A 115,343-nucleotide genomic window follows, 5' to 3' on the forward strand; every position below is an offset into this window, starting at 1 on the left:
CGGTTACCGCGCGGAGATGGAGAAGGCCGCCGCCACCGCGCGCCAGGCCGGTCCGCTGTCCGAGGCCGCCGCCAAGCAGGAGGTCGTGGTCCAGGAGACCAGGGTGGCCGAGCTGGAAGCGCAACGCCGCGAGCAGCAGCTGCAGATCGACGTGCGCAAGCCCGCCGACGCCGCCGCCTACCAGACCCGCACCGTCGCCGAGGCCGAGCGCGACGCCCGGATCTCCTCGGCGCAGGCGCAGGCCAAGGAGACCGAGCTCCGTGCCGCGGCCGAGGCGACCCGGCTCAAGACGGCTGCCGGAGCCGAGGCCGAGGCCACTCGGGTCCGCGGTGAGGCGGACGCGTCCGCGACCCGCGCCCGCGGTCTCGCGCAGGCCGAGGCGGTGCAGGCCAAGGGTCTGGCGGACGCCGAGTCGGCCCGCGCCCTCGGTCTGGCCGAGGCCGAGGCCATCAAGGCCCGTGCCGCGGCCCTGGCCGAGAACCAGGAGGCGGTCGTCGCCCAGCAGTTGGCCGAGAAGTGGCCCGAGATCGTGCAGGCCGGCGCGTCCGCCTTCGGCAACGTCGAGCACATGGTGCTGCTGAACGGCGCCGAGGGCATGGGCGAGATGTTCGCCAAGGCGCTCACCATGGGCGGCACCGGCCTGGGCCTGGCCCGCCAGCTGCTGGCCCAGATGAAGGGCGACGGCGAGGGCGGCAGCGAACCGCCGACCGTGCCGCAGCAGATCACCGTCGAGTAGCAGCTGACACGCCAGGCCGAAGGGCCGACCCGATCAGGGTCGGCCCTTCGTCACGTTCTCTGTCGCGTTCTCTGATGCATCCTCTGATGCATCACCATCGCTGTTGCGTCATGTCCTGAACGGACGTCAGCTCTTGGATGCCTTCTTCACCAGGATCACGACCACCGCCGCCAGCGCCACCACCAGCAGCGCCTTGATGACGAAGGTCATCAGTCCGAAGACGAGGCCCACGATGGCGGAGAGCACCCACCAGGCCACGATGATCGCCAGAATCGGGACCACGATGTTGCGCACCCAGCTGGGGAGTGCCTTCCACAGTTCCGTCATGATGTCCGTCCTCCCCCTCGGGTGTCCTCGTTACGTCTTCGATCGTACGGGCCGATCGCCCGCCCCCGAAGAGTTCCTGCCCCTGAGAAGACCCGGATAAGACCCTGATCAGGCCTCCCTGAGCACCAGGGTCAGGACTAGGGGATCAGGCCTCCGGCGGGGAGAAGACCACCAGGACCCGCAGGTCCTCGCTGATGTGGTGGAAGCGGTGCGGCACCCCGGCCGGAACGTAGACGACGCTGCCCCGCCCCACCGTCGTGGTCTCGTCACCCACCGTGATCGCCCCGCGCCCGCTGACCACCACGTAGAGCTCGTCCTCGCGGTGCGGATTCTGGGTGTCCAGCTGGCCGGCCTCCAGGGCGTAGAGCCCGGCCGACATATTGCGTTCGCGCAGGAACTGCAGGTAGGCGCCCTCGTTGGCGGCACGCTCGGCGTCGAGCTCGTCCATCCGGAAGACCTTCATGGAGCCATGATGGCAGTCCGGAGATCGCCCGGTGTCGACACGTGCCAACATGTGCCGACGCGTGCCGAGACGTATCAAGCTGTGACACTGACATGACCGTCCGGGACTACCGTCTCCCCGCACGGACTGCAACGATCACCGCATGATGAAGTTCGCTCTCAAGACCCTGATCAACGCGGCAGCCATCTGGGTGGCCGCCGCGCTCGTCCAAGGCATTCACCTGACCGCGGCCGACTGGCAGCACCAGGCCTTGACCGTGGTCCTCGTGGCCCTCGTCTTCGGCGTGGTGAACTTCTTCATCAAGCCGCTGGTCAAGCTCTTCTCACTGCCGCTGTTCCTGCTCACTCTCGGCCTGATCACCTTCGTGATCAACGCGCTGATGCTCTGGCTGACCTCCTGGACCTCGGGCAAGCTCAGCCTCGACTTCCACGTCGACGGCTTCGTCCCGGCCCTGCTCGGCTCGCTGATCATCAGCATCGTCGCCTGGGCACTGCACCTGGTCGTCCGCGACGACGACTGAGGTCCGGCGAATCCGGCAACTGGAGCACGGCTGCAGTCCGACCGGGGCTCCGGCCGGAGCCCCGACCGCATTGCGCTCGCCGGCCCGTCCGCTCAGGACTGCTGGCGGATCAGCTCCAGCTGACGGTCCAGGTCCGCGGCCGTGTGCTCCTGGCCCATCGGGAGCACACGGTCGGTGCGGCCGAGGAACGCGATCAGCGGGATCGCGGCGGAAAGCAGCACCGCCATGCCGTCGGGGGAGTGCAGTTCGATGCGGACGTCCATGAAGTCCTCGTCCTCCCCCGGCACCGGAAGCACCCGGACGTCGCCCTCGCCGGTCGGGCGGGTGATCCCGTCCAGCAGCAGCTCGCGGCCGAAGACCCAGGTCACCGGCGGGTCGCCGGGAAGGTGGAACGTGAGCCGGACCGCGAAGGGGTCGGCGGGGTCGTAGGCGAGCTCGACATGGGTGTCGAAGGCAAGGTCCTCCGACACCAGCAGACTCATCACCAACTGGCCTTTGACCAGGCTCTGCATCTTCATTGCGGTACCTCTCGATCCCCGACGTCCGTACGGTACTGCGTATGGGAACCATGCTCTCTTCGTCCCCATTCGCTACCAAGGGCGAAGTTTTCAGATGGTGAACGACAGCCGGTCCATCACCGCCCCGACCCGCACGGCGAGCCGGTCGGCAGCTGCGGAGAGCCGATGCGCCTGAGCGACCGGCAGTGACAGACCGATGGTGCAGAGCGCGGCGCCGACCATGATCGGTACGGCCGCGCAGACCACTCCTGGCAGGTACTCCTGCTGCTCCAGCACCGGACGGGCCGGGTGGCGGGCGTCCAGTCTGCGCAGCAGGACGGTCGAATCGGTCACCGTGCGCCGGGTCAGCGACTGCGGACGGTGACGTGAGAGGTAGTCAAGGCGTCCCTCTCGGTCGAGTTGGCCGAGAAGGCACTGTCCGACGGCGTGGGCGTTGCCGGTGACGCGGAAGTCGGCCCACTCCTCGACGGCCGGAACGCCCGGCCCCTCGGAGACGTCGACGACCTCGATCGCGCCGTCGCGGTAGGTGGCGAAGTAGGTGGCCGCGCCGAGTTCGTCGCGCAGCCGGTCCAGGGCGGTGGCGATGGCGTCCCGTCCCTGGCAGGCCTGGTGGTCGCGGCCGAGCGAGCCGACCGCCTCGCCGAGGACGTACTCGCCGTCGACTCGGCGCAGATAGCCCTCGTGGGTGAGCGTCCTGAGCAGGTGGTACGTGGTGGCGAGGGGGAGCCCCGCCTGACGGGCGAGCTGTTTGGCGGTCGCGCCGTCGCCCTGGAGAGCCACGGCCTCCAGTAGACGGAGCGCGCGCTGGACCGACCCGATCAAGGTCGGCGCGGCCTTCTCCGTCGCCATCGCTACCCCTCCAACCGCCGGACATATGCCATTTGGACGCAACTCCTCCACATAATGCCCTTCAGATCACAGTAATGTCTCGCACCCCAGACGGAGCAGCACCCCCGCCAAACGGCGGGGGTGGAAATTTGACCTGGACTTAACCTGCGCACTACGGAAGCAGGTTCGGGTTTCGCTGGATGTCACCTGCGGCACACTCCAGTCGTGGTGGCACAGCACGCTGCAGGAGCAACGCGACACGCGGTACGACACGCCGAGCGACGCGGGGACGCGCCCGCGGATCCGCCCATGGGGCCGCGCTCGGCCCCGCCCTCCGACCCACTCCGACCGCCTCGCGCCGTCCGCTCGCCCGCCCGGCACGGGGTCCGCCCGGTGGTCAAGCGCACCGCCCGCGCGATCCTGCTGGACCAGGGGCCCGACGGCCTGGAACTGGTCATGATCAAACGGACCAAGCCCGGCAAGCCGCCCTACTGGATCACCCCGGGCGGCGGGATGGAGCCGACCGACGCCTCCGTGGTGGCCGCCCTCCACCGGGAGCTCTCCGAGGAACTGGGCGGCAGTGCGCGCGACATCGTCCCCGCCTTCGTCGACACCGTCTCCCACACGCACCACGAGGACGGCAGCGAGCTGCACCCGCGCGGGGTGAAGATCCAGCACTTCTTCGTCTGCCGCCTCGCCTCGATGGACCCCTCCCGCCGCCACGGGCCCGAGGTCGACGAGCCCAACGGCGAGTACGAGATCGTCCGGCTGCCCTTCACCCGCGAGGGCGTCACGGCTGTCAACGTGGTGCCGCCGTCGCTGCGGGCCTACCTCGCCGCCAACATCGAAGGCGTGACCGCCCTCCTCGCAGACGACCTCGGCGACCTCGGCACCTGAGCACCTGAGCACCTGAGCGCCTGACGGGCGCTCAGGTATCCAGCTCGGCGCGGACTCAACCGCCGGACGGGTCGAGGTCGTCGTGGATCCGCTCGGCCGGGACACCTGCGCTCAGCAGCATCGCGCGCACCCGGCGGATCATCGCCGACGGTCCGCTGACGCATGCCTCGTACCCCTCCCACGGGCCGAACCGGGCCAACACCTCGGGCACCATGCCGCGTTCCCTCTCCGTGGCCGGCTCCGCAGCGTGGGCCTCGGTGTCGGCGTCGGTCTCGGCGATGTCGGCGTTGTCCTCCATGCCTTCCATGCCTTCCATGCCTTCCGTGGCCGCCGTGGCCGCCGGAAGCGCCTGCAGTGCGGCGGCCGACGTCGACGAGGGCCCGAGGAAGTCGGTCGCCTCCGACAACGACGTCCGCACCGTCAACCACGGCAGCGCCCGGTCCAACTCGCGCAGCGCGGCCTCCGCGTAGCAGTCCTCGGCGCGGCGCGCGCCGTAGAAGACCTCGACGCTGCGGCGCGTCCCCGCCTTGGCCAACTCCTCGACGATGGCGATGATCGGGCCGATCCCGGTACCGCCGCCGACCAGCAGCAGCGGCTCGGGCGCAGCGGGATCGACCACCATCGAGCCCGTCGGCGGCCCCAGCCGCACCACGTCGCCCGGCTGCGCCCGCTGCACCAACGCGTTGCTGACCCAGCCCGCCGGGACGGCCTTGACGTGGAACCGCAGCAACCCCTGCTCGCCCTCGGGAGCGGACGCCATCGAGAACCGCCGCCACACCCGCGGCCACCAGGGCACCTCGATGTCCGCGTACTGCCCGGCCCGGTACGGATAGGGCTGGTCGGTGCTGAGCGTCACCACGGCCACGTCGCGGCCGACCTGCTCGACGGAACGCACCTCCCCCTGCCACCAGGCCGGTGAGGTCTGCGCGTCCCGCGCCGCCGCGGCCATCATCACCTGGGTGACCACCCCGAACACCTTGGTCCAGGCCCGACCGGTCTCCGCGGTCCACTCCCGTCCGCAGTAACGTTCCAGCGCCGCGAGCAGTGCGGCGCAGACCGGCGCGTAGTGCTCGTCCCGCACCCCGTACTTGCGGTGGCTGCGGGCCAGCCGCTCCAGGTACTCGACCAGCTGCGGCGGATCGTCCGCCGCCCGCCCGGCCGCCAGCAGCGCGCGGAACAGCCGGTCCCGGTGCACGTCCATCGCGGCCGGGAAGAGCGCCCGCAGCTCCGGACGCTGCAGGAAGAGCACGGCGTAGAAGTGCGCCGTGGCCCGGTCGGCGATCGGCTCGATCTGACTGAGGCTCCGTCGGATCAGCACGATGTCCTGCGGCGTCGGCCCGACCGCACCCCCCGGACCACCTCCGGGGCCGCCCGCCGGACGGGCGGGAGTACTGATGCCGGACGCGACCGCCTCGGCCCCGCGCGCCAGGGCGGCCTGCCGCTGACGGGACGCCAGCGGCACCACCGCAACCACTGATCCCGGCAGCGGCAGCGGAGGCGGAGGCAGCGGAGCCGTCGAGATCCCGGACGGGACGGGCAGCGGGGCGGGAACGATCGGCACCGGCGGCACCGGCTGCACCGGAGCCGCGGGCACCGCCCACGCCCGGCTCCACGCATCGTCAGGCCCGGCGGCCCAGTTCAGCGCGGGCGCATCGGTGATCATCGGGCTGTAGTCCGGCCGCAGCGCCAACTCCTGCCCCGGTCCGGGCATCCCCGCGTCCTGCGACTCGGCTGCCTCGAGCCCGGGCTCGGACCCCGGCTGGGGCTCGAGCTCAGGCCCTGCCGCCGTCCCGGCCTGCGGGCCCGACTCCGCCTCCTGTTCCAGGAACACGGGCTCCCGGAACAGGAGTTCCGAGACGTCCGCCGTCGGCGGGCGGGACAGCTCCAGAGCCGCCTTGGACGGCCCGGGAGTGACCTTGACCTCGTCCACCCGCCTGTCCGCCCGGAGCTGTCGGCGAGGACGACCGTTTCGATTGAGAGCGCTTCCGATCGACACCTGGGGGTTCTCCCGTCGGATCCGTGCTGCTCTCCGGAGAGTGGCATGGCTGCACAGCTGATCCGACTAATAGCGGCAAGAAGGGGGCGCATCCGCCCCCTGCGCGCTACGCTGCCGCGCGCGCCCGCTCCAACGCCTCCGTCACCTCCTGTCCCAGGCGCCGCTTGGCCCGCGCACCCACGGCGGTCCAGACGGGTTCGCCCTGCTGAAAGAGCATCATGGTCGGCATCGACAGAACCCCGTAGGCGGACTGCGTGCCACCGTTGGCATCGACGTCGATCGTCACCACCCGAAGCTCCTCACGTCGCTCCGCGGCGAGCTCGGCCAGCACGGGCGCCATCATCCGGCACGGCGGGCACCACGCCGCCGTGAACTCCACCAGCACCGGCTTCGCGCTCCCCAGCACCTCGGCCGCGAAGTCCGCGTCGGTCACCTCGGTGACCAGCTCACTCGTCCCCGCCATCAGTCCACTCCCTCTCGCTCGTCCTCGTCATGTGCCTTGCGCTGCTCACTGTCCTCGGCCTCACTCCGCGGCGAGCTCGCACCGGGCCGGCGACGGCTGCTCCGCCGTCACCGCGACCTCGGCGCGGGCCAGCTGGGCTCCCACCTGGTCCCGCACCTCGCGCAGGCGGTCGATGCACGCGTCCAGCTCGGCCAGCTTGCGGCGGTAGACGTCGAGCGAGGCCGGGCAGGAGTCACCGCTCGGGTGCCCGGCGCGCAGGCACTCGACGAAGGGCCGGGTCTCCTCCAGCTCGAAACCGAAGTCCTGGAGCAGCCGGATCTGCCGTAGCAGCCGCAGGTCGTCCTCGTCGTAGCTGCGGTAGCCGTTGCCGCCGCGACGCGCGGTCAGCAGACCGCGCGTTTCGTAGTACCGCAGCGTCCGGGTCGTCGTCCCGGCCCGCCGTGCCAGCTCACCGATGCGCATGTCCCCGACGGTAGACCTTGCCCCTGACGTCAACGCCAGCACACGGTTCCGAACGCGGGCGCGGGCGTGCGGGCGGGCGGTTCCGACGGCGCGGGCGCGCGGGTCGGCTCAGCTCAGGCGCGAGGTGTTCGCCCGTGCGCTCTGCTGCAGGATCGCCGGGAGGGTCAGCTCCGCATACGTCGCGTTCATCGCCGCGACCAAGGCGTCGGCGTCGTCCGGGTGGGCAGCCAACTGCGCGTCGAACTCCCGGAGGTAGTCGCCGGTGAAGGCGAGCACCCGCCGCGCGTCGTCGTCCTGGCCGGGCGCGCGGTGACCGGCAATCAGCCGCTCCGGGCCGAGGCCGCGCACGGTCTCGAGCCCGGCGAGCCAGTCGGAGCGCTCCTCGGGCGTGGTCTCGGCGGTCCAGACATGGGTGCCGTTGAAGACCACGTCACCCGCGATCACCGTCTTCGCCCCCGGAACGTGGACGACGGTGGACGCCTCGCAGTCGCCCTGACCGATGGCCAGCACGTGCACTTCCGCGCCGTCGACCCGCAGCGTGTCCGCAGGCAGCGGGCCGGGGACGATCGGCGCGGAGGTCACGTCGTCCCCGAAGACCTGCCGCCACTGAGCCACCTTCGCCAGCCCGGTCCGGGTGATCGCGTCGATCACCTCCGGGTCCGCGTAGACGGGCGTGCCCGGGAAGAGGCGGAGCACCTCCTCGGTGCCGAAGTAGTGCTCCGCGTGCGGATGGGTGATCACGATCGCGCTGAGCGTTCGCGCCCTTCCGGCGATCCATTCGGCAAGCTCACGGCCGGCACTCCGGGTGAGCTGGGTGTCCACCAGCACGGCATGCTGCGGACCGAGGACCAGCGACGAGGTGGCGAAGTACGCTCCCTCGGGCCCGGTGAACACGTCGACCTCGACGTCGGCCTCAGCCTTCACGTAGGCCTCGGCCACGTCCTTGTCCGGGTCCTTGTCCGCGTCCTTGTCCGGAGTGCCCTCGGTGTCCGAGGTGTCCTTCGCCATCGCCCAGCCTCTTCCAGCTCGTCCCAGCCGCCAGCTCGCCCCAGCTCACAGCCGTTCGGCAGCCAACGCGGACACAGGTCCATCGGCATCATGGCAAATTCCGCCCGTTTACCAGGGATTTCACCACTTCTCGGCGCGCCAGCCCGCCGAGTCGACCGCACCGGGAGTGGGCCCGTCGAGCGGGTACGGCTCGCGGGTCAGCACAAAGGTGCCCATGTCCAGGTGGCTGATCGCGGCTTCCCCTCCGGCCCCGGCTGCCGACTCGGCGCCGCGCACCACGCGCATCGTCTCGCCGTGCCAGTAACCACCGGTCACCGTCCAGGTGTCGCCGTCCCAGGTCTGCCCGTCGGCCGGACGCAGCAGCGAGACCCGCTCGCGCGGCGCGGCCAGCTGAACCAGCTCCAGCTCGTTCTCGCCGACCAGGCGCAGTCCGCACGCGGTCGGCCCCCAGTACCAGGGACCGGTCAGCGCCAGCACCGCCGGATCGTAGGAGGTCAGCGGACGCCACGGCTCGGGGAAGTCCGGCTCCCGCTCGGCGACGATGCCGACCAGGTCGGCGGCGAGCTCGCTGACACTGAAGTTGGGGGCCGAGGTGGTGTTGGTCAGCACCACCGCGCCCAGCCGCTCCGCCGGGGCAATCCACAGCGCGGCGAGGAACCCGGGCATGGACCCGGTGTGCCCGGCCAACGCCACCCCGCCGGCGTGATCCAGCGCCAGGCCGAGGCCGTAACCGCCCTCGCCCGGGGCCTGGGGCTCACGCATCTCGGCGAGCGTGGCCGCCGACAACACCCGGTCGTCCCCCGCCGAGAGGAAGGCGGCCCAGCGGAGCAGGTCGTCCACGGTGGACCAGAGCTGTCCGGCCGGAGCCATCCGCCCGGTCTGCGGCAACGGCTCGGCCAGGATCACGTCTGCCCACGGATGCACGGCCCAGCCACCCGCATGCGGCGCCTCCGGTACGGCCGTGGTCCGCCGCATGCCGAGGGGGTTGAGCACCTCGCGGTGGAGCACGGTGTACCAGTCGTCGCCGCGCAACCGCTCCACCAGCGCGCCCAGCAGGCCGAATCCGACATTGGAGTAGTGGAACACCCGCCCGGGCTCGTGCCGGAGCGGCGGCTCCTGCAGCAGGTCCGCCAGCTCGGGACGCAACGACCCATCGGTCCGCTCCCACCATGGCCCCGGCGGCTCCGCCGCCAGTCCCGAGGTATGCGCGAGCAACTGGCGGACGGTCAGCTCCCCGGCCCCCGGACCGACGTCCGGCAGGTGCTCACCGAGCCGGTCCGACAGGCGCAGCAGGCCCTCGTCACGCAGGCGCAGCACCAGCACCGCCACAAAGGTCTTGGTGATCGAGCCGATCCGGAACTGCACGTCCGTGGTGGGCGCACGCCCGTCGACCATGCTGCGCGCCCCCCACCAGAGGCGCTCCCCGCTACGCAGCACGCCTGCGACGACGCCGGGCAACCGCCCATCGCGCTGGGCCAGGGCGATCCGGTGGGCAAGAGCACGCCGGGTCTCCGGCAACAGGTCGGTGAAGTCGTCGTCACCGACGACATGACGAGAGTGAGTCTTCGACGTGGGCATGCGCCGACGCTAACGCCCTGGGGGCGGCCTCCGGAAACGAATTGCCGCGATGCCGTTCAAGATCGTCAACTGTCACACGTGTGACAGTTGACGATCTTGGTCGGCGCCCTCGACCCCACTCACCACCTGGTTCAATCCGCAAACGCCACCAGCACGTTGAGTTCCACCCGCAACCGCTCGGCCTGCTCATCACGCCCGGCCCGCTCGCACGCCGCCACGGCGGCCTCCCGCTCGGCAACCTCCGCCCGCACGATCGCGCGGACATCCGCCTCCGTCAGCACCCGCCGAGCAACCTCCGCCACTCCGACCCCGGCCGGAGTCGCCTCGATCGCCGACGACTCCCGCGGTCCGCCCTCCACCAGTTCCGCTCCGGGCCGCTCGACCGCCTCCGCGTTCTCGATCGCCCCCAACGTCGCCCGCACCACGGATGCGGCCACCCGGTCCCGGCCCTTGATCGCCACCGTCAGAGCGTCACGCAGCCGCTGCCGAACCGGCACCACGGTCTCGTTCGTCGTCATCCCGGGACGCTACCGCGTAGCCGGGACCGCGAGCAGCGCATTTTCCTCCGCCACACCCAGGGCCACGTTCAGGCACGGCTGCATGACCACCTGCGTACCCTGACTGTGCGACGACGCATGGTCCGACTTCGCCAACGACCGGGCGGAGCAACGCCAGTGGACCTCTGCTGCATCATGTCGGTGAGCGACCGCACCAAGGCACTGCCGTGGTTCGAGGCGTTCTTCGGACGCCCCGCAGACAAGGTCATCGGCGAGACGCACTGTGGCAGGTCGGCCAGAACGTGAGGATCGATCGCGCACCGATGGGATTCCCGCGCCGCGCTGGTCTATACGCCGGACACCCACGAACGGAAGGCTAGGCCATGCGGAAGCTGATCTACGGCATGAACCTGACCCTGGACGGCTACATCGCCGCGGCCGGCGACGACATCGGCTGGAGCGGACCGCCGAGCAACGAGCTGTTCCAGTGGTGGCTCGACTTCGAGCAGGCGAGTGGCCTGTCGCTGTACGGACGCAAGCTATGGGAGACGATGAGCTCCTACTGGCCGACGGGCGACCAGCAGCCCAACGCCACCCCGGCGGAGATCGAGTTCGCGCGGAACTGGCGGGACACGCCGAAGGTGGTGTTCTCCTCGACGATCGGCAAGGTCGACTGGAACACCCGCCTGGTCACCGGCGACGCGATCGCCGAGATCACCCGGCTCAAGGCCGAGGACGGCGCCCCAATGAGCATCGGCGGCGCAACGCTCGCCGGGGCGGCCATGCGCGCCGGGCTGATCGACGAATACGCGATCGCCGCCCATCCGGTCCTGGTGGGCAGTGGTACGCCGTTCTTCACCGCGCTGGACAGCTGGGTGAACCTGAACCTGGTGGAGACCCGGACGCTTCCCGGCGGCGTGGTCCTGACCAGGTACGAGACGAGGCGCTGAGCAGCTGCGCGTCTCAGCTCTGCGCCATGTCCACGAACCGCGAGTAGTGACCCTGGAACGCCACCGTGATCGTCGCCGTGGGACCGTTACGGTGCTTGGCCACGATCAGGTCCGCCTCACCGGCGCGCGGGGACTCCTTCTCGTACGCGTCCTCGCGGTGCAACAGGATGACCATGTCCGCGTCCTGCTCGATCGAGCCGGACTCACGCAGGTCGGAGACCATCGGCCGCTTGTCGGTGCGCTGCTCCGGACCACGGTTCAGCTGTGACAGCGCGATGACCGGCAGCTCCAACTCCTTGGCCAGCAGCTTGAGGTTTCGGGACATCTCCGAGACCTCCTGCTGCCGACTCTCGGCCCGCCGGGAGCCGCCGTTCTGCATCAGCTGGAGGTAGTCGATGACCACCAGCCTCAGGTCGTTGCGCTGCTTGAGCCGACGGCACTTGGCCCGGATCTCCATCATCGACAGGTTCGGCGAGTCGTCGATGTAGAGCGGCGAATCGTTCAGGTCCTGCATCCGCCGCGCCAGACGGGTCCAGTCCTCGTCTGTCATCGCGCCCGTACGCATGTGGTGCAGCGCGACTCGCGCCTCCGCCGAGAGGAGACGCATGGCGATCTCGTTGCGCCCCATCTCCAGGGAGAAGAAGACGCTCGGGATCTTGTGACTGATCGAAGCAGAACGGGCGAAGTCGAGCGCCAAAGTCGACTTTCCCATGGCGGGTCGTGCCGCGACCACGATCATCTGGCCCGGGTGGAGCCCGTTGGTCAGCGAGTCGAGGTCGGCGAAGCCCGTTGGGACGCCGGACATCTGGCCGCTGCGGGAGCCGATGGACTCGATCTCGTCGAGCGCGCCCTCCATGATGTCGCCGAGGGGGGCGTAGTCCTCGTTGGTGCGCTGCTCGGTGACCGCGTAGATCTCCGACTGGGCGCGGTTGACGATCTCGTCGACGTCGCCCTCCGCCGCGTAGCCCATGCCGGCGATGCGGGTGCCGGCCTCTACCAGGCGGCGGAGCACCGCGCGCTCGTGGACGATCTCGGCGTAGTACTCGGCGTTGGCAGCTGTCGGGACCGAGTTGACCAGGGTGTGCAGGTAGGACGGGCCGCCGACGCGGGTGATCTCGCCGCGCTTGACCAGCTCGCTGGCGACCGTGATCGGGTCGGCCGGCTCACCGCGAGCGTAGAGGTCGAGGATGGCGCCATGGATCAGCTCGTGCGCCGGGCGGTAGTAGTCGCCGGGCTTGAGGACCTCGACGACGTCCGCGATGGCGTCCTTGGAGAGCAGCATGCCGCCCAGGACGGACTGCTCGGCGGCGATGTCCTGCGGCGGAACGCGCTCGTAGGCGGCCTCCTCCGCGCTCCTGCCGGCGCCGGAACCAGAACCGGAGCCGAAGGACGAGCCGCCGTCACGGCCACCCCGGCTGTCGCGGTCGCGGTCGCGGTCGCCGCCACCGCCGCCGGACCCGCCGTCGGGCCGACGCGAGAACGGCAGCCGGTCACCCGCACCGCCGGAACCCGACGCGGAGGCCCCGGAAGGGGACGGGGACCAGTCGTCGTCCGGCGGCGGAGGGACGTCGTCAAAGCCACCGTCGTCGTACGGTGCCCCGCTCATCGGTGCCCCGCTCATCGGTGCCGCCCTCCCGTGCCTGAACTGCCGTGCCCGAACCCTGCCGTGTCGGCACCTGCCGACACGGCTCCGGCCGCCGTGGAGGCAGCCGTAGCGCTCCATTCAACGGCACCGGTCTGACAATGGCCAAGACGGTTATCCACAGGGCATGTGGATGAAGGCGCATCAACTGTGGACAACTGCCCGGATCCTGTGCACGACGCGGGGGACAACCTGTGGACAACCCTGCGAACATCTGTCGCCACCGGCACTGACCTGCAATGATTGCCCCCATCGCCTGTGCAGGAGAAAAACTTCACAACACGCCCGAAGATCATGACAAACGGTGTACAGGCGACTGCACGGCGCAGCGGAGCCCCGCTCCCCGTAATGAGCAAAAGCACATTGAACCTATTACCTGTGGATGACTACGGTAGGACCATGCGACTGCGCCCCCATGACCGGGAGATTCTCACCCTCGCCGTCCCGGCCTTCGGCGCACTCATCGCCGAACCGCTCTTCCTGATGGCCGACTCCGCCATCGTCGGCCACCTGGGCACGGCGCAACTGGCCGGTCTCGGCGTCTCCGCGGCGCTGCTGGCGACGCTGGTCAACGTCTTCGTCTTCCTCGCCTACGCCACCACCTCTGCCGTGGCCCGCCGGATCGGCTCAGGCGACCGTCGGGCCGCCGTCCAGCAGGGCATCGACGGGGTCTGGCTGGCGCTGCTGATCTCCGTCGTGGTGGTCGCCGCGGCCGTGCCGCTCGCGCGCCCGATCGTCGACCTGTTCGGCGCCTCATCCAGCGCCGCGCCCTACGCCGTCGACTACCTGCGGATCAGCAGCTTCGGCATCCCGGCCATGCTGATCGTCCTGGCCGCCACAGGAGTGCTGCGCGGCCTGCAGGACACCCGCACCCCGCTGGTCGTGGCCGTGGCCGGCTTCTCCGCCAACCTGCTGCTCAACCTGGGCCTGGTCTACGGCGCGGGCCTGGGCATCGAGGGCTCGGCGCTCGGCACGGTCGTCGCCCAGTGGGGCATGGCGGCTGCCTACCTGACGGTGGTCCTGCGCGGCGCCCGCCGCACCGGCGCGAGCCTGACCCCGGACCTGGCCGGGATACGTGCCAGTGCCACCGCCGGAGCCCCACTGCTGGTACGGACGTTGAGCCTGCGCGCGATCCTGCTGATCGCCACGGCGGTCGCCGCCCGGCTCGGCAACACCGCCATCGCCTCGCACCAGATCGCCATGTCGCTGTGGAGCTTCCTCGCCTTCGCCCTGGACGCGATCGCCATCGCCGGACAGGCCCTGATCGGCCGTTGCCTGGGCGCGGGCGACGCGGCGGGCGCACGGGTGGCCACCCGGCGGATGGTGCAGTGGGGCGTCGGCACCGGCGTGGTGCTGGGCAGCCTGCTGATCGTCGCTCAGCCGCTCTACCTGCCGCTGTTCACGGCCGATCCGGCGGTCCAGCGCCAGCTGCTGCCGGTGCTGGTGGTGGCGGGGGTGATGCAGCCGGTCTGCGGCGTGGTCTTCGTGCTGGACGGCGTGCTGATGGGTGCGGGCGACGGACCTTACCTGGCCTGGGCGATGCTGGCGACGCTGGCCCTGTACGCGCCGGTGGCGCTCGCTTACGGCACGCGGGGGCTGGTCGGCCTCTGGGCGGCGATCGGCTTCGCCATGGTGGTCCGGATGGTCTCCATGGCCCTCCGCGCCCGCACCGGCGTCTGGCTGGTCACCGGCGCGGTCCGGGCTTGAGGCAGGACAACGTCCCCAAGGCAGGCATGCAAAAGGGGCGCGGGGTGGAAACCCCGCGCCCCTCTCGTTTGAGCTTCGCTCAATTGAGCAATCGTCAGGCGGCGACGACGTTGACGCTGATAGCAGCGGCAACCTCGGGGTGCAGCTTGACGGTGACCTGGTGGGCACCGGTGGTCTTGATCGGCGAGCCGATCTCGACGCGGCGCTTGTCGACCAGCGGGCCGTCGACGGCCTTGATGGCCTCGACGACGTCGCCCGGGGTCACCGAGCCGAACAGACGACCGGCGTCGCCCGCACGGACGGCCAGCTTGACGCTGAGCGCCTCGAGCTTGGCCTTGACCTCGTTGGCCTGGTCCAGAGTCTGGATCTCGTGGATCTTGCGGGCGCGACGGATCGCGTCCACGTCCTTCTGGCCACCCTTGGTCCAGCGGATGGCGAAGCCACGCGGGACCAGGTAGTTGCGGGCGTACCCGTCCTTGACCTCGACGATGTCGCCGGCGTTGCCGAGACCCGAGACCTCGTTGGTGAGGATGATCTTCATGATTCGGTCACCCTCCTATTCAGCGAGCGGTCGAGGTGTAGGGCAGCAGAGCGACCTCGCGGCTGTTCTTCACAGCCGTGGCCACGTCGCGCTGGTGCTGGGTGCAGTTGCCGGTGACCCGGCGGGCGCGGATCTTCCCACGGTCGGAGATGAACTTGCGAAGCAAGTTCGTGTCCTTGTAGTCGACGTAGGTGATCTTGTCCTTGCAGAAGACGCAAACCTTCTTCTTGGGCTTGCGCACGGGCGGCTTCGCCATCGTGTACTCCAGTGTTCGTGATCAAGTCGTGGTGCAGCGCGCCCGAAGAATCGGGGCGCCGCGGTACTGAGCGCTGCTTAGAAAGGAGGCTCGTCCGAGTAGCCACCGCCGCCGCCGGCCGGGGCACCCCAGCCGCCGCCGCTTTGCTGACCGCCGCCCTGCTGACCGCCGCCCGCCGGGGCGCTGGACGCCCAGGGGTCGTCGGCCGGGCCGGACTGCGGGGCGCCTCCGCCCCAACCGCCGCCGCCCTGCTGGCCGCCGCCGCCGTAACCACCGCCCTGCTGACCGCCGAAGCCGCCACCACCGCCGCCACCGGAGCGCTGGGCCCGGGTGACCTTCGCGGTGGCCGAGCGCAGGCTCGGACCGACCTCGTCGACCTCGACCTCGAAGACGGTCCGCTTCTCGCCTTCCTTGGTCTCGTACGAGCGCTGGCGCAGACGGCCCTGCACGATGACGCGCATGCCGCGCTGCAGCGACTCGGCCACGTTCTCCGCGGGCTGCCGCCAGACGTTGCACGTGAGGAAGAGGCTCTCGCCGTCCTTCCACTCGTTGGTCTGGCGGTCGAAGGTGCGGGGGGTCGACGCGATGCGGAACTTCGCGACGGCCGCACCCGACGGGGTGAACCGCAGCTCAGGGTCGTCGACAAGGTTGCCGACAAGGGTGATGACGGTCTCGCCTGCCATGTTCGACCTCTCGGAGAAGACGTGCGCGGGATTACGGGTGGTGCGGTGCTACCAGGACGTGCCTCCCGGGCCTTGCGGGCCCGTGGAAAGCAGCGATGCTCAGTGGGTGTCCGGGCGCAGGACCTTGGTGCGCAGCACCTGCTCGCTCAGGTTGAGCTGACGGTCCAGCTCCTTGACGACAGCAGGCTCAGCCTTGATGTCGAGCACGGAGTAGATGCCCTCGGACTGCTTCTTGATCTCGTACGCCAGGCGACGGCGTCCCCAGGTGTCGACCTTCTCCACCGAGCCGCCGCCGGTGCGGACGACGTTGGCGAAGGTATCGATCAGCGGGGAGACAGCGCGCTCTTCGACCGACGGGTCGAGGATCACCATGACTTCGTAGTGACGCATTGTGGAACCCACCTCCTCTGGACTTATGCGGCCACGGTCTTTCCGTGGCAGGAGGGTCTTCAATACACGTCAGCAACAGTAGTGGCCGCCACTGACAACGCCGTCCCGTGACGGCGACAAAAACCGTGCCAGGGATGACAATGCCGGATACGACCACACCGGTGCAGACGGTCCAGCCTACAGGCACCCGATCGGGGGCTTGTAATCCACCCCCGTATCGCCGCAATCTGTACACATCGGGTATGGACCGCACTACTGTGCGTAGTCAAACGGCTCCCGAGCATGACCTCCCGAAGGAGGCTGTCCCATGGCTCAGTCAACAGGCCAGCAGCAGCTCGCCCACCGGAACCCGCTGGCAGCCCTGCTGAACACCGACGGCAAAGCGCATCCCCTGGAGAACACGCTCACCGCGGTGACCGCCGTCCTCGGCATCATCGCCATCGCCACCTGCGCCTTCCGCGGCCTGCACGTACTGGCGTCCTGGGCCGGGCTGGTCGGTGTGATCACCGCGGGTGTCGCGCAGTACAAGTCGGCGACCACCGCCGAGCGGTTCATCATCGTGGTCTTCGGCGGCGCGGCAGCGGTCGGCCTCGGCATCGGCCTGGCCCATGGCGGCCTCATCCCCTAGCCAACCCCGGCCAGGCCACTGACCGGCGGTTACCCGTCGGTCACGGAAACCGCCTGGGCCGACGGCGGGACACCACCCGCACCGCCCGTCGGCTCTATGGGGTGCTCCTGCTGGGCAGTAGGCTGCGCACTTGACGCGATCCATGCCCGAGGAGCACCCCCACATGAGCCTGCGCCTGAGGACCATCAGCCGCGAGGAGCACCTGGCCTTCATCCGTAGCCTGCCCTCCGCGAGTCACATGCAGGTGCCCTCGTGGGCAGACGTCAAGGCGGAGTGGCGCAACGAGAGCATCGGCTGGTTCGACGACCGCGGCCAGATCGTCGGCGCGGGCCTGGTGCTCTACCGGCAGCTGCCCAAGGTCAAGCGGTACCTCGCCTACCTGCCCGAGGGCCCGGTCATCGACTGGTTCGACCCGAACCTCGAGGGCTGGCTGCGCCCGATGCTGGACCACCTGAAGGGCAAGGGCGCCTTCACGGTGAAGATGGGCCCGCCGGTGATCATCCGCCGCTGGCAGGCGGAGACCATCAAGAACGCCATCGCCGCGGGCGAGGCCAAGCGGCTGCGCGACATCGAGGCGGACTGGTACGAGCCGCGCGCCATCGACACCGCGGACCGGCTGCGCCGGATGGGCTGGCAGCAGGGCGAGGACGGCGGGGCCGGCTTCGGTGACGTCCAGCCGCGCTACGTGTTCCAGGTGCCGCTGGCCAACCGCTCGCTGGACGACGTACTGAAGGGCTTCAACCAGCTCTGGCGGCGCAACATCAAGAAGGCGGACAAGTCCGGCGTCGAGATCGTCCAGGGCGGCTACGACGACCTGCCGGTCTTCCACCAGCTCTACCTGGAGACGGCCGAGCGCGACCAGTTCATCCCGCGCCCGCTGTCCTACTTCCAGCGCCAGTGGACCGCGTTGGCCGCTGAGGACCCCAACCGGATGCGCCTGTACCTGGCGTACCACGACGGGGACGCGCTGGCCGGGACCACGATGATCACGGTCGGGCAGCACGTCTGGTACTCCTACGGCGCCTCCACGGTGCACAAGCGCGAGGTGCAGCCGAACAACGCGATCCAGTGGCGGATGATGCGCGACGCGTACGCGCTCGGTGCGACGGTCTACGATCTGCGCGGCATCAGCGACACGCTCGACGAGTCGGACCACCTCTTCGGTCTGATCCGGTTCAAGGTGGGGACCGGCGGCCAGGCGGCGGAGTACCTGGGCGAGTGGGACTTCCCGCTCAACAAGCTGCTGCACAAGGCGCTCGACATGTACATGCAGCGTCGCTGACGCCGACGCCAACCCCACGCTCGCTCGCAACGATCCCGGAAGGCCCCTCCCATGGCGCTCAGTCTCTACGTGGACACCCCTCGCTGGCGTGACCACCAGCGCAAGGTGCTGGGGGCCTTCCCCGGCCTGGTTCCGGTCGCCAAGGGCAACGGCTACGGCTTCCGCAACACGCGTCTGGCGGAGGAGGCCACCCGCCTGGGCGCCGACATGCTGGCCGTCGGCACCGCCTACGAGGCGGCCGAGCTCAAGGACATGTTCGGCCGCGACCTGATCGTGCTGACCCCGTACCGGATCGGCGAGGACCCGGTCCCGCTGCCGCACCGGGTGATCCGCACGGTCGGCACGGTCGAGGGCGTCCGCGCCCTGGTCGGCGGCCGGGTGATCGTGGAGTGCATGACCGGCATGCGCCGCCACGGCGTCGCGCCCGAGGACCTGGCCAAGCTCCGGATGGCCGTCGACGACGTGCGCCTCGAGGGATTCGCGGTGCACCTGCCGATGGACCGGCCTGACGGCGTCGACCCGCTGGCCGAGACCGCGCGCTGGGTGGACCAGCTGCGCACCGCCGGGCTGCCGCTGCGGACCTTGTTCGTCAGCCACCTCAGCGCGTCGGAGATGGAGCAGCTCCAGGGTTGGTACCCGGAGGTCAGGTTCCGGGCGCGGATCGGCACCCAGCTCTGGCTGGGCGACCACGGCGCGATCGACTCCCGCGGCACGGTCATGGAGGTCCACCGTCTCGCCAAGGGCGAGCGCTTCGGCTATCGCCAGCACCGGGCCTCCGGCGACGGCCACCTGCTGGTGGTCGCGGGCGGCACCGCACACGGCGTGGGCCTGGAGGCCCCGAAGAACATGAGCGGCCTCACCCCGCGCGCCAAGAACCTGGCTCGCGCTGGCCTGGCCACGCTGGGCCGCAACACCTCGCCATTCAGCTGGAACGGCAGCAAGCTCGCCTTCGCCGAGCCCCCGCACATGCAGGTCTCGCTGCTATGGGTCCCGGGCGAGGTCGCCCCGCCCGCGGTGGGCGAGGAGCTGAAGGCCACGCTGCGGCACACCACCACGCTCTTCGACCGGGTCGTCGACCAGCACTGAGCCCAGGTAGCGGCTGCTGCGAGCAACGGCAGTTCAGTTCAGTTCACCAGGCACGACAAAAACGGACCAAGATCATCAAATGTCACGCGTGTGACACTTTCCGATCTTGGTCCGTTCGGCGTTCACCAGGCCATGCCGGGCGAAGGCCCTACGCGCCGGGGTCGACAGCCGTCCCGGTGGCGAAACTGGTCGGCCCGGCCGGGCCGGCCGACTGCCGCGCGGCGGCGGGCTGCACCTTGACGCCGCTCAGCGTGAAGACGTCACCCGCGCCGTCCAGCACGCCACCTGACGGGTCATCACTGCCGTCCACGCGCACCGGATCCCAGGACGGCAGCAGGATGTCGCGGATGATCATCACCGACATGAAGAGTGTCCCCATGATGTGGACGGCCACGGCAGCGTGGTACCAGTCCATCGGCAGACCCTTCTGGGCCGTGCTGGAGGTGTAGGCGAGGTAGTACCAGATCCCGAGGAAGTAGAGCACCTCGCAGGTCTGCCAGATCAGGAAGTCGCGCCACCGCGGCCGGGCCAGCACCGCCAGCGGCACCAGCCAGAGCACGTACTGCGGCGAGTAGACCTTGTTGGTCAGCACGAACGCCGCCACCACCAGGAAGGCCAGCTGTGCGAAGCGCGGACGCCGGTGTGCTCCCAGCGCCAGCCAGGCGATGCCCAGGCAGCAGAGCCCCAGCAGCACGGCCGTCAGCGCGTTGACCGTGCCCGTCGAGACGTTGAGCCAGCCGTTCTGCGACAGGATCAGCCAGAACGAGCCGAAGTCCACGCCACGGCTCTCACTGAACGTGTAGAAGGTGGCCCAGCCGCTGAAGTTGGCCACCATGAACGGGATGTCGACCACCAGCCAGGCCACCGCCGCGCCCACGAAGGCCTGCCAGAACTCGCGCATCCGGCCCGCCCGCAGGCAGAGCAGCAGCAGCGGGCCCAGCAGGAAGACCGGGTAGAGCTTGGCCGCCGTCGCCAGGCCCAGCAGCACACCCGCCCAGACGGGGAAGCGACGCGACCAGAGCGCCATGCCCACCGCGGTCAGCGCCACGGCCAGCAGGTCCCAGTTGATCGTCGAGTCCAGCGCCAGCACCGGCGCCAGCGCGAAGAGCAGCGCGTCCCAGGGACGCCGACGGTGCGTCCGCGAGACGGCGACCACCGCGACGACCGCGCAGATCATCAGCATGCCCGCGTTGACCAGCCAGAACATCTGCTCGCGGTACATCTCCGCGCCCGTGCCCGGCGTCAGCGCGGCTGCCGCCCACATGAAGACGCCGGTCAGGACCGGGTACTCCAGGTACTGCATGCTGGGGTCGGTCGAGCCGGGGATCTTGTCGACGTAGGGGATGTTGCCGGGCAGGTTGAAGCCGCGCAGCGAGAAGAGGTGCGGGACGTCGCTGTAGCAGGCGTGGTCGTACTGCGCGGTGGCGCCGAAGAACCAGCCGCTGTCATAGCAGGGCACCTTCTGGATCATGCCGAGCGCGAAGATCACGATCGTGAGCACGGCCAGCATCCGCGCCGCCGACCACCAGCCGACGCCCAGCAGGGCGCGGCGTCCCGGCGGCCCGCCGAACAGCTCGCTGCCCACCGCCGCGACCGGGTCCTCGTCGGCGGGCACCACCACGGTGTCCTCCGGCGGCGGGACCGGCAGGCGGGGCTGCGGCCGCCGGTGCGCGGCAGCGTCGTCGTCCGCCGTCACCTCCGAGCCGTGCGACGGGCCCTCGGGCGCGGGCGAGCCGGCTCCAGCATCCCCGCCGGGGGAATCCCCGTCAGGAACGTCGGCCTCGTCGGCCTGGTGGTCACTCGACGTCATACCGCTCATCCTGCCGCACGATCCTTTCCTCAGGTTGTGGACAACGCGCTGCGGCCCCGACCCGTAGGGGGTCGGGGCCGCAGCGTACCTGCCTCAGCTGGGTCCCCGGGACGGCTCAGCCGTCCCGCCCGGAACCGGCCGGATCAGCTCCGTCAGCCGCCCGGAACGCTGTTGGTTCCTGCTGTCGCCGGACCGGAGGGGTTACCGCCGTGGTGGCGACCCGTCGGTGACGGGTTGCCCCCCGAGGACGACGGGCCACCGCTCGGGCTGCTGGTGTTGCAGGTGCCCGCGAAGATGTCCGCCAGCGAGCACGTCGAGCTGCTCGAGGAGGGCGACGAGGTGTCGCTCGGCTGGCCGGACGGGTTGGCGGTCGCGGTGTTGCTCGGCGACGCGGTCACCGTGGCCGTCGGAGTGGGCTGCGCGGTTGGGCTGGGCGCGGGCATGCCCGGCTCGTTGGAACCCGGCTGCGTGAAGGGCTGAGGCGTCGGGAACTGCGCGTCCGGCTGACCGTTCAGCGCAGCCGACATGTAGTCGGTCCACACCTGCGTCGGCATGTCGGCGCCGAAGACCTTCGGGTAGCCACCGACGCCGGCCATCGACTCCAGCTGGCCCTTCACCGGGTCTTCCTTGTACAGCATCACCGAGGTGGAGAGCTGCGGCGTGTAGCCGATGAACCAGGCCGACTTGTAGTCGTCGGTGGTACCGGTCTTACCGGCCGCGTTACGACCCAGCGCCAGCGCGTTGGTACCCGTGCCCTTCTTGACCACGTCCTGGAGGACATTGGTGACGGTGTTGGCAACCTGCTGGGTCATGGCGAACTTCGCCGATTCGGCGGGAACCCAGGTCTGCGCGACTCCTTCGTACGTCACCGACCGAACCGAGACCGGTTCGTGCTGCATGCCCTGGTCAGCGAAGGTGGCGTAGGCGTCGGCCATGCGGATCGCGCTCGGCGTCGAGGTGCCGATGTAGAAGCCCGCCGTGTCGGTCTGCAGCGAGGACTCGGTCAGCCCGACATTCATCGCCATCTTCTCGACGTTGTCGTACCCGACGTCCTCGCCCAACTGCACATACGGCGTGTTGATGGAGTTCTCCATCGCATACCGGAGCGTCTGGTAGCCCGGCATGTCAGTGCTGTCGTTGGCCTGGTGCAGCAGGCCGTCCGGCTCGGGACAGGCCGAGGTGCCGGAGTTGTCCGTCAGCCAGGTGCCGTCCTGCTTGTGGATCTTCAGACAGTCGTCGGCGTTGTACTTGCTGTCCGGCGTGATCGGCATCCGCGGACCGTTGGGCGTCTGGACCGCTTGGTCCGTCATCGCCGCAGCGAGGTCGATCGGCTTGAAGGTCGAACCGACCGGAACACCAAGAGTGTTGGCATTGTCGACGTAGTAGCCCTTGTCCATGCCCACGCCGCCGTAGATCGCCTTGATCTCACCGTTGGTCGGGTCAACGGAGGCGGCGCCCACCTGGACGTTCTGGTCGGCAGAACGCTCCTTCGGGTTGATGTGCTGCGACTCCATCTTCTGCACGGAAGTCGAGAGCGCGTTGACATCGTTCTTGTTGAAGGTGGTGTAGATCTTGTAGCCACCCTGCGCCAACAGGGCGTCGGTCAGCTGACCGTTCGAGTGCGTCTCGGCGTAGTTGGTCGCCAGGTCGACCAGGTAACCCACCTGACCGGTCAGACCGGGGTTGTGCTTCCAGATCTGTGGCATGGGGAAGCCCTTGGCCAGGTCCGCCTGCTCGTCGGCCTGGGTCATCCAGTTGTTGACGACCATGCGGCTGAGCACGTACTGCCAACGTCCGGTCGCAATGGAGAGCGCCGTCTTGTCCGTGTCCACGTTCTGGAAGGTGGACGGCTGGTTGACCGTCGCGGCGATGAAGGCGCCCTGACTGAGGGTCAGCTGATTGGCGTGGACGCCGTAGTAGGCCTCCGCCGCAGCCTCGATGCCGTAGGCGCCGCGTCCGTAGTAGTTGGTGTTGAGATAGCCCTCGAGCACCTGGTCCTTGGACATCCCGCCGTTCCCGATCTTTATCGAGATCAGGATTTCCTTGAGCTTGCGGGAGGCGGTCTGCTGGCTGTTGAGGTAGACGTTCTTGACGTACTGCTGGGTGATCGTCGAACCCGACTGGACGCTGCCACCGGTCGCCATGTTGCGCACGGCGCGCAGGATGGACATCGGGTCGACACCGCTGTTGGTCTCGAAGGTCTCGTCCTCGGCGGCCATGAAGTCGTGCTGGATGTCCTGCGGGACGTCGGCCAGCGACACGTTCTGCCGGTTGTAACCGGTGGTCGCCATGACGTCTTTGTTGTCCCAGTAGAAGACGTTGCCCTGCAGCTTGCTGGCCGCGTTGGCGTCGGGAATGCTCACCGTCGCGTACGCGTAGCCGACCACGCCGGTCAGACCGCCGAAGATCACCAGGAAGGTGCTGAGCACCAGCTTCCACGAGGGCAGCCAGCGGCGGACGCCACTCTTGCCCCAGCGCGGATAGTCGATGAGCCGCTTCGGCCTTGGCCCGCTCGGCGGCTGCTTTCCGGCACCGCGGGAGCCGCGACCGGGCCCTCCGTTGCCTCCGGCTCCGCCGCCGCCCTTGCCCTGCGCGGCACGGCGCATCTCGGCGCGGGTCATCCGCGGCTGGGCCGCGGTCTGCCCGGGCGAGCCACCCGGCTGCGGGCGGGCCGTGGTCCGGCGCGGCGGCAGGCCGCCACTGGAGTTGGACCCGACCGAGCCGCGACCGGCAGACGTGGGACCGTCGGGGCGGCGACCGTTCTGCGGTGGTTTGCGCCGATGTTCGCTCATGCTGCTTCCAGCTGCTCCTCGGACTGCAGGCTGTACTGCCTGAAGGCGGTGATCCTGATCCCCCAAGGCGCAAGCCGAAGAGACCAGACTGCGCCGTGGACGGGGACGCCGAAGGGGCATCCCTGGTTCCCGCAAATCCCGGCGGCTTTCTGCATAGCCGACAGAGTACGCAGCCCGGGAAGCCCTCTAACCGGGCGTCAGCTACCAATTCGGGCAAAACGGCAGCGGATCCTTATCAAAGGGCAGCCAAACTCCCGTTCGCACCGGGCTTTGGTCACATCGTCACCACGGGCCCCTTATGCACAACTGACAACTGTGAGCGTCGCCACCGAACCGCCTCTTGCCCGAGCCACGGCCGCGGCATATCGTTTCGATGTATCGGCTCGATACATCGCAATGGCATACTTGCGAGTGTCGGACCGCACGGACGTTACAACAGACAACGCGGACCACGCGGAGCGAAGGGAGGCGGGCCCGTCCATGAGCAGACGCTCAGGAATCCTGGAGTTCGCCGTCCTCGGCCTGCTGCACGATTCACCGATGCACGGCTATGAGCTGCGCAAACGACTCAACGTGCTGCTGGGTTCCTTCCGCGCCTTCTCCTATGGCACCCTCTATCCCTGCCTCAAGGGCCTGGTGGCCCAGGGCTACCTGGTCGAGGACAACCCGGACGCCGAGTACATCCCGGCCACCGCGCTCAACGGCAAGCGGTCGAAGATCGTCTACCGGCTGACGCCCGAGGGCAAGCAGCGCTTCGAGGAGCTGCTGGCCGACTCCGGCCCGGACGCCTGGGAGGACGAGCACTTCGGCGTGCACTTCGCCTTCTTCGGCCAGACCGACAGAGCCGTGCGGATGCGCGTGCTGGAGGGTCGCCGGAACCGGCTGGAGGAGCGACTGGAGCGGATGCGGGCATCGCTCGCCCGCACCAGGGAGCGTCTGGACGCCTACACCCTCGAACTGCAGCGCCACGGCCTGGAGTCGGTCGAGCGCGAGGTCCGCTGGCTCAACGAGCTGATCGAGACCGAGCGCGCCAACCGCAACGGCCGTGGCCCCGGAGCCGCCCCACCGGGCGGCGAACCACTGATTTCGGACGGCCTCGGACCGGCAGGCAACGCCCCGCCCGGTCCCCCCGACCGCCCGGAGCGCTGACGCGCTGAAACCGCGCCTCTCCACCGAGGTGTTCCACACCGAGGTCTTGTACGACGCCGTGACGAAGCGGCGCCGACGCACCAGGAGACCGAAGGCGCATGCGGGTGGCAGGGGGACTGCCGGCATCACGAATTGACGTACCGCAGGGAATGAAGACAGAGAGCTTCGCGCTCCGGCGCGACTCTCACGATCAACAGGGAGCAACCGGAATGAGTTCGGTTCGCGTAGCCATCGTGGGTGTGGGCAACTGCGCCGCCTCGCTGGTGCAGGGTGTCGAGTACTACAAGGACGCCGACCCGAACAGCCGCGTGCCGGGCCTCATGCACGTGCAGTTCGGTGACTACCACGTCCGTGACGTCGAGTTCGTCGCCGCGTTCGACGTGGACGCGAAGAAGGTCGGCCTCGACCTCGCGGACGCGATCGGCGCGTCCGAGAACAACACCATCAAGATCTGCGACGTGCCCTCCACCGGCATCCAGGTGCAGCGCGGCCACACGCACGACGGCCTCGGCAAGTACTACCTGGAGACCATCGAGGAGTCCGACGAGGAGCCGGTCGACGTCGTCCAGATCCTCAAGGACCGCCAGGTCGACGTCCTGGTCTGCTACCTGCCCGTCGGTTCCGAGGTCGCGGCGAAGTTCTACGCCCAGTGCGCCATCGACGCCAAGGTCGCCTTCGTCAACGCCCTCCCGGTCTTCATCGCCGGCACCAAGGAGTGGGCGGACAAGTTCACCGAGGCCGGTGTCCCGATCGTCGGTGACGACATCAAGTCCCAGGTGGGCGCCACCATCACGCACCGCGTGATGGCGAAGCTCTTCGAGGACCGCGGTGTCATCCTCGAGCGCACCATGCAGCTGAATGTCGGCGGCAACATGGACTTCAAGAACATGCTCGAGCGCGAGCGCCTGGAGTCCAAGAAGATCTCCAAGACGCAGGCCGTCACCTCCCAGATCCGCGACCGTGACCTGGGTGCCAAGAACGTCCACATCGGCCCGTCCGACTACGTCGCGTGGCTCGACGACCGCAAGTGGGCCTACGTCCGCCTTGAGGGCCGCGCCTTCGGTGACGTTCCGCTGAACCTGGAGTACAAGCTCGAGGTCTGGGACTCCCCGAACTCGGCCGGTGTCATCATCGACGCCGTGCGCGCCGCGAAGATCGCCAAGGACCGCGGCATCGGTGGCCCGATCCTCTCCGCGTCCTCCTACTTCATGAAGTCCCCGCCGGTTCAGTACTTCGACGACGAGGCCAAGGAGAACGTCGAGAAGTTCATCCGCGGCGACGTCGAGCGCTGAGCACTGAGCTTTGAGCGCTGACTGACGCATGACGGAAGCGTCCAGCAGGCCGTACTGGCCTGCTGGGCGCTTTTTCATGATCGCCAACTGTCACGCGTGTGACATTTCGCGATCTTGGTCGCGTTTTCACGTGAATCCTCCGCCTTACCGTGCCACGCTTGGCCGGTGGCGACGACCGCGAGCAAACCCCCCCTGCGTGAGCTGCTCACGCTCCGCGGCTTCCGCCGACTGCTGGCCACGCGACTGCTCTCCCAGCTCTCCGACGGTGTCTTCCAGGCCGCGTTGGCGGCCTTTGTCGTCTTCTCGCCGGAGCGGCAGCCGACGCCGGCCGCCATCGCCTCCGCCTTCGCCGTCCTGCTGATGCCGTTCTGCCTGGTCGGACCGTTCGCCGGGGTACTGCTCGACCGGTGGCGGCGCCGCCAGGTGCTCGTCCACGGCAACCTGCTGCGTCTGGTCTGCTGCCTCGCCACCGGCGCACTGGTCGCGATCCAGGCTCCGACCTGGGTCTTCTTCACCGCCGCCCTGGTGGTCACCGGGGTCAACCGCTTCGTACTGGCCGGCCTCTCCGCCGCGCTGCCGCATGTCGTCAGCGAGCAGCTGCTGATCGGCGCCAATGCGCTCGCGCCCACGGCCGGGACCCTGGCCGCCACCCTCGGTGGCGGCGCGGCCTTCGTGGTCCGGTTGGCCCTGCCGGCCAGCGCGATCAGCAACGCCCTGCTGGTCTGTCTGGCCGGGATCGGCTACGCCTCCTCCGCGCTGGTCGCCGCGACCATGGGCAAGGACTCGCTCGGCCCGGAACGCTCCGATCTGGAGCACGCCCACGAGACCACCGTCCGGACTGCCGTCGCCGACACCGCCCGCGGACTGCTCGACGGCTTCCACCACCTGGTCCACGAGGGCAAGCCCGCCGCCCGCGCCCTCGGCGCGATCACCGTCTGCCGGTTCTGCTACGGGCTGCTGCTCGTGCTCCTGCTGATGCTCTGCCGCAACACCTTCGCCGCGCCCAGCGACCAGACCGCGGGCCTGCGTTGGCTGGGCCTGGCGCTGGGCGCCTCGGCCGGTGGCTACTTCTCCGCGGCCGCCCTGACGCCCTGGGCCGGGCAACGGCTGACCGTGCCGGGCTGGCTGACCACCTGCTGCGCCCTGGGGGCGGTGGTGACGGCAGCTCTGGGCCTCTTCTTCACCCCGTGGCCGACCATGGTCGCCGCCTACGCGCTCGGCCTGCTCACCCAGGCCGCGAAGATCAGCACCGACACCCTCGTCCAGAGCAACGTCGACGACGCCTACCGAGGACGCGTCTTCGCGCTCTACGACGTCCTCTTCAACGGGGCTCTGGTGGCCGCCGCCGCGCTCTGCGTGGCGCTGCTGCCGACCTCCGGGCGCTCGGTGACCGTGGTGCTGACGGCGGCGGCGCTCTACGGCGTCGCCGCCGTCGGCTACGGCAGCACCCGCCCCTGGCGGACGGGCGCCACGCCGGTCCCGCCTAAGCCGACCGCTCCGTCCACCACTGCCTGAGCGCGGCCGTCGCCGCCTCCTCGCCCAACGGGCCCTGCTCCAGCCGCAGTTCCAGCAGGAACTTGTACGCCTCGCCGACCTCGCGGCCCGGCTTGATGCCGAGCAGCGCCATGATCTGGTCGCCGTTGAGGTCCGGGCGGATGGCGTCGAGCTCCTCCCGGTCCTTCAGCTCGGCGATGCGCCGCTCCAGGCTGTCGTAGGTGCGGGAGAGCGACTGCGCCTTCTTCTTGTTGCGGGTGGTGCAGTCCGAGCGGGTCAGCTTGTGCAGCCGGTCCAGCAGCGGCCCGGCGTCGCGCACGTAGCGGCGCACCGCCGAGTCGGTCCACTCGCCGCTGCCGTAGCCGTGGAAGCGCAAGTGCAGCTCGACCAGCCGGGAGACGTCCGCGATCAGCTCGTTCGAGTACTTGAGCTCCCGTAGCCGCTTCTTGGTCATCTTCGCGCCGACCAGCTCGTGGTGGTGGAAGGAAACGCCCCCGCCCGGCTCGAAGCGGCGGGTGCGCGGCTTTCCGATGTCGTGCAGCAGCGCGGCCAGACGCAGCGTCAGGTCCGGCTTTCCGTCGCCCTCGCCGGTCCCCTCCAGCGCGATGGCCTGCTCCAGCACGGTCAGGCTGTGCTCGTAGACGTCCTTGTGGCGGTGGTGCTCGTCGCGCTCCAGGCGTAGTGCGGGCAGCTCCGGCAGGACTCGGTCGGCCAGACCGGTGTCGACCAGCAGGGTCAGGCCCGTGCGCGGGTGCTGCGACAGCACCAGCTTGTTGAGTTCGCCCTGGATCCGCTCGGCGGAGACGATCTCGATGCGGTCGGCCATCTCGGTCATCGCGGTGACCACCTCGGGCGCGACCTCGAACTCGAGCTGGGCGGCGAAACGGGCGGCGCGCAGCATCCGCAGCGGATCGTCGGAAAAGGACGCCTCCGGCGTGCCCGGGGTGCGCAGCACGCGCTCGGCCAGGTCGGACAGCCCGTGGTGCGGGTCGATGAACTCGACCTCCGGCAGCCGCACCGCCATCGCGTTGACCGTGAAGTCGCGGCGGACCAGGTCCTCCTCGATGGTGTCGCCGAAGGAGACCTCGGGCTTGCGCGAGTTCCGGTCGTAGAGCTCGGAGCGGTAGGTGGTGATCTCGATCTGCAGGTCGTGCTTGCGCACCCCGACGGTGCCGAAGGCGATGCCGACGTCCCAGACAGCCTCGCCCCAGCCCTTGACCAGCTTGAGGATCTGCTCGGGCCGGGCGTCCGTGGTGAAGTCCAGGTCGTTGCCGAGGCGACCCAGCAACGCGTCCCGCACCGAGCCGCCGACCAGCGCCAACGTGAATCCGGCCTGTTGGAACCGACGCCCGAGCTCCTCCGCCACCGGGTAGGCGCGCAGGATCTCGCGCACGCGCTCAGCCTGTTGCTCGCTCAGCGAGCCAGCGGGTGCAGCGGGTGCGGTTTCGGGCATGGGGAAGCCGGACGGCATAGCGTTGGACACGACAGACAAGGGTACGGGCCGACGGGCCCGCCGTGCTGCGAGTAACCCGCAGGACGCTCACGCGGTCCACAGATCCGATCTTCCCCCCATCCGGTCCTGCCCACCGGCACACCGAACGGCTCAGCGTCGTTACCATGCCAGGGCGCGGAACGCGCGGGGCAGCTGGGGTCAGCACATCAGGACGGCGAGGGCGCGTGGGCGAGGCGGCGACGGGGAGGTGGCGGGCGAGCGATGCGCCCAGGAACAGCCGGGTGGTGCGACGACGCTCACCACGACGGCAACGGCTCGCACGACTGAGTCGCCTCTCACTGGCCTCGGGTCTGGTGCTGCTGGCAGGCCCTACCCTGGCCCCGGCCGCACAGGCCGCGCCACGGGTCACTGTGGCCGGTGTACCCACCTTCACGCAGTCCGCCGCCCGCGCGCCGCAGGCGGCGGACGACGCACCGGCTGACGCGCACGCCTCGGTGCAGGTGACCCTGAACACCGTCAGCCCGGCCGCGCCCGCGCCCGACGGCGACGTGACGCTCAGCGGCGTCGTCACCAACCGCGCCGCGGGCGCCGTCAACGGCCTGCACGTCGGCGTCACCTACGGCAGGCAGATGTCCAGCCGTTCCGACATCGAGTCGATCGCCTCCGCGGGCGGCCCGCAGCAGAGCGACCCGAGCGAGATCGACGACCCGAGCCTGCAGGACCAGATCGGCACGCTGGCCCCCGGCGCGAGCGCCTCGTTCTCGCTCAAGGTCCCGATCAGCAAGCTCCAGCTCGGCTCCAGCCCCGACGGCGTCTACTCCGTCGGCGTGGACGCACAGAACGCGAACGGCGCCGCCCTCGGCACCCTGCCGCTGGGCATCACCCGCACCTTCCTGCCGGTCCACCCCTCCAGCGACACCGCCAAGCCCACCCAGGTCGCGACGCTCTGGCCGGTGACGGACGCGCCGACGATCCAGGCGCAGACCTACGTCGACAGCAACGGCGTCGAGCAGCCGGTCCTCACGAACGATCTGGCCACCTCGCTCGGCCCCGACGGCCGCCTGGGCCAGCTCGCCTCGATCGGCACGCAGAACGCGAACCTGCACCTGACCTGGGTGGTCAACCCGGACCTCATCGACACCGTCTACGCGATGACGAACGACTACCAGGTCCTCACCGGCGGCGACACGGGCGGCGCCAACGCCACCTGCAACTGCGTCCGGAAGGGCAGCGGCCAGGACGCCGCCAAGGCCTGGCTCACCGCCATGCAGCAGGCGCTCGCGGCCGGCAAGCCCGAGGTGGTCTCCCTGCCCTATGCCGACCCGGACCTGGCCTCCCTCGCGCACAGCAGCACCGGCCGCCAGCAGCTCAGCGCGCTGCTCCCGCTCGCCAACACGTCCCTGGGCCTGGACCGGCTGCAGGTGGACGCCGAGCACGACGTGGCCTGGCCCTACCAGGGTTATGTGGACACCTCCGTCGCCTCGCTGGCCAAGTCGATGGGCGCGGACAAGGTCATCGTCAACGGCGCGAGCATGCCGGACAGCGGCAACCTCAACTTCACGCCCAACGCGGCCCGCCCGATGGGCGACGGCATGACCGCGGTGGTCGCCGACAACCAGCTGACCGACATCTTCTCCGGCGACCTGTCCACGCAGAGCGAGCAGACCGCGGCCACCCAGCGGTTCCTCGCCGAGACGCTGGAGATCACCCTCGAGCGTCCGGACCAGCAGCGGGACGTGCTCGTCCAGCCGCCGCGGGAGATGTCCACGGCGACCGCGCAGACGCTGGTCAAGGCGCTGAGCGAGGCCCAGGGCGGCAAGTGGGTGCAGAGCGTCAACCTCGACGACGTCGTCAACGCCGGCGCCACCCCGGGTGCCAACACCTCGGTGCCGGCGCCGCACGCCTACCCGTCCTCGGCGCGCGGCAGCGAGCTCAGCGGCTCCACCATCAACGACCTCAGCACGTTCCAGGGGCAGCTTTCCCAGCTGCAGCAGATCCTGACCCGCCCGGACCGGCTCCGCGACCCGTTCAGCGCGGCGATGGTCCGCTCGGTCTCCACCGCCTGGCGCGACAATCCCGCCGCCGGTGACAGCTACCGGGCGAACATGGGCGGCTATCTGGGTACCCTGCAGGACTCGGTCCGGCTGATCCCCAAGATCACCGACGTGGTGGTGCCGGGCGACAACTCCTCCGCGACGGTCGCCGTCAGCGTGGAGAACGACCTGGAGCAGACGGTGAGCAAGATGCAGCTGCGCCTGATCGTCGAGCAGTCGCCGCGTCTGCGTATCGACTCGGACCCGGTGCAGGACGTCACCGTCGCCGGAGGCCGCACCAAGACCACCTACCGGTTCCGTGTCACCGCGCTCGCCAACGGGACCGTCGACATGAAGGCGGAGCTGTCCACCGCCCAGAATCCCGACGCGCCGTTCGACTTCATGACCTTCCAGGTCAATGTGACCTCGGTCTCCACCGGAGTGATCGCGGTCATCGCCAGCGGCGGGTTGCTGCTGGTACTCGCCGGTCTGCGGCTCTACTGGAAGCGGAAGAAGAACGCGGCACTCGCTGCCGCCTCGTCCGAGGGCCCGGAGCCGGAGAACGCCGAGTAGCGTCCCTCAGATGAGAGGCTAGGCATTCGGTAAAACGGTTGACGGGCCTTTTCGGGCCAACGGAACGTGACGATCCGGAGAGAGACTCATGAGCGCGCCGCGCGACGGCAGGACCCCGCAGGGCCCGGGCGGGCACGCGCCTGATCCGTACCTGGATCAGACCTATGCCCACGACCCATACGCGACGGACGCCTACGCGACCGACGGCTACACCGCCGAGGGTTACGTTCCGGAGGGCTACCCGGCGCAGGGTTACCCGGCGCAGGACGCTCAGGGCCACCCCGCGCAGGGCTACCCAGCCGCCGACGGGCACGCCGGTGCGGGCGGATACCCGCAGCAGGCGCCCTACCCGCAGGAGCCCGGATACGGCGGCGCGCCGCAGGGCCAGCAGCTGTACCCCGGGCAGCCCCAGCCTGGGCAGCCGTATCCGGATCAGCAGTTCCAGGGCCAACAGTTCGAGGGCCAGCAGTTCCAAGGTCAGCAACCGTTCCAGGGCCAGCAGCCGTACCCCGGCCAGGCGCAGCCTCCCTACCCTGGCCAGCCCCCGTACCCGGGCCAACCTCACTACCAGGGCCAGCCCTACCCGCCGCAGGGCTTCAGCCAGGCCTACGTCGACCCGAACCAGCCGCAGCAGCAGCCACAGCAGCCGTACGTCGGCGTTGACGAGCTGATCAGCGGCGCGGGCAGACGCCAGCAGGCGCACGAGCAGGCCCAGCAGGAGCAGCAGCAACACCAGCAGCAGCGGCCGGACCAGAACTACGACTTCCTCTTCCGCGACAGCGGCCCGAGCCTCTACGGCGAGGCGGGCGGCGACGCCGTCGCGGAGACCACCAGCACCATCCCGCTGCTGATCCCCGCCGACCTCCCCGGCCGCGAGCGCGGCCAGGACGGTACCGGCGGCACGGACGAGCAGGCGGAGGACGGCGGCCAGGCCGCGCCCAAGGGCAAGGTCGCCAGCGTCCTCAGCTCCAGCGCGATCATGGCGGCCGGCACCCTGGTCTCCCGTGCCACCGGCTTCCTGCGGACGATGATCATCGCCGCGGCCATCGGCACCGCCGCTCTCGGCGACCGCTACAGCGTCGCCAACACGCTGCCGACCATGCTCTACATCCTCGTCGGCGGCGGCGCGCTCAACGCGGTCTTCGTGCCGCAGCTGGTCCGCAGCATGAAGAACGACGAGGACGAGGGCGAGTCCTATGCCAACCGGCTGCTGACGCTGATCATCGTCGGTCTCGGCTTCGTCGTCCTGATCGCCGTGCTGGCCGCGCCGCTGCTGGTGCGGATGGTCTCCAACACCGCGATGACCGACTCGGCGTCCTCTGCCAGCGTCACCGTGGCGCTGACCCGCTACTGCCTGCCCACCATCTTCTTCATGGGCGTGCACGTGGTGATGGGCCAGATCCTCAACGCGCGCGGCAAGTTCGGCCCGATGATGTGGACCCCGGTCCTCAACAACATCGTCATCATCTTCACCTTCGGCATGTTCCTCTGGGTCTACGGGCCTTGGTCCAGCACCCAGATGAACACCGACACCATCCCCTCCGCAGGCGTCCGCCTGCTCGGCATCGGCACCCTCCTCGGTCTAGTGGTCCAGTCCCTCGCGATGCTGCCGTACCTGCGCAAGGCGGGTCTGCGGTTCCGTCCGCGCTTCGACTGGCGCGGTCACGGTCTGGGCCACGCCGCCAAGCTGGCCAAGTGGACCTTCCTCTTCGTGCTGGCCAACCAGGTCGGCTTCCTGGTCGTCACCCAGCTGGCCACCGCCGCCGGTGACGCCTCGCACGACGCGGGCAAGGGCCTGGTCGCCTACCAGAACGCGCTGCTGATCTGGCAGCTGCCGCAGGCAGTGATCACCGTCTCGATCATGAGCGCGGTGCTGCCGCGGATCTCCCGCGCCGCTGCCGACGGTGACGGCACCGCCGTCCGCGACGACATCTCCTACGGCCTGCGCACCTCCGCCGTGGCGATCGTCCCGGCCGCCTTCGCCTTCCTGGCCCTCGGCCCCGCGATCGGTGCGGTGATCTACGGCGAGGTCTCGATCGGGTACATGGTCTCGGCCTTTGCGCTCGGCCTGATTCCGTACTCCGCCCAGTACGTGCTGCTGCGCGGTTTCTACGCCTACGAGGACACCAGGACGCCGTTCTACAACACCGTCTGGGTGGCCGTCAGCCAGGCGCTGCTCTCCGCCATCTGCTACGTCGCCCTGCCCGCTGCCTGGGCGGTCACCGGCATGGCGTTCATCTACGGCGTCGCCTACGTGGTCGGGCTGCTGGTGGCCGTCCCCCGACTGCGCCGCCGCATCGGCGACCTGGACGGGGCCCGGATCAAGCGCACGTACGCCCGACTGGTCGGTGCGAGCATCGTGCCCGCCATCGCGGGCGCCGCGCTCTGTATGGCCGTCCTGCAGGCCCTGGGATCGGGCCGGGTCGGCGGCCTGGCCGCGGTCGCCGTGGGCGGCGTTGTCCAATTGGGACTTTTCGTGGTGATCGCGCAGCGGATGCGGATCGAGGAACTCAACTCGCTGCTCGGCATGGTTCGAGCGAAAATCGGACGTTGACGGGAGACCTGAAATCGACCCTGCCGGGCAACCAACAATCCCCTCCGGCGGTCGTACCTGGGCGGGCGAGTTGGCACAATTGACCGTGGGCCCGGAACCTCATCACGGGCCACGCGGTTTGGGGAGGCAGGACAACGGTGGCAGAGCGCAGCGAGACGGCCGTGGGCGCGACCACGGGCGGCCCTCGGGCGGACCGGGAGAAGTCGGAGCACGCGACGGAGTCGACTGCGCCGCTGTCCGCAGAAGCGCTGGCCGAGGAACTGGCCGCCATGGACAGCCCTGCTGACGCATCGACGGATTCGGCCCCTGAGGTCGAGCCGGGCGACCCTGCGTCGGACGTCGTCGACGTCGACGACACCGCCGAGTCCGACGACGCGGACCAGGCGGACCAGGCGGAAGACGCGGGCGAGGTCGCTGAATCCGACAGCACGGACCAGACCCACGAGGCCGACGCCGAAGAGCCTGACGAGGCGTCTGACGCCACGCCGGCTGTCGACCCGGCCGACAAGGACGCCGCTGCGGATTCCGAGGACCCCGCCGAGAAGGCGACCGAGGACGCCACTGAGGACGCGACCGGGGCGGCCGCGGAGGCGTCCACCGACGCGCCCGTCGCCGAGGTGCCCGCGCCTCCCGCGCCGGAGCGCCACAGTGGGGACCGGATCGCCTCCCGCTACCGCCTCGAGGAGTGCATCACCCACGCGGACGCCTTCAGCTCCTGGCGTGCGATGGACGAGAAGCTGCGCCGCGCCGTCGGGATCCACCTCCTCTCGACCCACCACCCGCGCGCCAAGGCCGTGCTCGTCGCCGCCCGCCAGGCCGCGCTGATGAGCGACCCGCGCTTCGTCCAGGTCCTGGACGCCGTCGAGGACGGCGACATCGTCTACATCGTCCGCGAGTGGCTGCCGGACGCGACCGGCCTGGACAAGCTGCTGCTGCCGGAGCCGCTGGAGCCCTACGAGGCGTACCAGCTGGTGCGTCAGCTCTCCGAGGCGCTCTCCGCCGCCCATCGCCGGGGGCTGTCACACCTGCGGCTCACGCCCGCCGCAGTGCTGCGCACCGACAGCGGCCAGTACCGGATCGACGGTCTCGCCGTGAACGCCGCGCTGCGCGGCATCAAGGCCGAGGACAAGGCCGACGCCGCCCGGCAGGACACCCGCGCCATCAGCGCGCTGCTCTTCGCCGCGCTCACCAACCGCTGGCCGTTCCCCGAGGGCCACCACGGGCTCCGTGGACTGCCGCGCAACGTCGGCATCGTGCCCGCCGAGCAGGTGCGGGCGGGCGTCAACCGGGGTCTGTCCGACCTGACCGCGCGGACGCTCTGCGCCACCCCGGGCGGCAAGCTGGAGCCCATCGCCACGCCTGACGAGCTCGTCAAGGCGGTCGTGGCCCTGCCCAAGGTCCGCCAGCCGGCTCCCGAGCCGCTGGTGCTGCCCGACTACCCGTCACGGCGGGCCACGACGGCCCCTGCGGGGGCCACCGGGCCGGGTACGCGCGCCGGGACCGCCGGTCCGGCTCAGGGCGCTGGTGCGGGTGGTGCGGCAACCCGCGGCAACGGGCCGGGCACCCAGACAGGTCAGCATGGGAACAGCGGTCGCGGGGGCCGTCCGGGTGCACCCGGCCGCGCCGGTTCTCCCGTGGCGCCCGTTCCGTCGAGCCGGTCGAGCAAGGCACTCAAGTGGGTCGTCTCGCTGGTGGTCCTGGGCGCGATCGGGCTGGGCAGCTGGGGCACGGCAGAGGCGCTGCTGTCGCACAACAACGCCGGCTCGACCAGCAGCCAGCTCGGGGCGGACCCCAGCACCCAGGCGGGCGGCAACCCGAACCACCGCGCCCTGAACAAGCTGAAGCTCTTCAGCGCGACCGAGTTCTCCCCGCTCGACCCGCAGCCGATAGCGGGTGACAAGGCCCCGCTGGCCATCGACGGCGACCCGAGCACCGCCTGGATCACCTCGACCTACAACGGCTACGCCAACTTCGGCAACCTGCCCCTCCGTAAGGACGGCAGCGGCATCGTGGTCGACCTGGGCAGCGTGCAGTCGGTCTCCGAGGTCAAACTGACCATCCCGATCACCGGCGGACAGACGATGGAGATCCTGGCGGCGCCGGCGGACGCCACCGCGATCCCGGCCGACACCAGCGGATTCACCCAGCGCATCAGCAACAGCACCGTCGTCTCCGGCACCAACCTGGACAGCGGCGTGCTGGCCCAACCGGTGCGCACCCGCTTCGTGTTGGTCCGGATCACCTCGCTGCCGCCCGACCCCACCCAGGCAGGCAACTACCGGGGCGGGATCTCGGAGATCACGGTCCTGGGCTGACGCGAACACCTCCGAGATGGCAGTCTTGTCCCGACTTTCCCGGGCATCGAGGGGGTGTAGTGCAGGTGACGACCGAACCGGTCGCCGATGACGCGGAGCTGCTGCGTCGCCATGTGGAGGGCGACCCGGACGCCTTCGGCGAGCTCGTGCGGCGCCACCGGGACCGCCTCTGGGCGGTGGCGCTGCGCACCCTCGGCGACCGCGAGGAGGCCGCGGACGCGCTCCAGGACGCGCTGGTCTCGGCCTTTCGGTCCGCGCACACGTTCCAGGGCCGCTCCGCCGTCACCACCTGGCTGCACCGGATCGTCGTCAACGCCTGCCTGGACCGCGCCCGCCGGGCGTCCACACGTCGCGCCCGGCTGGTCGACGACGAGACAGCCCTGGAGACGGCGGTGGGCCAGGACGAGGGCGCCGACGTCTCGGTCGAGCGGGGCGAACTCCGGCGCGAGCTCGCCTCCGCACTCGCCACGTTGCCCGGGGAGCAGCGGGCAGCCCTGGTCCTGGTGGATCTCCAGGGCTACGGGGTCGCCGAGGCCGCACAGATTCTTGGCGTACCGTCGGGCACGGTGAAGAGCCGCTGCGCCCGCGCGCGGGCCAAGCTGCTGCCGCGGCTGAGCCATCTGCGGGCCGGTGGTGCCCGTGACGCAGCCGGAGCCCGTGAAGACGGGGGACCCAGCGCAGCCAAAAGCGGGGGCACGAGCGGCGGAGGCGGCGGAAGCGGTAGCCGAGGAGCGGGCGATTCACCGCCGAGCGCTTCAAGATCGCTAACTGTCACACGTGTGGCAGTTAGCGATCTTGGTCCGGAAACCAAGCCCCCAGGGAACCCGGATCCGGCGCAGGACGTCCCATCGACAGCACCGGAAGCGCGCCAAGCCCGAGGAGGTGGACGGAGCGCATGAACGAGTCGACCGTTCACCCCGATCTGCCGTCACCCTCGGCCCATCCGGACGCCGATGCCCTGGCGGACCATGTCGAGGGCCTCCTCTCGCCCGAGCCGACCACTGAGCTCGAGGCGCACCTGGCGGGCTGCACCGACTGCCGGGAGACGTACGACGCGCTGCTGGAGATCCGTGAGCTGCTCCAGGCCGAGCGCTCCTCCGCGGACGACCCGATCCCGGGCGACGTCGCCGCCCGCATCGACGCCGCCCTGGCCGCCGCTGCGGCGACCCCAGCCGCGGACGTGACGGACGACGCAGGCACAGCCGAGCTTGCTGCCGAGCTGGCCGAGACCGACGAAGCCGCAGCCACCACTGAGTCCGCAGAGTCTGCAGAGTCCGCCGAGCCCGGATCGGCGCCCTCCCCGGGAGCCGGGCGGGGTCCGGCCGACAACCGCCCCGGGGCCCGTCCTGGCGCGCCCGCGCGCGGGCGGCGACGCCTGCGTCAGGCACTGGTGACGATGGCCGTGCTGGTGGCAGCCGGCGGCATCGGGGTCGCGGTCTCCAGCGGCGGCGACATCGACGCCGGGGCCGGCAGCGCCAGCCCCGCCATCGACGGTGCTCCCACCGCCCCGCGGACCAGCGCCACGCACGCCGACGCCGGCCAGCTCGTCTTCACCGACGCGGGCCTCGACGGGCAGGTCCAGGCGATCGTGCGCCAGGATGCCGCCGCAGGCCAGAACCACACCAAGGCCCCGATGGCCTCCCTCTCCCCGGGGACGGCGTCCGCCGCCGCGTCCGGCGCGCCCACCGCCGGGACACACGCCTCACCGAACGGGAACGGCTCCAGCACGGTGCTGCCGACACCGGGCGGGACGGGAGCGACCGCAGCGCCCTCCGCCTCGCCCAGCGCGGCCGCCTGCGTGCTGTCCGCTGCGAAGCAGCCCGGCGTCCCGGTCCACGAGGCGGTTGGCGAGTACCTCGGCGTCCAGGTCTTCGCGCTGGTCTACCCCGACACCGGTGACCCGGCGCATACCTGGGACGTCTTCCTGGTGCAGGACTCCTGCTCCTCACCGCTGGTCCTCCTCCAGCGCACCGTGCCGCGCACATGAAGCTCCGGGAATGCGAGACACTGGGGAACCGTTGAGCCGGGTGGAACACGCGGCCACCCGAGAGTCCGGCAACCCGGTGCGATGCATTCAGGAGATTCAGTGAGCGACGTCCGCAACGTGATCATCATCGGCTCAGGCCCGGCCGGCTACTCAGCCGCCCTGTACACGGCGCGTGCCTCGCTGAAGCCCCTGGTCTTCGAGGGCTCGGTGTCCTCGGGCGGTGCGCTGATGAACACCACCGAGGTCGAGAACTTCCCCGGCTTCCGTGACGGCATCATGGGCCCGGAGCTGATGGACAACATGCGGGCGCAGGCCGAGCGCTTCGGCGCCGAGCTCGTCCCGGACGACATCGTGGCCGTCGACCTCACCGGCGAGATCAAGACCGTCACCGACTCCGAGGGCACGGTCCACCGCGCCCATGCCGTGATCGTCGCCACCGGTTCGCAGCACCGCAAGCTCGGCCTGGAGCACGAGGACGAGCTGTCCGGACGAGGCGTCTCCTGGTGTGCCACCTGTGACGGCTTCTTCTTCCGCAACCAGGACATCGCCGTGGTCGGCGGCGGCGACACCGCCATGGAGGAGGCGACCTTCCTGTCGCGCTTCGCCAAGTCGGTCACCGTGGTGCACCGCCGCGACTCGCTGCGCGCCAGCAAGACGATGCAGGAGCGGGCCTTCAACGACCCGAAGATCTCCTTCGCCTGGAACAGCGAGGTCGCTGACCTTCACAGCGAGGGCGGCAAGCTCAGCTCGGTGACGCTCAAGGACACCCAGACCGGCGAGGCCCGGGAGCTCGCGGTCACCGGCCTCTTCATCGCGGTGGGCCACGACCCGCGCACGGAGCTCTTCAAGGGCCAGCTGGAGCTGGACGACGAGGGCTACCTCCGCGTGGACGCGCCGTCCACGCGCACCAACGTGACCGGCGTCTTCGGCGCCGGTGACGTCGTCGACCACACCTACCGTCAGGCGATCACTGCTGCGGGCACCGGCTGCTCCGCCGCGCTGGACGCCGAGCGCTTCCTGGCCGCCCAGGCGCACGCCGACACGGCCGTCACCGCCGCGGTCTGACCACACTCGGGTCCGACCGTACTCGGGTCTGGCCACACCACGGCCTGACCGCCTGCTCGACCGCCCGTACTTCACCGACTCACCCGCAATCCCCAAGGAGATCCCGTGGCCGGCGCCACCATCACCGTCACCGACGCAACCTTCGATACCGAGGTCCTCAAGAGCGACAAGCCCGTGCTGGTCGACTTCTGGGCCGCCTGGTGCGGCCCGTGCCGCCAGGTCGCCCCGGCCCTGGAGGAGATCGCCGCCGAGTACGCCGACAAGCTCACCATCGCGAAGATCGACATCGACGCGAACCCGGCTGTCCCGGCCAAGTACGGCGTGCTCTCGATCCCGACGATGAACGTCTACCAGGGCGGCGAGGTCGTCAAGACCATCGTCGGCGCCAAGCCGAAGAGCGCCCTGCTGCGTGACCTGGCCGAGTTCATCGGCTGAGTCCACCGCTGAGCTGGTCGGCTGACCTGACAGCATGAGATCCGGATGGATCTTCACCACCGAGGCCCCCATGTTTCCCGTGAATCATGGGGGCCTCGGCGTACGATCTTGGCTATGTCCCAGCAGCGCCCTTCCCACGCGTACCACTGGAAGCTCGGGGACACCGGTCCCGCGGTCGCCGAGATCCGCTTCAAGCTCACTCTGCTCGGTCTGCTGCCGGAAACCCCGCCGACCCGCTCCGGGGGCCGCGCCATCCCCTCCGCCGAGGCGCTCTTCGACATGGAGGTCGACGCGGCGGTCCGTCACTTCCAGCAGCAGCGCGGCCTGACGACGGACGGCATCGTCGGGCCAGAGACCTACCGCCACCTCAACGAGGCCCGTTGGCGGCTCGGCGACCGGGTCCTCACCTACATCCCCAGCAACATGGTCGTCGGCGACGACGTCGCCCATCTGCAACAGCGACTGCTCGACATGGGCTTCACCCCCGGCCGGGTCGACGGCATCTACGGCGCCGTCACCGCCCAGGCGGTCGGCGAGTTCCAGCGCAACATGGGCCTGCATCCGGACGGCACGCTCGGACCGACCACCTTCGTCGTCTTGGAACGCCTTTCCCGGACCGTCGTCGGCGGCGCGCCACACGTGATGCGGGAGACCGAGATGCTGCGCCACTCCGGCCCTGCGCTCAGCGGCAAGGTCATCGTGATCGACCCGGGCCACGGCGCCGACGACCACGGCGTGCGGTCGGCCGACGGGCTCTCCGAGGCCGCACTGGTGTGGGACATCACCGGCCGCCTGGAGGGCCGACTCACCGCGCTGGGCGTCCGGACCTATCTGACCCGGACCGTGGACAGCGACCCCGACGAGGCCGAGCGGGCCCGCTTCGCCAACCAGACCGGCGCCGACCTGATGATCTCGCTCCATCTGGAGGGCCACGCCAACCCTGAAATCGGCGGCGTCGCCAGCTACTACTTCGGCGACGAGTCCCGGGGGCGCTGGTCCCACACGGGCAAGCAGTTCGCCGGCCTGGTCCAGCGCGAGCTGGTGGCCCGCTGCGGCCTCGGCGACCTCCGCAGCCATGCCCGCTCCTGGACCCTGCTGCGCTCGACCCGAATGCCCTGCGTGCGTCTGGAGCTCGGCTATCTGAGCAACGCCGAGGACGCGGCGCGACTGCGCTCCTCGGAGATCCGGGCGCAGGCCGTCGAGGCGATCGCCGTGGCCGTCCAGCGGGTCTACCTGCCGCCGGAGGACGACTCCCCGACAGGCATGCTGCACCTGCCCCACGCCCTCGCCTGAAGAAGCACCGACCAAGATCGTTAACTGTCACACGTGTGACAGTTAACGATCTTGGTCGGTGCTTACGCCGGCGCGCCACCGCTTCTGTCCGGGCCTCGCATCAGAGCGGCCGGAGCGACGGCTCCTTCTGCACAGCACCGAGCAACCGCTCCAGGGCAACCTCCACCTCGCCCTTCCAGGAGATCGCCGACCGGACCTCCAGTCGCAGTCGCGGATAGCGGCGGTGTGGACGCACGGTCTTGAACCCGACGGACAGCAGATGGTCGGCGGGCAACACACAGCCCGGCCCGTCCCAGTGCGCGTCGCCGAAGGCCTCGATCGCCTTGAAGCCACGCCGGACCAGATCCTTGGCCACCGTCTGCACCAAGGTCCGTCCGATGCCCTGCCCCTGATACCCCGGCAGGACCCGCGCCGTCATCAGCTGCACCGCGTCCGGCGAGATCGGACTGGTCGGGAAGGCCAGCGCGCGGGGCACATAGGCGGGCGGCGCATAGAGCACGAAGCCGACCGGGACATCGTCCACATAGGCGATCCGCCCGCAGGAGCCCCACTCCAGCAGCACGGCGGAGATCCAGGACTCCTTCTCCTGCTCCGCCCGCCCGTCCTTGACGGCGGCTTCACCGCTGACGGGGTCCAACTCCCAGAAGACGCACGAGCGGCACGGCAGTGGGAGATCGGCGAGCGAGTCGAGCGTGAGCGGTACCAGCCTGCGTCCCATGACTCCACGATAGGCGCAGAGTCGACTCAGTGGCAGCATGATCACGGAGCAGCCCGGACACAAACCCTCCGAGGCCACCCATGCCGAACCCGAGGACTCCAAGGACACAGAGAGCGGTGGTGCGGCGTCGCCTGCCCATGCCCCGGAGCCTAGTGAGTCGTCCACACATGCAGAAGCCCCCGCGTTCCGGATGAAACAGGGGGCTTCTGCAGAGCAGATATTTCAAGATCGCTAACTGTCACGCGTGTGGCAGTTAGCGATCTTGCTCAGTCCTGCCCCTCCTCGATGGGCTCGGCGTGGCCGTCGTCGCCCTCCAGCCCCTGGCGGAGCAGCGCACCCTCACCGGGCGCGAACGAGCCGAGGATCCGGTCCAGGTCCTCCACGGAGGCGAACTCGACCACGATCTTGCCGCGCTTCTGACCGAGCTCCACCTTCACCCGGGTGTCGAGGCGGTCCGAGAGGCGGCTGGCCAGACTCGCAAACGCCGGCGAGACCCGACGACCCGCGCGCGGCACGTGCGGCTTGCGGGACGCGGTCGGCTGCTCGGAGTTGATCAGCGTGACGACCTCCTCCAGCCCGCGCACCGAAAGACCCTCGGGAGAGATCCGAGCGGCGAGCTTCTCGCGCGTCTCCTCGTCGTCGACCAGGAACAGCACCCGCGCGTGTCCGGCGGCGAACTCGCCTGCTGCCACCCGACGCTGGATGAACGGCGAGAGCTTGAGCAGCCGCAGCGTGTTGTTGACGTGGGTACGGGACCGGCCGATCCGGTCGGCCAGCTCCCCCTGGCTGCAGGAGAAGTCGTACATCAGCTGCTCGTAGGCGGCAGCCTCTTCCAGCGCGTTGAGCTCTGCCCGGTGCAGGTTCTCCAGCAGTGCGTCGAGAAGCATCTTCTCGTCGTCGGTGGAGCGGACGATCGCCGGGATCGCATCCAGACCCGCCTCACGGGAGGCGCGCCAGCGGCGCTCACCCATGATCAGCTCATAGCGCTCAGGGCCGACCTGACGCACCACGACCGGCTGGAGCAGCCCGACCTCCTTGATGGAGGTGACCAGTTCCTGCAGCGCTTCGTCGTCGAAAACCTCACGCGGCTGCCGCGGGTTGGGCGTGATCGAGTCGATCGGCACCTCGGCGAAGTAGGCACCGTCGACCGGGCGCAGCTCCGAGGGATCGTCCTCGACGACCGTGGTGACGACCGGCGCCGGCTCGCGCTCCAGCGTGCCTGCTCCGCCACCTACCCCCGTGCCGACAGGGATCGATGCCGGGCCGGCCGGACCGCCCAGCCCGGCCACCTTGACCGCGGCCACCCCCCGCTCCGAACCCAACACCGGCACGGCGGACGGGGACGACGGCGAGGCCGCCCCCGGAACCGGCGCGGTGACCGGTGACGCCGCAGCGGGGATCAGCGCCCCCAGCCCACGGCCAAGACCCCTACGACGCTCACTCACCGCTGCCCCTCCATCGTGCTCTGCTCTTCGATCGTGCGGGCCTGCTGGGCGTAGACGCCCGATGCGCCGTCCGCCACATAGGTGGCCTCGGCGGCAGCGGCATCCACCGGGGCGCCGCGCACTGCGATCTCCTTGGCGGCCTCCAGGTAGGACAGCGCACCGCTGGAACCCGGGTCGTAGGTCAGCACGGTCTGCCCGTAGCTGGGCGCCTCGGAGACGCGCACCGAACGCGGGATGCTGGTCCGCAGCACCTCGGTGGTGAAGTGGTTGCGCACCTCATCGGCGACCTGGGAGGCCAGCCGGGTGCGCGCATCGTACATGGTCAGCAGGATGGTTGAGACGTGCAGCTCCGGGTTGAGGTGCGCCCGGACCAGGTCCACGTTGCGCAGCAGCTGCCCCAGACCCTCCAGCGCGTAGTACTCGCACTGGATCGGGATCAGCACCTCGCGACCGGCGACCATCGCATTGACCGTCAGCAGGCCCAGTGAGGGCGGGCAGTCGATCAGAATGTAGTCGAGCGGCTGCTCGTAGGCCGCGATCGCCCGCTGGAGCCTGCTCTCGCGAGCCACCAGCGAGACCAGCTCGATCTCGGCACCGGCCAGATCGATGGTGGCCGGACAGCAGAAGAGCCCTTCCACGTCCAGCACCGGCTGGACGACATCCGCCAGCGGCTTGCCCTCGACCAATACGTCGTAGATGGAGGGGACTTCGGCGTGGTGGTCGATGCCGAGCGCGGTCGACGCGTTGCCCTGCGGATCCAGGTCGATCACGAGGACGCGGGCACCGTGCATCGCCAGCGAGGCAGCCAGGTTCACCGTGGTGGTGGTCTTCCCGACGCCGCCCTTCTGGTTGGCGACCACCATCACGCGCGTCTGCGCAGGACGCGGCAGCGGCTCGCCCACGCGGGCCATCGCGGTGACCGCGGCATGGGCCGCGCGACCGATCGGGGTGTCGTCCGCAAGCGGAGGGGTGTCGGAGTCCTGCATGTCCGTCAGTGTTTCATGCGACGGTGTGGGATGGACAACAGGTGATGTCGTCCTGGGACCAGGAACCGGCTCGACGACGGCAGGAAGTTCGGCTGACATGGGTCCGCCCCCCTCTGTTTCCGGGCTGTCGCCAGAATCATCGCGCAGCTCCCGGGGCACGGGGGGCAGTTGGGGACGTTCCAGCCCCCTGGGTGCCAGATCTTCACTCGAAGGACGGGGGGGTCGGGTGCGTTGGGCGGCCTCGCGGCTTCGGCTCAGGATGCCGCTGAGCAAGGAGCGACGTTTCACGAGCAACACGATGCCCGTTTTATGCGAAATCTGACGGTTCGACACTCCGGCGCTTTTTGCGGGCCTCCCGGCCGCACTTTGGAATGCAAGAAGGACCAAGATCATTAACTGTCACACGTGTGACAGTTAATGATCTTGGTCCTCTGTTCCATGATCGCCAAGTGTCACGCGTGTGACAGTTGGCGATCATGGACTGCCCGGCCTCGAGGTCACCGCCTCAGCGCCGACGCCTCACGCCACCCCGGGAAGCGCGCGCAGCCTTCGCCCGGCGGGCCGCGGCCTTGACGCCGCCCGGACTCTCGCCCACCTTGACCCGCACCACATGCGTCGGAGTCGACACCACATCGGCGCCGATCACCTCGACCGACCACTCCTCCGCGCCCAGCTTCTGCAGGGCGGCCTTGTGCTCCGCGACCTCCTGCTCGGCCGAGTCGCCCTTGAGCGCCAGCATCTCCCCGTACGGGCGCAGCAGCGGCAGCCCCCACCCCGCGAGCCGGTCCAGCGGCGCCACGGCGCGCGCCGTCACCACGTCCACCTGGACCTTGCCGACCATCTCCTCGGCGCGACCGCGCAGCACCGTCACGTTGTCCAGGCGCAGCTCGCGGACCACCTCCTCCAGGAAGGTCGTCCGCCGCAGCAGCGGCTCCAGCAACGTGATCTGGACATCCGGCCGGGCCAGCGCCACCGGGATGCCGGGCAGCCCGGCCCCGGAGCCGACGTCGCACAGCGACAGCGACCGCTTCTCCGGAAGCGCCTCGCCCAGCACCGCACAGTTGAGGATGTGCCGCTCCCAGAGCCGCGGCACCTCACGGGGCCCGATCAGCCCACGGGTGACACCGGCGTCCGCCAGCAGTTCCGCGTAGCGCACGGCCAGCTCCAGCCGGTCGCCGAAGATCTCAGCCGCGACCGCCGGGGTCTCCCCGAGCTCAGTCGAGAGCTCCTCGGGCTGGGGCTCCTCCACGCCGCACCTCTCCTCATCTCGCGTCCACCGCGGCACTTCCTGTGCCGCGACCACACGTGCCACAACTCACGACGGCCCCGCCGGCAGCAATCACCATGATCGCCGCCAACGGGGCCGGACCGTCCGATACCACTCACGCGTCCATCACGCGTCCGCGTACACGCCCGACGTGCGGGCGGGCCGCTCCGGCCGGTCAGGCCGGAAGCACGACCACGCGACGCTGGGGCTCCTCGCCCTCCGACTCGCTGCGCAGTCCCGACGCGGCCACGGCGTCGTGCACCACCTTGCGCTCGAACGGCGTCATCGGACGCAGGCGGACCGGCTCGCCGGACTCCTTGACGTCCTTGGCCGCCTGCTCGCCCAGCGCCGTCAACTCGGTCCGCTTGTCGGCACGGAACCCGGCAATGTCCAGCATCAACCGGCTGCGCTCCCCGGTCTCCCGGTGCACGGCCAGACGGGTCAGCTCCTGCAGGGCCTCCAGCACCTCACCGTCCTGGCCCACCAGGCGCCGCAGCGAGCGATCAGCCCCCGGTCCCTCACCGACGATCGAGACCGAGGCACGGTCGCCCTCGACGTCCATGTCGATGTCGCCGTCAAGATCGGCGATGTCGAGCAGGGCCTCCAGGTAGTCCGCAGCGATCTCGCCCTCCTGCTCGAGGTTGGCCAGCAGCTCGCGCTTGGACGCAGTCCCCTCGGCGGGGGCCACGGTGCCGTCCGTCACGGATCGACTCCTTTGGTGAACGGGGGTGGATCGGATGAGGGTGGGGGTGGAGGTGGGGCTGATGGGGTTCAGGACTTCTTCTTGGACGACTGACCGCCGCCCTGGCCGCGGTTGCCCCCGCCGCCACCAGCCGTGGCCCGGCCACGGGCCGGAGCGGTCTTGGTACCGCCGCCCGCCTTGGCCCCGCCGGACTTGGCGGCACCACCGGACTGCTGCTGACCGCCGCCGGACGTGCGCTGCGACTTGGTCTGGCGCTTCGGCTGCACCCGCACCTGGGTCGGCTCCGGCTCGACGTCCTCGGGAGCGTCGGCGCCGCCCTTCACCAGGGAGGCGATCGAGGCCTTGACCTCGGTGCCGTCGGCGTTCAGCTTGCCCTGCGACTTGAGCCGCGCCTGGCGCTCCTTCCAGGCAATCGAGCCCGGGGTCGGGTTGCGGCGGATGACGACCAGCTGCTGGCCCAGCGTCCAGGCGTTGGAGGTGACCATGTAGACCAGGACACCGACCGGCATGTTGATGCCGAAGAAGATGTAGATGACCGGCAGGACGTACATCATCATCTTCTGCTGCTGCATGTACGGCGTCTTGACCGTGAGGTCGACGTTCTTCGTCATGAGCTGGCGCGTGGTGAGGAACTGCGAGAAGCACATGGTCAGGATGAAGATCGCGGTGACGACCTTCACACTGGTCTGGCTGGAGCCGACGAAGGTGGCCGAGATCGGGGCACCGAAGATGTGCGCGCTGTAGGCGCTCACCAGCAGCGAGCCGGTGATCACACCGACCGCCTTCTTGTCGGCGACGTTACGCAGCACGCCGTACAGCGACATGAAGAACGGCGACTGGATCAGAAGAGGAAGACAGCTCGCAGCCGGGTTGGTACCCGCCTCCTTGTAGAGCTTCATCATCTCTTCGGACTGCTTCTGCCGGTCGTTCTTGTAGCGCTCCTGGATGACCTTCATCTTCGGCTGGAGCGCCTGCATCGTCCGCATGGACTTGATCTGCTTGACGAACAGCGGAATCATCGCCGCGCGCACGCAGACCGTCAGCATGACGATCGAGAGGCCCCACGCCCAGCCCGAGTTCGGGCCGAAGATGGACCCGAGGACGGCATGGAACTGGACCACGACCCAGGAGACGGCGTAGTACAGGGGTTTAAGGATCGAGTCGAGGAACCCCACGGGTCAGACTCCTTGGGCAGTGGTCGGGTGGACCGGCTTCCGAAGCCGCCGGTACCAGACCGGGTGCTTTCGTTCCGGGACGTAGTCGAAGCCGCCGGGCGTCCACGGGTTGCACCGTAGAATCCGCCAGGCGGTCAGGGCTGTGCCCTTGATCGCGCCGTGGACCTTGATCGCTTCGAAGCCGTAGCGTGAGCAGGACGGGTGGTAGCGGCACACCGGGCCCAGCAGTGGGCTGACGGTGAGCTGATAGAGCTTGATCAGCCCCAGCAGCACGTACTTGCCGGCGAACAGCCCGGCAAGTGCCACCCCCACCCACAGCAGGTACGTCACTGCCCTGCTCCCGTCGGCAACGAAGCGCTCAGTTTGCGCAGCGCGGAGTCCAGATCGCGTGCCAGGTCCGCGTACTCCGCCTCGGCAGCCGAGGGCAGCGCGCGTACCACTATCAGGCTACCTGCGGGCAGGCGGCCGATACGCTCGGCCATGAGGTGACGTAGGCGACGCTTGACGCGATTCCGGACCACGGCGACCCCGACAGCCTTGCTGACAACAAAACCCGCACGTGCCGGGAGAAAGTTCCCCCCGGCGCCGTGCGGGTTTGCAGGCTCCGTCGTCGGTACCTCCGCCGTCTCCGGCGAAACACCGGTACTCCCGGTGAAGAGGTGCACGACAAGCAGCGGACGACCGGCGCGCCGGCCCCGCCGTACCGCGGTCGCGAAGTCCTCGCGCCGCCTCAGCCGGTTATCGGAGGGCAGCACGACATGACGACCTTGGTGATTCGGAAGGCGATCAGGCCGACAGGCTGGTGCGGCCCTTGCCGCGGCGAGCGGCGAGGATCGCACGACCGGCGCGCGTACGCATCCGCAGACGGAAGCCGTGGGTCTTGGCGCGACGACGGTTGTTCGGCTGGAAGGTGCGCTTGCTCACGGGGGTAACTCCAGGTCAATCGAAGGGGCGGCGGGGCATCGCTTGGCCGTCACCGTGCGTCCGCGTGATCGCCATAACCCGTTCTGTACGGTGATCCACGACGCCAGATAGCTGCGCGCCTCGACTGAGGAGACTCCGCGGGCAGGCGGCAGCGGCCATCGACAACTCGACCTCGTTACGGTACGTGGAACGACGTCCATGGGTCAAACCAACCGACCTGACCTCGGCGGACGCCACCGGAGAGACCCGGGCGGTTTCGGCCACGGACCAGCGGCGACACGCTACCCACACCCTGTGGACAACAACTTGAATCGGGGCATGCCAGCCGCCTACCGTTGACAGACTTTCCATGGATCTCCCTGCCCACAGTGAAGGCGTGCACCAGTGGCTGAACCGACAAACGATCTCGCTTCCGCATGGGCGCGGGTCGTCGAGCGACTGGCCAGTGACCCGAGCGTCGAGTCCATGGACAAGAAGTGGCTGCAGCGCACCCACCCCATGGGGATGATGCACAACACCGCGCTGCTGGCCGCCCCCAACGAGTACGCCAAGGGCGTGCTGGAGGGCCGCCTGATCGGGCAGATCACCGAGCTGCTTGGCTCGGAGTTCCAGCGGTCGATCCTGATCGCCGTCGTCGTCGACGCCAACGCGGGCGCCCTGCCCCAGCCGTCGGCCCCCGCCCCGCAGGCCCACCAGCCGCAACCCCAGCAGCCGCAGCACCAGGGGCACCAGAGCCAACAGGGCCACCAGTCGCAGCCCACGTCGTGGCAGACCGGCTACGGCTATCCCCAGCCTGGGGAGAATCCCCGGCCGTACCCGGATTCCCCGCAGTCCCACGGGTACCAGGAATCCCACGGGTACCAGCAGCACGCAGAGCAGCCCCAGGCCCAGCACCAGCCCCAGCCGCGGCAGTACCCGGAGCCCGCGCCCTACCAGCAGCCCGCGGAGCCGCAGGCGTACCGCGACGAGTGGAGCGTGCCGCAGCTGCCGGTGCAGCTTCCGCCCCGGCCCGTCCAGCCTGCCCAGCACGGCTCGCCCTCCGGGGAGGACCGGCAGTCGCGCACTCAGCCGCCCGCGGTTCCCGAGTCGTCCTCCACCGAGCTTGCTCCCCGGCCGGAGCCCGAGCCGCCGGCGTCCAACGCGCCCGCGCTGCCTGCCGCGAGCCAGCGCCCGGCGGTCCCGGCCGTCTCGCCGATGCCGCGGCCCGGCACCGGATCCAGCGGCAGTTCCTCGCTGCCCGCAGGCGGCAAGGACGAGCCCGCAGCGCGGCTGAACCCCAAGTACCTCTTCGACACCTTCGTCATCGGGGCGAGCAACCGCTTCGCCCACGCGGCTGCGGTCGCCGTCGCCGAGAGCCCGGCCAAGGCCTACAACCCGCTCTTCATCTACGGCGAGTCCGGCCTCGGCAAGACGCACCTGCTGCACGCCATCGGCCACTACGCCCGCAGCCTCTACCCGGGCACCCGGGTCCGGTACGTGAGCTCCGAGGAGTTCACCAACGAGTTCATCAACTCGATCCGCGACGACAAGGGCGACGGCTTCCGGCAGCGCTACCGGGACATGGACATCCTGCTGGTCGACGACATCCAGTTCCTGCAGAACAAGGAGTCGACCCAGGAGGAGTTCTTCCACACCTTCAACACCCTGCACAACGCCAACAAGCAGATCGTGATCTCCTCCGACCGGCCGCCCAAGCAGCTGGTCACGCTGGAGGACCGGCTGCGCAACCGCTTCGAGTGGGGCCTGACCACCGACGTCCAGCCCCCCGAGCTGGAGACCCGGATCGCGATCCTGCGCAAGAAGGCGCTCCAGGAGCAACTCAACGCCCCTGCCGAGGTGTTGGAGTTCATCGCCTCGCGGATCTCGCGCAACATCCGCGAGCTGGAGGGCGCGCTGATCCGCGTCACCGCCTTCGCCAGCCTCAACCGGGCGCCGGTGGACCTGCAGTTGGCGGAGATCGTGCTCAAGGACCTGGTCCCGGGCGGCGAGGACGACGGGCCGGAGATCACGGCCGGCGTGATCATGCAGCAGACCGCCGCGTACTTCGGGCTGTCGGTGGACGACCTGTGCGGTTCCTCGCGCAGCCGGGTGCTGGTGACGGCCCGCCAGATCGCCATGTACCTGTGCCGGGAGCTGACCGACCTGTCGCTGCCGAAGATCGGTGCGGCCTTCGGCGGCCGCGACCACACGACGGTCATGCACGCGGACCGCAAGATCCGCACGATGATGGCCGAGCGGCGGGCCATCTACAACCAGGTCACCGAGCTCACCAACCGCATCAAGAGCTGACGCCGACGGCCGAGGAGCCTCGGCACACACCCGAGCACCATGGAGGGGCGCCCTGTAGGCGCCCCTCCTGTCGTTTCCCCACAGTCATGGGTACCTTTGCCCGTCCACACCCTGGGGAGAAGCGAGTTATCCAGAATCTCTCCACAGGCTGTCCGGCTCTGGAAGTATCGTCCCAGGTCACCCGCCTGTGGGTCTGTGGGAACCGGTCGTCCACAGCCTGTGGAGAACTGATCGGCCGTCAACCCGGTGCCGAGGTTATCCACGCGCTGTCCCCAGGCTGGGCCCGGTTATCCCCAGCAGCGGCCTGTTTCTCCACAAGAATGTCCACAGAGCGGCAACATCAAGGGCCATTTCACTGGGTCGAGCGAAATAAGGCACGTGATGTTGCCACAGGGGCTGTGGGTAACCGGGGGAAAAGCTGGGGACGATGCGGTGGACAACCTGTGCACAACCCAGGACCCCTGTGCACAGCGGGGGTTACGTCCACAGGGGCCCCTAGTTTTTCCACTCCTGCGTCCCCAGGGAATGTGGATGAAAAAGCGGCCTCGACCTGCGCAGGAGGGGGTTATCCACGGTTTCCACAAGGCCTACTACTACTACCCACTAGAGATAGCTCGGTCTTGATCCAAAAGAAGGTGGGCGGTGGATCTGTGGAGAACGCGGACTGCCCACGCGTTCGAGACCGACTTCGGACCATCTGCCTCAGCTGTCCGTGGTATGCGTCAGACTGTTCCTCGGCAACAGGAGCGGACGCCAGGAGCATCCCCTCCGTCGCGGGCCCTCAACCGCCCGTCCAGATGCCGCGTAGATGCAGTGCAGATGAACAGAGAGAGCGCGTGCGCGCACCGACGCGCAGAGCGACATCCACCTCAGGAGGCGGTTACCGGTGAAGTTCCGGGTCGAGCGTGACGTCCTCGCGGAGGCCGTGGCCTGGGCCGCGCGCAGCCTCCCGGCCCGGCCCCCGGTGCCGGTGCTCGCCGGGCTGCTGCTGACGGCCGAGAGCGAGGGCGGCACGGGCACACTGAGCCTGTCCGGCTTCGACTACGAGGTCTCCGCCCGCGTCGAGACCGAGGCGGATGTGGAGGAGGCCGGCACGGTCCTGGTCTCCGGTCGCCTGCTCGCGGACATCTCCCGCTCGCTTCCCAACAGGCCTGTGGAGATCTCCACCGACGGCGTGCGCGTGCTGGTCGTCTGCGGCAGCTCGCGATTCACACTCCCCACCCTGCCTGTGGAGGAGTACCCGGCTCTGCCGCAGATGCCGACCGTCTCCGGCGTGGTTCCCGGTGACGTCTTCGCCGCCGCCGTGGCCCAGGTCGCTGTCGCCGCCGGTCGCGACGACACGCTGCCGGTGCTGACGGGTGTGCGCGTCGAGATCGAGGACGACCGGGTGACCCTGGCCGCGACGGACCGCTACCGCTTCGCCGTCCGCGACCTGCTGTGGAAGCCGGAGCAGCCCGGTCTCTCGGCTGTGGCCCTGGTCCCCGCCAAGACCCTGCTGGACACCGCGAAGTCGCTCAGTGCGGGCGACAGCGTCTCCATCGCACTGGCCGGCAGCGGCAAGGGCGAGGGCCTGATCGGCTTCGAGGGCGCCGGCCGCCGGACCACCACGCGGCTGCTGGAGGGCGAGTTCCCGAAGTTCCGCTCGCTCTTCCCGACGGAGTTCTCCGCGGTCGGCACGGTGGGCACCCAGGCTTTTGTGGACGCCGTCAAGCGCGTCTCCCTGGTCGCCGAGCGGAACACCCCGGTGCGGCTCAACTTCGAGCAGGGCGTGCTGACCCTGGAGGCCGGCTCCGGCGACGACGCGCAGGCCACGGAGCGGCTGGACGCGGACCTGGAGGGCGACGACATCTCGATCGCCTTCAACCCGGCCTACCTGCTGGACGGCCTGTCGGCCATCGACTCCCCGATCGCCCAGCTCAGCTTCACCACGGCGACGAAGCCGGCGCTGCTCAGCGGCAAGGCCTCGCAGGAGAGCGAGGCCGACGAGGCGTACAAGTACCTGATCATGCCGGTGCGGCTCTCCGGCTGACGCCCGGTTGCCCTGACCTCAGGGGCGCGGGGAACTGCGGGACCAGCCACTGCGTGCCGATGGCCCTGTTCGTTCGGGGACAGACCACGCAGGGTGGCTTGTCGCGCAGTTCCCCGCGCCCCCAGGTAGTGCAACCGGAGAACGGGGATAGGCTCAACTTCGGGCGGCAACGGGGCCGCGGACAGTCAGTACACAGCAAAGGACTGATCATGCAGCTCGGACTCATCGGTCTCGGCAAGATGGGCGGCAACATGCGTGAGCGCATCCGCCGCGCGGGCCACACCGTCATCGGTTACGACCGCGACCCCGGCCTGTCCGACGTGGCGAGCCTGAAGGAGCTGGTCGGCTCCCTCGCCGCGCCGCGCGTGGTGTGGGTCATGGTCCCGGCCGGTGGGCCGACCCAGTCCACCGTCGACGAGCTGGCCGAGCTGCTGGAGCCGGGCGACGTCGTCGTCGACGGCGGCAACTCCCGCTGGACCGACGACGAGAAGCACGCCGCGGACCTGGCCGAGAAGGGCATCGGCTTCGTCGACTGCGGTGTCTCCGGCGGTGTCTGGGGCCTGCAGAACGGCTACGCCCTGATGTACGGCGGCTCCGACGCCGACATCGCCAAGGTGCAGCCGATCTTCGACGCCCTGAAGCCGGAGGGCGAGTACGGCTCCGTGCACGCCGGCAAGGTCGGTGCGGGCCACTTCGCCAAGATGGTCCACAACGGCATCGAGTACGCGATCATGCAGGCCTACGCCGAGGGCTGGGAGCTGCTGGAGGCCGTGGACAGCGTCACCGACGTCCGCGAGATCTTCCGCTCCTGGAAGGAGGGCACGGTCATCCGCTCCTGGCTGCTGGACCTGGCCGTGGACGCCCTCGACAAGGACGAGCACCTCGACAAGCTCAAGGGCTACGCCGCCGACTCCGGTGAGGGCCGCTGGACGGTCGAGGCCGCCATCGACCACGCCGTGCCGCTGCCGGCGATCACGGCCTCGCTCTTCGCCCGCTTCGCCTCCCGTCAGGACGACTCGCCGCAGATGAAGATGATCGCCGCGCTGCGCAACGAGTTCGGCGGCCACGCGGTCGAGAGCAAGTAGCGAGCCGGTAGTTCATCCACAACCTGCGAAGGAAGCTGTGCACGTCGCGCATCTGTCGCTGGCAGACTTCCGCAGTTACGCCCGGGTCGAGGTTCCGCTCGACCCGGGCGTAACGGCGTTCACCGGGCCCAACGGCCAGGGGAAGACCAACCTGGTCGAGGCGGTCGGCTATCTGGCCACGCTCGGCAGCCACCGGGTCTCGGGCGACGCCCCGCTGGTCCGGCAGGGCGCGCAGCGGGCGATCGTGCGCGGAATGGTGGTCAGGGACGAGCGCCAGACGCTGATCGAGCTGGAGCTCAACCCCGGCCGGGCGAACCGGGCGCGGATCAACCGCAGCGACAACGTCCGCCCGCGCGACGTGCTGGGGTTGCTGCGGACGGTCCTGTTCGCGCCCGAGGACCTGGCCCTGGTGAAGGGCGACCCGGGTGAGCGCCGCCGCTTCCTGGACGAGCTGCTGACGCTGCGTGCGCCGCGGCTGGCGGGTGTCCGGCAGGACTATGAGCGGGTGCTCAAGCAGCGCAACGCGCTGCTGAAGTCGGCGGCGACGGCCCGGCGTTCGTCGGGCCGGGTGGAGTTGTCGACGCTGGACGTGTGGGACGACCATCTGGCCCGTGCGGGTGCGGAGTTGCTGGCGCAGCGGCTGGATCTGGTCGCCGCGCTGCAGCCGCTGGTGGCCCGGGCGTACGAGGAGCTGGCGCCGGGCGGCGGCGGGACGGTGTTGGAGTACCGCTCGTCGATGGGCGAGGGCGTCCCGCTGGGCGGCGGCCGCGAGGCGCTGTACGCGGCGCTGCTGGCCGCGTTGGGCGCGGCCCGCAAGCAGGAGATCGAGCGCGGCCTGACCCTGGTGGGCCCGCACCGCGACGAGCTGGGCCTGCGGCTCGGCGAGCTGCCGGCCAAGGGGTACGCGTCGCATGGCGAGTGCTGGTCGTACGCGCTGGCGCTGCGCCTGGCCTCCTATGACCTGCTCCGCGCGGACGGCGGCGAACCGGTCCTGGTCCTGGACGACGTCTTCGCCGAGCTGGACGCGCGGCGGCGCGAGAGGCTCGCGGAGCGGGTGGCGATCGGCGAGCAGGTGCTTGTGACGGCGGCGGTCCCCGAAGACGTCCCGGAGGCGCTCAAAGGAACGCGCTACGCGGTCATGGACGGCGAAGTCACCCGACTCTGACCTGCGTGTGGGCACGTGGAGCAGGCGCACTGCCCAGGGGCGCGGGAGCCGAAAGGAGCGCCTTTTCGCGCCCGCGCGGCGGAACGGCGCATCAGCAGAGCCTCGCGCCCTTGAGGTGTTGCACGGTGTCCGTCCCCGGTTTGCTTCCCGCGTACTCTGGACGCTTGTCCACATCCTGGGGAAAGCGAGGCGCGACGTGTCGGAGGAGACCCCTGAGCTCAGCGGCGTCGACCTCGCCCGGGTCGCGCTCCGTGCCGCGAAGGACCAGGCGCGTGCTCGCGGCGAAGCCGCCTCGCAGAAGCGGCAGGCCCGCCGGACCGGCCTGCGGTCGGGCGCTCGCGCGGACGGCCGGGATCCGCAGCCACTCGGCAAGGCGATCACTCGCCTCCTCGCGGAGCGCGGGTGGGAGGCGCCTGCGGCCGTCGGTGGAGTGATGGGGCGGTGGCCGGAGATCGTGGGGAAGGACATCGCCGCGCACTGCGAGCCGGAGCACTTCGACGAGGACGGACGGGTCCTCTCCGTGCGCTGCAGCTCGACCGCTTGGGCCACCCAACTCCGACTGATGGCACCGCAGTTGATGCGTACCTTGAACGTCTCCCTGGGCGACGGAACGGTCCGCTTCATCAAGGTCAACGGCCCCGCCGCGGGCCCGTCCCGCTACCGCGGGCGCCTGCGCGCGCCGGGCAGCAAGGGGCCCGGGGACACCTGGGGCTGAACCCCTGGCTGAACCCCAGGTAGAACCCCTGGCTGACGCTCACGGCAGGGGTGGTGACCCGCCGTAGGCGATGGATCCGAGAAACGGCCGTCAGAGCGCCGTAGGCCCCCTGGTCCGGTGTGGGGACATGTCGGACGGTGGTTGACGTCCGGCACGGGCCGTTCAGAGGGCGGCAAAGCCCCATCTCTGTCAGTCGTACGGGTAGACTGAAACCCAAACACTGCCGCTTGCGGTATGAAGCGGTACTGAGTCGAACGCCGTGGCCGCCTCCAGCCTGCCCGCAGGGCGAGGGAGCGGCCCGCGCTGTGCCAGAGAGGGCGTTTCGTGGCCGAGTCCGGCAACCCCAACCAGTCACCTGACGAGAACGACGAGCTCGAGAAGTCGTACGACGCCAGCGCCATCCAGGTGCTGGAGGGGCTCGAAGCCGTACGCAAGCGCCCCGGCATGTACATCGGTTCGACCGGCGAGCGTGGCCTGCACCACTTGGTGCAGGAGATCGTGGACAACTCCGTCGACGAGGCCATGGCCGGCCACGCCGACAGCATCGAGGTGACGATCCTTCCGGACGGCGCGGTCCGCGTCATCGACAACGGCCGTGGCATCCCCGTCGGTGTGGAGAAGACCACCGGCAAGCCCGCCGTCGAGGTGGTCCTCACCGTCCTGCACGCGGGCGGCAAGTTCGGCGGCGGCGGCTACGCCGTCTCCGGCGGTCTGCACGGCGTCGGCGTCTCCGTCGTCAACGCGCTGTCGAACCGCCTCGCGGTCGAGGTGCGGACCGACGGCTACCGCTGGACGCAGGAGTACAAGAGCGGCGTGCCGGTGGCCGAGCTGGCCCGTCACGAGGAGACCCCGGAGACGGGGACCACGGTCACCTTCTGGGCCGACCCGGAGATCTTCGAGACCACCGACTACTCCTTCGACACCCTCTCCCGCCGGTTCCAGGAGATGGCCTTCCTCAACAAGGGCCTGGCGATCTCCCTCACCGACGAGCGCCCGGACCACACCGACGACGAGGGCAAGCCCAACTCGGTGCGGTACCACTACGAGGGCGGCATCTCCGACTTCGTGACCTACCTCAACTCCCGCAAGGGCGAGGTGGTCCACCCCACCGTCATCGACTTCGAGGCGGAGGACAAGGAGAAGAAGATCTCCGTGGAGATCGCGATGCAGTGGAACACCTCGTACAACGAGGGCGTCTACTCCTTCGCGAACACCATCCACACCCACGAGGGCGGTACCCACGAGGAGGGCTTCCGGGCCGCGCTCACGGGTCTGGTCAACCGGTACGCGCGCGACAAGAAGCTGCTGCGCGAGAAGGACGACAACCTCACCGGTGAGGACATCCGCGAGGGTCTCACCGCGATCATCTCGGTCAAGCTCGGCGAGCCGCAGTTCGAGGGCCAGACCAAGACCAAGCTGGGCAACACCGAGGCCAAGACCTTCGTGCAGAAGGTCGTCCACGAGTACTTCAACGACTGGCTGGACCGGAACCCGAACGAGGGCGCGGACATCATCCGCAAGGCGATCACGGCGGCCACCGCCCGTGTCGCCGCCCGCAAGGTCCGTGACCTGACGCGCCGCAAGGGCCTGCTGGAGTCGGCCTCGCTGCCGGGCAAGCTGTCGGACTGCCAGTCCAAGGACCCGACCGAGTGCGAGATCTTCATCGTCGAGGGTGACTCCGCCGGCGGCTCGGCCAAGCAGGGCCGTGACCCGCGGGTGCAGGCGATCCTGCCGATCCGAGGCAAGATCCTCAACGTCGAGAAGGCGCGCATCGACAAGGTGTTGCAGAACACCGAGGTCCAGGCGCTGATCTCGGCCTTCGGCACCGGCGTCCACGACGACTTCGACCTGGCCAAGCTCCGCTATCACAAGATCATCCTGATGGCGGACGCCGACGTCGACGGCCAGCACATCTCCACGCTGCTGCTGACCCTGCTGTTCCGCTTCATGCGCCCGCTGATCGAGGGCGGCCACGTCTACCTGGCCCGCCCGCCGCTGTACAAGATCAAGTGGGGTCGGGACGACATCGAGTACGTCTACTCCGACCGTGAGCGCGACGCCTCCCTCGAGGCGGGGCGTCAGGGCGGGCGCAAGCTCCCCAAGGACGACGCGATCCAGCGCTTCAAGGGCCTCGGCGAGATGAACGCCGAGGAGCTGCGGGTCACCACCATGGACCTCGATCTGCGTCTGCTCTCCCAGGTCACCCTGGAGGACGCGGCCCGCGCCGACGACCTCTTCTCGATCCTCATGGGCGAGGACGTCGAGGCGCGCCGGTCCTTCATCCAGCGCAACGCCAAGGACGTCCGCTTCCTCGACGTGTAAGTCCTCCGGCAGCAGCGAAGCAGCAGCCCGGCAGACAGCCAGCAGCGAAAGGAAACTGACCACCCGTGGTCGACGACAACAGCCCTGAGGGCGCGCAGCCGGAGGACCTCCCGGCCGAGGAGAACGGCAGCGGTACCCGGGTCGAGCAGGTCGAGCTCGAGACGGAGATGCAGCGCTCGTACCTCGACTACGCGATGAGCGTCATCGTCTCGCGCGCCCTGCCCGAGGTCCGCGACGGCCTCAAGCCCGTCCACCGCCGCGTCCTGTACGCCATGTACGACGGGGGCTACCGCCCCGAGAAGGGCTACTACAAGTGCGCCCGCGTCGTCGGCGACGTGATGGGCAACTACCACCCGCACGGCGACACCTCGATCTACGACACCCTGGTGCGTCTCGCCCAGCCGTGGTCGATGCGGATGCCGCTGGTGGACGGCAACGGCAACTTCGGCTCCCCGGGCAACGACCCGGCCGCCGCCATGCGGTACACCGAGTGCCGGATGATGCCGCTGGCCATGGAGATGATGCGGGACATCGACGAGGAGACCGTCGACTTCTCGCCGAACTACGACGGCCGCTCCCAGGAGCCGCAGGTCCTGCCGGCGCGCTTCCCCAACCTGCTGGTCAACGGCGCCACGGGCATCGCGGTCGGCATGGCCACCAACATCCCGCCGCACAACCTGCGCGAGGTCGCCTCGGGTGCCCTGTGGTACCTGCGCAACCCGGAGGCCTCCAACGAGGAGTTGCTTGAGGCCCTGATCGAGCGGATCAAGGGCCCCGACTTCCCGACCGGGGCGCTGATCGTGGGCCGCCGCGGCATCGAGGACGCCTACCGGACCGGTCGCGGCTCGATCGCCATGCGCGCGGTCGTCGAGGTCGAGGAGATCCACGGCCGTCAGTGCCTGGTCGTCAGCGAGCTGCCGTTCCAGGTCAACCCGGACAACCTGGCGCTGAAGATCGCCGACCTGGTCAAGGACGCCCGGATCGGCGGCATCGCCGACGTCCGCGACGAGTCCTCGTCCCGTACCGGCACCCGCCTGGTGGTCGTGCTCAAGCGCGACGCGGTCGCCAAGGTCGTGCTGAACAACCTGTACAAGCACACCGACCTGCAGACCAACTTCGGCGCCAACATGCTGGCCCTGGTCGACGGCGTGCCGCGCACGCTCTCGCTGGACGCCTTCATCCGTCACTGGGTCAACCACCAGATCGACGTGATCGTGCGTCGGACCCGCTTCCGGCTGCGCAAGGCCGAGGAGCGCGCCCACATCCTGCGCGGCCTGCTCAAGGCGCTGGACGCGATCGACGAGGTCATCGCGACCATCCGGCGCAGCGACACGGTCGACGTCGCCCGCACCGCGCTGATGGCGCTGCTGACCATCGACGAGATCCAGGCCAACGCGATCCTGGAGATGCAGCTGCGCCGTCTGGCCGCTCTGGAGCGCCAGAAGATCACGGCCGAGTACGACGAGCTGATGGCCAAGATCCGCGAGTACAACGCGATCCTGGACTCGCCGGAGCGGCAGCGCGAGATCATCTCCGAGGAGCTGACCGCGATCGTCGACAAGTTCGGCGACGACCGGCGCTCGACGCTGATCGCCTACGACGGCGACATGTCCGTCGAGGACCTGATCGCCGAAGAGGACATCGTCGTCACCATCACCCGTGGCGGCTACGTCAAGCGGACCCGTTCCGACCTCTACCGCTCGCAGAAGCGCGGCGGCAAGGGCGTGCGCGGTGCGCAGCTGAAGCAGGACGACATCGTCGACCACTTCTTCGTGACGACCACGCACAACTGGATCCTCTTCTTCACCAACAAGGGCCGGGTCTACCGGGCCAAGGGCTACGAACTGCCGGACGCCGGGCGGGACGCCCGCGGCCAGCACGTGGCCAACCTGCTGGCGTTCCAGCCGGACGAGCAGATCGCCCAGGTCATGGCGGTGCGCACCTACGAGGCCGCGCCGTACCTGGTGCTGGCGACCCGCTCGGGCCTGGTCAAGAAGACCTCGCTGAAGGACTACGACTCGCCGCGTTCGGGCGGGCTGATCGCGATCAACCTGCGCCAGGACGAGGAGGGCACGGATGATGAGCTGATCGGCGCGGAGCTGGTCTCGGCCGACGACGACCTGCTGCTGATCTCGAAGAAGGCGCAGGCCATCCGCTTCACCGCCACCGACGAGTCGCTGCGCCCGATGGGCCGCGCCACCTCGGGTGTGAAGGGGATGAGTTTCCGCGAGGACGACGAACTTCTGTCGATGTCCGTCATCCGGCCGGGTACGTTCGTCTTCACGGCCACCGACGGTGGCTACGCCAAGCGCACCAAGGTGGACGAGTACCGCGTCCAGGGGCGTGGTGGCCTGGGCATCAAGGCGGCGAAGATCGTCGAGGACCGCGGCTCGCTGGTGGGCGCGCTGGTCGTCGAGGAGTCGGACGAGATCCTGGCGATCACCCTCGGCGGAGGAGTGATCCGTACGCGGGTCTCCGAGGTCCGTGAAACCGGGCGTGACACGATGGGCGTCCAACTCATCAACCTGGGGAAGAAGGACGCCGTCGTCGGCATCGCCCGCAATGCGGAGGGTGTGGACGAGGTGGACGACGCCGAGGTCGACGAGTCCGCGGACGCCGTGCTGACGGCCGCGTCGGAGGAATCGGTCGAATCGGCCGACACCGACGGCACGACCGGCGACGAGGCGGCTCCCGGGGCGGAGTGATCTTGCTTTCTGGCACGGGCTCCGGTGCGATCCGCCGGGGCCCGTGCCAGGATGCTGCCCAGATCAGTGCTTGCGATGTGAACAACTTGCACGAATTGCGGGAGGACCAGGGTGAGTGGACCCACGGGAGCGGCCGGTGCCGCAGGGCGCGCGCAGGACGCCGCCGGTACGGGCGGCGGCACGTCCGGCCGTGACGCGGGCTCGACGTCGGTGATGCCCCCGGTCGGACCGGACGGCTCGGCCCAGGCCCCCCGCCGCCGTCAGGGCGGCGCCAACGGCGAGCAGGCGCAACAGCGTGCCGCCGCGGAGGCCTCGGGCGGTGCCGGCGACGCCACGGCGGCCGGCGGCTACTCGACGCCGACGACGTACTCCAAGGGGCAGCCCACCCCGCCGCGCGGCACCCCGGTGCCGGGCCGCCCGGGCAAGGCGCCGCGCCCCGGCGGCGGCGGTGGTACCGACGGCGACGCCGCGCGCCGTCCGGCTCCGGCCGCTCCGCCGTCCGGCCGTACCCGCCGTGCCCGCCTCCGGGTGGTCCGCACGGACCCGTGGACGGTCATGAAGGTCAGCTTCCTGCTGTCGGTGGCGCTCGGCGTGGTGACCATCGTCGGCGTCTCGCTGCTGTGGATGGTCCTCGACGCGGCCGGCGTCTTCAGCTCGGTCGGAGGCACGCTCCAGCAGGCCACCACCGGAGCCGACGCCAGCAGCGGCTTCAACCTGCAGTCGTACCTCTCGTTCGGCAACGTCTTCGTGTTCACGCTGCTGGTCGCGGTGATCGACGTGGTGCTGCTGACGGCCCTGTGCACGCTGGGTTCGTTCATCTACAACACGGCGGCGGGCATGACCGGCGGCGTGGAGCTGACCCTCGCCGAGGAGGACTGACCGGGCCCGCCCGGTGACCTCGGGGTTGTGCTCTCCGGAGCTGATTTGGGCAGACCGCTGCACGTGCGCTAATCTTCTAACGCAACGCAGCGCGGGCCTATAGCTCAGACGGTTAGAGCGCTTCCCTGATAAGGAAGAGGCCACAGGTTCAAGTCCTGTTAGGCCCACCAGCGTAAATGCCCCGGATGGATCTCCATCCGGGGCATTGCATTTGGGCCGTGCGCCCGTTTCTTGCCCCAGTAGGGCCGTCGGCCCCGGATCGGGTGCCCTCCGGGCGAGCGCGCCCCTGCGCCTCCTGCGCCGACAAGCCTCCTGTGGCCCTCCTTCTGACGGTGCCTTCGGGAACGCTTCGTGTACGCGGTACCGGGGCGAGCGGGTGGTGTGCCGCGGCTGGACGGGTGACTCGTGGTCGTGTCGTCCACCGGTTCCGCGGGTGGAGTGCGTCGCTGGGATAGCGGCGCTTCGGTGCCCGAGTCCCTGTTGTCGAAGGTCTGGAGTGCCTGTGCTGCCGTCTGCTTCTCTGCCGCTCAAGGCCCTGAAACTGCTCGTGCTCATCCTGTGCTCGCTCGCCATGCTCACCGCGTTCGTGCCGTCGGCTCACGCCGAATCCGTGCGGGCGGTTGCCGCGCACGAGAGCAGGAGCGGAGTGGACTGGGACAGGATCGCGCGATGTGAGAGCGGCGGCGACTGGGCGACCGACAGCGGCAACGGCTATTACGGCGGACTGCAGTTCAACCAGGCGACCTGGCGGGCCAACGGCGGCCTCGCGTACGCGCCCCGTGCTGACCTTGCCGACAGGAACCAGCAGATCAACATCGCCAACCACCTCGCGGGACGGCGCGGCCTGGAGCCGTGGCCCGTCTGCGGCACCCTCGGCGCGCACGCGGGTCGACCGCATCACACCGCGCACGGAGTCCAGGGCGCCGATCACGGCGGAGCGTGGACGGGTGCAGCCTGGACGGTAAGGCCCGGCGAGACGCTGGCCGGCATCGCGGCGACGACCCACGTCGTCGGCGGCTGGCCCGCGCTCTTCGACCTCAACCGGCACACGGTCGGCGGCAACCCCGATCGGATCAGGCCCGGAGAGGTCCTGCGGCTGCATCGGTGATCGCGGCCCACCGGGCTCGCTCGTCAGGACGTGGTTCGGCTTGTTCGGGTGTTCCGCTACGGCCGTGCCGCAGCAGGGAGATGACCCGCAGTCGGCCGACGTGGCCATAGTCGTGCCTGGCGTTGTACGGCGGGGTGTAGCATCGCGGCAAGGACGTCATCGAGGAAGTCGAGGTCTCGCGGTGAAGAAGCTTCTGCTGGTTGTTCTGGCCGCTCTGGGCGGGTACTTCGTCTACCGCCAGGTGCAGGCGGACCGCGCCGAGCAGGACCTGTGGACCGAGGCCACCGACCCGATCCCGGCCGGCTCCCGCTGAGCGGAGCATCCAGCCCGGTCGGCCCGTGCGGTCGGCCCGTTGGAGAGTGATCGTGGTGGTCCGTGCTGCCGTGCCGAGCGGGTACGCTTGTGCGCGGCAGTTCGCGGGGCCTTAGCTCAGTTGGTAGAGCGCCGTCTTTGCATGGCGGATGTCAGGGGTTCGACTCCCCTAGGCTCCACAGACGACGAAATGGCTCCCGCCCGTGGCGACACGGGCGGGAGCCATTGTCGTTGGGTCGTCGGTGCGTCGTGTGCGCGTTCCCGACGCCAAGATCGCGAACTGTCACGCGCGTGACATTTGGCGATCTTGGTGGGCGCGGTCTCAGGACTCCGGGCGCGGCTTCTTGGCGCTGCCCTTCGCCGCGCCCGCCTCGTCGCCCTGCTCGCTCTGCTCGGCCTCCTTGGCGGCGACCTCCGGGTCCAGGGCTGCGGAGCCGTTGACCGCCGCGCTGGCGCTGGAGCCGCCGGGCTGCGGGCCGGTCTCCCGGAGCGGGATCGGGGTGGTGGGCGGTTCCACCAGCCAGTCCGGGTTGCTCTGCTTCTGGTACCACTTCCAGGCCGCCAGGCCGCCACCGGCCATGGCGCCCAGGGCCAGGAGGGTGATTCCGCGGCGGAGCCAGCGTCCCCGGCGCGCGGTCGCGCGGGCGTGGGCGGCGGTCAGCGCCTCGATCTCCGCGAGAGACACCTCGCCCCGGACCACCGGCAGCACCGCCGCCGAGCGGTCGTGGACCTCGTGGACGGCCGTCTGGGCGGCCGGCAGGACCTGGTCCAGGGCGACGGCCCGGGCCTGTCGTGCGGCGGCTCGAGCCCGCCCTGCGGCCTTGCCGACGGCGCCGCCGGCGTCCACGACGGACGGGGGAACGTTGGCCCGTGCCTGCGCCCACAGGGGGACCACCTGTCCCTGCACGGTGCCCTGGGCCGCCAGGCGGGCGTGCTCGACCGCTGAGCCGACGACCGGAGCCAGCTTCTGCCGGGCCTCGTCGGCGTACTGCGCTGCGGTGTCCTTGGCGCTCACGGCGTATGGCGTGAGCTGCTCACGGGTGCGACTGGCTGCCTCGCGAGCTGCGTCGATCCGGCTCACCGGGAACCTCCTCCTGGGGCGTCCTGTTCCTCGCGTTGATCGCGTTCATCAGGTTCATCGCGTTCATCAGGTTTGTCTCATCTATCCGCGTATCCACCCAATCAAAGAGCATGCCGCCTGAATCGTGCCCAGGCGCGCTGAACGGGCAGAAAAGCCGTGAAATCCGTTCTGGGCCTCTCCTTGGCATCCTGCTCCTTTGGGATGCGATGTACAGCCCGTGCGAGGATTCCTTCCGTCAGAAGTCAGAAGCACGGAAGGCGCATCGTGGCCGAGGAACTGTTCGCCACCCTCCACACCAACCACGGGGACATCGTGGTCAAGCTCTTCCCGTTCCACGCCCCGAAGACGGTGGCGAACTTCGTCGAGCTGGCCGAGGGCAGCCGTGAGTGGACCCACCCGGGCACCGGCGCCAAGACCACGGACAAGCTCTACGACGGGACGATCTTCCACCGGGTGATCTCCGGGTTCATGATCCAGGGCGGTGACCCGCTGGGCATCGGCGTGGGCGGCCCCGGCTACGAGTTCGGTGACGAGATCCACCCCGAGCTGAGCTTCGACCGTGCCTACCTGCTGGCCATGGCCAACGCCGGTCCGGGCACCAACGGCTCCCAGTTCTTCGTCACGGTGGCCCCGACCACCTGGCTGAACCGCAAGCACACCATCTTCGGCGAGGTCGCGGACGAGGCCTCCAAGAAGGTCGTGGACGCCGTCGCGGCCCTGCCGACCGGCCGCAACGACCGCCCGGCCGAGGACGTCGTCATCGAGTCGGTGGAGATCACCCGCCGCTGAAGCCCGCCCTCCGGTGACGCCGGCCCTGCCGACGTCCGCCCGGGTCCGGCTTCCGGATTAACGGGATTCACAGGATCGGCTCTCATGGCCCAGTCCCCCGGTGAGGGAGACTGGGCCATGTCGCGTTCGTTGCCCCAGCAAACGGCCCCGTGAGTGGCCCATTCCCAGCGAGGACCAGAGTCGTGAGCGCTTATCCCGGAGGAGAGTCGACGGTCATGCTGCCGGACTGCTATCGGCATCCCGGGCGCGAGACCGGTGTGCACTGCACGCGCTGCGAGAAGCCGGTCTGCCCCGAGTGCCGGGTGGACGCGGCGGTCGGCTTCCACTGCCTCGACTGCGCGCAGCAGTCCCGCGCCTCGGTGCGGACCACCGCGCCGCGCACCCAGTACGGCGGCCGGGTCGCCCGGGACGGCGCGCTGGTCACCAAGCTGCTCATCGCGGTCAACGTGGTGGTCTGGCTGCTCGCCTTCACCGGCGGCAACGACTTCGTCTACCGGTGGATCATGCAGGGCGACGCCGTGGCCAGCAGCGGCGAGTGGTACCGGATGATCACCTCGATCTTCCTGCACCAGCAGATCCTCCACATCGCCCTGAACATGTGGTCGCTGTGGGTGCTCGGGCCGTATGTGGAGCAGGCGCTGGGACGGCTGCGGTACCTCACGCTCTACCTGCTGGCAGGGATCGGCGGCTCGGCGCTGGTGATGCTGCTGGTGCCGGCCGAGCCGGTGCTGGGGGCGTCCGGGGCGATCTTCGGCCTGTTCGGGGCGGTGATCGTGATCCACCGGCACCGGGGCTACCAGCTCGGGCCGATCATGGCTGTGCTGCTGGTCAACCTGGTCGCGACGTTCACGCTGAGCGGCATCGCCTGGCAGGCGCACATCGGCGGCCTGGCCGTCGGCGGGCTCATCGCCGCGGGCTACGCCTACGCCCCGGCGGCGCGCCGGAACGCGGTGCAGGCCGCCGTGGTGGTGGCCGCGGCACTGCTGGTGGTCGGCGTTAGCCTGTACGCGGTCGCACAGATCACCAGCTGACGCAGGGCACCAGCTAAAGCGGGGCGTCGGCCGAGGCAGGTCACCGACCGGAGCGGCCCCGTTGCACCGGGTTTTCCACAGGCAAAGCGAAGAGGCCCGCACAGGTGTGCGGGCCTCTTTCGTGTGACCTTCGCTACGCGTGTCCACCTGCGGACCGTCCCGCAACCGCCGAGTGGGGGAGCGGTGTGCCGGATCAAGTTATCCACAGATAGTCAGGGTTTTTCCCCAGTGTGGACAGCCCTGTGGATAATGCCGCGGAGACTGCTGCTCCGGTGCTACTTCCACTGGGTCGAGACGGCGAAGCCGCCGGCGATGAAGCCGAAGCCGACGACGATGTTCCAGTTGCCCAGCGCACTGATCGGATACGCGGCACTGGTCACGTAGTAGAGGACGATCCACACCAGCCCGACCAGGAACAACGCCAGCATCAGCGGTGCGATGAAGCCGCGACCGGACTTCAGCTTCACCGCTGTCGCGGTCTGGGTCGGCGGGGTGTAGTCCGACTTCTTGCGGATGCGTGACTTCGGCACGAGAAGGGCTCCCGGAGACTGTGGGCCAACAGCAGGTGCGGCAGCTTCGAGCAGGTACCCGGCCGGATCGGGCTGGACCGGGCACCGCACACTACGCCAGCGTCCGTTAGCGTAGTGGCTCCAGGAGTCAGAAGGAGATAAGGGTACGTGTCTGATTCCCGAGAAGTTCCGCCACCACCGCAAAATCCTTCCGAAGAGGGAACCGAGGCGGTAGCCGCCCCGAAGCCCCGGCGGAAGCGATATGTCGGGCGTGCCCTGAGCTGTCTGGTCTTCGGCCTTGCCGGCTTCCTCTGCTACGCCGGGGCCCTCGCCTCGCACGGCACCGACCTCCGCAACGACAACACCCTCCTGCGTCTGTCCGACCTGATAGAGCAGCGCAGCCAGCAGAACGCGCAGGCGGACGTCTCGCTCACGGCGCTGCGCGCCCAGATCGACCAGCTCGCCCAGCAGCACGCCCAGAACCCCGCCGACGCCGCGAAGCTGGCCGCGTTGGAGAAGGAGGCGGGCCTCGACCCGCTCACTGGCGCAGGCCTCACCGTCACGCTCAACGACGCCCCGACGGACGCCACCGCGCGGATCCCCGGAGTGCCGCAGCCGCAGCCCGACGACCTCGTCATCCACCAGCAGGACCTGCAGGCCGTGGTCAACGCGCTGTGGCGCGGCGGCGCGACCGGGATCCAGGTCCAGGACCAGCGGCTGATCTCCACCAGCGCGGTGCGCTGCGTCGGCAACCAGCTGATCCTGCAGGGCCGGGTCTACTCCCCGCCGTACGTGATCAAGGCGGTGGGATCGCCGCAGGCGCTGCTCACCGCGCTCAACGGCGACACCTACATCCAGACGTACCTGCAGTACGTGGCCGCGTACGGGCTGGGCTGGAAAGTCGATCAGTCGAAGGCGATGACTCTTCCCGCCTACTCGGGCACAGTGGACCTCCAAAACGCCACGGCGGGGAAGTAGGTCCGTCCGACAGGGCCCCGTGCCCGCTGCGGCCGAAGGGGAGGGCCTGGACGTGGGACGCGTCATCGGCCGGACGCTGGTCGAGCTGTGCATCACCGTGGGCGCGCTGATCGTGCTGCTCACCTGCTATCTGCTGTTCTGGACCGACATCTCCGCGAACAACGCCATGGCCGGTGAGCTCAGCCGGCTGCAGCAGCAGTGGAGCTCGGCGCAGGCCGCGTCGTCGGGGCAGGGGGCGGTCGGGCCGACGGACCAGCCGACGGTGGCGACGTCCGGGACGACGCCGAGCCCCGCGCCCTCGCCGTCACTGCTGGCCTATCCGCCGGGCCAGGCCTTCGCGGTGCTCTACATCCCGCGGTTGGGCCCGGACTGGAAGAAGCCGATCATCGAGGGCGTCGCCGAGACCGACCTGCAGAAGGGCATCGGCCACTACACCGGCACCGCGGAGCCGGGCCAACCGGGCAACTTCGCGCTCGCCGGGCACCGGCGGACGTGGGGCAACCCGTTCAACGACTTCCCGCTGCTGCGGCCGGGGGACAAGATCTTCATCGACGACGGCCACTACTGGTACGTCTACGTCCTGGACCGGGAGCCGTTCCGGACCCTGCCGACCGACATCCACGTGCTGGACCCGGTCCCGCCGGAGTCCGGATACACCACGCCGGGCTCCTACCTGACGCTCACCACCTGCGACCCCGCGTGGGGACACAGCCACCGGCTGATCGAGTGGGGGCACCTGGTCTCCACCACGCCGGTCTCGCAGGGCCCGCCGCCCGGGGTGAACGCGTGAACGGGGGTCTCTGCGTGAACGGGGTCAACGCGTGAACGGATCGCTCGCACAAGTGTCAGAGTGCACTGCGTATGAGCGGGGCCGCTCTACCACCTCGGCTGTGAATCGTCCGAAGCTTGGAGCGATCCGGCCGGGAGCGGGAAGGCCGCCGGATAATCTGGTGCGGACAGAGCGAACAGTGACGGACAGGCAGAGCGGACGGGAGTGAGGTCGGTCGATGTACGGCTTTCTGTGGCGCAAGCTGCCCGGCGGCACACCCCTGCGCGCACTGCAGTGCCTGCTGATCTTCCTCGCGGTCGTCTTCGTGCTGTTCCAGTTCGCCTTCCCGAAGCTGGAGCCGCTGCTCCCCTTCGGTGACGTGACGGTCAACGGCACCGGATCCGGGACGGGCACGAGCAGTACCGCCCCGCCCTCCCCCGGCCCGTCCGCGTCCACACTCAACGGCGCGCCCCGCATCCCGGTCGTGGGCCCGGCCCTGAACCAGCACCAGACGTACGGAGTCGCAGCCTGATGACCGCCGCCCGGATCTCCCCGCTCGACCGTCCCGCCCGGATCCTGGTCGTCGACAACTACGACAGCTTCGTCTTCAACCTGGTCCAGTACCTGTACCAGCTCGGCGCGGAGTGCGAGGTGCTGCGCAACGACGAGGTCGACGTCGCCTCGGTGACCCGCGAGGCGTACGACGGGGTGCTGCTCTCCCCCGGTCCCGGCACGCCGGAGGAGGCCGGGGTCTGCGTCGAGATGGTGCATCACTGCGCCGGGATCGGCCTGCCGGTGTTCGGTGTCTGCCTCGGTCTGCAGTCGATCGCGGTCGCCTACGGCGCGGTGGTCGACCGGGCGCCGGAGCTGCTGCACGGCAAGACCTCGCCGGTCAGCCACGAGGACGGCGGCGTCTTCGCCGGGCTCGCCTCGCCGCTGACGGCGACCCGCTACCACTCCCTGGCCGTCGAGCGGGACACCGTCCCGGCGGAGCTGCACGTCACCGCGTGGACCGACAGCGGCGTCATCATGGGCCTGAAGCACCGTGAACTCCCGGTCGAGGGCGTCCAGTTCCACCCGGAGTCGGTCCTGACCGAGGGCGGCCACCGGATGCTCGCCAACTGGCTGGCCGCCTGCGGCGACGCGGAGGCGGTGGCCCGATCGACCGGGCTGGCCCCGGTGATCGGCCGGGCGGCGGTCGCGTGACCGCGCTGCGCCCGGAGTTCGGGGCGCAGAACGAGTACGGCGACGAGCCCGGTGAGGGCCCCGCCGTACCCGCGTACGACCCGGCGGACGTGGAGAGCTGGGCGCTCGACGAGTCGACCATGCAGCTGCGCGTCCCGCCGGGAACGACGACTGCCGCCGCCACCGGGGCGCCGACCGGGTCGCGCTCCGGGGGGCGAGCGGCCCGGCGGCGGGCGGCGAAGCGACGCAAGGAAGGACCGGGCATCATCGCGGTCCGCGTCTTCGGTGAGATGATGATCACGTTCGGCGCGGTGATGATCCTCTTCGTGGTCTACCAGCTGTGGTGGACCAACGTCCGGGCGGACGACTACGCCCACGCGCAGGCCTCGACGCTGCAGCAGCAGTGGGGCGGCACCTCCGGGTCGGCCACGCATCCGGCGTATCCGTCGTCGTTCCCGTTCGGGACCAGGTTCGCGATCATCTACATCCCCAAGCTGGACGTGGAGACGCCGGTCGCGGAGGGCACTGACAAGGAGTCCATCCTCGACAACGGCATGGTCGGCCACTACACCGGCGCCCAGGAGACGGCGTTCCCGTGGGACGCCACCGGCAACTTCGCCCTGGCCGGTCACCGCAACACGCACGGCGAGCCGTTCCGCTACATCCCCAAGCTGGTCCCGGGCGACAAGATCGTGGTCGAGACGGCGTACGACTGGTACACCTACGAGGTCACCAGCCAACTGCCGCAGACCTCGCCGGACAACGTCAGCGTCATCGCCCCGGTCCCGCCGCAGAGCGGCTTCACCGGGCCCGGCCGCTACATCACGCTGACGACCTGCACACCGGAGTTCACCTCCACCTACCGGATGGCGGTCTGGGGACGGATGATCCAGGACCTGCCGAAGAGCGAAGGCATCAAGCCCGCCGCGCTGAACGGCGGTTGAGCGACCAGGCTCAGGCGGGGCAGAGCCGCCACACCGTGGTGTGCTTGATCTGCGCGTCCTCCAGCTCGCGTTGGACCGGGACCGGGTAGTCGGCGAGGGCCTCGAACTCGGTGCGGGGGAGATAGGCGCGGCCCGGGTCGCCGACGAGCGCGGTCGTGCCGAGGGCGCGGGCACGCTGGAGGAAGGCCAACACCCGGGTGGCCATGGCGCGTTCGTAGAAGGCGTCGCCCACGAGGACGAGGTCCACCTCGCCCAGCGCTGCCGGATCGGTGTCGAGGACGTCGCCGAGGGTCGCGCCGACGGACACGTCGTTGGCTGCCGCGTTGAGGGCCAGGGCCGCAAGGGCCAGGGGGTCGATCTCGCTGACCGCCACGCTCGCCGCGCCCGCGCGGAGGGCGGCGATGGCGACGAGGCCGGAGCCGGAGGCGAGGTCGAGCACCCGGCGGCCCGCGACGGTGTCGGGGTGGTCCAGGACGTGGCGGGCCAGCGCCAGACCGCCGGCCCAGGCCTGGGCCCAGAAGGGCGGTGGGGGATTGCTGGTCCCGCCGGCGGACTCGGTCTCCGACCACAGGTCGAAGACCTGGTCGGCGAGGTGCAGGCGCACCTCGGGGACGAAGGGGTTGGCGGACAGCCGGGTGTGGGTCCGGATCAGCTCCGCCGCAGTGGTCGTCGTGCTCACGTTCATGTTCCCGCTCACGGCGCCAAGTCTGGTGACCCGTAAAGACGGTGACAAGGCGGCAGCAAGGCGGCAGTAAGGCGGGACAAGTCGGGGACGGGCGGGGCACAAAAGGAGCGCCCAGGGACCCGAGGTCCCTGGGCGCTCCTTCGGCGCTGCTACGTACGGCCTCAGCCGCCCGGCCACCCGCCGAAGGGGTTGCCGGTGTTCCCGTTGCCGTTTCCGTTGTTACCAGGTCCCCCCGTGGGGTTTCCGGTGTCGGTAGGGTTTGGCGACGGCGACCCCGAGGGGCTCTGCGACTGCGGCGCGGTCCAGTACTGCACCTGGGTGCCCGGAGCCACCGAGGTGCCCGCCGCGACGGACTGGCGCGAGACCGTGCCCGGCGCGTACTGCGTCGCCTGCGGGTCGTCGCCCTGCGGGGCCGGGACCAGGCCCAGCTTGGTGAGCGCCGTCTGCGCGTCGGCCGGGGAGAGCCCGAGCAGGCTCGGGACCTGCGCCTGGGGCTGACCGGAGGAGACCACCAGGTTGATGGTGGCGCCCTTCGGCTGAGCTCCGGTCGGCGAGTAGGAGACGACGTCGCCGCTCGGAACCGTCGCGCTCGCCGCAGTGGACTGCTGGCCGACCTGGAACCCGGCGTTCTGCAGCGTGCTGGTCGCCTGCTGAACGGTCATGTTCGCGATGTTCGGGACACCGTCGGTGATCGGGCCGCTGCTCAGCTGGACCGTGATGGTCCCGCCGGACTGGACGTTCTGGCCGGCCGCCGGGTTCTGCTTGCAGATCTTGCCCGTTTGGGCGGTGCCCGAGTCGCAGGCGATGGCCGGGCCCTTGACCAGCTTGATGTTGTTGCCGAGGTTGGTGATCTGGCCCTGGGCGGTCGTGTAGTCCTCGCCGACCAGCGAGGGCACGCCGGTGGTGGTGTTGTTGGCGTTGCTGCCGAACATCGACTTCGCCACGAAGAACGAGCCGAGTAGCACCAGCACCGCCGCGACGACCAGCATGATCACCGAGGTGTTGCGGCTCCTGCCGCCGCCGTTCCCGGCCCGCCTGCGGTCCGAACGGCTGCTGTACCCGTCGTCGTCGTACCCGCCGGCGCCCGGCTCGTAGCCGTCGCCACCCGCGTCGTAACCGCCGCCCACGCCGGGCAGGATGCTGGTCGCACCCGCCTGGCCGGAGCCGCCCGGCTGGGCCGGCATGGCCATGGTCCGGCCGTCCGCGCCGCCCTGGCCGTAGCCGCCCATACCGAGCGCCATCGTGGGCGCCGAGGCAGCCGCCACCGGCAGGCCGTCGAGGGCGCGCTCGATGTCCGCACGCATCTCGTCGGCCGACTGGTAGCGGACGTCGCGGTCCTTGGCGAGCGCCTTCATCACGATGGCGTCGTACTCGGGCCGGAGCTCCGGGTCGAAGACCGAGGGCGGCTGAGCCTCCTCACGCACGTGCTGGTACGCCACCGCGACCGGCGAGTCGCCGATGAACGGCGGGCGCAGCGCCAGCAGCTCGTAGAGCAGACACCCGGTCGAGTACAGGTCCGTCCGCGCGTCCACCTGCTCGCCCTTGGCCTGCTCCGGGGAGAGGTACTGGGCGGTTCCGATCACCGCTGCGGTCTGGGTCATGGTCATCCCGGCGTCGCCCATGGCGCGGGCGATGCCGAAGTCCATCACCTTGACCTGGCCCTGGCGCGTCAGCATGACGTTCGCGGGCTTGATGTCGCGGTGGACGATGCCGTTGCGGTGCGAGTACTCCAGCGCCTGGAGGATGCCGATGCACATCTCCATGGCGCGCTCCGGCAGCAGCCGGCGGCCGCTGTGGAGCAGCTCGCGCAGCGTGGAACCGTCGACGTACTCCATCACGATGTACGGGATGGAGATGCCGTCGATGTAGTCCTCGCCCGTGTCGTAGACCGCCACGATCGAAGGGTGGTTCAACGAGGCAGCAGACTGCGCCTCGCGGCGGAAACGGGCCTGGAACGACGGGTCGCGGGCCATGTCGGTCCGCAGCGTCTTCACAGCGACGGCGCGTCCGAGCCGGATGTCGTGGCCGATGTAGACCTCGGCCATGCCGCCGCGTCCGAGAACGCCGCCCAGCTCGTACCGGCCGCCGAGGCGACGCGGTTCTTCCATGGTTCGAGCCCTCTCCCTCTCCAGTCTGCCCAGCCCGGCTTCGTATCGGTCGCAGGCGGACAGACCGCTGCTGGCGGATACGCTACCGGGCCCGGAAGTCAAAGCGGGCCCACCGAGCGACCTGATACAAGACTGGAATACGTCTGCGCTGGACGAATGTGGCAAACGTGTTGTCGGTCACCCGTTTCGTCCCAACCGGTCGGAGGATACCCACCCGGGGTGTGCTACTGGACGTATGCCTGCATCATCGCCTTGGCGATCGGCGCGGCGAGCATCATGCCGGAGATGTCGCCGCGCTGCGTGTCGCTGTTCTCGACGACGACCGCGACGGCGATCTCCTTGCCGTTCGTTCCCTTGGCCCAGGAGACGAACCAGGCGTAGGGGTTGTCCGAGTTGTTCATGCCGTGCTGGGCGGTACCGGTCTTGCCGCCGACCTGGACGCCCGGGATCTGCGCGGTGGTTCCGGTGCCGTTCTGGACCACGTTGACCATCATGGTCTGGATCTGCTGGGCCACGTCCGGCGTCGTCGCCTGCGACAGCTGCTTCGGCTGCCACTGCGAGACCACCGAGTTGTTGGCGGCGCGCTCCTCGGAGACCAGGAACGGCTGCATCAGCGAGCCGTTGTTGGCGATCGCCGCGGAGATCTCGGCCATCTGCAGCGGCGTGGCCCGGGTGTCGTACTGGCCGATGGACGACTGTGCGGTCTGGGCCAGGTTCATGTTGCTGTCGAAGTTGCTCGCGGTCACACCGACCGGGATGGTCAGGTTGGAGTTGTTGAAGCCGAACTTGTTCGCTTCCTGGAGCATCCGCGAGGGGCCGATCTCCGCGCCCAGCTTGCCGAAGACGGTGTTGCAGGACAGGGCCAGCGCCGTGTTGAGCGAGGCGTTGGTGCAGCCCGTGTCCCCGGCCTCGTTGGGCAGCGGGGTGTTGGTGCCCGGCAGCATGTAGGGGTTCGGCGAGTCGGTGGCCGCGTTGATGTCGGTGATCTGGCCGGTCTCCAGCGCCGCCGCGGCGGTGACCAGCTTGAAGGTCGAGCCCGGCGGGTAGGTCTGGCGCAGCGCCCGGTTCAGCATCGGCTGGTTCGGGTCGGCGTTCAGGTTCGTCCAGTTCTTGGAGAAGTCGCTGGTGACCCCGGCGATGCTGGTCGGGTCGTAGGACGGGACGCTGACCAGGCCGAGGATCGCGCCGGTGGTCGGGTCGAGGGCGACCGCGGCGCCCGTCTTGCCCTGGAGGCCGTTCCAGGCCGCCTGCTGCACCTTGGGGTCGATCGTGGTGACCACGTCGCCGCCCTGCTTCTGCTTGCCGGTCAGCATGTCCAGCGTGTTGCCGAAGAAGAGGCGCGAGTCCGTGCCGGAAAGGATCGGGTTCTCGACGTTCTCCAGCAGGTTGCTGCCGTACGCCTGTGAGTCGAAGCCGGTGACCGGCGCGTACATCGGGCCGTTCACGTAGGCCCGGCGGTACTTGTAGTAGTTGCCGTTGACCAGCAGGTTCTTGGTGACCGGCTGGCCGCCGACGATGATGTCGCCGCGCGGGTAGCTGTACTCCTCGATGATCGTCCGCTTGTTGTGGGCGTTGGCGTTCAGCGCGCTCGCGTCCAGCCCCTGGACCCAGTTGGCCCGGATCATCAGTGCCAGCACCAGGAGCAGGCAGAACACGGAGACCCTGCGGATCGGCTTGTTCACGGTGCGCTCACTCCGGTCGTCGACAATTACGGCACGATACAACGACGGCTAAGCGGCCTTTTCCGGTTCCGTTTGCCGACCCGGTGTGACGGGTACCGCGTCGGGTGCCGGACGGCGGGCGACGTCGCTGACCTTCAGCAGGATCGCCACCAGCGCCCAGTTGGTGATCACGGAGGATCCGCCCTGGGCGACGAAGGGCAGCGTCATGCCGGTCAGGGGGATGGTACCGGTGACGCCTCCGGCGACGATGAAGACCTGGAGCGCGAAGGCCGCCGAGAGGCCGACGGCCAGCAGCTTGCCGAAGGGGTCGCGGGCGGCCAGGGCGGTGCGCAGCCCGCGTTCGGCGATCAGCGCGTAGAGCACCAGCACCGCCATCACCCCGGCCAGGCCGATCTCCTCGCCGATGGTGCCGAGGATGAAGTCGCTCTTGGCGGCGAAGCCGATCAGCCAGGAGTGGCCCTCCCCCAGGCCGGTGCCGATGGTGCCGCCCGCGCCGAGCGCGAACAGCGCCTGGCCGATCTGGCCGACTCCGTTGCCGCCCTGGGTCAGCAGCGGGTGCAGCCACTCCTGGATCCGGGCCTGGACGTGACCTTCGGCACGCGCCACCGTCCAGAAGCCCAGCCCGGCCATCAGCAGCCCGAAGAGGATCCAGCTGGTCCGCTCGGTGGCGACGTAGAGCATCACCACGAACATGCCGAAGAAGAGCACCGAGGTGCCGAGGTCGGTCTCGAAGACCAGGATCAGCACGCTCAGCGCCCAGACCACCACGATCGGCCCGAGATCGCGTCCGCGTGGCAGGTAGAGGCCCAGCAGCCGGCGGCTGGCCAGCGCCAGGGCGTCCCGCTTGACCATCAGGAAGCCGGAGAAGAAGACCGGCAGCAGGATCTTGACGAACTCCCCCGGCTGGATCGAGAAGCTGCCGAAGTGGATCCAGATCTTCGCGCCGAAGTCGGCGGCCCGCGTCGGGAAGAAGGCCGGCAGCGCCAGCAGCACCAGCGCGGCGAAGCCGGACAGGTAGGTGTAGCGCTGCAGCATCCGATGGTCCTTCAGCAGCCCTATCACCGCGATGAAGAGCGCGATGCCGAGCCCGGACCAGAGCAGCTGCAGCTGCGCGGCGGGGAAGTTGGGGTGCAGCTGCACGGACTTGTCGAGCCGCCAGATGAAGACCAGGCCGAGGCCGTTGAGCAGGGCCGCCAGCGGCAGCAGCAGCGGGTCGGCGTGCGGGGCGAAACGCCGCACCGAGAGGTGGGCCAGCAGGACGAAGAAGCCCAGGCCCAGCGTGTAGCCGAGCATGCCGGCGGGCAGTCGGCCGTCCATGGCGATCCCGGTCTCCGCGTAGGCGAGGACCGGGACGAGCACGGCGAAGGCGAGCAGGGAGAGCTCGGTGTTGCGACGGTTGGGCGCCCCTTGCGGGGCGAACGTGGCGGTCAAGCTCCCCGTGCCGCTCACCGTCAGGGCCTCCCGGGAGCGTTCCGGGTCGGCCCGACCGGGCGGCGCGCGCCCGGAAGGCTCAGCTCAGCGAGCGGCCTCAGGAGGTCACGCACTGCTGCGCCAGGGTCTGGTCGGCCGCGCTCAGCGACGGCGAGGGGCTCGCCGACGGGGTCGCGCTGGGCGAGGTGCTCGGGTGCGGCGTGGCCTTGGGGGTGCTGTCCGCCTTCGCCCCTGACTTCGCCGTCTGCGTGGGGCTGGGCGACGTGACGGGCTTGGTCTTCTGCTGGGCCACGATCTGGCAGACCTGCGCCTGGTGGGCCAGCTGGCTCACCCGGTCCTGAGCGTCCGTCAGACTGCTCGCCGAGATGGAGTCCTTGAGGTTGGTCTGCTCGTACGGCGGCAGGTACTTGAGCGCCACCTGCGGCTGGTCGGCGTAGACCGAGGACAGCTTGAGCCCGGCCAGGTTCTGCGAGACGCCCTTGTAGATCGCCACGTGGTCGCCGTTGGCGCCGACGTAGTACTGGGTCTGCGTCCACTGGTAGCCGAAGTACGCGCCGCCGCCGAGCAGTACCACCAGGGCGGCTGCCAGCGCGGTCGGCAGCACCCAGCCGCGTCGCTTGCGCTCCTTGGCGCGGCGGCGGCCGCGACGGGTCTCCGGCTCGTAGTCGTCGTCGAAGCCGCCCTCGAACTCGTCGTACTCCTGGTAGCCGTGTTCGCCGTCGGCGCCGTCAGCGGCTGCGCCGTCGCCCTGCTCGGGCTGCTCGCCCTGCTCGGGCTTGCGGCCCAGTGAGGCGGCGCGCGAGGCGGGGGTGTTGGCGACGGTGGGGTGGGCCACGGTGGGCGGGCCGTCGGCGACCGCGCCGACCACCATCGGCGCGTGGTCGAAGTGGGTCGCGGCCGGGTCCGCGTCGTCGACCTCGAGCACGTCGGCGACGACGCAGGTGATGTTGTCGGGCCCGCCGCCGCGCAGCGCGAGCTGGATCAGCTCGGCGATGGTGTCCTCGGGCGAGTAGTAGCTCCCGAGGGTCTCCTCGATGGTCTGGTGGCTGACCACGCCGGAGAGGCCGTCGGAGCAGAGCAGGTAGCGGTCGCCGGCCCGGACGTCGCGGATCGACAGGTCGGACTCGACCTCACCGGTGCCCATCAGCGCGCGCATGATCAGCGAACGCTGCGGGTGGGTGGAGGCCTCCTCCTCGGTGATCCGGCCCTCGTCGACCAGGCGCTGCACCCAGGTGTGGTCGGTGGTGATCTGCGTCAGCGAACCGTCGCGCAGCAGGTAGGCGCGGGAGTCGCCGATGTGGATCATGGCGGCGCTCTGACCGGTCCACAGCAGGGCGGTCAGCGTGGTGCCCATGCCTTCGAGGCTCGCGTCTGCCTCGACGAGGACGCGCAGTCGCTCGTTGGCGCGCTCGGCGGCGTCGCGCAGGGCCGTCATCGGGTCGGTACCGGGGACGTCCTCGTCCAGGTCGACGATGCTGGAGAGCACCTCGGACGAGGCCACCTCGCCGGCGGCCTGGCCGCCCATGCCGTCCGCGACCGCGAGCAGGCGGGGACCGGCGTAGCCGGAGTCCTCGTTGCCCTCGCGGATCATGCCCTTGTGCGAACCGGCGGCGAATCGCAGCACGAGGCTCATGCCCTGTCCGCCCCCTTCCCTCGGTCCCCTGCGCGATGCCCCGGTGCAGCGTGCGTTGCTGCATCGTACGGCCCACCGGGCCGGAGCGGCGGAACCGGGGCGGGCCCGTTCCCCCCGGGCGGACGGGGCGGCGTCGTCGCGTCGGTCACTGCGTCGGTCACTTCCGGAGCTCGATCACGGTGCGGCCGATGCGGACGGCCGACCCGGGCTGGAGCGGCATCGGGCTGGTCAGCCGCATCTGGTCGAGGAAGGTCCCGTTGGTCGAGCCCAGGTCTTCGACGAACCAGGAACCGGTCGCCTGGTCCGGGTAGATCCGCGCGTGGCGGGAGGACGCGTAGTCGTCGTCCAGCACGATCGTGGAGTCGTGGGCCCGGCCCAGCGAGATGGTCTGCCCCTGCAGCGCGACGGTGGTGCCGGACAACGAGCCCTGGGTGATCACCAGGTGGGTCGGCATGCCACGGCGCTGCCGGCCCCCGCTCTGCTGCTGCGACTGCTGGCGCTGCGGCGGCGCAGGCGTCGCAGCCTGTTGGCGGCCCGTGCTCGGACCGCCGCCGCGGCGGGCCGTGGCGGCGCGCTGCGTGACCTTGGTCCCGAACAGGTCCGAGCGGATCACCTGGACCGCGACGATGACGAACAGCCACAGGACGGCCAGGAAACCGAGCCGCATGACCGTGAGGGTCAGCTCTGACATGTGTCCTGCGTCACCCTTCGGCTTGCCGGTAGACGATGGTGGTGCTGCCCACGACGATCCGTGAGCCGTCCCGGAGCGTAGCGCGGGTGGTGTGCTGGCCGTCGACCACGATGCCGTTGGTCGAGCCGAGGTCGAGCACCATCGACGGGTTTCCGATGCGGATTTCCGCGTGCTTGCGGGAGACGCCCGGGTCGTCGACGCGGAGGTCGGCCTCGGTGCTGCGGCCGAGCACCACGACGGGACGGTCGAGCTGGTGGCGCTGGCCGTTCATCTCCAGCCAGCGGCGCGGCGTGGCGCCGGAGCCGGGCGCGGCGGGGCCGCCCATGCCGACCGTCGGCGGGTGCGCCGGAGGCGGGCCGGGGTAGCGGGCGTCGTCCTGGCCGCCCGGGCCGCCGGAGTTGCCGAAATCACTTCGGCCGCCGGGACCACCGGCACCGGGAGGACCGGCCAGCGGGTTGACGGCGGGGAAGGCGGGCGCGGTCGGCGGCAGCGGCGGTTCCTCGCTGCGCTGGGGCGGCTGCGCGGGACGCTGCGGCTGCGGTGGCTGCCAGCTCTGGGCCTGCTGGCCGCCGTAGGGCGCGGGCGGAGCCGGGCGGTAGCCCTGCTGCGCCTGGTGCCCCTGGGCGGCGTCGGGAGCGGCCTCGATCCGGCTGCGCACGCGGTAGAGGCCGGTGTCCAGGTCCTCGGCCCGCTCCAACTGGACCTGGAGCGGGCCCATGAAGGAGTAGCGCTGCGCCTGTGCGTACTCGCGGACCATGCCGGCGAGCTCGCTCCCGAGCTGCCCGGAGTACGGGCTCAGACGCTCGTGGTCGTGCGGGCTCAGCTCGACGATGAAGTCGTTGGGCACCACGGTGCGGTCCCGGTTCCAGATGCTGGCGTTGTTGTCGCACTCGCGCTGGAGCGCTCCTGCGATCTCGACGGGCTGCACCTCGGACTTGAACACCTTGGCGAAGGCGCCGTTGACGAAGCCCTCGAGTCGCTGCTCGAACTTCTTCAGGGCTCCCACGGGGCACCCCCTTCCCTCGGGTGTCGTCGTCCCGCCCACCGTGTCGCTTCACTGCGGCGGCGTGCGGGCGGCTGCTGCTTGTCTGCCTTACTGATCGTATCTACGCCCGGGGCGCACGTGTGGTTCCTCGCTCTTCCGGCCCACAGCAGGATGCCAGTGGACTGGTACCCCTCGCCGGTAGGGGGCATCCGCGTCTCACTCGTTCGGCCGGGCCTGGTTGCGGTCTCCGGCCAGGTGGCGGGCGGGTGAAGCGAGTGTGAGCGGACCCCCTCCGACGTGCTACTGTTCTTCTCGTCGGAAGGCGACACCGCAGAAAACGCGGAGCGGAAACAACCGGGAAAAGCCGGTTTGGAAGCTCCGGGAGACCTTCGGTAGAGTCGAAGACATCACCCAGATGCGCGGGTGGCGGAATAGGCAGACGCGCTGGATTCAGGTTCCAGTGCCCGAAAGGGCGTGGGGGTTCAACTCCCCCCTCGCGCACCATGAGAGTGGGCCTTGATCGTGACGGAAGTCACAATCAAGGCCCATTTTCCTTTTCCCTGTTCTGTAATTCCGAGGCTGATCGGGGGCTGATCCGGGCTGATTCGGGACTACTCCGCCTCGTCGGTTCTGCCGTTCCGCAGCAGCTCTGCCGCGTGGTCCGGCACATAGTGCTGCTCGTCACGCGGCGGGCGGACGTAGCCGGTGGGCCCCGGGCGGTCGGGGAACGCGATGGTGCGCGCGGGCTGCTCGGCGTAGGGGACGGCCGAGAGCAGGTGGGCGATCATGTTCAGCCGTGCGCGCTTCTTGTCCTCGCTCTCGACCACGTGCCAGCGGGCCTCGGGGATGTCGGTGTGGACGAGCATCTCGTCCTTGGCCCGGGAGTAGTCCTCCCAGCGGGTGATCGACTCCAGGTCCATCGGCGAGAGCTTCCAGCGCCGCATCGGGTCGTCCCGGCGGGCCCGGAAGCGGCGTTCCTGCTCGCGGTCGCTGACGGAGAACCAGTACTTGAGCAGGATGATCCCGTCCTCGACCAGCATCCGCTCGAAGATCGGGCACTGGTGCAGGAACCGGTGGTACTCGTCCTGGGTGCAGAAGCCCATGACCCGCTCCACCCCGGCGCGGTTGTACCAGCTGCGGTCGAAGAGGACGATCTTGCCCGCTGCGGGCAGGTGCTCGACGTAGCGCTGGAAGTACCACTGGCCGCGCTCGCGCTCGGTCGGCGCGGGCAGGGCGACGATCTGGGCGATGCGGGGGTTGAGGTACTGGGTGACGCGCTTGATCGCGCCGCCCTTCCCGGCGGCGTCGCGGCCCTCGAAGATGACGACCACTCGGGCGCCGGTGGCCCTGACCCACTCCTGGAGCGTCACCAACTCGGCCTGGAGGCGGAACAGCTCGTCGTCGTAGAGCTTCTTCGGCAGTCTGCCGCCGGCGTCGCGACGCTTCCCGGTCTTGCCCTTCTTCGTCATCGGACCACGATAGGTCCGCGAGATCGTTTCGGCGCGGTGGATCAGCGCTCGGCGTTGTAGCGCTCCAGCAGCACCGCGAAGTGCTCGACGTCGTCGTCGGACCAGTCGGCGAGGCGGCTGAGGAAGGCCTGACGGCGCTGTTCGCCGGCGGCGCGCAGCAGTTCCGCGCCGTGGTCGGAGGGCCGGATGATCTGGCCGCGCTGGTCTTCGGGGTCGGGGCTGCGCTCGACCAGGCCGAGCTTCTCCAGAGTGGCGATCTGGCGGCTGACGGTGGACTTGTCCAGCAGGAAGTGCGTGGCCAAGTCGGTGCCGCGGCAGCCGCCGCACTCGCGCAGGTGGTCCAGGATGGCGTAGCTGACCAGGGTCAGCCCGGGGTGGATCTGCGAGGCCATCGCCCGGGCGCGTCGGGAGAAGGCCGTCAGTTCGCGCTGGATGCTGTCGATGCCCTCGGTACGGGAGCGCGACTGAAGCGGGGTACTCATGGTTGCACTATACAACCAAGACTCGCGCTCCGCACACCGGTCTTCAGGCCCGGACCGGCAGAGGCAACTCGAACCAGACCACCTTGCCGACCGCCTTGCGGCTGGTCCCCCAGCGCGCCGACAGCTGACTGACCAGGCTCAACCCGCGTCCCTCCTCGTCCAGCGGCTCGGAGGGCTCCAGCGACGGCAGGTTGTGGTCGTCGTCGCTGACCTCCACCAACAGTTTGCCCACCCGCATCAGTTGGAGCTCGACGCTGCCCTTGGCGACCCGCAGGGCGTTTGTCACCAGCTCGCTGACCAGCAGTTGGGTCACCTCCGACAGCTCCGTGAGCCCCCAGCGGGTCAGCTGGTCCTGGACCAGGCTCCGGGAGCGGCGCACCTCGCTGGTGTCCAGGCGCAGCGACCAGGAGATCACGTCCTGCGGCGGAATGCCGTCGAACCGGGCGATCAGCAGCGCCAGGTCGTCGCTGCGGTCCTCCGTGTGCAGCCGCTCAAGCACGGTGTCGCAGACCTCTTCCGGGCTGCGCCGCGGGTCGACGATGTCGCCGCAGAGTGCGGCCAGGCCGTCCCCTATGTCGCCGCCGCGCATCTCCACCAGGCCGTCGGTGCAGAGCACCAGCATCGAGCCGTCGGTGACCTTGACCTCGCGCGAGGCGAACGGCACTCCGCCGACGCCGATCGGCGCGCCGGACGGGATCTCCAGCAGTTCACCGCGCCCGTCCGGATGGACCAGCACCGGCGGCACGTGCCCCGCGCTGGCCAGCGTGCAGGTCCGGGCGATCGGGTCGTAGACCGCGTAGAGGCAGGTGGCGAGATGGTCGTCGCCCAGACGCTGCGACAGGTTGTCGAGGTGGCGCAGGATCTGACCCGGCGGCAGGTCGAGCGCGGCCAGCGTCTGCAGCGCGGTGCGGAACCGGCCCATCGCGACGGCGGAGTGGAGACCGTGGCCCATCACGTCGCCGACCACCAACGCGACCCGGCTGCCGGGCAGTTGCACCGCGTCGAACCAGTCTCCGCCGACCTCGGCACGGCGGTCGCCGGGCAGGTAGCGGTGCGCCACCTGGACGCCGGGGATCCGCGGCGGTCGGGTCGGCAGCATGCTGCGCTGGAGGGTGAGGGCGGTGCGCGCCTCCATCCGGTGCAGCCGCGCGTTGTCGATCGAGAGCGCGGCGCGGGCTGCCAGTTCGCGCAGGTAGGAGGCGTCCGCCTCGTCGAAGGCGGGACGGTGGGCGTCCCGCAGCAGCACCAGCACGCCGAGCACCGTGCCGCGCGCGGCCAGCGGCAGCGTCAGCATGGACCGGCCCTCGAAGAGCGCGTCCAGCGCGGGCCCGCCCCGACCCGCCGCGCAGGCCCGGGCGGTGGCCGGGTCGACCCGCGGCACCAGCACCGGCTGGCCGTGGTCCAACGCGTAGCCGGACGGGGTGTCCTCGGCCAGGCTGACCAGGCTCCCCTCGACGACCAGGTGCTTCCACGGCAGCGTGGTGGGCCCGAAGGCGCAGGCGACCCGGCGCAGCGGGGCGGCGTCGTCCGCCCGGTCGCGCGGGGACTCGCTGTCGCTGATCAGCCGGTCGCTCAGCTCCACCGAGGCGAAGTCGGCGATGCCGGGGACCACGACGTCGCAGAGCTCGTGGACCGTCCGGTCCAGGTCGAGCGTGGTGCCGATGCGCGCGCCGACGTCACTGAGCAGGCGCAGCTGGGGGTTGACGGGCTGTTCGCCGTCGTCCGGCTCCGGGGTTTCGCTTCCGGTCAGGCTGACGCTGGGCCGGGAGGGCGGTCCGGTGAACGGGCCGTCGTCCTCGGCGCGTTCGCCGAACTCCGGGGGTTCTGCGAGCTCCGCGGGTTCGGTGGGTTCGGCGCGGGGGCGTGCCTGGGCCGGGACGGCCACGTGGCTGCGCAGCTCGCCGGTGTGCTCGGTCTGTTCGGTGAGGGCGTCTGCGAGAAGACCGTCGTCCTCGACCAGGTCCGCGCGCTCGGGGCGGAGCGGGGCGGGCGTCGTCTTGCTCGCGCCCTTGGCGTTGGTGTTGACGGTGGCGTTGGCGTTCGTCTTCGCCGTGCTCCGCGCCCTCGCGGGGACGGGAGGCTCGTGGTCGGGCACAGGGCTCAACGGCAGCGTCAGGCCGTCCAGCCGCAGCGCCGGTGCGCCCGCCTCGACCAGTTGTGCCAGCAGCGCCCGGCGGCGCTCGTCTGCGGCGCGGGGCAGCAGCGGCAGCAGGCGTCGGACCGTGCGTTCGCACGCATCCTTGCTCCCGCACGGCATGTGGACCGGCTCCGCGCTCAGGGCGCCGCCGCCCGGTCCGCCGGGCATCGCCGCGGTGAACGGCAGCAACTGCTCCCCGACGGCGATCCGCAGCCCCGGGCCGCGCAACTGCCGCGCGTCGGCGGCGAGGACGAGCATGCCGCGTCCGCTCGGCTCGACGGTGCGCCAGGCCCAGCAGTGGATCTTCACCAGCCGTCCGTCACGGTCCGTCACCGCCAACTCGCCCGCCCAGGGCCTGGCCACGCTGACCAGGTCGTCGAGACGGTCGAGCGCGTCGCCCGCCGACGGGCCGGAGAGGGGGAGAAGACCTGTGGTGGTGCGGTCCAGCACGTCGTTGCGGCGGTGCCCGAAGAGCTCCTCCGCGCCGAGGTTCCAGTGGGTGAGCCGACCGTCGGAGTCGACCGTCAGTGCGGCGAGTCGGGCCAGCACGACCACCCCGGGCACACCCTCCTCGGCGCCTGTCGCCTGCTGCGACGCCGCTGCGAAGGTCTCCTCCGTCATCTCACCCTCTCTCTGCGGCTCCGAAGGCTCCATGGGTTCGGGTACCCCAGGCAAGCACGATTCCTGCGGAGCTAACCCGATATTGGAGAACATTTGCCGTGTCCGGTTGTGCGCGCTGGCGCGCACGCCCTAGTGTGCGCCCTTCGTGCCGGAGACGGGGACAGTAGGGTGACGCGACGGATGCCCGCGTCAAAGAACGACCAGTGAGGTTCCTGATGACTACCGACCGTGTCGGCGAGCCGACGTCCCAGGCCCCCGTGCCCTGGACCGACCCGGAGGAGGCCGAACTGGAGGCGCGCGTCGTCCGCGCCGAGGCCGAGTGGGTCGACGCGGAGGTCGCGGTCGAGACTCTCCGGATCGAGCTCGACAACTTCGCGCTGGTGCACCACCAGCGGCTGGGCCCGATGTACGTCCGCCTCGACGAGCTGGACGCGCTGATCGCGGAGGTGCGCGCCGCCCGCAGCGGTGACGCGGAGGACCTGCGCCGCGCGTACGAGGCCCGCAGCGTGCTGGACCCGATGCCGGATCTGGAGGCCTTCTTCAACGGCACGGGGTCGGAGGGTGCGGAAGGCTCGCAGGATGGGGAGCAGCCGGCCGTCGCCATGCCGCAGGCCCCGGATCGCATCCGCCCGGACCGCGAGGCCCAGCGCCTCTTCCGCGACCTGGCCCGCCGCGCGCACCCCGACCTGGCCCAGGACCCGGAGGAGGTCACCCGTCGCGGCGAGTTCATCGCCCGCGTCAACGAGGCCTACGCGGCCGGCGACGTGCTGACGCTGGAGGCGCTGGCCCGCGAGTGGGCCGAGGGCGACCCGTCCGGCGTCCCGGCGTCCGGGACGCCGGAGCGTGCGGGGTGGCTGCGCCAGCGGCTGGACTGGCTGGAGAGCCGACTGCGCAGGCTGGAGCAGCTGCGCGCGGAGCTCGCGGACGGCCCGATGGGCCAACTGCTGATGCTGCTGCCGGACGACCCGGACGCGCTTCTCGAAGTTCTCGCGGAACAGTTGCTGGCGTCGGTGGCCGAGCGGCAGGCGGAGCTGGACGCTCTGCTCCAGTAGCCGGGGCAGCGGGGAAGTTGCACGTACCTCAGGGGCGCGGGGCTCTGCTCATGTGCGGCTCCGCCGCGTGGGCGCGACAATCCCCCTGCCTTCGGCGGGGGGACCCCCACCCCTGCCTTCGGCGGGGGGACCCCCATCTCACGCAGGTAGAGCACCGAATGCGCAGGGCCATCCGCTCATCAGTGGCTTCTCGCGCCGTTCCCCGCGCCCCTGGATGGTGCATGGCCCCCTGCGCACCGAATGTGTGCGTCACAATGGATGGGCCCACTCAGGAGAGCCTCAGGAGATCCGCATGTTCCAGCAGTCCGTCCCCACCGTCGACATCGCCTCCGTCCCGGCGGACGCCGTGCTGTTGGACGTGCGGGAGCAGGACGAGTGGGACGCGGGCCACGCGGAGAGCGCGCTGCACGTCCCGATGAGTGAGTTCGTCGCGCGGATCGGTGAGCTGCCGGAGGCCGAGCCGCTCTACGTCGTGTGCCGGGTCGGCGGGCGGTCCGCGCAGGTCGTGCAGTACCTGGTCCAGCAGGGCCGGAAGGCTGTCAACGTCGACGGCGGGATGCTGGCGTGGGACGCCGCCGGGCGCGGGATCGTCAGCGAGCAGGGTGACGCGTTCGTTCTCTAGTGCCGCGCCCGCCACGCTAGTCAGCCGACCCGGAAGGGTCGAGCCGGGCCGCACGCAGGCCGAGTTGGAAGCGGCTGCTTACCTCCAGACGGCGCATCAGCTCGGTGATCAGGCGGCGCTCGGTGCGGAGCGAGACGCCGAGACGGCGGGCCGCCGCCTCGTCGGTGAGGCCCTGCGCGAGCAGGTCAAGCAGGGCCCGCTCCTCCGGCGTGACCAGGTCGTCGTTCCGCACCGGCACGTCCGCGCCGAAGGGGAGCGCCGCGCGCCAGACGGTCTGGAACAGCTCCCGGAGTCCGGCGACCGCGCCAGGCTCGCGGACCAGGGCCGCGCCACGGCCCGGCTCGGCCGGGTCCGCGGGGACGACGGCGACCTCGCCGTCCAGCAGTTGCAGCCGCAGCGGCAGCACCGGCGCCGTGCGGACTTGCGCGCCGAGGGAGACCAGGTGCTCGGCGTGGGCGCGCTTCGCCGGGTCGTTGACGACGCTGTCCAGGTAGACGGTGCGGACCGTGACTCCGCGCCGCAGCAGACCGTCGACCGTCGGGCCCAGCCGGACGCGCGGCGCCAGGGTCAGCACCTCCCGCCGCGCCTGGGCGGCCAGTTGCTCGACCCGGACCCGGACGGAGTCCGCGCCGAGCACGTACTCGGCCGGTGCGGCCGGGCCGCGCTCCGCGGCGGCGGCCGAGACGTCGGCGACCAACTCCTCGATGGAGTCCCGGGCCTGGGCCAGGTCGCGCTGGTCGCGGGCCGCCTGTGCCTGCCGCTCGGCGAGCAGCGCGTGCAGGGCGGGACCGGGGCTGACCGGGCGCAGCTCCCCGCCGGCCCGGCCCGACCCGCCGGACCAGGAGAGCAGGGACAGCTCCACCAGCCGCTCCACGATCGCGTCGACCTGCGGACGCGGGAGGCCGAGGGCGGTGGGGAGTGCGTCGAGGCGGGTGTCCGGGCGGGTGAGCAGCAGGCGGTAGAGCCGCTCCTGCTCGGGTTCCAGACCCAGCGCGGCGAGACCCGGCGCGGTCGGCATGACGTCCCCCTTCGTCCAGTGCGCGCTACGTTCGGTGGTCAGTCTGCCAACGGAAGGGAACCGCAGGTCGTCGTGGTCCGCAGGGTGAACAGCGGCAGCAGGCGCTGGGCCAGCGGGCCGATCGAGACCGCGTAGGCGACGGTGCCGATGCCGACCGGGCCGCCGAGCAGCCAGCCGCCGCCGAGCGCGCCGAGCTCGATCAGGGTGCGGGTGCCGCGCAGCGAGAGACCGCGGGCGGCGAGCCCGGTCATCAGGCCGTCCCGCGGACCCGCGCCCAGGCCCGCGCCGATGTAGCAGGCGGTGGCCACGCCGTTGAGCAGGATCGACCCGACCAGCAGCGCCACCCGGACCGGCAGCGCGTGCGGAGTCGGGCAGAGGGCCAGCGTCGCGTCGGTGAAGGGGCCGACGAGCAGGCCGTCGAGGATCGTGCCGAGGCCGGGCCGCTGGCGCAGCGGCAGCCAGAGGGCGAGCACCAGCAGGCTGGTGAGCACCGCGGCGGTGCCGACGGAGAGGCCGGTGACCTGGTGCAGGCCCTGGTGCAGCACGGTCCACGGGTCGACCCCGAAGCCCGCGCGGAGCAGCAGCGCGGTGCTCGCGCCGTAGAGGACCAGGCCGATGTTGAGCTGGACCAGCGGCCGGATCTGCCGCCGCAGTCGCGGTCGCGCGCCGGGGGTGGACGGAGTGGACGAGGAGGTCGGGGACGGGGTCGGGGCGAGGGCGGTCTGGCTCATGCTCGTCAGTCTGGTCGGCGCGGGCGGCCGTGCGGGGCCTGTGGGCCTGGCACAAACCGTCCGGGACGGAACATGCCAGCCGTGCTCCGGCCCGGCGGCGCCCTTGTCCTGGGACGGCAGCCGGGGTATCAACGCTGTGGCACGTCAGCTGACGATACGTCAGAAATGAAGCGTCAGAAGCAAAGCGTCAGAGACGGATGGAGGCTGCCGGATGAACGCACTCGTGGACGCGGTGCTGGCGCAGCGCGGCGGGGAGCGGCCCGCGCTGGTCGGGGAGGGGTTCCGGCACTCGCGGGACGCCGTGCTGCGGATGGCCTGCGCCCGCGCCGCGCTGCTCGGCGAGCGGCTGGCGAGGGCGGAGTTCCCGCACGTCGGGCTGCTGCTGGAGAACACCCCCGAGTACGTCTGCTGGCTGCAGGCCGCCGCGCTGGCCGGGGCGACCGTGGTCGGGATCAACCCGACCCGGCGCGGACCGGACCTGCTGCGCGACATCCGGCACACCGACTGCGCGCTGCTGGTCACCGAGCAGCGGCTGCTGCCGCTGCTGGCCGGGCTGGACCTCGGCGGCAGCCACGGCACCGACGGCGGCCACGTCACTGGCGGGAGCCACGGCACTGACGGCGGCCACGTCACCGGTGGCAGCGGCGGTGCCGCCCCGCCCGTCCTCGTCGTCGACGGTCCGGACTTCGCGGCGACGCTGCTCCCCTACGCCGACGCCGAGCCGCCGCGCTCGCTGCCCGCGCCCGACACCCGGCTGCTGCTGACCTTCACCTCCGGCTCGACCGGTGCGCCCAAGGCGGTCATGTGCAGCCAGGGCCGGATCGCCCGCGCGGGCGACAAGCTGCGCGCGCAGTACGGGCTCACCGACGCCGACACCGGATACGCCTGCATGCCGCTCTTCCACGGCAACGCGCTGATGGGCCTGTGGGCGCCGCTGCTGACGGCCGGCGGCGCGATCGCGCTGCGCCGCCGCTTCTCCGCCTCCCACTTCCTGGACGACGTAAGGGAGTTCGGAGCGGGCTACTTCACCTATGTGGGTCGCGCGGTCTCCTATGTGCTGGCCACCGACGAGCGCGCCGACGACGGGGAGAACCCGCTGCGGCTGGGCTTCGGCACCGAGGCGGGCGCGGTCGACGCGCGGCGGTTCGAGCAGCGCTTCGGCTGCCGCCTGGTGGAGGGGTACGGCTCCTCCGAGGGCGGCTGCAACCTGCAGCAGGATCCAGCCGCGCCGCCCGGAGCGGTCGGCAGGAAGGGCTCAGGCCCGAACGACGACCTCGCCGTCGTCGACCCCGAGACCGGCGCGGAGTGCCCGCCGTCCCGCCGCGACGCGGCCGGTCGGCTGCTCAACGGCGACGAGGCGATCGGCGAGCTGGTCAACCGCAACGCCCGTGCGGGCTTCGAGGGTTACTGGCGCAACGAGGAGGCGGGCTCGGCCCGGCTCCGCAACGGCTGGTACTGGACCGGGGACCTGTTCCACCGGGACGCCGACGGTTGGCTCCACTTCGCGGGCCGCAGCGCCGACTGGCTGCGGGTCGACAGCGAGAACCTGGCCGTCGCCGACATCGAGAACATCCTGGCCCGCTGGGACTCGGCCGCGGCCGTCGCCGTCTACGCGGTGCCGGACCCGGTGGCGGGGGACCAGGTGATGGCCGCCGTCGAGCTGCGCCCGGACGCGGCCGGGCGCGCCGCCGTCGATCCGGAGCAGCGGCCGGAGCAGCTGGCCGCCGCGTTCGCCCGGTTCCTCGCCGCGCAGCCCGACCTCGGGACCAAGATGCCGCCGCGCTTCGTCCGCTTCGTGTCCCGGATGCCGGTGACGGCGACCCACAAGACCGCCAAGACCGGCCTGCGCGACGAGCGTTGGGACGCGGTCGGCCCGGATCTGGTGCTCTGGCGGCCCTTCGAGCACTGGGACGCCGACGCCGCCCTCGCCTACCGCCGGTTCGAGCCGTCCGACCGGGAGAAGGTGGCCGCGCTCTTCGCCGAGCACGGACGCGCGGACGTCGTCATGCGAAACCGCGTCGCCCAGAACCGGGTAGCCCAGAACCGGGTAGCCCAGAACCGCGACGCCCAGATCCTCGTCGCAGGAAACTCCGTCGGGCCAAATCAGGTGCCCGAGCAGGGCTGATCGGCAATGATGAGCCCGGACGGGTGAATCCCGCCCCGACGGCCGGATCGTTGGAGAGGCTCACATGACCGACAGCACCGCCGAGACCCAAGCCCAGCAGGCCCATCAGCTCCGCGACGACCGCGTCGAGCTGCGTCCGATCACCATCCCTGCGGCGGCGGACCTGCGGTCCGGCGGCAAGGGCGGCTTCGCCTGGGTCCACGACGGCCCGTTCGGGGGAACCCTGGACGCCTGCGGTGCGCTGCTCAAGGCGGACGCCGCGGGCGTCTACCAGCAGGCCTGGGGTGCCTGGGCGGTGATCCGCCGCGCCGACGGCCTGGCGATCGGTGGCTGCGGCTTCCACGGTGCGCCGCTCGACGGTGTGGTGGAGATCGGCTACGACCTCGCGGCGTCCGCGCGCGGCCAGGGCTTCGCCAGTGCCGCCGCACGCCTGGTCACCGCGTACGCGCTGGCCCACGACGGCGTGGACCTGGTCGTCGCCCACACCGACCCCGCCAACGCCGCCTCCCAGGCCGTGCTGACCCGCGTCGGCTTCGCCCGCGACGGCGCGGACGGCGACCTGTTCCGCTTCGTGCATCCGCGTCGCTGACGCGCACTGGTGGGTGACGCAGGCGGGCGGCTGGGACAACTTCCCTGCCGCCCGCCCGCCGTATGTGTCGTACCGTCCGCTCAGACGAAGCGCAGCAGCCGGGCCGGGGACTCGACCGCGTCGGCCACGAAGCGGAGGAAGCCGCCCGCCGTCGCGCCGTCGCAGACCCGGTGGTCGAAGGTGAACGACAGCTGCACCACGCTGCGCACCACGAGCTCGTCGTCGCCGACCACCCACGGCTTGCGTGCGATCCGGCCCACCCCGAGCATCGCCGCCTCGGGGTGGTTGATGATCGGCGTCGAGCCGTCCACGCCGAAGACGCCGTAGTTGTTGAGGGTGAACGTCCCGCCGGTCAGCTCGGCGGGTGTGAGCGTCCCGGCTCGCGCGGACTCGGTCAGCCGCGCCATCTCCTCGGCCAGGCCCGCCGTGGAGCGCAGCTGCGCGTCGCGGACGACCGGGACGACGAGGCCGCGATCGGTCGAGGCGGCGAAGCCGAGGTGGACCGCGCCGTGCCGTCGCGCGCCGGTGGGCCTGCCGTCCGGGCCTAGCTCGACGCTCGCGTTCAGCGCCGGGTACTGGGCGAGCGCCGCCACGCAGATCCGGGCGAAGAGCGGCAGCACGCCGACGCCGACGGCGGCCTTGGCCTCCAGCAGCGCGGTCGCATCCGCGTCCACCCAGCAGGTGGCGTCCGGGATCTCGCTCCGGCTGCGGGTGAAGCGTTCGGCCGCGACCCGCGTGGCGGCCCGGAAGGCGACGAACTCGCCCTCGGCGGTGGAGGGTTGGAGCGGACCGCTACTCGCCGCCTGCACAGCTTTCTCGACGTCTCCGCGCATGATCAGCCCGTCCCGGCCGGTGCCAACGACGGTGGCCAGGTCCACCCCGCTCTCCCGCGCGAAGCGACGCACGAGCGGGGAGATGACGGCGACCGCACCGGCCTCACGAGTTGGGGCCGGCGTTGCGACAACGACCGGCTGCGCCGGGGCGGTTGCCGCTGCGGTTGTCGCTGCGGTTGTTGCTCCGGGGTGCGCAACCCGCCTGCGGCGCGGACCGGTCGCGTGGCTGGTTCCGTAGCCGACCAGCACGTTGCCGGAGCCGGAGTCCTGCGAGCCGGAGGACGTGCCGGACGCCACGCCGGCCGTCGCCGACTCGCTCACCGCGACGGTGATCAGCGGTGCGCCGACCGGGACTTCGGTGCCCTCCGGCCCGGCCAGCGTGGTGACCACGCCGCCGTACGGGCAGGGCACCTCAACGACCGCCTTGGCCGTCTCCACCTCCGCGATCGGCTGGTCGACGGCGATGACGTCGCCGACCGCGACCAGCCAGCGGACGATCTCGCCGGAGGTGAGGCCCTCGCCGAGGTCGGGCAGGGCGAATTCGCGTACCGAGGCCATGGCCGTCACTGCTCCCACTGGAGTCGGGCCACGGCGTCGAGGATGCGGTCGACGCCGGGGAGGTGGTGCCGTTCCAGCATCGGCGGCGGGTAGGGGATGTCGAAGCCCGTGACCCGTAGCACCGGCGCGGCCAGGTGGTGGAAGCAGCGCTCCATGACGCGCGCCGCGATCTCCGCGCCCATGCCGCCGAAGCCGGAGGCCTCGTGCACGACCACCGCGCGTCCGGTCGCCCGGACCGCCGCGCAGACGGTCTCGTCGTCGAAGGGGACCAGTGAGCGCAGGTCGACCACGGACAGGTCCCAGCCCTCGGCCTTGGCCGCCTCGGCGGCCTCCAAGCAGATGGGCACGGACGGGCCGTAGGTCAGCAGCGTCGCCGAGGTGCCCTGGCGACGGACGATCGCGCGGCCGATCGGCGGGGCCGGCTGCGGGGTGAACTCGTCCTTGGACCAGTAGAGCCGCTTCGGCTCCAGGAAGACGACCGGGTCGTCGGAGGCGATGGACGCCCGCAGCAGCCCGTACGCGTCGCCGACCGTCGCCGGGGTGACCACGTGCAGGCCGGGGGTGTGCGCGTAGTACGCCTCGCTGGAGTCGCTGTGGTGCTCGACGCCGCCGATGCCGCCGCCGTAGGGGACCCGGATGGTGATCGGCAGCGGCATCCTCCCGGCGGTGCGGTTGCGCATCTTGGCGACGTGCGAGACGAGTTGCTCGAACGCCGGGTAGGCGAAGGCGTCGAACTGCATCTCCACGACCGGCCGCAGGCCGTACATGGCCATGCCGACGGCGGTGCCGAGAATGCCGGCCTCGGCCAGCGGGGTGTCCAGGCAGCGCTGTGCGCCGAACTCGGCGGCCAGGCCGTCGGTGATCCGGAAGACCCCGCCGAGCGTGCCGACGTCCTCACCGAGGACGTGCACGTCGGGGTCCTCGCGCAGCGAGTCGCGCAGCGCGGTGTTGAGCGCCTGGGCAAGCGTGGCTGTCGTCATTCTGCTTCGGCCTCCGCGGCGAGTTCCGCTGCCAGGAGGGCCGCCTGTTCGCGCAGTTGGGGGGTGGGTTCGGCGTAGACGTGGGCGAAGAGGGACATCGGGTCCAGCTCCGGGTCGGCGTGGAACTCGGCGCGCATCTCGGCGGCCAGGGCCTCGGCCGCCTCGGTCGCCTCCGCGACGCCCGCGTCGTCGATCAGGCCGTGGTCGCGCAGGTGCTGCTCCAGCATCGCCAGCGGGTCGCGGGCCTGCCAGGCGGAGACCTCGTCCGGGGTGCGGTAGCGGGTCGCGTCGTCGGCGTTGGTGTGCGCCTCCAGGCGGTAGGTGACCGCCTCGACCAGCACCGGGCCGCGGCCGGAGCGGGCGTGCTCGACGGCTTCGCGGAGGACGGTGTGCATCGCGGCCGCGTCGTTGCCGTCGACCAGACGGCCGCTGATGCCGTAGCCGACGGCCTTGTGCGCCAGCGTCGGCGCGGCGGACTGCTTGGCCAGCGGGACGGAGATCGCATAGCCGTTGTTCTGCACCAGGAAGACCACCGGCGCGTTCAGCACGCCCGCGAAGTTGAGCGCCTCGTGGAAGTCTCCCTCGCTGGTGCCGCCGTCGCCGACCATGGTCAGCGCGACCACGTCGTCGCCGCGCAACTGGGCCCCATGGGCGAGCCCGACCGCGTGCGGTGCCTGGGTGGCCAGCGGGGTGGAGAGCGGGGCGACCTTGTGCTCGTACGGGTCGTAGCCGCTGTGGGCGTTGCCGCGCAGCAGGGTCAGCGCATCGAGCGGGCGGACGCCGCGCGAGACGACCGCGAGCGTGTCGCGGTAGCTGGGGAAGAGCCAGTCGGTGGGGCGCAGCGTGGTCGCGGCGGCGATCTGGCAGGCCTCCTGGCCGGTGGAGGCGGGGTAGACGGCGAGGCGGCCCTGCTTGGTCAGGGTGGTGGCCTGCTGGTTGTAGCGGCGGCCCGCGACCAGGCGGCGGTAGAGGTCCCGGAGCAGCTCCGGGTCCAGCTTGGCCGCGGCCTCGGTGCCGAGGATGCGGAACGGCTCGGGATCGGGCAGCAGTGGCGCCGGGTCGCGGCGCGGGCCGTGGGCGTCGGGCGGCCAGACAGAGCCGAGCGGCGCGCCCGAGGGTTGGTCGAGAAGGGTCATCTCGGCACCTCCAGGGGGTGGGGTTGGGGGTGACGCTGGGTTGGCCCGGTGAGGGTGGGGTGGTGCGGGCAGCAGAGGTCCACTCGGGGTACCGGGAGGACCGCGGAGAGGGCGTCTCTCCCTACCGATTGTTCGGTCGAGAGATCGAACTGACTACTCTTGCGCCGCAGAGATGGACAAACGGTTCCATCGGCGCTTCATTGGAATCAGGTCGTCCACCATGGGAGGGCAGGGGGCCATGACCGCTGAACAGATGGCCACGGGGGCGGAGCAGCGTCCGCTGGACCGGATCGACAAGGCGATCCTGCGGCTGTTGCAGCAGGACGGGCGTGCCTCGATCCGCTCGGTCGCCGAGCGGGTGCACGTCTCCCGGGCCAACGCGTACGCGCGGATCGCGCGGATGGTGCAGGACGGGGTGATCCGCGGTTTCACCGCCAGGGTCGACCACGAACGCGCAGGTCAGGGCGCGTCCGCCTACGTCACGCTGAAGGTGGTGCAGAACTCCTGGCGGAGCGTGCGCAGTGCGCTGCTTGAGCTGCCGGGGGTGGAGCACATCGCGCTGGTGGGCGGGGAGTTCGACGTGCTGATGCTGGTGCACACGGTCGACAACCGGGCGCTGCGCGAGCTGGTGCTCAATCGGATCCAGTCGATCCCGGGCGTGCTGGGCACCCAGACGCTGCTGGTCTTCGAGGAGACGGACCGGATACCGGTCATGCCTGAGCTGGACAAGTAGCCCGAGAGCCGCAGGCCGGCTGGACGTTCGGCCTCAGGGCGCGCGCAGGCCGTGGAAGGCGAGCTCGGTGACGGCGTCCACCACGCGGGCGGCGGCACGGTCGTCCGCGTCCGGGCGGTACCACTCGACCAGCGAGTTGATCATGCCGAAGAGCAGGCGGGTGGCCAGCCTCGGCTCCACGTCCGCGCGCAGTTGGCCCTCGGCGACCGCCTCGGCCACCAACTCGGCCACCCGGTGGTCGAACTCGCGGCGGCGCTGCAGTGCCCACTGCTCGGCGGCGGTGTTGCCGCGCACCCGCAGCAGCAGTGTGACGTACGGGAGTTCGGCCAGCAGCACCTCGGTGGTGCGGTGCACCACGTGCTCCAGGCGCGAGATCGCCGTGCCGCTCCGGGCCTCGGGCTCGTCGAGGATGGCGAAGAGGCCGTCCAGGGCGCGGCCCACGGCCAGCCGGAGCAGCTCCTCCTTGCCCTTGACGTGGTGGTAGATCGAGGACTTGGAGATCCCGGCCGCCCGCGACAGGTCCTCCATCGACGTGCCGTCGTAGCCACGCTCGTTGAAGACGCCGACGGTGACGGCGAGCAACGTGTCGACCGTGTAGCTGTCTCGGCGCGTGGGGCGGGAGGTCTCGACCATGGGGTCGAGTATCACATCACCTGCTTGCTCCGTCGCTCCAGCATGGTCACATCACGCCAGCGGCCCTGCGGGGTGCGGCCGATCCGCTCGCGGGTGCCGACCACGCGGAAGCCCGCGGTGGTGTGGAGCGCCAGACTGGCGGTGTTCTCCGGGAAGATCCCGGCCTGCAGCGTCCAGACACCGGCCGCCTCGGTGGACGCGATCAGCGCGTCCAGCAGTGCCCGGCCGACACCGCGTCCGCGCGCGTCGGCACCGACGTAGATGCCGACTTCCAGCACGCCGGCGTAGGCGGGGCGGGAGGAGACTGCGCTGGTCGCGGCCCAGCCGAGGACGGTCGCGGCGGCCTCCGGGCCACCGTCGTCGAGAGCGACCAGGCGGTGGGCGGGGAGCCGGCCGCGGTCGAAGGCCTCCCAGGTCGGCACCTCGGTCTCGAAGGTGGCGTTCCCGGTCTCGATGCCCTGGCGGTAGGCGGCGAGCACCGCGTCCGCGTGCTCGGCCCGCATCGGGGAGATGGCGATCACGGAACCAGGGTAGGGCCGCCGGATGATTGTGGTGCTATAACTGTTATAGACGTACAACTACTTCTGATACTGCTTCAGCTACCACTTCCGGGGGCGAGGGATGGACACAGTGGAACTCTCGTCGAGACGACGACTCCTGGTCCTGGCCATTTGTTGCATGAGCCTGTTCATCGTCGGGCTCGACAGCACGATCGTGAACGTCGCACTGCCGTCCATCGCGCGGGACCTGAACTCCGACGTGTCCGGTCTGCAGTGGGTCGTGGACGCCTATGTGGTCGTGCTGGCGAGCCTGTTGATGCTGGCCGGCTCCACGGGCGACCGGCTCGGTCGGCGACGGGTCTTCCAGACGGGGCTGGTCCTGTTCACCCTGGGATCGCTGGCGTGCAGCCTCGCGCCCAGCCTGAGCTGGCTGATCGCCGCGCGCATGCTGCAGGCGGTCGGCGGCTCGATGCTCAACCCGGTGGCGATGTCGATCATCACCAACACCTTCATCGACGCCAAGGAGCGCGCCCGCGCGATAGGCGTCTGGGGCGCGACGGTCGGCTTCAGCATGGCGCTCGGCCCGGTCGTCGGCGGTCTGCTGGTCGGCACGGTGGGGTGGCAGTCGATCTTCTGGATCAACATCCCGGTCGGCCTGGCGGCGATGGTCCTGGCCGGAGTCTTCATCCCCGAGTCCAAGGCGCCGCGGGCGCGCCGGGTGGACCCGTGGGGGCAGTTGGCCGTCATCGTGCTGCTGGGCTCGCTGACCTACGGCATCATCGAGGGCCCCAAGGCGGGCTGGGGCTCGGCACAGTCGCTCGCCTGCTTCGTCCTGGCGGCGGCAGCGCTGGTGGCGCTGCTGGTCGTCGAGACGCACCGTGAGGAACCGCTGATCGAGCTGCGCTTCTTCCGCAGCGCGCCGTTCGCGGGCGCGACGGTCATCGCCGTCTGCGGCTTCGCGGCGCTCGGCGGCTTCCTCTTCCTCAACACCCTGTTCCTGCAGGACGTTCGCGGCTACAGCGCGCTGGTCGCGGGCCTCTGCACGCTGCCGATGGCCGCCGCCACGGTCGTCTTCGCGCCGGTCAGCGGTCGCGTGGTCGGCTCGCGCGGGCCCCGGCTGCCGCTGATCGTCGCGGGCGTCGCCATGGCCGCGAGCGCGCTGCTGCTGCTCGACCTGCACGCGAGCACGCCGCTGTGGGTGCTGCTGCTGTCCTACCTGCTCTTCGGGATCGGCTTCGGGATGCTGAACGCGCCGATCACCAACACGGCGGTCTCCGGTATGCCGCGTACCCAGGCGGGCGTTGCGGCGGCGGTAGCCTCGACGAGCCGACAGGTGGGCTCGGCGCTGGGCGTCGCGGTGATCGGCTCCGCGGTGACCTCGGCGGTCGTCCAGCCGTTCAAGACCGGCTTCGCCGAGGCCAGTCACATCGGTTGGTGGATCATCCTGGGCTGCGCCGTCGCGGTCCTGGTCCTGGGCCTGGCCACGACGGGCAAGTGGGCACGCGGAACGGCGGAACGGGTCTTCGCCCCGGCGAGGACGGAGCGCGTTGGGGGCACGGTGAGTGTGAAGTGAGCGCGGAACGGGTCTACGCGGTGATGCGGCGGCTGGTCCTGGAGTCGGACGACCGGCGACAGCGGGTCGCTGACGCGCTGGGCATGAGCTTCAGCCGGGCCAAGGCGCTGCGTGCCCTGGCGGGCGGCCCGATGCGGATGAGCGCGCTGGCGGGCGTACTGCTGACGGACAAGCCGTTCACCACGGTGGTCGTCGACGACCTGGAGCGGCGCGGGCTGGTCGCCCGCAGTGCTGATCCCGCGGATCGGCGCTGCCGGGTGGTGGAGCTGACCGCGAGCGGGCGGGTGGCCGCGCGGCAGGCGACGGAGATACTCGAGACCCCGCCGCGCGAGCTTGCGGCGTTGCCGCCGGAAGAGCTCGATGCTCTGGATCGCATCCTGGGGAAGTTGCCCAGCTGAGCGGCGCGCGCGGCGGGAAGTTGCAGCACGCTGGGGGCGCGGGGAACGGCGCGACAAGCCACCCACGTAGGTAGAGCACCGAACGAGCAGGGCCACCCGCGCGTCAGTGGTTTCTCGCGCCGTTCCTCGCGCCCCTGGGTAGTGCAACCACCTGCGGGAGTGTTGGTGACGCGTCGCGCCCGCGCGGCGGAGCCGCATATCAGCAGAGCCTCGCGCCCCTGGAGGTTGCCACCTCCCCACCGCTCAAAAGTGACCGTTCCTCCCGACCGATCATTCGGTTACCGTAGGTGCTGGCAGAGTCGCCCGGACCCACGAGGAGTGCGTTGCCATGTCCGCAACCACGGACCACCCGCTGATCGACCGTCATCAGGAGACCCTGGAGCGCGCGGTGAGCGCCCTCGCCGAGCGGGACTACTGGACGCCCTACCCGGAGTTCCCGAAGGCGTACGGTGAGGACGCCCTCGCCGTCGGTGGAGCCGCCTTCGCCGCGCTGAAGGGCACCACCCGCCTGGCCGCCGCGGGAGGCGAACTGGTCGGCCCGGACGCCGACGCCGGAGGCGAGACCTCACCGTTCGGGGAGGCGCTGAACATCGCCTACGGCTACCGCAGCGCCGACGCGCTGATCGCCGCCGCCACCGCCGCCCAGCCGGCGTGGGCGCAGGCGACCCCGCTGCTGCGCGCCGCCGTCTGTCTGGAGATCCTGGCGCGGATCAACGCGCGCTCGGTCGAGTTCGGCTTCGCCGTCCAGCACACCACCGGGCAGGCCTTCGGCATGGCCTTCCAGGCCGGTGGGCCGCACGCGCAGGACCGCGGTCTTGAGGCGGTCGCCTGCGCCTACGCGGAGCAGACCCGGATCCCGGCCAAGGCCAACTGGACCAAGCCGCAGGGCAAGCGCGACCCGCTGACGATGGAGAAGGAGTTCCTCGTCCGCCCGCGCGGCGTCGCCCTGCTCATCGGCTGCAACACCTTCCCGACCTGGAACGGCTTCCCGGGCTTCTTCGCGTCCCTGGCGACCGGCAACCCCGTCGTCGTCAAGCCGCACCCGCGTGCCGTGCTGCCGCTGGCGCTGACCGTGGAGATCGCCCGGGACGTGCTCGCCGAGGCCGGATTCGACGCGGACCTGGTCCAGCTCGCGCCGGAGCAGCCCGGTGAGGGTCTCGCCAAGACGCTGGCGACCCGGCCCGAGGTCGCGATCATCGACTACACGGGCTCGACCGCCTTCGGCGACTGGCTGGAGGAGAACGCCCGCCAGGCGCTCGTCTACACCGAGAAGGCCGGCGTCAACACCGTCCTGATCGAGTCGACCGACGACTACGCCAACGCGCTGGGCAACCTGGCGTTCAGCCTCTCCCTCTACAGCGGCCAGATGTGCACCACGCCGCAGAACCTGCTGATCCCGCGCGGCGGGATCCAGACCGACCAGGGCAGCAAGTCCTTCGCCGAGGTCGTCGCCGACCTGGCCGACGCGCTGGGCAAGCTGCTGGGCGACGACGCGAAGGCCGCGCAGCTGCTCGGGGCCATCGTCAACCCGGGCGTGCGGCAGCGGATCGAGCGGGCCGAGAAGGGCGAGTACGGCGAGCTGGCGCTGGCGCCGCGCGCGGTGGTCAGCCCGGAGTTCCCGGACGCGGTGATTCGCACCCCCGCCCTGGTCACGCTGGACGCGGCCAAGGACGCCCTGCCCAGCGAGTGCTTCGGGCCGGTGGCCTTCGCCATCGCGGTGGACTCCGCCGACGCCGGCGTGGAGCTGCTGCGCGAGACCGTCCGCACCCAGGGCGCGATGACCGCCGCGGCGTACACGACCTCGCCCGAGGTCGAGGCCAAGGTCGTCGAGGCGGCGGTGGACGCGGGCGTCTCGCTGTCGCTCAACCTGACGGGCGGCGTCTTCGTGAACCAGACCGCGGCCTTCTCCGACCTGCACGGCACGGGCGCGAACCCGGCCGCGAACGCGGCCTACTGCGACGCGGCGTTCGTCGCCTCGCGGTTCCGCGTGATGGAGGTCCGCCGTCCCAGCTGACGGGTAGCCGCCGCGGAGAATCAGCTGCTCCGCACACTGACATGGGCCGCCGGGGAGATTTTCCCCGGCGGCCCATGCTGCTTTCCATTGACAGGGGTGTAGGCAGTTTGTTGCGCCTTTTACAGGCTGTAGGTAGCCGAAGAGGCCTGGAATCACGCAGGGTGAGCACAGATGCGGATCACGTCGCGAATGCGGAGCGTTGATAACGATTCCGCCGCCAGATGGCCATCAGGGCATGGAAAGCGCAGCTTCCGGGCCTTAATCTCGGTCCCCATCGCCACAAACGGAGCAGCTTCGTCCTCCGTCGCATGCCCGCACGACCGTTGCTGGAAAGGACTTCGGCCAGCCCCCGCGTCTTTGAGAAAGGCACTCCTCCCAACATGACGGGTTCCAGCTCTTTCACCGAGCTCTCGCGCTATGTCAACCGCACCAGGTTGGCTGCGACGACTCGCGCCGTGAGTCGTCGCTCGCTGCTGCGCGGCGTGACGGCCGGCGGGCTCGCCGTGGCGGGCGCGGGCGCGCTCTCCGCGTGCGGCGTTCAAGGCCATGTCCTGCCGCCCGGCTCCAAAGATGTGGGCCAGGCCGGCAAGGACTACTCCGAGGCGGAGAAGACGGTCGTCTTCGCCAACTGGCCGGCGTACATCGACATCAATCCGAAGAACTCCAACGACCGGCCGACGCTGGACGCGTTCACCAAGCAGACCGGGATCTCCGTCCAGTATCTGGAGATCATCAACGACAACAACGACTGGTACACCAAGGTCGACCCGTCGTTGGTCAAGGGGATCGACACCGGCTACGACATCATGGTCGTCTCCGACTACATGGTGGCCAAGTACCGGGCGTACGACTACATCCAGGAACTGAACCTGGCCAACATCCCCAACCACTCGAAGCTGCTGCCGAACGTCCTGCACGACCCGACCGACCCCGGTCGCATGCACTCGATCCCGTGGGCCTACGGCTACACGACCATCGCGTACAACTCCGACCTGGTGAAGCAGCCGATCACCTCGATCGCCGAGATCTTCACCCGCCCCGACCTCAAGGGCAAGGTGTCCCTCTTCTCGGAGATGGAGGACACCGTCTCGCTGGCGATGCTGGCCCAGGGCATCGACTCGGAGCACTTCACCGACGCCCAGTTCAACCAGGCGCTGGACTACATCCGCCGCGCCAAGAACGCGGGCCAGGTCCGTGCGTTCTCCGGCAACGACTACCTGAGCGACTTCCAGCAGGGCAACACCGCGGTCACCATGGCCTACTCCGGTGACGTCGCGCAGCTGGGCAAGCCCAACCTGGTCACCGTCGATCTCCCCAAGGAGGGCATGCTCTCCTGGTCGGACAACTGCGTGATCCCCAACTTCGCCCGGCACAAGACCAATGCCGAGAAGCTGCTCAACTACTACCTCGAGCCCACGGTCGCAGCCCAGTTGGACGACTACATCGACTACATCCCGGTGGTCGACGGCGCGGTCGCCGCCCTGCAGCAGCTCGACCCGACCGCGGCCGGGGTGCCGCTGATCGTGCCGACCCCGCAGATGGTGGCCAAGGCGCGCGGCTTCATGTCGCTCAGCGTCGCCCAGTTGAACGACTACACAGCCCGCTTCCAGCAGGTCACCGGCCAGTAACGCCCACGGAGAGAAGAGTTCCGATGAGTTCCCACGACGTACTCGGCCAGACCCAGGGCGGGGACCTCCGCCTGGCCGGCCTGACCAAGCGCTACGGCTCCTTCACCGCCGTGGACAACCTGAGCCTCACCATTCCGCAGGGCTCCTTCTTCGCGCTGCTGGGCGCCTCCGGCTGTGGCAAGACGACGACGCTGCGCATGATCTCGGGTCTTGAGGATCCGACGGCCGGTCAGATCTTCCTGGGCGAGCAGGAGGTGACGGACCTCAAGCCGTACCGCCGCCCGGTCAACACGGTGTTCCAGAACTACGCGCTCTTCCCGCACCTGGACATCTTCGAGAACATCGCCTTCGGCCTGCGCCGCCGTGGCGTCAAGGACGTCAAGAAGTCCGTGACCGACATGCTGGACCTGGTCGAGCTGGGCCACCTGGCCAAGCGCAAGCCGACCCAGCTCTCCGGCGGTCAGCAGCAGCGCATCGCGCTGGCCCGCGCGCTGATCAACCAGCCGCAGGTGCTGCTGCTGGACGAGCCGCTGGGCGCGCTGGACCTCAAGCTCCGCCGCCAGATGCAGATCGAGCTCAAGCGGATCCAGACCGAGGTCGGCCTGACCTTCGTGCACGTCACCCACGACCAGGAGGAGGCCATGACCATGGCCGACACCATCGCGGTGATGAACCACGGCCGGATCGAGCAACTCGGCTCCCCCGCCGAGCTCTACGAGAACCCGCAGACCACCTTCGTCGCCAACTTCCTGGGCCAGTCCAACCTGATCCCGGCCGTGGTCGAGGACGAGACGGACGGCGTGGTGACCGTCTCCGCCAACGGCCAGTCGCTCAAGCTCGACGCCAAGCGTTGCCGCAGCACCACGGGCAGGGTCATCCTGGGCGTCCGCCCGGAGAAGGTCCAGGTCGCCAAGGGCGTGGACGAGGTCCCGGCCGGATTCAACTCGATCACCGGCGGCACCGTCGTCGACACCAGCTTCATCGGCGTCTCCACCCAGTACCTGGTCAAGCTGGCCTCCGGCGAGGAGCTCTCGGTCTTCGAGCAGAACACCGGCAAGGAGATCCAGCGTCCTGGCGCCGAGGTCGTCGTCTACTGGGACCCGAGCCAGGGCTTCGGCCTCGACGGCACGCAGGACATCGAGGCCGGGGCGGACGCGGACGAGGAGGCCGCCGCATGACCGTCCTCACCGAGGCGCCTGCTCCGGCGAAGGAGCAGCTGCCCGAACGCAAGCCCAGGCGCAACTGGACGCCGTGGGTGCTGCTGATCCCCGGTCTGCTGTGGCTGGTGGTCTTCTTCCTGGTCCCGATCCTGACCTCGGTCTCGGCGTCGGTGCAGACCGGTGACTACGACGACGGCTTCAAGCTCACCTGGCACTGGGCCAACTACCACGACGCGCTGCTCAACTACGGGACGCAGTACTGGCACTCGTTCCTGTACTCGATCATCACCACGGTGGCCTGTCTGGCGCTGGCCTACCCGGTGGCGTACTTCATCGCCTTCAAGGGCGGCAAGTGGAAGACGCTGCTGATGGCCCTGGTCATCGTGCCGTCCTTCACCAGCTTCCTGATCCGCACCATCGCATGGAAGACGATCCTCGCGGACAACGGCAGCGTGGTGCACGTCCTGAACGACCTGCACGTGCTGAAGCTCACCACGGCGCTCGGCTGGACCGTCGGCAACCACGTGCTGGCCAGCCCGGTCGCGGTGGTCTGCGGCATGGTCTACAACTTCCTGCCGTTCACCATCCTCCCGCTCTACACCTCGCTGGAGAAGATCGACCCGCGCCTCCACGAGGCCGGCGCCGACCTGTACTGCAGCGGCTACCAGACCTGGCGTCGGGTCACCCTGCCGCTGTCGATGCCCGGCGTCATCGGCGGCACCCTGCTGACCTTCATTCCGGCGGTCGGTGACTACATCAACGCCCAGCTGCTGGGCAACCCGAACACCACGGTGGTCGGTCAGCGCATCGAGGACCTCTTCCTGCGCCAGACCAACGGCTACCCGGTCGGCTCCGCGATGTCGGTGGTGATGATGGTCGGCACGCTGATCATTGTCATGAGCTACATCTACAAGGCCGGGACGGAGGACCTGCTCTGATGGCTACTCAGACTCTGAGCCCCACGGGTGCGAGCACCGGTGCGGGCGCCGGCGACCTGAAGGTGCGGCGCAAGAGCCCGTGGGCGTGGGCCAAGCAGCACGTGCTGCTGGTGGTCACGCTGCTGGTCTTCGTCTTCATGCTGCTGCCGAACGCCGTCATCCTGTGGATGTCGTTCAACCAGCCGGTGGGGAAGTTCAACTACACCTGGAACAAGTTCTCCACCGGGGCTTGGACCAACATGTGCAGCAACAGCACGATGTGCGACAGCCTCGGGCTGTCACTCAAGATCGGCCTGCTGGCGACTGTCATCGCGACCCTCCTGGGCACGATGATCGCCTTCGCGATGGTCCGCTACCGCTTCAAGATGCGGTCCGGCATCAACGCGCTGCTCTTCCTGCCGATGGCCGCCCCCGAGGTGGTCATGGGTGCGACCCTGGCGGCACTCTTCTTCAACACCATCGGCCCCGGTGGGATGGGCTTCTGGACGATCACCATCGCCCACGTGATGTTCTGCATCTCGTACGTGGTGGTGACGGTCAAGTCCCGGCTGGCGGGCATGGACCCGACGCTGGAGCGAGCGGCGCAGGACCTCTACGCGACGCCGACGCAGACCTTCATGAAGGTCACCCTGCCCCTGGTCGCCCCGGGCATCGGCGCCGCCGCGCTGCTGGCCTTCGCGATCTCGATCGACGACTACATCATCACGGTCTTCACCGCGGGCAACTCGGAGACCTTCCCGATGTACATCTTCGGTTCGGTGCAGCGCGCCTACCCGGCGCAGATCGACGTCATCGGTTCGCTGATGCTGCTCGGCACGATGACCATCATCGCCCTGTCGCAGATCCTCAACCGGATGCGGACGTCGAACCGCGCCAAGTGAGCTGACTGTTCGACCCCCGAGGCTGAGTCCCGTCCGGTTCTTCCGGGCGGGACTCAGCCTTTCTGCTGCGCCTGCGCGGTCTGCTGGGCGTAGTGGCGGGCGGCCTTGGCCCGGTTGCCGCAGCGGGCCATGTCGCACCAGCGGCGGCGGCCGTTCTGCGAGATGTCGAAGAAGCACAGGATGCAGCTCTCGTGCATGCACTCGCGGATCCGGTCCGGGTCGCGGGCGAGCAGCCGCAGGTAGTCGTCGGCGGCGAGCCAGGCGGGCAGCCAGGCCGGGTCTGCGACGTCCGGCTCGTCGTGCGGCAGACCGTCAGGCCCGAGGACGCGGCGGATCCGGCCGTGTGCGAGCACGGCGTTGAGCGCGGCGCTGTCGCCCGGGTCCACGCGGAGGACGAGCAGCGCGTCCCGGGTCTGGAGCAGCGCGGCGAGGGTCGCCTCGGAGTCGGGCGCGCGGTCGGTCAGGCCGTTGGACGCGAGCCAGATCGCGAGGCCGTCGGCGTCGTGAAAGAGCTGGTCACCGTGCCAGCGGGTGTTCAGCAGGTCCAGCGAGATCGGCTCGCCGCGCAGCGGCCGGGGATCGACGAGGGCGTCCATGCCGTCGAGTCTAACCGTTCAGTTGCCTTGTAGTGGTTGCGCTGTGCTGGTTCTAACTCCTATGGTCAGTGTTAACGGTTAGAAAGCACGACGCCGCGACCCGCCTTCCCGACAGGAGTCCGCCATGACGACCACTGCCTCCTCGCTCACCCCGCTCACCTCGCTTCGCACCGGACACGTCGGCATCAACGTCACCGACCTCGACCGCTCGGTCGCCTTCTACCGCGACGTCCTCGGTCTGGAGCTGCTCGGCCGCTCCGGCCCCGACGCCCCGCCGGAGCGGCGGGCCGCCCAGCTCGGCAAGGACGGAGCGCTGGTGCTCACCCTGTGGCAGCAGGCCGCAGGCCCGCACGAGCGGGACCGGGCCGGGCTGCACCACCTCTCGTTCCAGGTCGACACGGTGGACGAGGTCCGCGCGGCGGAGTGGTCGCTCAAGGAGCGCGGCGCGACCTTCCACTACGACGGCCTGGCCCTGCACGGCGAAGGCCGCGACTCGGGCGGGATCTTCTTCGCCGATCCGGACGGCACGCGACTGGAGATCTTCACCGCCAGCGGGCTCACGGGCCAGGGCACGGCGCCCTTCGCGGACGCTCCGACCTGCGGTTTCTTCTAGAGCGGGGGGAGGGATCAACGCAATGGCTGCCAACGGCTACCACCCGGGCGAGCGGACCGCGCAGGCGCTCAGCGGGGAGACGGAGCGGGCCGAGCATCTGGGGCGCAGCATCCGCGACACCATCCCGCCGGTCGCGGCCGAGTTCCTGGCGCAGCGTCAGTTGTTCGTGGTGGGCGCGGAAGATCGGTCCGGGCGGATGTGGGCGACGGTCCTCGCGGGCGAGCCGGGCTTCCTGGCCGTGCCGGACGAGCGCACGGTGACCGTGGCGGCTGGCCCGCATCCCGAGGACCCGCTGCTCGCGGTGCTGGACGGCTCCGCGGGCCCGACGCAGGTCGGCACGATCGCGCTGGAGCCCGCCACCCGGCGGCGGATGCGCGTCAACGGTCTGCTGGACGGCCGGACATCGGACGGCTGGGTGCTGCGGGCGGAGCAGGTCTTCTCCAACTGTCCGAAGTACATCCAGAAGCGGCGCCCGGTCCCGGCCTCCCCGACCAGCCAGCCGGCCCCGGCACGTCGGTCCGCCGAGCTGACGACGGCGCAGCGGCTCCACGTCGGTACGGCGGACACCTTCTTCGTCGCCACGGCAGCCTCGGACGGCCGCGCCGACGCCTCACACCGTGGCGGATTCCCTGGTTTCGTCGAGACGCTCTCGCCGACGACGCTGCGGTGGCGCGAATACCCGGGCAACGGTGCCTATATGACGCTGGGCAACATCGAGGTGAACCCGCGTACGGGTCTCGTCCTTCCGGACTGGGAATCCGGTGACCTGCTCCTGCTCACGGGTGAGGCCCGGACGGACTGGCAGGAGCACGCGGTGACCTTCACGCTGACGGAGGCGGTCGAACTCCCGGGCGCGCTGCCGATGCGCTGGAGCGAGCCGGAGTTCTCGCCCGCCAACCCGCCGCTCCGTCGCACGGGGTCCTAGGCTGAGCCGGTGACGACGAACGACCTCGACGACCGCTGGTCCGCGCTGCGGTCCTCCCCGGACACGGTGCTGCTGGACGGCTTCCACGCGCTCAAGCACGCGCTCCGCTTCGGCGCGACGGTGCCGCTGGTGGTGACCACGGATCCGGCCGAACTGCACCGCCTGGCGGAGGAGCTCGCGCCGGATCTGGGAGCGGTGGACGAGCGGGCCCACGTCGAGGCCGTGTCGGCCGAGGTGCTGCGGCGGCTGGTCCCGCGTCCGCATCCCACGGGCGTGGCGGCGCTGGCTCTTCGTCCACAGCCTGTGGACAGTGGTGACAGTCGGCGGTTCCCCGCTCCGTACATCGTTCTGGAGAACCCGCGCAACCTCGGCAACATCGGTGCGGTCGTCCGCCTGGCCGCCGGCTTCGGCGCGGCAGGGGTCCTGACCACCGGCGACGTCGACCCCTGGCACCCCACCGTCGTCCGCGGCGCGGCGGGCCTCCACTTCGCCACCTCGGTCTCCCGAACATCCTTGCAGGACTTGCCCGTTGGTCCCGTCTTCGCCCTCGACCCGGAGGGCGAGAACATCCACACGGTGGAATTTCCCGACGACTCTCTGCTCGTTTTCGGTTCGGAACGCCACGGCGTGACGGATGATGTGAAGGGGATGGCCACCCGAACTGTGGCCATCCCCATGCGTCCCCTGGTGTCCAGCTTCAACCTCGCCACGAGCGTGGGGATGGCGCTCTTCCACTGGCAGGGGGGCAGTTATCCACGGGCTGTGGACACTACGACGACGCCGGAACCCCCATCAGCTTGAGCACCTCCGCGACATAGTCCGGCGGACCCGCGAGCGTCACCAGAGGCGGGTGGGCGGGCTTGGGCGGAGACGGCCGGATCGTCCAGGTCCATCGCCTTGGCGAAGGTCTCGGCCATGCGCTCGCGCTGCGCGCCGAGCGCTGACGACGTTGAGCACGGGATTGCCGCGTTGGTATCCATTCCCACCAGCGGAAACGCGATCAACCTGACCTGAGGTGAGGTTAATCGTCCGGGTGTTGACCCGGCGCGTCTCGGACCTGTGCAGGACGGGGAACTCCGCGTTCATCATGCGTGCCGTCATGACGCGTGACCGTTCGGGCAGACACCGTTGAGGACTTCGACCACCTCGCGCGGCTCGCCCGAGATGACAAGGAGCGGGCGTCGGGACAGCGCGGTCGCGGGCTGCGGCGGGTTGAGGAACTGACGGGCCAGGTCGATGAGCCGGACGGTCGGGCACGGGCGGAGGAGTCGGCCGCCCAGGATTCCGACGCGCTCCACCTCGGCGCAGCGGAAGCCGGGACCGTACGGCGGGCCGTCGTCCTCGTCGGGTGTGGGGAGCACGGGATCCATCGGGCCGTGCTGGCAGTGCAGCGAGCCGTCGGCGTAGAGCTCGAAGGCGTGGCCGTGCAGCTCGATCCGGCCCACCGGTGCTTCGTCGAGGTCGGTGTCGCCGCGCCGGACGGCGGGGAGGAGTTCGCCGGTGATCCAGTCCTGGAAGGGGCGGGCGGTGGGGTTGTCGCAGCGCATGATCAGCCGGTAGAGGCCGCCCTCGCTGACGACGTCGAGGTGGGGGATCGCCCGGAGGTTCACCACCCGGTGGTCCCCGGGGCGGAGCATTCGGTTGGTCCGGGACGGGCTGGTGGTGCCGAGGATCCGGCAGACGTCGGCCGTGGCGAACCACGGTTCGCCGTCGATCGTCACGACGCGGACCAGTTGCCCGGTGTCCGGGAACTCCGCGTTCATCGTTCGCGTGTGCATGGCGCGCGCTCTCTCGTGTGGGTGACAGTGCGCCCTGCACAACCCCGCTTATCGGATCAGTGACACGGTCTCCTGCTCGCTTTCGGTTGCACGCCGGGGGCGCTTGATCGATTGGCGCAAGACTGGCGAGTCAACGGCTCGCGCCACCCCTTTAGCCACCCCCGCGCCGACGCGGGTGAGGAAGCCCGTGGGCAGGAAGACGGCGTCGGCGGCGATCATCGCCAGCGAGAAGAACGGGAGGCCCAGGGTCACCGCGATCGCGGCGTGTTCGACCATCATCAGGACCAGCAGCACGTTCTTGATCCGGCGGTTGAAGACCAGGAACGGGAAGGAGACCTGCACGATGACCGTGCCGTAGGTGATCAGGCAGACCAGGATGCTGTTGCCGCCCAGCAGCGACGCGAGCCCCGGCCAGGGGTCGAAGTAGGCCAGGTGGAGCGGGAAGTAGAGCGCCGTGCCGCCCTCCCAGAGGGAGCCCTGGATCTTGTACCAGCCGGCTGTGGCGTAGATGAAACAGACCTCGACCGCGATGACCAGCATCGCCGAGTTGTGCACCATGGTCGTCAACGCGTCCAGCAGGTCCGCGCCCTCGCTGTCCGGCTGACGGCGCTTCAGCCATTCGCGTGCGCCGATGAAGAGCCAGAACAGCCAGAAGACCGTGCCCCAGTCGTAGACACCCATGTCGAGCATCCCCAGCTTGGCGAAGCCGGACAGCTGGCAGTACGCCAGCGCCGCGCCCAGCACCACCCACAGCGCGAGCCCGGTCCCGTCCCGCTCCACGCGTCGGCCGAGGCGGGCGGCCCGCGCGTCGAGGGACCAGACGGCGCCGCAGCGGGTGAAGGCCAGGTAGATCGCCATCAGGTGGACGACGTTGTCGCCGCCGTCGCCGACCAGGACGCTGCGGTTCTGGATCGAGAGCACCAGCACCATGAAGAGGATCGACATGGTCCGCGTCCGCCAGCCCACCAGCAGCAGCGCGCTGACCACGATCGCCGCCGCGTAGACGGCCTCGAACCACCAGCGGTCGTCCGACCAGGCCAGGACGGTGAAGGCGTGGTTGGACGCCAGCATCTGCCGGGCCAGGTCCGCGCTCCACGGTGCGAGATCGCCGTAGAGGACCCGGCGGTTCGGCCACTCGCGGAGCAGGAAGCCGCCGAAGCAGAGGGAGATGCCGATGCGGACGATCGCCGCCTGGTACGGAGCGATGGTGTGCCGGGTGAACGCCACCCAGGCCCTGAGCACCGCGGCCGAGACGACGGAGTCCCAGCTCGGTCCGGAGGACGGCGCGTTGCCGCTCACCGGCTGACTCATCGGCTGGCTCACCGGCTGACCCCCAGGCCCTGGTAGTCCTCGTCGTTGGCCGGCCACCAGCCCAGCGTTCGGTAGCTGGGTGTGGTGGTCGCGGGCGCGCCCGTCCAGGCGGGGCCGGTGACGGAGGTGGTCGAGGAGCGGAGCTGGATCTGGATGACCGGCTGTCCGTTCCAGTGGCGGCCGATCCGCTGGAGCGCGATCCGCTTGAGGTACTCGACCGAGAGCGGGCCGCCGAAGCCGGTGGAGTCGTCCTGCTGGTCGTGCCAGGCGGTGTAGTAGTCCCAGGCGCGGCGGAGCAGGTTCTGGTTGACGTGGCTGGGGGCGATGTTGCCGCGGATCGCGGCGACGTCGGCGGCGGTGAGGTCGATCCAGGGCGAAATGGTGCGGCTGCCGTCGGGGGCGAGGGTCTGCACCCGGGCCTCGACCGCGATGTTGTTCTGCAGCGGGTTCGGGGCGAAGAGCTGCCAGTTCTGCTCGAACTCCGGCATCACATGCGCGGTGACGGCGGCCGACGCCTGCTGCGATATCGGGTTGCTGGGCGCTATGGAGAGGAAGATCGTGCCGAGGTGGTAGGCCACGGCGATGACCAGCGCCACGGCCGCCGTGCCGAGTATCGCGAGCGACGGCGTTGACCAGCGGCGTTCCGTCGACGCGGGGTCACCGGGACCGCCGGGGTCACCGGGATCGCCGTCGTCGGCTGGTGGGCGCGGACCGGGCAGAGCCGGTGCCTGTGTCGTTGCTGGTGCCGATGTCGTTGCTGGTGTCGGTGGAGCGGCGGGTATGGACTCGGCCGCCCGCGCGGCCTCGATGCTCGGCTCGTCTGCCACTGGTACCTGCCCTGCCACTCCGGTGAAGTCCTGAGCACGGTACTGACCCGCGGCGGTTCCGCGCGACCCTTCCCCCTACTTAGAACTTGTTCTAATCTGACGAATCGTCAGAGCGAGGCAGGCTGGGAAGGGACGAGCCGTGGATTTCACCTTCACCGAAGAGCAGCAGGCCGCGGCCGAGGCGGCCAAGGCGGTCTTCGCCGACGTACCGCCGGACGGCGGCGTTCCGAGCCCCGCCCTGGGTATCGAGCCGGTCGCGACCGACATCGACCGGGAGCTGTGGCAGCGCCTGGCCAAGTCCGACCTGCTCGGCATCGCGCTGGCCGAGGAGTACGGCGGCGGCGGGCAGGACGAGATCGCCTGGTGCCTGGTGCTGCGCCAGGCGGCCCGGGTGCTGGCCCGCGTGCCGCTGCTGGAGACGGGCGCGGCGGCGCTGGCGGTCCAGGCTTTCGGCGCGCCCGAACTGCGGCAACGGCTGCTGCCGGAGATCGCGGCCGGCCGTCTGCTGGTCGGCGTCGCGCCGCACGGCCGCACCGGGCACGAACCCGCCGACGAGGCGGTCACGGCCGAACCGGCCCCGGGCGGCGGCTGGTCGCTGCGCGGTTCGCAGACCGGTGTGTCCTGGGCGTCGGTGATGGACCTGGTCCTGGTCCCTGCCCGGGGACCGGAGGGGACGCTGCTGCTCTTGGTCGACCCGCGCGGGCAGGGCGTCACGCTCAACCGCCAGGTGTCCACCAACGGCGAGTTGGCGGGCGAGCTGGTCTTCGACGGAGCGGTCGTCGAGGCCGCGTGGCAGGTGGGTCCGGCGGCGGCCGACGGGTCCAACTGGCGTGCGGTACGCGGGTTGCTGATCATCGGCTGCGCCGCGCTCTGCCTGGGCCTGGGCGAGGCGGTGGTGCGGATGACCTCCGAGTACGCGTCCAAGCGCGAGCAGTTCGGCCATCCCATCGCGACGTTCCAGGCCGTGGCCATGCAGTTGGCGGACCGGTACATCGACCTGCGGTCGATGGAGGTGACCCTCTGGCAGGCTGCCTGGCGGATCGCGGTGGGCGGTGAACTCGCCGACCGGCTGCCGCTGGACGCGGACCTGGCCACGGCCAAGATCTGGTCGGCGGAGGGCGTTCGCGCGATCGCCTCGACCGCCCAGCACCTGCACGGCGGCATCGGCGCGGACCTCGACTACCCGCTGCACCGCTACCACGCCTGGGCCAAGCACCTGGAACTCTTCCTGGGCCCGGCGGCGGCGTTCGATCAGGAACTGGGCGACCTGCTGGCCGTGCACCAGCTGTAACCCGACGTGGGCCCGGACGGAGCCTGGACAGGGCCTGGATGGAACCCGGATGGGGCAGAGTGAGGGGTGTGCCCTCGCTTACTCCTCCTCGCTTCGACGCGGTTGTTCTCGCCGGTGGCGCGGCCCGGCGGCTCGGCGGTGAGGACAAGCCCGGCCTGGTGGTCGGCGGTGCCTCGCTGCTGAACCGGGTCCTTGCGGCCTGCGCCGCCGCGCAGCGGACCGTCGTGGTCGGGCCGGAGCGCGCGACGGCCCGGCCGGTGCGGTGGACGCGGGAGACGCCGCCGGGGGGCGGCCCGGTCGCCGGGTTGGCGGCCGGGCTGGAGTTGGTGACCGCGGACGTTGCCGTGCTGCTCGCGGCCGATCTACCGTTCCTCGACGCGCCCACCGTCCACGCACTCGTCGCCGCGCTCCCTGCTGAACTCCGCGCCGAGACCGGTGCTGAGACCGGTGCCGGTGCCGATGCCGTACTACTGGTCGACGCCGACGGCCGGGACCAGCCGCTGGCCGCCGCCTACCGCACCGCTGCGCTGCGGACCGCGCTCGCCCAACTCCCCGCAGCCGAAGGCGCTCCGCTCCGCGCGGTGACCCGGGGCCTGCGCCTGCTGCGGCTGCCGGACGTCCGCCGCGCCGCCGTCGACTGCGACACCTGGGACGACGTGCACGAAGCGCGACTCCGCGCCGACGGGGACGCCCACGCCGACGGGGACGCCCACGCCGACGGGGACGCCCGCGCGGGCAGCCCTCCGTACACCCCGCCACCACCTCGGTGAACCGCGGACACGCACTCGACACAGCCCGTTGCACGGACTGAGCCTGATCATCGGCGACGATGGTGTCGTGCTGCATGACTGGATCGCCGCTGTGAAGACCGAACTGGGCATCGACCTCGACGTCGACGTGACCGGACTGCTCGACATGACCCGTGACGTGGCCCATGGTGTGGCCCGCCCGGCCGCGCCGCTGACCGCCTTCCTGGTCGGCTATGCCGCGGCCTCCGCCGGAGGCGGCCCGGAGGCCGTGGCCGAGGCCAACCGCAAGGCTGCCGCGCTGGCCGCCCGCTGGGGCGCGGAGCACAGTGGGGAGCATGGCACCGGAGAGGACAAGAGTCAGGGCAAGGGGCGAGGTACGGAAGAAGGCGTGGAGCAATGAGCAGCGCGGCTGACGCCGAGGCTGACCTGCTGGCGGCGTATCCGTACCTGCTGCCACGCTCGCCCGAGCCGGAGCAACAGCCGGAGCCGGACCGCCCGTTCGACTACGAGGTCGCCGATCGCTCGGGTGAGGAACCGGCGCAACCGGGGCGTGATGCGTCCCCTGTGGCCGACTTCGACCAGGCCTTGGACGACGCCCTCAGCCTGACTCACACGTCCCGACCAAGATCGCCAAATGTCACGCGCGTGACAGTTGGCGATCATGGAGTGCCCAGCTCGGACGATATGTACGCCTCTGTCCCGCCCCCGTCCGGCTCCGCCGCCGAGCTGAGCTGGCCGCAGGCGCGGTCCGTTGCCGTCCACGCCGGACGGCGACCGCTCGGCGTGGAGCGCTGCCCGCTCGCGGATGCGCTCGGCGCCTCGCTTGCCGAGCCGTTGGCAGCGACCACGCACGTGCCCGCGTTCGACACCTCGGCGATGGACGGTTGGGCTGTGGCCGGACCGCCTCCGTGGCGGCTGCGGGTGCCCGCAGCCGGTGAGGGGCTGGCCGGACAGCCCGTCGCCGCGGCGCTGGACGATGGTGCGGCCTGCCGAATCGCCACCGGAGCACCCGTCCCGCCCGGGACCACAGCGGTGCTGCGCCGCGAGGACGGCGAAGTGGCGTCCCCCGACCGGAGCGCAGGCGTGACGACCGCGCTCCGTCTGCGCACCGGGGTCACCGCTCCGCCGCTCGGGCGGGACATCCGGCCGCGCGGGCAGGAGTGCCGTGCCGGTGAGGGGCTGCTGGTCGCAGGCACGCTGGTCACGCCCGCCGTACTGGGCCTGGCCGCCGCCATCGGCCACGACGAGCTGACGGTCCATCGGCGGCCCACCGTCGAGCTGCTGGTACTCGGCGACGAGCTGCTGACGGAGGGTCCGTCCCGAGACGGGCGGATCCGCGACGCGCTCGGTCCGATGCTGCCGGGCTGGCTGGCCTCCTACGGCGCGCGGTTCACCGGCCTGCGCCGGGTCGGCGACGACCGTGACGCGCTGGTCGCCGCGCTCCGCTCCTGCCGCGCCGACGTCGTGGTCACCACGGGCGCGACGGCCGCCGGTCCGCGCGACTTCCTCCACCCTGCCTTGGCCGAGATCGGCGCGACGCTGCTCGTCGACGGCGTCCTGGTCCGCCCCGGCCACCCGATGCTGCTGGCCGAACTCACTACGGCCGAGCTCCCCACCGCCGAACTCCCCAGCGCCGCAGGGGAGACGAGGCCCCGGTATCTGGTCGGCCTGCCCGGCAACCCCTTCGCCGCAGCTGTCGCCGCCGCGACGTTGGCCGAGCCGCTGCTGCGCGGGCTCGGCGGGTGCCCGCAGGCGGAGCCGTACCGGGTCCCGGCCGCAGCCGCGCTGGCCGGGCAGCCGGGGCACACCCGGCTGGTGCCGGTGACGCTGCCGGAACGCGGAGCCGTGCCGCTGCGGCACGACGGGCCCGCGATGCTGCGCGGGTTGGCGCTGGCCGAGGGCCTGGCCGTCGTCCCTCCGGGCGGGGTCGCCGAGGGCGAGCCGGTCGAGGTGCTGGACGTCCCGTGCAGCTGAGCTCCGCCCCGGGTCCGAAGAGATCCGTCGGACAGACCCTCCGGGCCCGTCGCCGAGTAGGCGGCCCCGAGGAGCTGGCGGACCTGCAGCAGATCATGCTGCCCGCCCACAAGGTCGCCGAGCCGCCGTTGCGCGCGGTCCGGCGCCGGCTGGCGTTGGCCATGGCCGTGCTGCTGCTGACCACCTTCATCGTCTGGCTCGGCCGTGCGGGTTACCACGACAACGCCCACGACCACCTCGACCTGCTCGGCGCGTTCTACTACGCCACGGTCAGCCTCTCCACGACCGGCTACGGCGACATCACACCGGTCAGCGACGGGGCCCGGCTGGCCAACATCCTGCTGATCACGCCGTTGCGCGTGCTGTTCCTGATCATCCTGGTCGGCACCACGTTGGAGGTGCTGACCACCCGGACCCGCCAGGTCTGGCGCATCAAC

The 115,343-nt window shown here is 70.2% G+C and carries 103 protein-coding genes, 3 tRNA genes and 2 pseudogenes (2 of these 108 cut by a window edge); 58 read left to right on the plus strand and 50 right to left on the minus strand.

Annotated features, from left to right (window positions below; translation table 11 throughout):
• Positions 1-736, plus strand: the 3' portion of a protein-coding gene (locus tag ABH940_RS01255) for a flotillin family protein (RefSeq protein WP_370065111.1). It extends 713 nt beyond the left edge of the window; 736 of the gene's 1,449 nt are visible here — the last part of the coding sequence; its start codon lies off the left edge, out of view; its stop codon occupies positions 734-736.
• A gap of 126 nt (positions 737-862) precedes the next feature.
• On the opposite strand, the gene ABH940_RS01260 is transcribed toward ABH940_RS01255, so the two are convergent.
• On the minus strand, positions 863-1,063 hold the full coding sequence (locus tag ABH940_RS01260) for a DUF5326 family protein (protein WP_196193289.1): 201 nt from the start codon (positions 1,061-1,063) through the stop codon (positions 863-865).
• A gap of 145 nt (positions 1,064-1,208) precedes the next feature.
• Positions 1,209-1,526 carry a cupin domain-containing protein gene (locus ABH940_RS01265; RefSeq protein WP_370065109.1) on the minus strand — a complete coding sequence of 106 codons (318 nt, stop codon included), beginning with the start codon at positions 1,524-1,526 and terminating at the stop codon, positions 1,209-1,211.
• Positions 1,527-1,668: 142 nt separating this feature from the next.
• Between ABH940_RS01265 and ABH940_RS01270 the strand changes: the two genes are divergently transcribed.
• Positions 1,669-2,046, plus strand: coding sequence for a phage holin family protein (locus tag ABH940_RS01270; protein WP_370065107.1), 378 nt, complete (start codon positions 1,669-1,671; stop codon positions 2,044-2,046).
• A 92-nt stretch (positions 2,047-2,138) separates the two neighbouring features.
• On the opposite strand, the gene ABH940_RS01275 is transcribed toward ABH940_RS01270, so the two are convergent.
• Both ABH940_RS01275 and ABH940_RS01280 read right to left on the minus strand, forming a co-directional pair.
• Entirely contained in the window at positions 2,139-2,558 is a 420-nt protein-coding gene (locus ABH940_RS01275; protein ID WP_370065526.1) for an SsgA family sporulation/cell division regulator, read from the minus strand.
• A 96-nt stretch (positions 2,559-2,654) separates the two neighbouring features.
• Positions 2,655-3,413 (minus strand): IclR family transcriptional regulator, encoded by a 759-nt coding sequence (locus tag ABH940_RS01280; RefSeq protein ID WP_370065105.1) that lies wholly within the window; start codon positions 3,411-3,413, stop codon positions 2,655-2,657.
• A gap of 372 nt (positions 3,414-3,785) precedes the next feature.
• On the opposite strand from ABH940_RS01280, the gene ABH940_RS01285 reads away from it, so the two are divergent.
• Positions 3,786-4,289, plus strand: coding sequence for an NUDIX domain-containing protein (locus ABH940_RS01285; protein ID WP_370065103.1), 504 nt, complete (start codon positions 3,786-3,788; stop codon positions 4,287-4,289).
• A gap of 55 nt (positions 4,290-4,344) precedes the next feature.
• On the opposite strand, the gene ABH940_RS01290 is transcribed toward ABH940_RS01285, so the two are convergent.
• The 6 genes from ABH940_RS01290 to ABH940_RS01315 form a co-directional block, all read right to left on the minus strand.
• Positions 4,345-6,219 carry a globin domain-containing protein gene (locus tag ABH940_RS01290; protein ID WP_370103972.1) on the minus strand — a complete coding sequence of 625 codons (1,875 nt, stop codon included), beginning with the start codon at positions 6,217-6,219 and terminating at the stop codon, positions 4,345-4,347.
• A gap of 172 nt (positions 6,220-6,391) precedes the next feature.
• Positions 6,392-6,748 (minus strand): thioredoxin, encoded by a 357-nt coding sequence (trxA, locus tag ABH940_RS01295; protein ID WP_370065100.1) that lies wholly within the window; start codon positions 6,746-6,748, stop codon positions 6,392-6,394.
• Positions 6,749-6,808: 60 nt separating this feature from the next.
• Positions 6,809-7,210 (minus strand): MerR family transcriptional regulator, encoded by a 402-nt coding sequence (locus ABH940_RS01300; protein WP_370103973.1) that lies wholly within the window; start codon positions 7,208-7,210, stop codon positions 6,809-6,811.
• Positions 7,211-7,318: 108 nt separating this feature from the next.
• Positions 7,319-8,218: an MBL fold metallo-hydrolase gene (locus tag ABH940_RS01305; RefSeq protein ID WP_370103975.1), complete on the minus strand. Its 900-nt coding sequence runs from the start codon at positions 8,216-8,218 to the stop codon at positions 7,319-7,321.
• A gap of 120 nt (positions 8,219-8,338) precedes the next feature.
• Positions 8,339-9,796 (minus strand): serine hydrolase domain-containing protein, encoded by a 1,458-nt coding sequence (locus ABH940_RS01310; RefSeq protein ID WP_370103977.1) that lies wholly within the window; start codon positions 9,794-9,796, stop codon positions 8,339-8,341.
• A 131-nt stretch (positions 9,797-9,927) separates the two neighbouring features.
• Positions 9,928-10,314, minus strand: a complete 387-nt coding sequence (locus tag ABH940_RS01315) for a hypothetical protein (RefSeq protein ID WP_370065092.1) — start codon at positions 10,312-10,314, stop codon at positions 9,928-9,930.
• 362 nt (positions 10,315-10,676) lie between these two features.
• Between ABH940_RS01315 and ABH940_RS01320 the strand changes: the two genes are divergently transcribed.
• A complete protein-coding gene (locus ABH940_RS01320) occupies positions 10,677-11,243 on the plus strand; it encodes a dihydrofolate reductase family protein (protein ID WP_370065090.1) in 567 nt (188 codons plus the stop codon).
• A 13-nt stretch (positions 11,244-11,256) separates the two neighbouring features.
• Here ABH940_RS01320 and dnaB read toward each other — a convergent pair whose 3' ends face one another.
• Complete coding sequence (dnaB, locus tag ABH940_RS01325) at positions 11,257-12,849, minus strand: replicative DNA helicase (protein ID WP_370103979.1); 1,593 nt, start codon at positions 12,847-12,849, stop codon at positions 11,257-11,259.
• A gap of 435 nt (positions 12,850-13,284) precedes the next feature.
• On the opposite strand from dnaB, the gene ABH940_RS01330 reads away from it, so the two are divergent.
• Entirely contained in the window at positions 13,285-14,592 is a 1,308-nt protein-coding gene (locus ABH940_RS01330) for an MATE family efflux transporter (RefSeq protein ID WP_370103981.1), read from the plus strand.
• A gap of 94 nt (positions 14,593-14,686) precedes the next feature.
• On the opposite strand, the gene rplI is transcribed toward ABH940_RS01330, so the two are convergent.
• From rplI to rpsF, 4 genes are all read right to left on the minus strand, one after another.
• Positions 14,687-15,133, minus strand: coding sequence for a 50S ribosomal protein L9 (gene rplI / locus ABH940_RS01335; protein WP_370065084.1), 447 nt, complete (start codon positions 15,131-15,133; stop codon positions 14,687-14,689).
• 19 nt (positions 15,134-15,152) lie between these two features.
• On the minus strand, positions 15,153-15,389 hold the full coding sequence (gene rpsR / locus ABH940_RS01340; RefSeq protein WP_030254746.1) for a 30S ribosomal protein S18: 237 nt from the start codon (positions 15,387-15,389) through the stop codon (positions 15,153-15,155).
• A 77-nt stretch (positions 15,390-15,466) separates the two neighbouring features.
• A complete protein-coding gene (locus ABH940_RS01345; RefSeq protein WP_370065082.1) occupies positions 15,467-16,072 on the minus strand; it encodes a single-stranded DNA-binding protein in 606 nt (201 codons plus the stop codon).
• 99 nt (positions 16,073-16,171) lie between these two features.
• Positions 16,172-16,462 (minus strand): 30S ribosomal protein S6, encoded by a 291-nt coding sequence (gene rpsF, locus ABH940_RS01350; RefSeq protein WP_370065080.1) that lies wholly within the window; start codon positions 16,460-16,462, stop codon positions 16,172-16,174.
• 307 nt (positions 16,463-16,769) lie between these two features.
• Here rpsF and ABH940_RS01355 point away from each other — a divergent pair, with 307 nt between their 5' ends.
• From ABH940_RS01355 to ABH940_RS01365, 3 genes are all read left to right on the plus strand, one after another.
• Positions 16,770-17,090, plus strand: a complete 321-nt coding sequence (locus ABH940_RS01355) for a hypothetical protein (protein WP_370065078.1) — start codon at positions 16,770-16,772, stop codon at positions 17,088-17,090.
• A 163-nt stretch (positions 17,091-17,253) separates the two neighbouring features.
• Positions 17,254-18,372, plus strand: a complete 1,119-nt coding sequence (locus tag ABH940_RS01360; RefSeq protein ID WP_370065076.1) for a lipid II:glycine glycyltransferase FemX — start codon at positions 17,254-17,256, stop codon at positions 18,370-18,372.
• A gap of 51 nt (positions 18,373-18,423) precedes the next feature.
• On the plus strand, positions 18,424-19,458 hold the full coding sequence (locus ABH940_RS01365) for an alanine racemase (protein ID WP_370065074.1): 1,035 nt from the start codon (positions 18,424-18,426) through the stop codon (positions 19,456-19,458).
• Positions 19,459-19,606: 148 nt separating this feature from the next.
• Here the strand turns inward: ABH940_RS01365 and ABH940_RS01370 are convergent, their stop codons facing one another.
• Together ABH940_RS01370 and ABH940_RS01375 are read right to left on the minus strand one after the other, a co-directional pair.
• Positions 19,607-21,268, minus strand: coding sequence for a glycosyltransferase family 87 protein (locus ABH940_RS01370; RefSeq protein WP_370103982.1), 1,662 nt, complete (start codon positions 21,266-21,268; stop codon positions 19,607-19,609).
• A gap of 152 nt (positions 21,269-21,420) precedes the next feature.
• Positions 21,421-24,060 (minus strand): transglycosylase domain-containing protein, encoded by a 2,640-nt coding sequence (locus tag ABH940_RS01375; RefSeq protein WP_370065070.1) that lies wholly within the window; start codon positions 24,058-24,060, stop codon positions 21,421-21,423.
• Positions 24,061-24,540: 480 nt separating this feature from the next.
• On the opposite strand from ABH940_RS01375, the gene ABH940_RS01380 reads away from it, so the two are divergent.
• From ABH940_RS01380 to ABH940_RS01390, 3 genes are all read left to right on the plus strand, one after another.
• Positions 24,541-25,209, plus strand: coding sequence for a helix-turn-helix transcriptional regulator (locus ABH940_RS01380; protein WP_370065068.1), 669 nt, complete (start codon positions 24,541-24,543; stop codon positions 25,207-25,209).
• A 209-nt stretch (positions 25,210-25,418) separates the two neighbouring features.
• Positions 25,419-26,501 carry an inositol-3-phosphate synthase gene (locus tag ABH940_RS01385; RefSeq protein ID WP_370065066.1) on the plus strand — a complete coding sequence of 361 codons (1,083 nt, stop codon included), beginning with the start codon at positions 25,419-25,421 and terminating at the stop codon, positions 26,499-26,501.
• 165 nt (positions 26,502-26,666) lie between these two features.
• Entirely contained in the window at positions 26,667-28,016 is a 1,350-nt protein-coding gene (locus ABH940_RS01390; RefSeq protein ID WP_370065064.1) for an MFS transporter, read from the plus strand.
• Here the strand turns inward: ABH940_RS01390 and ABH940_RS01395 are convergent.
• The gene (locus ABH940_RS01395) at positions 27,985-29,448 is read right to left on the minus strand and encodes a CCA tRNA nucleotidyltransferase (RefSeq protein ID WP_370065524.1); all 1,464 of its coding nucleotides are present in this window, start codon (positions 29,446-29,448) and stop codon (positions 27,985-27,987) included. The two genes, ABH940_RS01390 and ABH940_RS01395, sit on opposite strands and share 32 nt — an antisense overlap.
• A gap of 284 nt (positions 29,449-29,732) precedes the next feature.
• On the opposite strand from ABH940_RS01395, the gene ABH940_RS01400 reads away from it, so the two are divergent.
• From ABH940_RS01400 to ABH940_RS01435, 8 genes and pseudogenes are all read left to right on the plus strand, one after another.
• Positions 29,733-32,054 (plus strand): DUF6049 family protein, encoded by a 2,322-nt coding sequence (locus ABH940_RS01400; RefSeq protein ID WP_370065062.1) that lies wholly within the window; start codon positions 29,733-29,735, stop codon positions 32,052-32,054.
• Positions 32,055-32,142: 88 nt separating this feature from the next.
• On the plus strand, positions 32,143-34,608 hold the full coding sequence (gene murJ, locus ABH940_RS01405; protein ID WP_370103984.1) for a murein biosynthesis integral membrane protein MurJ: 2,466 nt from the start codon (positions 32,143-32,145) through the stop codon (positions 34,606-34,608).
• 137 nt (positions 34,609-34,745) lie between these two features.
• Complete coding sequence (locus tag ABH940_RS01410; protein ID WP_370065058.1) at positions 34,746-36,923, plus strand: serine/threonine protein kinase; 2,178 nt, start codon at positions 34,746-34,748, stop codon at positions 36,921-36,923.
• Between the two features lie 59 nt (positions 36,924-36,982).
• A pseudogene (sigM, locus tag ABH940_RS01415) lies at positions 36,983-37,636 on the plus strand (RNA polymerase sigma factor SigM); the annotation flags it as partial.
• A 182-nt stretch (positions 37,637-37,818) separates the two neighbouring features.
• Positions 37,819-38,910, plus strand: a complete 1,092-nt coding sequence (locus ABH940_RS01420; protein ID WP_370065057.1) for a zf-HC2 domain-containing protein — start codon at positions 37,819-37,821, stop codon at positions 38,908-38,910.
• Between the two features lie 99 nt (positions 38,911-39,009).
• Positions 39,010-39,975, plus strand: a complete 966-nt coding sequence (trxB, locus tag ABH940_RS01425; RefSeq protein ID WP_370103986.1) for a thioredoxin-disulfide reductase — start codon at positions 39,010-39,012, stop codon at positions 39,973-39,975.
• A gap of 105 nt (positions 39,976-40,080) precedes the next feature.
• Entirely contained in the window at positions 40,081-40,410 is a 330-nt protein-coding gene (trxA, locus tag ABH940_RS01430) for a thioredoxin (RefSeq protein WP_370065053.1), read from the plus strand.
• A gap of 114 nt (positions 40,411-40,524) precedes the next feature.
• Entirely contained in the window at positions 40,525-41,703 is a 1,179-nt protein-coding gene (locus ABH940_RS01435) for an N-acetylmuramoyl-L-alanine amidase (protein ID WP_370065051.1), read from the plus strand.
• A 100-nt stretch (positions 41,704-41,803) separates the two neighbouring features.
• Here the strand turns inward: ABH940_RS01435 and ABH940_RS01440 are convergent, their stop codons facing one another.
• The 9 genes from ABH940_RS01440 to rpmH form a co-directional block, all read right to left on the minus strand.
• Complete coding sequence (locus ABH940_RS01440; protein ID WP_370065049.1) at positions 41,804-42,421, minus strand: GNAT family N-acetyltransferase; 618 nt, start codon at positions 42,419-42,421, stop codon at positions 41,804-41,806.
• Between the two features lie 266 nt (positions 42,422-42,687).
• Positions 42,688-43,866, minus strand: coding sequence for a ParB/RepB/Spo0J family partition protein (locus tag ABH940_RS01445; protein WP_370071063.1), 1,179 nt, complete (start codon positions 43,864-43,866; stop codon positions 42,688-42,690).
• Positions 43,863-44,852, minus strand: coding sequence for a ParA family protein (locus tag ABH940_RS01450; protein ID WP_370071065.1), 990 nt, complete (start codon positions 44,850-44,852; stop codon positions 43,863-43,865). Before ABH940_RS01450 ends, ABH940_RS01445 begins: the two co-directional genes overlap by 4 nt.
• A gap of 505 nt (positions 44,853-45,357) precedes the next feature.
• Positions 45,358-46,101 (minus strand): 16S rRNA (guanine(527)-N(7))-methyltransferase RsmG, encoded by a 744-nt coding sequence (gene rsmG / locus ABH940_RS01455; RefSeq protein ID WP_370071067.1) that lies wholly within the window; start codon positions 46,099-46,101, stop codon positions 45,358-45,360.
• 193 nt (positions 46,102-46,294) lie between these two features.
• Complete coding sequence (locus ABH940_RS01460; protein ID WP_370071069.1) at positions 46,295-46,822, minus strand: protein jag; 528 nt, start codon at positions 46,820-46,822, stop codon at positions 46,295-46,297.
• 68 nt (positions 46,823-46,890) lie between these two features.
• Positions 46,891-47,997, minus strand: a complete 1,107-nt coding sequence (gene yidC / locus ABH940_RS01465) for a membrane protein insertase YidC (RefSeq protein ID WP_370071071.1) — start codon at positions 47,995-47,997, stop codon at positions 46,891-46,893.
• Positions 47,998-48,000: 3 nt separating this feature from the next.
• Positions 48,001-48,288: a membrane protein insertion efficiency factor YidD gene (yidD, locus tag ABH940_RS01470; protein WP_370071248.1), complete on the minus strand. Its 288-nt coding sequence runs from the start codon at positions 48,286-48,288 to the stop codon at positions 48,001-48,003.
• A gap of 35 nt (positions 48,289-48,323) precedes the next feature.
• Positions 48,324-48,752 carry a ribonuclease P protein component gene (gene rnpA, locus ABH940_RS01475; RefSeq protein ID WP_370071073.1) on the minus strand — a complete coding sequence of 143 codons (429 nt, stop codon included), beginning with the start codon at positions 48,750-48,752 and terminating at the stop codon, positions 48,324-48,326.
• Between the two features lie 31 nt (positions 48,753-48,783).
• On the minus strand, positions 48,784-48,921 hold the full coding sequence (rpmH, locus tag ABH940_RS01480) for a 50S ribosomal protein L34 (protein ID WP_030392420.1): 138 nt from the start codon (positions 48,919-48,921) through the stop codon (positions 48,784-48,786).
• Positions 48,922-49,305: 384 nt separating this feature from the next.
• Here rpmH and dnaA point away from each other — a divergent pair, with 384 nt between their 5' ends.
• The 12 genes from dnaA (at position 49,306) to ABH940_RS01540 (ending at position 63,709) form a co-directional block, all read left to right on the plus strand.
• Entirely contained in the window at positions 49,306-51,210 is a 1,905-nt protein-coding gene (gene dnaA, locus ABH940_RS01485; RefSeq protein ID WP_370071076.1) for a chromosomal replication initiator protein DnaA, read from the plus strand.
• Positions 51,211-52,096: 886 nt separating this feature from the next.
• On the plus strand, positions 52,097-53,239 hold the full coding sequence (dnaN, locus tag ABH940_RS01490; protein ID WP_370071078.1) for a DNA polymerase III subunit beta: 1,143 nt from the start codon (positions 52,097-52,099) through the stop codon (positions 53,237-53,239).
• Positions 53,240-53,448: 209 nt separating this feature from the next.
• The gene (gene gnd, locus ABH940_RS01495; protein WP_370071080.1) at positions 53,449-54,324 is read left to right on the plus strand and encodes a phosphogluconate dehydrogenase (NAD(+)-dependent, decarboxylating); all 876 of its coding nucleotides are present in this window, start codon (positions 53,449-53,451) and stop codon (positions 54,322-54,324) included.
• A gap of 37 nt (positions 54,325-54,361) precedes the next feature.
• Positions 54,362-55,489 (plus strand): DNA replication/repair protein RecF, encoded by a 1,128-nt coding sequence (gene recF, locus ABH940_RS01500; protein ID WP_370071082.1) that lies wholly within the window; start codon positions 54,362-54,364, stop codon positions 55,487-55,489.
• Positions 55,490-55,685: 196 nt separating this feature from the next.
• Complete coding sequence (locus tag ABH940_RS01505) at positions 55,686-56,204, plus strand: DUF721 domain-containing protein (protein ID WP_370071084.1); 519 nt, start codon at positions 55,686-55,688, stop codon at positions 56,202-56,204.
• 324 nt (positions 56,205-56,528) lie between these two features.
• Positions 56,529-58,526, plus strand: a complete 1,998-nt coding sequence (gyrB, locus tag ABH940_RS01510) for a DNA topoisomerase (ATP-hydrolyzing) subunit B (RefSeq protein ID WP_370071086.1) — start codon at positions 56,529-56,531, stop codon at positions 58,524-58,526.
• A 65-nt stretch (positions 58,527-58,591) separates the two neighbouring features.
• On the plus strand, positions 58,592-61,231 hold the full coding sequence (gyrA, locus tag ABH940_RS01515; protein WP_370071088.1) for a DNA gyrase subunit A: 2,640 nt from the start codon (positions 58,592-58,594) through the stop codon (positions 61,229-61,231).
• 111 nt (positions 61,232-61,342) lie between these two features.
• Entirely contained in the window at positions 61,343-62,110 is a 768-nt protein-coding gene (locus ABH940_RS01520; RefSeq protein WP_370071090.1) for a DUF3566 domain-containing protein, read from the plus strand.
• Between the two features lie 93 nt (positions 62,111-62,203).
• Positions 62,204-62,280, plus strand: a tRNA-Ile gene (locus ABH940_RS01525).
• Between the two features lie 332 nt (positions 62,281-62,612).
• The gene (locus ABH940_RS01530; RefSeq protein WP_370071092.1) at positions 62,613-63,218 is read left to right on the plus strand and encodes a transglycosylase family protein; all 606 of its coding nucleotides are present in this window, start codon (positions 62,613-62,615) and stop codon (positions 63,216-63,218) included.
• A gap of 181 nt (positions 63,219-63,399) precedes the next feature.
• Complete coding sequence (locus tag ABH940_RS01535; protein WP_328806283.1) at positions 63,400-63,531, plus strand: DLW-39 family protein; 132 nt, start codon at positions 63,400-63,402, stop codon at positions 63,529-63,531.
• A gap of 105 nt (positions 63,532-63,636) precedes the next feature.
• Positions 63,637-63,709: transfer RNA gene (locus ABH940_RS01540), tRNA-Ala, on the plus strand.
• 143 nt (positions 63,710-63,852) lie between these two features.
• On the opposite strand, the gene ABH940_RS01545 is transcribed toward ABH940_RS01540, so the two are convergent.
• Positions 63,853-64,611 (minus strand): DUF5324 family protein, encoded by a 759-nt coding sequence (locus ABH940_RS01545; RefSeq protein WP_370103988.1) that lies wholly within the window; start codon positions 64,609-64,611, stop codon positions 63,853-63,855.
• A 264-nt stretch (positions 64,612-64,875) separates the two neighbouring features.
• On the opposite strand from ABH940_RS01545, the gene ABH940_RS01550 reads away from it, so the two are divergent.
• A complete protein-coding gene (locus tag ABH940_RS01550) occupies positions 64,876-65,400 on the plus strand; it encodes a peptidylprolyl isomerase (RefSeq protein ID WP_370071096.1) in 525 nt (174 codons plus the stop codon).
• Between the two features lie 182 nt (positions 65,401-65,582).
• Entirely contained in the window at positions 65,583-66,431 is an 849-nt protein-coding gene (locus ABH940_RS01555) for a rhomboid family intramembrane serine protease (protein WP_370071098.1), read from the plus strand.
• Positions 66,432-66,706: 275 nt separating this feature from the next.
• Here the strand turns inward: ABH940_RS01555 and crgA are convergent, their stop codons facing one another.
• Entirely contained in the window at positions 66,707-66,961 is a 255-nt protein-coding gene (gene crgA / locus ABH940_RS01560) for a cell division protein CrgA (RefSeq protein WP_370071100.1), read from the minus strand.
• A 255-nt stretch (positions 66,962-67,216) separates the two neighbouring features.
• Between crgA and ABH940_RS01565 the strand changes: the two genes are divergently transcribed.
• The 5 genes from ABH940_RS01565 to ABH940_RS01585 all read left to right on the plus strand — a co-directional run bounded on the left by ABH940_RS01565 (position 67,217) and on the right by ABH940_RS01585 (position 70,816).
• Positions 67,217-67,918 (plus strand): DUF881 domain-containing protein, encoded by a 702-nt coding sequence (locus ABH940_RS01565; protein ID WP_370104041.1) that lies wholly within the window; start codon positions 67,217-67,219, stop codon positions 67,916-67,918.
• Between the two features lie 52 nt (positions 67,919-67,970).
• Positions 67,971-68,708, plus strand: coding sequence for a class E sortase (locus ABH940_RS01570; RefSeq protein WP_370071102.1), 738 nt, complete (start codon positions 67,971-67,973; stop codon positions 68,706-68,708).
• 217 nt (positions 68,709-68,925) lie between these two features.
• Positions 68,926-69,219, plus strand: coding sequence for a hypothetical protein (locus ABH940_RS01575; RefSeq protein ID WP_370071258.1), 294 nt, complete (start codon positions 68,926-68,928; stop codon positions 69,217-69,219).
• On the plus strand, positions 69,219-69,893 hold the full coding sequence (locus tag ABH940_RS01580) for an aminodeoxychorismate/anthranilate synthase component II (RefSeq protein ID WP_370071104.1): 675 nt from the start codon (positions 69,219-69,221) through the stop codon (positions 69,891-69,893). Before ABH940_RS01575 ends, ABH940_RS01580 begins: the two co-directional genes overlap by 1 nt.
• The gene (locus ABH940_RS01585) at positions 69,890-70,816 is read left to right on the plus strand and encodes a class E sortase (RefSeq protein ID WP_370071106.1); all 927 of its coding nucleotides are present in this window, start codon (positions 69,890-69,892) and stop codon (positions 70,814-70,816) included. Before ABH940_RS01580 ends, ABH940_RS01585 begins: the two co-directional genes overlap by 4 nt.
• Positions 70,817-70,826: 10 nt before the next feature.
• On the opposite strand, the gene ABH940_RS01590 is transcribed toward ABH940_RS01585, so the two are convergent.
• The 7 genes from ABH940_RS01590 to ABH940_RS01620 form a co-directional block, all read right to left on the minus strand.
• The gene (locus ABH940_RS01590; protein WP_370071108.1) at positions 70,827-71,513 is read right to left on the minus strand and encodes a methyltransferase; all 687 of its coding nucleotides are present in this window, start codon (positions 71,511-71,513) and stop codon (positions 70,827-70,829) included.
• A gap of 149 nt (positions 71,514-71,662) precedes the next feature.
• Entirely contained in the window at positions 71,663-73,609 is a 1,947-nt protein-coding gene (pknB, locus tag ABH940_RS01595) for a Stk1 family PASTA domain-containing Ser/Thr kinase (protein WP_370071110.1), read from the minus strand.
• A gap of 224 nt (positions 73,610-73,833) precedes the next feature.
• Positions 73,834-75,291, minus strand: a complete 1,458-nt coding sequence (locus ABH940_RS01600) for a peptidoglycan D,D-transpeptidase FtsI family protein (RefSeq protein ID WP_370071112.1) — start codon at positions 75,289-75,291, stop codon at positions 73,834-73,836.
• Positions 75,292-75,339: 48 nt separating this feature from the next.
• Positions 75,340-76,740: an FtsW/RodA/SpoVE family cell cycle protein gene (locus tag ABH940_RS01605; RefSeq protein WP_370071114.1), complete on the minus strand. Its 1,401-nt coding sequence runs from the start codon at positions 76,738-76,740 to the stop codon at positions 75,340-75,342.
• 79 nt (positions 76,741-76,819) lie between these two features.
• On the minus strand, positions 76,820-78,355 hold the full coding sequence (locus ABH940_RS01610) for a PP2C family serine/threonine-protein phosphatase (RefSeq protein WP_370071116.1): 1,536 nt from the start codon (positions 78,353-78,355) through the stop codon (positions 76,820-76,822).
• Positions 78,356-78,512: 157 nt separating this feature from the next.
• Positions 78,513-79,046, minus strand: coding sequence for an FHA domain-containing protein (locus ABH940_RS01615; protein WP_370071118.1), 534 nt, complete (start codon positions 79,044-79,046; stop codon positions 78,513-78,515).
• A 10-nt stretch (positions 79,047-79,056) separates the two neighbouring features.
• Positions 79,057-80,052, minus strand: a complete 996-nt coding sequence (locus ABH940_RS01620; protein ID WP_370103990.1) for an FhaA domain-containing protein — start codon at positions 80,050-80,052, stop codon at positions 79,057-79,059.
• 396 nt (positions 80,053-80,448) lie between these two features.
• Here ABH940_RS01620 and ABH940_RS01625 point away from each other — a divergent pair.
• Positions 80,449-80,535: transfer RNA gene (locus tag ABH940_RS01625), tRNA-Leu, on the plus strand.
• Positions 80,536-80,642: 107 nt separating this feature from the next.
• Here ABH940_RS01625 and ppk2 read toward each other — a convergent pair.
• From ppk2 to ABH940_RS01640, 3 genes are read right to left on the minus strand one after another with little or no spacing between them, the layout of a single operon-like run.
• Positions 80,643-81,500 carry a polyphosphate kinase 2 gene (gene ppk2 / locus ABH940_RS01630; protein ID WP_370071123.1) on the minus strand — a complete coding sequence of 286 codons (858 nt, stop codon included), beginning with the start codon at positions 81,498-81,500 and terminating at the stop codon, positions 80,643-80,645.
• Between the two features lie 41 nt (positions 81,501-81,541).
• Positions 81,542-81,982, minus strand: a complete 441-nt coding sequence (locus tag ABH940_RS01635; protein WP_370071125.1) for a MarR family winged helix-turn-helix transcriptional regulator — start codon at positions 81,980-81,982, stop codon at positions 81,542-81,544.
• A gap of 43 nt (positions 81,983-82,025) precedes the next feature.
• Entirely contained in the window at positions 82,026-84,740 is a 2,715-nt protein-coding gene (locus ABH940_RS01640; protein ID WP_370071127.1) for a SpoIIE family protein phosphatase, read from the minus strand.
• 215 nt (positions 84,741-84,955) lie between these two features.
• Between ABH940_RS01640 and ABH940_RS01645 the strand changes: the two genes are divergently transcribed.
• Both ABH940_RS01645 and ABH940_RS01650 read left to right on the plus strand, forming a co-directional pair.
• A complete protein-coding gene (locus ABH940_RS01645; protein ID WP_370103992.1) occupies positions 84,956-85,792 on the plus strand; it encodes a hypothetical protein in 837 nt (278 codons plus the stop codon).
• A gap of 292 nt (positions 85,793-86,084) precedes the next feature.
• A complete protein-coding gene (locus tag ABH940_RS01650; protein ID WP_370071131.1) occupies positions 86,085-86,414 on the plus strand; it encodes a rhodanese-like domain-containing protein in 330 nt (109 codons plus the stop codon).
• A 16-nt stretch (positions 86,415-86,430) separates the two neighbouring features.
• On the opposite strand, the gene ABH940_RS01655 is transcribed toward ABH940_RS01650, so the two are convergent.
• Together ABH940_RS01655 and ABH940_RS01660 are read right to left on the minus strand one after the other, a co-directional pair.
• The gene (locus ABH940_RS01655; protein ID WP_370103994.1) at positions 86,431-87,432 is read right to left on the minus strand and encodes a LuxR C-terminal-related transcriptional regulator; all 1,002 of its coding nucleotides are present in this window, start codon (positions 87,430-87,432) and stop codon (positions 86,431-86,433) included.
• Between the two features lie 38 nt (positions 87,433-87,470).
• Positions 87,471-88,163, minus strand: coding sequence for a YitT family protein (locus tag ABH940_RS01660; protein ID WP_370103996.1), 693 nt, complete (start codon positions 88,161-88,163; stop codon positions 87,471-87,473).
• Between the two features lie 211 nt (positions 88,164-88,374).
• On the opposite strand from ABH940_RS01660, the gene ABH940_RS01665 reads away from it, so the two are divergent.
• Together ABH940_RS01665 and ABH940_RS01670 are read left to right on the plus strand one after the other, a co-directional pair.
• Positions 88,375-90,288: an AMP-binding protein gene (locus ABH940_RS01665; RefSeq protein WP_370103997.1), complete on the plus strand. Its 1,914-nt coding sequence runs from the start codon at positions 88,375-88,377 to the stop codon at positions 90,286-90,288.
• A gap of 64 nt (positions 90,289-90,352) precedes the next feature.
• The gene (locus tag ABH940_RS01670; RefSeq protein WP_370071139.1) at positions 90,353-90,877 is read left to right on the plus strand and encodes a GNAT family N-acetyltransferase; all 525 of its coding nucleotides are present in this window, start codon (positions 90,353-90,355) and stop codon (positions 90,875-90,877) included.
• An 80-nt stretch (positions 90,878-90,957) separates the two neighbouring features.
• Here ABH940_RS01670 and ABH940_RS01675 read toward each other — a convergent pair whose 3' ends face one another.
• Genes ABH940_RS01675 through pdhA form a run of 3 tightly spaced genes read right to left on the minus strand, consistent with a single transcriptional unit; the run spans position 90,958 to position 94,384 of the window.
• Positions 90,958-92,268 (minus strand): dihydrolipoamide acetyltransferase family protein, encoded by a 1,311-nt coding sequence (locus ABH940_RS01675; protein ID WP_370071141.1) that lies wholly within the window; start codon positions 92,266-92,268, stop codon positions 90,958-90,960.
• A gap of 5 nt (positions 92,269-92,273) precedes the next feature.
• Positions 92,274-93,248, minus strand: coding sequence for an alpha-ketoacid dehydrogenase subunit beta (locus ABH940_RS01680; protein WP_370071143.1), 975 nt, complete (start codon positions 93,246-93,248; stop codon positions 92,274-92,276).
• The gene (gene pdhA / locus ABH940_RS01685) at positions 93,245-94,384 is read right to left on the minus strand and encodes a pyruvate dehydrogenase (acetyl-transferring) E1 component subunit alpha (protein WP_370071145.1); all 1,140 of its coding nucleotides are present in this window, start codon (positions 94,382-94,384) and stop codon (positions 93,245-93,247) included. The genes ABH940_RS01680 and pdhA overlap by 4 nt, the downstream gene beginning before the upstream one ends.
• A 238-nt stretch (positions 94,385-94,622) precedes the next feature.
• On the opposite strand from pdhA, the gene ABH940_RS01690 reads away from it, so the two are divergent.
• The gene (locus ABH940_RS01690; RefSeq protein WP_370071147.1) at positions 94,623-95,117 is read left to right on the plus strand and encodes an Lrp/AsnC family transcriptional regulator; all 495 of its coding nucleotides are present in this window, start codon (positions 94,623-94,625) and stop codon (positions 95,115-95,117) included.
• Between the two features lie 33 nt (positions 95,118-95,150).
• Here ABH940_RS01690 and ABH940_RS01695 read toward each other — a convergent pair whose 3' ends face one another.
• Both ABH940_RS01695 and ABH940_RS01700 read right to left on the minus strand, forming a co-directional pair.
• The gene (locus ABH940_RS01695; RefSeq protein WP_370071149.1) at positions 95,151-95,750 is read right to left on the minus strand and encodes a TetR/AcrR family transcriptional regulator; all 600 of its coding nucleotides are present in this window, start codon (positions 95,748-95,750) and stop codon (positions 95,151-95,153) included.
• A gap of 11 nt (positions 95,751-95,761) precedes the next feature.
• Positions 95,762-96,253: an N-acetyltransferase family protein gene (locus tag ABH940_RS01700; RefSeq protein WP_370071252.1), complete on the minus strand. Its 492-nt coding sequence runs from the start codon at positions 96,251-96,253 to the stop codon at positions 95,762-95,764.
• A 118-nt stretch (positions 96,254-96,371) separates the two neighbouring features.
• Between ABH940_RS01700 and ABH940_RS01705 the strand changes: the two genes are divergently transcribed.
• The 7 genes from ABH940_RS01705 (at position 96,372) to ABH940_RS01735 (ending at position 104,842) form a co-directional block, all read left to right on the plus strand.
• Entirely contained in the window at positions 96,372-97,823 is a 1,452-nt protein-coding gene (locus ABH940_RS01705; protein ID WP_370071151.1) for an MFS transporter, read from the plus strand.
• The gene (locus ABH940_RS01710) at positions 97,820-98,221 is read left to right on the plus strand and encodes a MarR family winged helix-turn-helix transcriptional regulator (RefSeq protein WP_370071154.1); all 402 of its coding nucleotides are present in this window, start codon (positions 97,820-97,822) and stop codon (positions 98,219-98,221) included. Before ABH940_RS01705 ends, ABH940_RS01710 begins: the two co-directional genes overlap by 4 nt.
• A gap of 328 nt (positions 98,222-98,549) precedes the next feature.
• Entirely contained in the window at positions 98,550-100,235 is a 1,686-nt protein-coding gene (gene paaN, locus ABH940_RS01715; RefSeq protein WP_370071156.1) for a phenylacetic acid degradation protein PaaN, read from the plus strand.
• Between the two features lie 455 nt (positions 100,236-100,690).
• Positions 100,691-101,863, plus strand: a complete 1,173-nt coding sequence (locus tag ABH940_RS01720; protein ID WP_370071158.1) for a PotD/PotF family extracellular solute-binding protein — start codon at positions 100,691-100,693, stop codon at positions 101,861-101,863.
• A gap of 23 nt (positions 101,864-101,886) precedes the next feature.
• Entirely contained in the window at positions 101,887-103,041 is a 1,155-nt protein-coding gene (locus tag ABH940_RS01725) for an ABC transporter ATP-binding protein (RefSeq protein ID WP_370071160.1), read from the plus strand.
• Positions 103,038-103,961, plus strand: a complete 924-nt coding sequence (locus tag ABH940_RS01730; protein WP_370071162.1) for an ABC transporter permease — start codon at positions 103,038-103,040, stop codon at positions 103,959-103,961. The genes ABH940_RS01725 and ABH940_RS01730 overlap by 4 nt, the downstream gene beginning before the upstream one ends.
• Positions 103,961-104,842 (plus strand): ABC transporter permease, encoded by an 882-nt coding sequence (locus ABH940_RS01735; protein WP_370071164.1) that lies wholly within the window; start codon positions 103,961-103,963, stop codon positions 104,840-104,842. The genes ABH940_RS01730 and ABH940_RS01735 overlap by 1 nt, the downstream gene beginning before the upstream one ends.
• Positions 104,843-104,895: 53 nt before the next feature.
• Here the strand turns inward: ABH940_RS01735 and ABH940_RS01740 are convergent, their stop codons facing one another.
• Entirely contained in the window at positions 104,896-105,438 is a 543-nt protein-coding gene (locus ABH940_RS01740) for a CGNR zinc finger domain-containing protein (RefSeq protein WP_370104000.1), read from the minus strand.
• Between the two features lie 124 nt (positions 105,439-105,562).
• On the opposite strand from ABH940_RS01740, the gene ABH940_RS01745 reads away from it, so the two are divergent.
• The 3 genes from ABH940_RS01745 to ABH940_RS01755 are packed head-to-tail and all read left to right on the plus strand — an operon-like array spanning position 105,563 to position 107,777.
• Positions 105,563-106,051, plus strand: coding sequence for a VOC family protein (locus tag ABH940_RS01745; protein WP_370104001.1), 489 nt, complete (start codon positions 105,563-105,565; stop codon positions 106,049-106,051).
• 22 nt (positions 106,052-106,073) lie between these two features.
• Positions 106,074-106,976, plus strand: a complete 903-nt coding sequence (locus tag ABH940_RS01750) for a pyridoxamine 5'-phosphate oxidase family protein (RefSeq protein ID WP_370104003.1) — start codon at positions 106,074-106,076, stop codon at positions 106,974-106,976.
• Positions 106,977-106,985: 9 nt separating this feature from the next.
• Positions 106,986-107,777: a TrmH family RNA methyltransferase gene (locus tag ABH940_RS01755; RefSeq protein WP_370071172.1), complete on the plus strand. Its 792-nt coding sequence runs from the start codon at positions 106,986-106,988 to the stop codon at positions 107,775-107,777.
• Positions 107,778-108,073: 296 nt separating this feature from the next.
• On the opposite strand, the gene ABH940_RS01760 is transcribed toward ABH940_RS01755, so the two are convergent.
• From ABH940_RS01760 to ABH940_RS01770, 3 genes are read right to left on the minus strand one after another with little or no spacing between them, the layout of a single operon-like run.
• Positions 108,074-108,754 carry a Bro-N domain-containing protein gene (locus ABH940_RS01760; RefSeq protein WP_370071174.1) on the minus strand — a complete coding sequence of 227 codons (681 nt, stop codon included), beginning with the start codon at positions 108,752-108,754 and terminating at the stop codon, positions 108,074-108,076.
• 48 nt (positions 108,755-108,802) lie between these two features.
• Positions 108,803-110,065: an HTTM domain-containing protein gene (locus ABH940_RS01765; RefSeq protein WP_370071176.1), complete on the minus strand. Its 1,263-nt coding sequence runs from the start codon at positions 110,063-110,065 to the stop codon at positions 108,803-108,805.
• A gap of 8 nt (positions 110,066-110,073) precedes the next feature.
• Entirely contained in the window at positions 110,074-110,892 is an 819-nt protein-coding gene (locus tag ABH940_RS01770) for a DUF5819 family protein (protein ID WP_370104005.1), read from the minus strand.
• A 139-nt stretch (positions 110,893-111,031) separates the two neighbouring features.
• Between ABH940_RS01770 and ABH940_RS01775 the strand changes: the two genes are divergently transcribed.
• The 4 genes and pseudogenes from ABH940_RS01775 to ABH940_RS01790 form a co-directional block, all read left to right on the plus strand.
• The gene (locus ABH940_RS01775; RefSeq protein WP_370104007.1) at positions 111,032-112,183 is read left to right on the plus strand and encodes an acyl-CoA dehydrogenase family protein; all 1,152 of its coding nucleotides are present in this window, start codon (positions 111,032-111,034) and stop codon (positions 112,181-112,183) included.
• Between the two features lie 38 nt (positions 112,184-112,221).
• Positions 112,222-113,332, plus strand: a pseudogene (locus ABH940_RS01780) (NTP transferase domain-containing protein).
• Complete coding sequence (locus tag ABH940_RS01785; protein WP_370104009.1) at positions 113,329-114,906, plus strand: molybdopterin molybdotransferase MoeA; 1,578 nt, start codon at positions 113,329-113,331, stop codon at positions 114,904-114,906. Before ABH940_RS01780 ends, ABH940_RS01785 begins: the two are co-directional and overlap by 4 nt.
• Positions 114,907-115,001: 95 nt before the next feature.
• Positions 115,002-115,343, plus strand: partial view of a TrkA family potassium uptake protein gene (locus ABH940_RS01790; protein ID WP_370071254.1) — the 5' portion only. Its footprint extends 645 nt past the window's final position; the window shows 342 of its 987 coding nt (coding positions 1-342); it begins with the start codon at positions 115,002-115,004; its stop codon lies beyond the right edge, outside the window.

Origin of the sequence: Streptacidiphilus sp. BW17 (assembly GCF_041262485.1) — a bacterium.
Classification (GTDB): domain Bacteria; phylum Actinomycetota; class Actinomycetes; order Streptomycetales; family Streptomycetaceae; genus Streptacidiphilus.

Coding starts and splice junctions, on each gene's coding strand:
- ABH940_RS01260 (WP_196193289.1), bottom strand. CDS start 1,063: ATGACGGAACTGTGGAAGGCACTCCCCAGCTGGGTGCGCAACATCGTG.
- ABH940_RS01265 (WP_370065109.1), bottom strand. CDS start 1,526: ATGAAGGTCTTCCGGATGGACGAGCTCGACGCCGAGCGTGCCGCCAAC.
- ABH940_RS01270 (WP_370065107.1), top strand. CDS start 1,669: ATGATGAAGTTCGCTCTCAAGACCCTGATCAACGCGGCAGCCATCTGG.
- ABH940_RS01275 (WP_370065526.1), bottom strand. CDS start 2,558: ATGCAGAGCCTGGTCAAAGGCCAGTTGGTGATGAGTCTGCTGGTGTCG.
- ABH940_RS01280 (WP_370065105.1), bottom strand. CDS start 3,413: ATGGCGACGGAGAAGGCCGCGCCGACCTTGATCGGGTCGGTCCAGCGC.
- trxA (WP_370065100.1), bottom strand. CDS start 6,748: ATGGCGGGGACGAGTGAGCTGGTCACCGAGGTGACCGACGCGGACTTC.
- ABH940_RS01300 (WP_370103973.1), bottom strand. CDS start 7,210: ATGCGCATCGGTGAGCTGGCACGGCGGGCCGGGACGACGACCCGGACG.
- ABH940_RS01305 (WP_370103975.1), bottom strand. CDS start 8,218: ATGGCGAAGGACACCTCGGACACCGAGGGCACTCCGGACAAGGACGCG.
- ABH940_RS01310 (WP_370103977.1), bottom strand. CDS start 9,796: ATGCCCACGTCGAAGACTCACTCTCGTCATGTCGTCGGTGACGACGAC.
- ABH940_RS01315 (WP_370065092.1), bottom strand. CDS start 10,314: ATGACGACGAACGAGACCGTGGTGCCGGTTCGGCAGCGGCTGCGTGAC.
- ABH940_RS01320 (WP_370065090.1), top strand. CDS start 10,677: ATGCGGAAGCTGATCTACGGCATGAACCTGACCCTGGACGGCTACATC.
- dnaB (WP_370103979.1), bottom strand. CDS start 12,849: ATGAGCGGGGCACCGTACGACGACGGTGGCTTTGACGACGTCCCTCCG.
- ABH940_RS01330 (WP_370103981.1), top strand. CDS start 13,285: ATGCGACTGCGCCCCCATGACCGGGAGATTCTCACCCTCGCCGTCCCG.
- rplI (WP_370065084.1), bottom strand. CDS start 15,133: ATGAAGATCATCCTCACCAACGAGGTCTCGGGTCTCGGCAACGCCGGC.
- rpsR (WP_030254746.1), bottom strand. CDS start 15,389: ATGGCGAAGCCGCCCGTGCGCAAGCCCAAGAAGAAGGTTTGCGTCTTC.
- ABH940_RS01345 (WP_370065082.1), bottom strand. CDS start 16,072: ATGGCAGGCGAGACCGTCATCACCCTTGTCGGCAACCTTGTCGACGAC.
- rpsF (WP_370065080.1), bottom strand. CDS start 16,462: ATGCGTCACTACGAAGTCATGGTGATCCTCGACCCGTCGGTCGAAGAG.
- ABH940_RS01355 (WP_370065078.1), top strand. CDS start 16,770: ATGGCTCAGTCAACAGGCCAGCAGCAGCTCGCCCACCGGAACCCGCTG.
- ABH940_RS01360 (WP_370065076.1), top strand. CDS start 17,254: ATGAGCCTGCGCCTGAGGACCATCAGCCGCGAGGAGCACCTGGCCTTC.
- ABH940_RS01365 (WP_370065074.1), top strand. CDS start 18,424: ATGGCGCTCAGTCTCTACGTGGACACCCCTCGCTGGCGTGACCACCAG.
- ABH940_RS01370 (WP_370103982.1), bottom strand. CDS start 21,268: ATGACGTCGAGTGACCACCAGGCCGACGAGGCCGACGTTCCTGACGGG.
- ABH940_RS01375 (WP_370065070.1), bottom strand. CDS start 24,060: ATGAGCGAACATCGGCGCAAACCACCGCAGAACGGTCGCCGCCCCGAC.
- ABH940_RS01380 (WP_370065068.1), top strand. CDS start 24,541: ATGAGCAGACGCTCAGGAATCCTGGAGTTCGCCGTCCTCGGCCTGCTG.
- ABH940_RS01385 (WP_370065066.1), top strand. CDS start 25,419: ATGAGTTCGGTTCGCGTAGCCATCGTGGGTGTGGGCAACTGCGCCGCC.
- ABH940_RS01395 (WP_370065524.1), bottom strand. CDS start 29,448: ATGCCCGAAACCGCACCCGCTGCACCCGCTGGCTCGCTGAGCGAGCAA.
- murJ (WP_370103984.1), top strand. CDS start 32,143: ATGAGCGCGCCGCGCGACGGCAGGACCCCGCAGGGCCCGGGCGGGCAC.
- ABH940_RS01420 (WP_370065057.1), top strand. CDS start 37,819: ATGAACGAGTCGACCGTTCACCCCGATCTGCCGTCACCCTCGGCCCAT.
- ABH940_RS01435 (WP_370065051.1), top strand. CDS start 40,525: ATGTCCCAGCAGCGCCCTTCCCACGCGTACCACTGGAAGCTCGGGGAC.
- ABH940_RS01440 (WP_370065049.1), bottom strand. CDS start 42,421: ATGGGACGCAGGCTGGTACCGCTCACGCTCGACTCGCTCGCCGATCTC.
- ABH940_RS01450 (WP_370071065.1), bottom strand. CDS start 44,852: ATGCAGGACTCCGACACCCCTCCGCTTGCGGACGACACCCCGATCGGT.
- gnd (WP_370071080.1), top strand. CDS start 53,449: ATGCAGCTCGGACTCATCGGTCTCGGCAAGATGGGCGGCAACATGCGT.
- ABH940_RS01575 (WP_370071258.1), top strand. CDS start 68,926: ATGTACGGCTTTCTGTGGCGCAAGCTGCCCGGCGGCACACCCCTGCGC.
- ABH940_RS01580 (WP_370071104.1), top strand. CDS start 69,219: ATGACCGCCGCCCGGATCTCCCCGCTCGACCGTCCCGCCCGGATCCTG.
- pknB (WP_370071110.1), bottom strand. CDS start 73,609: ATGGAAGAACCGCGTCGCCTCGGCGGCCGGTACGAGCTGGGCGGCGTT.
- ABH940_RS01610 (WP_370071116.1), bottom strand. CDS start 78,355: ATGAGCCTCGTGCTGCGATTCGCCGCCGGTTCGCACAAGGGCATGATC.
- ABH940_RS01615 (WP_370071118.1), bottom strand. CDS start 79,046: ATGTCAGAGCTGACCCTCACGGTCATGCGGCTCGGTTTCCTGGCCGTC.
- ppk2 (WP_370071123.1), bottom strand. CDS start 81,500: ATGACGAAGAAGGGCAAGACCGGGAAGCGTCGCGACGCCGGCGGCAGA.
- ABH940_RS01635 (WP_370071125.1), bottom strand. CDS start 81,982: ATGAGTACCCCGCTTCAGTCGCGCTCCCGTACCGAGGGCATCGACAGC.
- ABH940_RS01640 (WP_370071127.1), bottom strand. CDS start 84,740: ATGACGGAGGAGACCTTCGCAGCGGCGTCGCAGCAGGCGACAGGCGCC.
- ABH940_RS01645 (WP_370103992.1), top strand. CDS start 84,956: ATGACTACCGACCGTGTCGGCGAGCCGACGTCCCAGGCCCCCGTGCCC.
- ABH940_RS01650 (WP_370071131.1), top strand. CDS start 86,085: ATGTTCCAGCAGTCCGTCCCCACCGTCGACATCGCCTCCGTCCCGGCG.
- ABH940_RS01655 (WP_370103994.1), bottom strand. CDS start 87,432: ATGCCGACCGCGCCGGGTCTCGCCGCGCTGGGTCTGGAACCCGAGCAG.
- ABH940_RS01660 (WP_370103996.1), bottom strand. CDS start 88,163: ATGAGCCAGACCGCCCTCGCCCCGACCCCGTCCCCGACCTCCTCGTCC.
- ABH940_RS01665 (WP_370103997.1), top strand. CDS start 88,375: ATGAACGCACTCGTGGACGCGGTGCTGGCGCAGCGCGGCGGGGAGCGG.
- ABH940_RS01670 (WP_370071139.1), top strand. CDS start 90,353: ATGACCGACAGCACCGCCGAGACCCAAGCCCAGCAGGCCCATCAGCTC.
- ABH940_RS01675 (WP_370071141.1), bottom strand. CDS start 92,268: ATGGCCTCGGTACGCGAATTCGCCCTGCCCGACCTCGGCGAGGGCCTC.
- ABH940_RS01680 (WP_370071143.1), bottom strand. CDS start 93,248: ATGACGACAGCCACGCTTGCCCAGGCGCTCAACACCGCGCTGCGCGAC.
- pdhA (WP_370071145.1), bottom strand. CDS start 94,384: ATGACCCTTCTCGACCAACCCTCGGGCGCGCCGCTCGGCTCTGTCTGG.
- ABH940_RS01690 (WP_370071147.1), top strand. CDS start 94,623: ATGACCGCTGAACAGATGGCCACGGGGGCGGAGCAGCGTCCGCTGGAC.
- ABH940_RS01695 (WP_370071149.1), bottom strand. CDS start 95,750: ATGGTCGAGACCTCCCGCCCCACGCGCCGAGACAGCTACACGGTCGAC.
- ABH940_RS01700 (WP_370071252.1), bottom strand. CDS start 96,253: ATGCGGGCCGAGCACGCGGACGCGGTGCTCGCCGCCTACCGCCAGGGC.
- ABH940_RS01705 (WP_370071151.1), top strand. CDS start 96,372: ATGGACACAGTGGAACTCTCGTCGAGACGACGACTCCTGGTCCTGGCC.
- paaN (WP_370071156.1), top strand. CDS start 98,550: ATGTCCGCAACCACGGACCACCCGCTGATCGACCGTCATCAGGAGACC.
- ABH940_RS01725 (WP_370071160.1), top strand. CDS start 101,887: ATGAGTTCCCACGACGTACTCGGCCAGACCCAGGGCGGGGACCTCCGC.
- ABH940_RS01730 (WP_370071162.1), top strand. CDS start 103,038: ATGACCGTCCTCACCGAGGCGCCTGCTCCGGCGAAGGAGCAGCTGCCC.
- ABH940_RS01735 (WP_370071164.1), top strand. CDS start 103,961: ATGGCTACTCAGACTCTGAGCCCCACGGGTGCGAGCACCGGTGCGGGC.
- ABH940_RS01740 (WP_370104000.1), bottom strand. CDS start 105,438: ATGGACGCCCTCGTCGATCCCCGGCCGCTGCGCGGCGAGCCGATCTCG.
- ABH940_RS01745 (WP_370104001.1), top strand. CDS start 105,563: ATGACGACCACTGCCTCCTCGCTCACCCCGCTCACCTCGCTTCGCACC.
- ABH940_RS01750 (WP_370104003.1), top strand. CDS start 106,074: ATGGCTGCCAACGGCTACCACCCGGGCGAGCGGACCGCGCAGGCGCTC.
- ABH940_RS01760 (WP_370071174.1), bottom strand. CDS start 108,754: ATGCACACGCGAACGATGAACGCGGAGTTCCCGGACACCGGGCAACTG.
- ABH940_RS01765 (WP_370071176.1), bottom strand. CDS start 110,065: ATGAGTCAGCCGGTGAGCGGCAACGCGCCGTCCTCCGGACCGAGCTGG.
- ABH940_RS01785 (WP_370104009.1), top strand. CDS start 113,329: ATGAGCAGCGCGGCTGACGCCGAGGCTGACCTGCTGGCGGCGTATCCG.